The sequence below is a fragment of the Leisingera aquimarina DSM 24565 genome (assembly GCF_000473165.1).
GTDB classification, from domain to species: Bacteria; Pseudomonadota; Alphaproteobacteria; order Rhodobacterales; family Rhodobacteraceae; genus Leisingera; species Leisingera aquimarina.
The window spans coordinates 3,097,397-3,210,130 of record NZ_KI421504.1 but is presented as its reverse complement, the minus strand read 5'-3'; the positions used below and the strand labels follow the sequence as shown (position 1 = coordinate 3,210,130).

The 112,734-nt window shown below is 61.6% G+C and carries 106 protein-coding genes, 1 tRNA gene and 1 pseudogene (1 of these 108 running past the window's edge); 43 read left to right on the top strand and 65 right to left on the bottom strand.

Annotated elements, in window-relative coordinates; translation table 11 throughout:
* Positions 1–13: 13 nt before the first annotated feature.
* Complete coding sequence (cysK, locus tag AQUI_RS0119970; RefSeq protein ID WP_027259089.1) at positions 14–1,078, top strand: cysteine synthase A; 1,065 nt, start codon at positions 14–16, stop codon at positions 1,076–1,078.
* Between the two features lie 189 nt (positions 1,079–1,267).
* Here the strand turns inward: cysK and AQUI_RS0119965 are convergent, their stop codons facing one another.
* The 7 genes from AQUI_RS0119965 to AQUI_RS0119935 form a co-directional block, all read right to left on the bottom strand.
* Positions 1,268–2,584 (bottom strand): pyruvate dehydrogenase complex dihydrolipoamide acetyltransferase, encoded by a 1,317-nt coding sequence (locus AQUI_RS0119965; RefSeq protein WP_027259088.1) that lies wholly within the window; start codon positions 2,582–2,584, stop codon positions 1,268–1,270.
* An 11-nt stretch (positions 2,585–2,595) separates the two neighbouring features.
* The gene (locus AQUI_RS0119960; RefSeq protein WP_027259087.1) at positions 2,596–3,969 is read right to left on the bottom strand and encodes a pyruvate dehydrogenase complex E1 component subunit beta; all 1,374 of its coding nucleotides are present in this window, start codon (positions 3,967–3,969) and stop codon (positions 2,596–2,598) included.
* Position 3,970: 1 nt separating this feature from the next.
* Complete coding sequence (locus AQUI_RS0119955; protein WP_035920108.1) at positions 3,971–4,357, bottom strand: VOC family protein; 387 nt, start codon at positions 4,355–4,357, stop codon at positions 3,971–3,973.
* Positions 4,357–5,373: a pyruvate dehydrogenase (acetyl-transferring) E1 component subunit alpha gene (pdhA, locus tag AQUI_RS0119950; RefSeq protein ID WP_027259085.1), complete on the bottom strand. Its 1,017-nt coding sequence runs from the start codon at positions 5,371–5,373 to the stop codon at positions 4,357–4,359. The genes AQUI_RS0119955 and pdhA overlap by 1 nt, the downstream gene beginning before the upstream one ends.
* A gap of 339 nt (positions 5,374–5,712) precedes the next feature.
* Complete coding sequence (locus AQUI_RS0119945) at positions 5,713–6,012, bottom strand: FtsB family cell division protein (protein WP_027259084.1); 300 nt, start codon at positions 6,010–6,012, stop codon at positions 5,713–5,715.
* Between the two features lie 164 nt (positions 6,013–6,176).
* Positions 6,177–6,965: a hypothetical protein gene (locus AQUI_RS0119940; protein WP_156916881.1), complete on the bottom strand. Its 789-nt coding sequence runs from the start codon at positions 6,963–6,965 to the stop codon at positions 6,177–6,179.
* A gap of 19 nt (positions 6,966–6,984) precedes the next feature.
* On the bottom strand, positions 6,985–8,178 hold the full coding sequence (locus AQUI_RS0119935; RefSeq protein ID WP_027259082.1) for a phosphoglycerate kinase: 1,194 nt from the start codon (positions 8,176–8,178) through the stop codon (positions 6,985–6,987).
* Positions 8,179–8,317: 139 nt separating this feature from the next.
* Here AQUI_RS0119935 and AQUI_RS0119930 point away from each other — a divergent pair, with 139 nt between their 5' ends.
* The 3 genes from AQUI_RS0119930 (at position 8,318) to AQUI_RS0119920 (ending at position 10,500) form a co-directional block, all read left to right on the top strand.
* Positions 8,318–8,824, top strand: coding sequence for a peptidylprolyl isomerase (locus tag AQUI_RS0119930; protein ID WP_027259081.1), 507 nt, complete (start codon positions 8,318–8,320; stop codon positions 8,822–8,824).
* Positions 8,817–9,365 carry a peptidylprolyl isomerase gene (locus AQUI_RS0119925; RefSeq protein ID WP_027259080.1) on the top strand — a complete coding sequence of 183 codons (549 nt, stop codon included), beginning with the start codon at positions 8,817–8,819 and terminating at the stop codon, positions 9,363–9,365. Before AQUI_RS0119930 ends, AQUI_RS0119925 begins: the two co-directional genes overlap by 8 nt.
* A 172-nt stretch (positions 9,366–9,537) precedes the next feature.
* Positions 9,538–10,500, top strand: a complete 963-nt coding sequence (locus AQUI_RS0119920) for a DUF3179 domain-containing protein (protein WP_051371941.1) — start codon at positions 9,538–9,540, stop codon at positions 10,498–10,500.
* A 51-nt stretch (positions 10,501–10,551) separates the two neighbouring features.
* Here the strand turns inward: AQUI_RS0119920 and AQUI_RS0119915 are convergent, their stop codons facing one another.
* The 6 genes from AQUI_RS0119915 to AQUI_RS0119890 all read right to left on the bottom strand — a co-directional run bounded on the left by AQUI_RS0119915 (position 10,552) and on the right by AQUI_RS0119890 (position 16,237).
* Entirely contained in the window at positions 10,552–11,796 is a 1,245-nt protein-coding gene (locus tag AQUI_RS0119915) for a calcium-binding protein (RefSeq protein WP_027259078.1), read from the bottom strand.
* Between the two features lie 216 nt (positions 11,797–12,012).
* Positions 12,013–12,555 (bottom strand): bactofilin family protein, encoded by a 543-nt coding sequence (locus AQUI_RS0119910; RefSeq protein ID WP_027259077.1) that lies wholly within the window; start codon positions 12,553–12,555, stop codon positions 12,013–12,015.
* Complete coding sequence (locus AQUI_RS0119905) at positions 12,545–13,876, bottom strand: M23 family metallopeptidase (RefSeq protein WP_027259076.1); 1,332 nt, start codon at positions 13,874–13,876, stop codon at positions 12,545–12,547. Before AQUI_RS0119905 ends, AQUI_RS0119910 begins: the two co-directional genes overlap by 11 nt.
* Before the next feature lie 207 nt (positions 13,877–14,083).
* The gene (locus tag AQUI_RS0119900) at positions 14,084–14,593 is read right to left on the bottom strand and encodes a ribosome modulation factor (RefSeq protein WP_027259075.1); all 510 of its coding nucleotides are present in this window, start codon (positions 14,591–14,593) and stop codon (positions 14,084–14,086) included.
* Between the two features lie 96 nt (positions 14,594–14,689).
* A complete protein-coding gene (locus AQUI_RS0119895) occupies positions 14,690–15,532 on the bottom strand; it encodes a ferritin-like domain-containing protein (RefSeq protein ID WP_027259074.1) in 843 nt (280 codons plus the stop codon).
* Positions 15,533–15,775: 243 nt separating this feature from the next.
* Positions 15,776–16,237, bottom strand: a complete 462-nt coding sequence (locus AQUI_RS0119890) for a peroxiredoxin (RefSeq protein ID WP_027259073.1) — start codon at positions 16,235–16,237, stop codon at positions 15,776–15,778.
* Between the two features lie 50 nt (positions 16,238–16,287).
* Between AQUI_RS0119890 and AQUI_RS0119885 the strand changes: the two genes are divergently transcribed.
* From AQUI_RS0119885 to uvrA, 7 genes are all read left to right on the top strand, one after another.
* Positions 16,288–19,797: a YhdP family protein gene (locus AQUI_RS0119885; protein ID WP_027259072.1), complete on the top strand. Its 3,510-nt coding sequence runs from the start codon at positions 16,288–16,290 to the stop codon at positions 19,795–19,797.
* A 61-nt stretch (positions 19,798–19,858) separates the two neighbouring features.
* Positions 19,859–20,944 carry a tRNA preQ1(34) S-adenosylmethionine ribosyltransferase-isomerase QueA gene (gene queA / locus AQUI_RS0119880; RefSeq protein WP_027259071.1) on the top strand — a complete coding sequence of 362 codons (1,086 nt, stop codon included), beginning with the start codon at positions 19,859–19,861 and terminating at the stop codon, positions 20,942–20,944.
* Between the two features lie 166 nt (positions 20,945–21,110).
* Positions 21,111–22,385: an MFS transporter gene (locus tag AQUI_RS0119875; RefSeq protein ID WP_027259070.1), complete on the top strand. Its 1,275-nt coding sequence runs from the start codon at positions 21,111–21,113 to the stop codon at positions 22,383–22,385.
* A 138-nt stretch (positions 22,386–22,523) separates the two neighbouring features.
* Positions 22,524–23,102 carry a DUF924 family protein gene (locus tag AQUI_RS0119870; protein ID WP_027259069.1) on the top strand — a complete coding sequence of 193 codons (579 nt, stop codon included), beginning with the start codon at positions 22,524–22,526 and terminating at the stop codon, positions 23,100–23,102.
* A 265-nt stretch (positions 23,103–23,367) separates the two neighbouring features.
* A complete protein-coding gene (gene lpdA / locus AQUI_RS0119860; protein WP_027259068.1) occupies positions 23,368–24,762 on the top strand; it encodes a dihydrolipoyl dehydrogenase in 1,395 nt (464 codons plus the stop codon).
* Positions 24,763–24,895: 133 nt separating this feature from the next.
* Positions 24,896–26,065 carry an MFS transporter gene (locus AQUI_RS0119855; protein WP_035920104.1) on the top strand — a complete coding sequence of 390 codons (1,170 nt, stop codon included), beginning with the start codon at positions 24,896–24,898 and terminating at the stop codon, positions 26,063–26,065.
* A 237-nt stretch (positions 26,066–26,302) separates the two neighbouring features.
* Positions 26,303–29,161: an excinuclease ABC subunit UvrA gene (uvrA, locus tag AQUI_RS0119850; RefSeq protein ID WP_027259066.1), complete on the top strand. Its 2,859-nt coding sequence runs from the start codon at positions 26,303–26,305 to the stop codon at positions 29,159–29,161.
* 118 nt (positions 29,162–29,279) lie between these two features.
* Here the strand turns inward: uvrA and AQUI_RS0119845 are convergent, their stop codons facing one another.
* Positions 29,280–29,714 carry a hypothetical protein gene (locus tag AQUI_RS0119845; protein WP_027259065.1) on the bottom strand — a complete coding sequence of 145 codons (435 nt, stop codon included), beginning with the start codon at positions 29,712–29,714 and terminating at the stop codon, positions 29,280–29,282.
* Positions 29,715–29,835: 121 nt separating this feature from the next.
* On the opposite strand from AQUI_RS0119845, the gene AQUI_RS0119840 reads away from it, so the two are divergent.
* On the top strand, positions 29,836–30,606 hold the full coding sequence (locus AQUI_RS0119840) for a helix-turn-helix domain-containing protein (RefSeq protein WP_027259064.1): 771 nt from the start codon (positions 29,836–29,838) through the stop codon (positions 30,604–30,606).
* Between the two features lie 16 nt (positions 30,607–30,622).
* Here the strand turns inward: AQUI_RS0119840 and AQUI_RS0119835 are convergent, their stop codons facing one another.
* The 9 genes from AQUI_RS0119835 to AQUI_RS0119800 all read right to left on the bottom strand — a co-directional run bounded on the left by AQUI_RS0119835 (position 30,623) and on the right by AQUI_RS0119800 (position 38,219).
* Positions 30,623–30,976 carry a hypothetical protein gene (locus AQUI_RS0119835; RefSeq protein ID WP_027259063.1) on the bottom strand — a complete coding sequence of 118 codons (354 nt, stop codon included), beginning with the start codon at positions 30,974–30,976 and terminating at the stop codon, positions 30,623–30,625.
* A 98-nt stretch (positions 30,977–31,074) separates the two neighbouring features.
* A complete protein-coding gene (locus tag AQUI_RS0119830) occupies positions 31,075–32,646 on the bottom strand; it encodes a Hint domain-containing protein (protein WP_027259062.1) in 1,572 nt (523 codons plus the stop codon).
* 212 nt (positions 32,647–32,858) lie between these two features.
* Positions 32,859–33,734, bottom strand: coding sequence for a 3-hydroxyisobutyrate dehydrogenase (gene mmsB, locus AQUI_RS0119825; protein WP_027259061.1), 876 nt, complete (start codon positions 33,732–33,734; stop codon positions 32,859–32,861).
* Complete coding sequence (locus AQUI_RS0119820) at positions 33,731–34,777, bottom strand: enoyl-CoA hydratase/isomerase family protein (RefSeq protein ID WP_027259060.1); 1,047 nt, start codon at positions 34,775–34,777, stop codon at positions 33,731–33,733. Before AQUI_RS0119820 ends, mmsB begins: the two co-directional genes overlap by 4 nt.
* Positions 34,778–34,828: 51 nt before the next feature.
* Complete coding sequence (locus tag AQUI_RS0119815; RefSeq protein ID WP_027259059.1) at positions 34,829–35,968, bottom strand: acyl-CoA dehydrogenase family protein; 1,140 nt, start codon at positions 35,966–35,968, stop codon at positions 34,829–34,831.
* A gap of 272 nt (positions 35,969–36,240) precedes the next feature.
* The gene (locus tag AQUI_RS0119810; RefSeq protein ID WP_156916880.1) at positions 36,241–36,585 is read right to left on the bottom strand and encodes a hypothetical protein; all 345 of its coding nucleotides are present in this window, start codon (positions 36,583–36,585) and stop codon (positions 36,241–36,243) included.
* Entirely contained in the window at positions 36,530–36,745 is a 216-nt protein-coding gene (locus AQUI_RS32555) for a Com family DNA-binding transcriptional regulator (RefSeq protein ID WP_084294465.1), read from the bottom strand. The genes AQUI_RS0119810 and AQUI_RS32555 overlap by 56 nt, the downstream gene beginning before the upstream one ends.
* A gap of 146 nt (positions 36,746–36,891) precedes the next feature.
* Positions 36,892–37,098: a hypothetical protein gene (locus tag AQUI_RS0119805; protein ID WP_027259057.1), complete on the bottom strand. Its 207-nt coding sequence runs from the start codon at positions 37,096–37,098 to the stop codon at positions 36,892–36,894.
* Between the two features lie 188 nt (positions 37,099–37,286).
* On the bottom strand, positions 37,287–38,219 hold the full coding sequence (locus AQUI_RS0119800) for an IS5 family transposase (protein WP_027259056.1): 933 nt from the start codon (positions 38,217–38,219) through the stop codon (positions 37,287–37,289).
* A 17-nt stretch (positions 38,220–38,236) separates the two neighbouring features.
* Here AQUI_RS0119800 and AQUI_RS28465 point away from each other — a divergent pair, with 17 nt between their 5' ends.
* The gene (locus AQUI_RS28465) at positions 38,237–38,629 is read left to right on the top strand and encodes an O-linked N-acetylglucosamine transferase family protein (protein ID WP_084294545.1); all 393 of its coding nucleotides are present in this window, start codon (positions 38,237–38,239) and stop codon (positions 38,627–38,629) included.
* A 78-nt stretch (positions 38,630–38,707) separates the two neighbouring features.
* Here the strand turns inward: AQUI_RS28465 and AQUI_RS0119790 are convergent, their stop codons facing one another.
* The 3 genes from AQUI_RS0119790 to AQUI_RS0119780 form a co-directional block, all read right to left on the bottom strand.
* Positions 38,708–39,310 (bottom strand): L,D-transpeptidase, encoded by a 603-nt coding sequence (locus tag AQUI_RS0119790; RefSeq protein ID WP_027259055.1) that lies wholly within the window; start codon positions 39,308–39,310, stop codon positions 38,708–38,710.
* Between the two features lie 152 nt (positions 39,311–39,462).
* Entirely contained in the window at positions 39,463–40,497 is a 1,035-nt protein-coding gene (locus tag AQUI_RS0119785; protein WP_027259054.1) for a fatty acid desaturase, read from the bottom strand.
* A 209-nt stretch (positions 40,498–40,706) separates the two neighbouring features.
* Positions 40,707–42,206 (bottom strand): CoA-acylating methylmalonate-semialdehyde dehydrogenase, encoded by a 1,500-nt coding sequence (locus tag AQUI_RS0119780; RefSeq protein ID WP_027259053.1) that lies wholly within the window; start codon positions 42,204–42,206, stop codon positions 40,707–40,709.
* Positions 42,207–42,342: 136 nt separating this feature from the next.
* On the opposite strand from AQUI_RS0119780, the gene AQUI_RS0119775 reads away from it, so the two are divergent.
* The 3 genes from AQUI_RS0119775 (at position 42,343) to coaD (ending at position 44,325) form a co-directional block, all read left to right on the top strand.
* The gene (locus tag AQUI_RS0119775; RefSeq protein WP_027259052.1) at positions 42,343–43,239 is read left to right on the top strand and encodes a LysR family transcriptional regulator; all 897 of its coding nucleotides are present in this window, start codon (positions 42,343–42,345) and stop codon (positions 43,237–43,239) included.
* Between the two features lie 55 nt (positions 43,240–43,294).
* Positions 43,295–43,729: a CBS domain-containing protein gene (locus AQUI_RS0119770; protein WP_027259051.1), complete on the top strand. Its 435-nt coding sequence runs from the start codon at positions 43,295–43,297 to the stop codon at positions 43,727–43,729.
* Between the two features lie 95 nt (positions 43,730–43,824).
* Positions 43,825–44,325: a pantetheine-phosphate adenylyltransferase gene (gene coaD, locus AQUI_RS0119765; RefSeq protein ID WP_027259050.1), complete on the top strand. Its 501-nt coding sequence runs from the start codon at positions 43,825–43,827 to the stop codon at positions 44,323–44,325.
* A gap of 149 nt (positions 44,326–44,474) precedes the next feature.
* On the opposite strand, the gene AQUI_RS31310 is transcribed toward coaD, so the two are convergent.
* Both AQUI_RS31310 and gap read right to left on the bottom strand, forming a co-directional pair.
* Complete coding sequence (locus tag AQUI_RS31310; protein ID WP_027259049.1) at positions 44,475–44,618, bottom strand: hypothetical protein; 144 nt, start codon at positions 44,616–44,618, stop codon at positions 44,475–44,477.
* 76 nt (positions 44,619–44,694) lie between these two features.
* Positions 44,695–45,696, bottom strand: coding sequence for a type I glyceraldehyde-3-phosphate dehydrogenase (gene gap / locus AQUI_RS0119755; protein WP_027259048.1), 1,002 nt, complete (start codon positions 45,694–45,696; stop codon positions 44,695–44,697).
* 246 nt (positions 45,697–45,942) lie between these two features.
* On the opposite strand from gap, the gene AQUI_RS0119750 reads away from it, so the two are divergent.
* The gene (locus tag AQUI_RS0119750) at positions 45,943–46,914 is read left to right on the top strand and encodes a DUF808 domain-containing protein (protein ID WP_027259047.1); all 972 of its coding nucleotides are present in this window, start codon (positions 45,943–45,945) and stop codon (positions 46,912–46,914) included.
* Positions 46,915–46,955: 41 nt separating this feature from the next.
* Positions 46,956–47,369: a hypothetical protein gene (locus tag AQUI_RS0119745; protein ID WP_156916879.1), complete on the top strand. Its 414-nt coding sequence runs from the start codon at positions 46,956–46,958 to the stop codon at positions 47,367–47,369.
* Positions 47,370–47,435: 66 nt separating this feature from the next.
* Here the strand turns inward: AQUI_RS0119745 and AQUI_RS0119740 are convergent, their stop codons facing one another.
* The gene (locus tag AQUI_RS0119740) at positions 47,436–47,660 is read right to left on the bottom strand and encodes a hypothetical protein (RefSeq protein WP_027259045.1); all 225 of its coding nucleotides are present in this window, start codon (positions 47,658–47,660) and stop codon (positions 47,436–47,438) included.
* Between the two features lie 239 nt (positions 47,661–47,899).
* Here AQUI_RS0119740 and AQUI_RS28460 point away from each other — a divergent pair, with 239 nt between their 5' ends.
* Positions 47,900–48,454, top strand: coding sequence for an ankyrin repeat domain-containing protein (locus tag AQUI_RS28460; RefSeq protein ID WP_156916878.1), 555 nt, complete (start codon positions 47,900–47,902; stop codon positions 48,452–48,454).
* Positions 48,455–48,556: 102 nt separating this feature from the next.
* On the opposite strand, the gene tkt is transcribed toward AQUI_RS28460, so the two are convergent.
* Complete coding sequence (gene tkt / locus AQUI_RS0119730; protein ID WP_027259044.1) at positions 48,557–50,578, bottom strand: transketolase; 2,022 nt, start codon at positions 50,576–50,578, stop codon at positions 48,557–48,559.
* Positions 50,579–50,821: 243 nt separating this feature from the next.
* On the opposite strand from tkt, the gene AQUI_RS0119725 reads away from it, so the two are divergent.
* The 4 genes from AQUI_RS0119725 (at position 50,822) to AQUI_RS28450 (ending at position 54,480) form a co-directional block, all read left to right on the top strand.
* Entirely contained in the window at positions 50,822–51,655 is an 834-nt protein-coding gene (locus AQUI_RS0119725) for a coiled-coil domain-containing protein (RefSeq protein ID WP_027259043.1), read from the top strand.
* The gene (locus AQUI_RS0119720; RefSeq protein ID WP_027259042.1) at positions 51,655–52,056 is read left to right on the top strand and encodes a cell division protein ZapA; all 402 of its coding nucleotides are present in this window, start codon (positions 51,655–51,657) and stop codon (positions 52,054–52,056) included. Before AQUI_RS0119725 ends, AQUI_RS0119720 begins: the two co-directional genes overlap by 1 nt.
* 184 nt (positions 52,057–52,240) lie before the next feature.
* Positions 52,241–53,143: a calcium-binding protein gene (locus AQUI_RS29410; protein ID WP_051371938.1), complete on the top strand. Its 903-nt coding sequence runs from the start codon at positions 52,241–52,243 to the stop codon at positions 53,141–53,143.
* 167 nt (positions 53,144–53,310) lie between these two features.
* Complete coding sequence (locus AQUI_RS28450) at positions 53,311–54,480, top strand: calcium-binding protein (protein ID WP_084294463.1); 1,170 nt, start codon at positions 53,311–53,313, stop codon at positions 54,478–54,480.
* Between the two features lie 95 nt (positions 54,481–54,575).
* On the opposite strand, the gene grxD is transcribed toward AQUI_RS28450, so the two are convergent.
* From grxD to AQUI_RS0119680, 6 genes are all read right to left on the bottom strand, one after another.
* On the bottom strand, positions 54,576–54,938 hold the full coding sequence (gene grxD / locus AQUI_RS0119705; RefSeq protein ID WP_027259041.1) for a Grx4 family monothiol glutaredoxin: 363 nt from the start codon (positions 54,936–54,938) through the stop codon (positions 54,576–54,578).
* 144 nt (positions 54,939–55,082) lie between these two features.
* On the bottom strand, positions 55,083–55,319 hold the full coding sequence (locus AQUI_RS0119695) for a BolA/IbaG family iron-sulfur metabolism protein (protein WP_019297755.1): 237 nt from the start codon (positions 55,317–55,319) through the stop codon (positions 55,083–55,085).
* A 65-nt stretch (positions 55,320–55,384) separates the two neighbouring features.
* Positions 55,385–55,903, bottom strand: a complete 519-nt coding sequence (locus AQUI_RS0119690; protein WP_027259040.1) for a hypothetical protein — start codon at positions 55,901–55,903, stop codon at positions 55,385–55,387.
* Positions 55,904–56,004: 101 nt separating this feature from the next.
* Positions 56,005–58,170, bottom strand: coding sequence for a phosphoribosylformylglycinamidine synthase subunit PurL (gene purL, locus AQUI_RS0119685; protein ID WP_027259039.1), 2,166 nt, complete (start codon positions 58,168–58,170; stop codon positions 56,005–56,007).
* A complete protein-coding gene (locus AQUI_RS30915) occupies positions 58,145–58,450 on the bottom strand; it encodes a hypothetical protein (protein ID WP_156916877.1) in 306 nt (101 codons plus the stop codon). Before AQUI_RS30915 ends, purL begins: the two co-directional genes overlap by 26 nt.
* A 353-nt stretch (positions 58,451–58,803) precedes the next feature.
* On the bottom strand, positions 58,804–59,709 hold the full coding sequence (locus AQUI_RS0119680) for a LysR family transcriptional regulator (RefSeq protein WP_027259038.1): 906 nt from the start codon (positions 59,707–59,709) through the stop codon (positions 58,804–58,806).
* 169 nt (positions 59,710–59,878) lie between these two features.
* On the opposite strand from AQUI_RS0119680, the gene AQUI_RS0119675 reads away from it, so the two are divergent.
* The 10 genes from AQUI_RS0119675 (at position 59,879) to AQUI_RS0119630 (ending at position 71,668) form a co-directional block, all read left to right on the top strand.
* Positions 59,879–63,298 (top strand): indolepyruvate ferredoxin oxidoreductase family protein, encoded by a 3,420-nt coding sequence (locus tag AQUI_RS0119675; RefSeq protein ID WP_027259037.1) that lies wholly within the window; start codon positions 59,879–59,881, stop codon positions 63,296–63,298.
* 252 nt (positions 63,299–63,550) lie between these two features.
* Positions 63,551–64,429 carry a lysophospholipid acyltransferase family protein gene (locus AQUI_RS0119670; RefSeq protein WP_027259036.1) on the top strand — a complete coding sequence of 293 codons (879 nt, stop codon included), beginning with the start codon at positions 63,551–63,553 and terminating at the stop codon, positions 64,427–64,429.
* Positions 64,430–64,438: 9 nt separating this feature from the next.
* Positions 64,439–65,248 (top strand): glutamate racemase, encoded by an 810-nt coding sequence (locus AQUI_RS0119665; RefSeq protein ID WP_027259035.1) that lies wholly within the window; start codon positions 64,439–64,441, stop codon positions 65,246–65,248.
* A gap of 114 nt (positions 65,249–65,362) precedes the next feature.
* Positions 65,363–66,391: an N-acetyl-gamma-glutamyl-phosphate reductase gene (gene argC / locus AQUI_RS0119660; RefSeq protein ID WP_027259034.1), complete on the top strand. Its 1,029-nt coding sequence runs from the start codon at positions 65,363–65,365 to the stop codon at positions 66,389–66,391.
* Positions 66,392–66,432: 41 nt separating this feature from the next.
* On the top strand, positions 66,433–66,876 hold the full coding sequence (gene ccmE / locus AQUI_RS0119655) for a cytochrome c maturation protein CcmE (protein WP_027259033.1): 444 nt from the start codon (positions 66,433–66,435) through the stop codon (positions 66,874–66,876).
* Between the two features lie 178 nt (positions 66,877–67,054).
* Positions 67,055–67,666 carry a holin-associated N-acetylmuramidase gene (locus AQUI_RS0119650; RefSeq protein ID WP_027259032.1) on the top strand — a complete coding sequence of 204 codons (612 nt, stop codon included), beginning with the start codon at positions 67,055–67,057 and terminating at the stop codon, positions 67,664–67,666.
* Positions 67,657–68,232, top strand: coding sequence for a holin family protein (locus tag AQUI_RS0119645; protein WP_027259031.1), 576 nt, complete (start codon positions 67,657–67,659; stop codon positions 68,230–68,232). The genes AQUI_RS0119650 and AQUI_RS0119645 overlap by 10 nt, the downstream gene beginning before the upstream one ends.
* A gap of 110 nt (positions 68,233–68,342) precedes the next feature.
* On the top strand, positions 68,343–70,307 hold the full coding sequence (locus tag AQUI_RS0119640) for a heme lyase CcmF/NrfE family subunit (protein WP_027259030.1): 1,965 nt from the start codon (positions 68,343–68,345) through the stop codon (positions 70,305–70,307).
* Entirely contained in the window at positions 70,304–70,783 is a 480-nt protein-coding gene (locus tag AQUI_RS0119635; RefSeq protein WP_245596950.1) for a cytochrome c-type biogenesis protein, read from the top strand. The genes AQUI_RS0119640 and AQUI_RS0119635 overlap by 4 nt, the downstream gene beginning before the upstream one ends.
* 105 nt (positions 70,784–70,888) lie before the next feature.
* Positions 70,889–71,668 carry an enoyl-CoA hydratase-related protein gene (locus tag AQUI_RS0119630; RefSeq protein WP_027259028.1) on the top strand — a complete coding sequence of 260 codons (780 nt, stop codon included), beginning with the start codon at positions 70,889–70,891 and terminating at the stop codon, positions 71,666–71,668.
* Positions 71,669–71,729: 61 nt separating this feature from the next.
* Here AQUI_RS0119630 and AQUI_RS0119625 read toward each other — a convergent pair whose 3' ends face one another.
* From AQUI_RS0119625 to gltX, 3 genes are all read right to left on the bottom strand, one after another.
* Positions 71,730–72,539 (bottom strand): calcium-binding protein, encoded by an 810-nt coding sequence (locus AQUI_RS0119625; protein WP_027259027.1) that lies wholly within the window; start codon positions 72,537–72,539, stop codon positions 71,730–71,732.
* A gap of 301 nt (positions 72,540–72,840) precedes the next feature.
* The gene (locus tag AQUI_RS0119620; protein ID WP_027259026.1) at positions 72,841–74,136 is read right to left on the bottom strand and encodes a citrate synthase; all 1,296 of its coding nucleotides are present in this window, start codon (positions 74,134–74,136) and stop codon (positions 72,841–72,843) included.
* Positions 74,137–74,263: 127 nt separating this feature from the next.
* On the bottom strand, positions 74,264–75,664 hold the full coding sequence (gene gltX, locus AQUI_RS0119615; RefSeq protein ID WP_027259025.1) for a glutamate--tRNA ligase: 1,401 nt from the start codon (positions 75,662–75,664) through the stop codon (positions 74,264–74,266).
* A gap of 79 nt (positions 75,665–75,743) precedes the next feature.
* Between gltX and AQUI_RS0119610 the strand changes: the two genes are divergently transcribed.
* On the top strand, positions 75,744–77,813 hold the full coding sequence (locus tag AQUI_RS0119610; protein ID WP_027259024.1) for a ComEC/Rec2 family competence protein: 2,070 nt from the start codon (positions 75,744–75,746) through the stop codon (positions 77,811–77,813).
* On the opposite strand, the gene lexA is transcribed toward AQUI_RS0119610, so the two are convergent.
* From lexA to AQUI_RS0119575, 7 genes are all read right to left on the bottom strand, one after another.
* The gene (gene lexA, locus AQUI_RS0119605; RefSeq protein WP_027259023.1) at positions 77,807–78,514 is read right to left on the bottom strand and encodes a transcriptional repressor LexA; all 708 of its coding nucleotides are present in this window, start codon (positions 78,512–78,514) and stop codon (positions 77,807–77,809) included. The two genes, AQUI_RS0119610 and lexA, sit on opposite strands and share 7 nt — an antisense overlap.
* Positions 78,515–78,661: 147 nt before the next feature.
* Entirely contained in the window at positions 78,662–79,837 is a 1,176-nt protein-coding gene (locus AQUI_RS0119600; protein ID WP_027259022.1) for a molybdopterin molybdotransferase MoeA, read from the bottom strand.
* Positions 79,838–80,308 carry a cyclic pyranopterin monophosphate synthase MoaC gene (moaC, locus tag AQUI_RS0119595; RefSeq protein WP_027259021.1) on the bottom strand — a complete coding sequence of 157 codons (471 nt, stop codon included), beginning with the start codon at positions 80,306–80,308 and terminating at the stop codon, positions 79,838–79,840.
* Positions 80,309–80,320: 12 nt separating this feature from the next.
* A complete protein-coding gene (gene trpC / locus AQUI_RS0119590; protein WP_027259020.1) occupies positions 80,321–81,133 on the bottom strand; it encodes an indole-3-glycerol phosphate synthase TrpC in 813 nt (270 codons plus the stop codon).
* Between the two features lie 11 nt (positions 81,134–81,144).
* On the bottom strand, positions 81,145–81,816 hold the full coding sequence (locus AQUI_RS0119585) for a uracil-DNA glycosylase (RefSeq protein ID WP_027259019.1): 672 nt from the start codon (positions 81,814–81,816) through the stop codon (positions 81,145–81,147).
* Positions 81,813–82,832, bottom strand: a complete 1,020-nt coding sequence (gene trpD / locus AQUI_RS0119580) for an anthranilate phosphoribosyltransferase (RefSeq protein ID WP_027259018.1) — start codon at positions 82,830–82,832, stop codon at positions 81,813–81,815. The genes AQUI_RS0119585 and trpD overlap by 4 nt, the downstream gene beginning before the upstream one ends.
* Complete coding sequence (locus AQUI_RS0119575; protein WP_027259017.1) at positions 82,829–83,410, bottom strand: anthranilate synthase component II; 582 nt, start codon at positions 83,408–83,410, stop codon at positions 82,829–82,831. The genes trpD and AQUI_RS0119575 overlap by 4 nt, the downstream gene beginning before the upstream one ends.
* Before the next feature lie 190 nt (positions 83,411–83,600).
* On the opposite strand from AQUI_RS0119575, the gene AQUI_RS0119570 reads away from it, so the two are divergent.
* On the top strand, positions 83,601–85,112 hold the full coding sequence (locus tag AQUI_RS0119570) for a divergent polysaccharide deacteylase family protein (RefSeq protein ID WP_027259016.1): 1,512 nt from the start codon (positions 83,601–83,603) through the stop codon (positions 85,110–85,112).
* An 85-nt stretch (positions 85,113–85,197) separates the two neighbouring features.
* Here the strand turns inward: AQUI_RS0119570 and trpE are convergent, their stop codons facing one another.
* From trpE to fabI, 5 genes are all read right to left on the bottom strand, one after another.
* Entirely contained in the window at positions 85,198–86,709 is a 1,512-nt protein-coding gene (gene trpE, locus AQUI_RS0119565) for an anthranilate synthase component I (RefSeq protein ID WP_027259015.1), read from the bottom strand.
* Between the two features lie 15 nt (positions 86,710–86,724).
* Positions 86,725–88,563 carry a SurA N-terminal domain-containing protein gene (locus tag AQUI_RS0119560; RefSeq protein ID WP_027259014.1) on the bottom strand — a complete coding sequence of 613 codons (1,839 nt, stop codon included), beginning with the start codon at positions 88,561–88,563 and terminating at the stop codon, positions 86,725–86,727.
* Positions 88,564–88,681: 118 nt separating this feature from the next.
* Complete coding sequence (locus tag AQUI_RS0119555) at positions 88,682–89,857, bottom strand: aminotransferase (RefSeq protein ID WP_027259013.1); 1,176 nt, start codon at positions 89,855–89,857, stop codon at positions 88,682–88,684.
* A gap of 196 nt (positions 89,858–90,053) precedes the next feature.
* Complete coding sequence (gene gpt, locus AQUI_RS0119550; RefSeq protein ID WP_027259012.1) at positions 90,054–90,557, bottom strand: xanthine phosphoribosyltransferase; 504 nt, start codon at positions 90,555–90,557, stop codon at positions 90,054–90,056.
* A 73-nt stretch (positions 90,558–90,630) separates the two neighbouring features.
* Positions 90,631–91,434, bottom strand: coding sequence for an enoyl-ACP reductase FabI (gene fabI, locus AQUI_RS0119545; protein WP_024090031.1), 804 nt, complete (start codon positions 91,432–91,434; stop codon positions 90,631–90,633).
* A 132-nt stretch (positions 91,435–91,566) separates the two neighbouring features.
* On the opposite strand from fabI, the gene pdxH reads away from it, so the two are divergent.
* From pdxH to AQUI_RS0119515, 5 genes are all read left to right on the top strand, one after another.
* Positions 91,567–92,172: a pyridoxamine 5'-phosphate oxidase gene (gene pdxH / locus AQUI_RS0119540; RefSeq protein ID WP_027259011.1), complete on the top strand. Its 606-nt coding sequence runs from the start codon at positions 91,567–91,569 to the stop codon at positions 92,170–92,172.
* 135 nt (positions 92,173–92,307) lie between these two features.
* Entirely contained in the window at positions 92,308–92,847 is a 540-nt protein-coding gene (locus AQUI_RS0119535) for a cold-shock protein (protein ID WP_027259010.1), read from the top strand.
* A 7-nt stretch (positions 92,848–92,854) separates the two neighbouring features.
* Positions 92,855–93,328 (top strand): DUF192 domain-containing protein, encoded by a 474-nt coding sequence (locus AQUI_RS0119530; RefSeq protein WP_027259009.1) that lies wholly within the window; start codon positions 92,855–92,857, stop codon positions 93,326–93,328.
* Positions 93,329–93,371: 43 nt separating this feature from the next.
* Positions 93,372–93,448 (top strand) — tRNA-Pro (locus tag AQUI_RS0119525).
* A 726-nt stretch (positions 93,449–94,174) separates the two neighbouring features.
* The gene (locus tag AQUI_RS0119515; RefSeq protein ID WP_027259008.1) at positions 94,175–97,819 is read left to right on the top strand and encodes a vitamin B12-dependent ribonucleotide reductase; all 3,645 of its coding nucleotides are present in this window, start codon (positions 94,175–94,177) and stop codon (positions 97,817–97,819) included.
* A gap of 256 nt (positions 97,820–98,075) precedes the next feature.
* Here AQUI_RS0119515 and AQUI_RS28445 read toward each other — a convergent pair.
* The 3 genes and pseudogenes from AQUI_RS28445 to AQUI_RS0119500 form a co-directional block, all read right to left on the bottom strand.
* Positions 98,076–99,052 (bottom strand): annotated as a pseudogene (locus AQUI_RS28445) (IS30 family transposase).
* Between the two features lie 153 nt (positions 99,053–99,205).
* Positions 99,206–100,069 carry an acyl-CoA thioesterase gene (locus AQUI_RS0119505; RefSeq protein ID WP_027259007.1) on the bottom strand — a complete coding sequence of 288 codons (864 nt, stop codon included), beginning with the start codon at positions 100,067–100,069 and terminating at the stop codon, positions 99,206–99,208.
* Positions 100,070–100,138: 69 nt separating this feature from the next.
* A complete protein-coding gene (locus AQUI_RS0119500) occupies positions 100,139–101,350 on the bottom strand; it encodes a serine hydrolase domain-containing protein (RefSeq protein WP_027259006.1) in 1,212 nt (403 codons plus the stop codon).
* 348 nt (positions 101,351–101,698) lie between these two features.
* Here AQUI_RS0119500 and aroQ point away from each other — a divergent pair, with 348 nt between their 5' ends.
* Both aroQ and AQUI_RS0119490 read left to right on the top strand, forming a co-directional pair.
* A complete protein-coding gene (aroQ, locus tag AQUI_RS0119495; protein WP_027259005.1) occupies positions 101,699–102,148 on the top strand; it encodes a type II 3-dehydroquinate dehydratase in 450 nt (149 codons plus the stop codon).
* A complete protein-coding gene (locus AQUI_RS0119490) occupies positions 102,145–102,900 on the top strand; it encodes a LuxR family transcriptional regulator (protein ID WP_027259004.1) in 756 nt (251 codons plus the stop codon). The genes aroQ and AQUI_RS0119490 overlap by 4 nt, the downstream gene beginning before the upstream one ends.
* Positions 102,901–103,374: 474 nt before the next feature.
* On the opposite strand, the gene tsf is transcribed toward AQUI_RS0119490, so the two are convergent.
* From tsf to AQUI_RS0119460, 5 genes are all read right to left on the bottom strand, one after another.
* Entirely contained in the window at positions 103,375–104,250 is an 876-nt protein-coding gene (tsf, locus tag AQUI_RS0119480; protein WP_027259003.1) for a translation elongation factor Ts, read from the bottom strand.
* A gap of 79 nt (positions 104,251–104,329) precedes the next feature.
* On the bottom strand, positions 104,330–105,106 hold the full coding sequence (rpsB, locus tag AQUI_RS0119475; RefSeq protein WP_027259002.1) for a 30S ribosomal protein S2: 777 nt from the start codon (positions 105,104–105,106) through the stop codon (positions 104,330–104,332).
* A 191-nt stretch (positions 105,107–105,297) separates the two neighbouring features.
* Positions 105,298–106,128: a lyso-ornithine lipid O-acyltransferase gene (gene olsA / locus AQUI_RS0119470; RefSeq protein WP_027259001.1), complete on the bottom strand. Its 831-nt coding sequence runs from the start codon at positions 106,126–106,128 to the stop codon at positions 105,298–105,300.
* A complete protein-coding gene (olsB, locus tag AQUI_RS0119465; protein WP_027259000.1) occupies positions 106,125–106,886 on the bottom strand; it encodes an L-ornithine N(alpha)-acyltransferase in 762 nt (253 codons plus the stop codon). Before olsB ends, olsA begins: the two co-directional genes overlap by 4 nt.
* Positions 106,887–106,993: 107 nt before the next feature.
* Entirely contained in the window at positions 106,994–107,176 is a 183-nt protein-coding gene (locus AQUI_RS0119460) for a DUF3553 domain-containing protein (protein ID WP_027258999.1), read from the bottom strand.
* 34 nt (positions 107,177–107,210) lie between these two features.
* Between AQUI_RS0119460 and AQUI_RS0119455 the strand changes: the two genes are divergently transcribed.
* Entirely contained in the window at positions 107,211–107,807 is a 597-nt protein-coding gene (locus AQUI_RS0119455; RefSeq protein ID WP_027258998.1) for a histidine phosphotransferase family protein, read from the top strand.
* Positions 107,808–107,870: 63 nt separating this feature from the next.
* Here the strand turns inward: AQUI_RS0119455 and AQUI_RS0119450 are convergent, their stop codons facing one another.
* The 6 genes from AQUI_RS0119450 to rplU all read right to left on the bottom strand — a co-directional run.
* Entirely contained in the window at positions 107,871–109,136 is a 1,266-nt protein-coding gene (locus AQUI_RS0119450; RefSeq protein ID WP_027258997.1) for a glutamate-5-semialdehyde dehydrogenase, read from the bottom strand.
* Between the two features lie 76 nt (positions 109,137–109,212).
* Positions 109,213–110,319: a glutamate 5-kinase gene (gene proB, locus AQUI_RS0119445; RefSeq protein WP_027258996.1), complete on the bottom strand. Its 1,107-nt coding sequence runs from the start codon at positions 110,317–110,319 to the stop codon at positions 109,213–109,215.
* Positions 110,307–111,341 carry a GTPase ObgE gene (gene obgE / locus AQUI_RS0119440; protein ID WP_027258995.1) on the bottom strand — a complete coding sequence of 345 codons (1,035 nt, stop codon included), beginning with the start codon at positions 111,339–111,341 and terminating at the stop codon, positions 110,307–110,309. The genes proB and obgE overlap by 13 nt, the downstream gene beginning before the upstream one ends.
* Before the next feature lie 121 nt (positions 111,342–111,462).
* Positions 111,463–111,999 carry a GNAT family N-acetyltransferase gene (locus AQUI_RS0119435; RefSeq protein ID WP_027258994.1) on the bottom strand — a complete coding sequence of 179 codons (537 nt, stop codon included), beginning with the start codon at positions 111,997–111,999 and terminating at the stop codon, positions 111,463–111,465.
* Between the two features lie 282 nt (positions 112,000–112,281).
* Entirely contained in the window at positions 112,282–112,551 is a 270-nt protein-coding gene (rpmA, locus tag AQUI_RS0119430; protein WP_027258993.1) for a 50S ribosomal protein L27, read from the bottom strand.
* Between the two features lie 11 nt (positions 112,552–112,562).
* Positions 112,563–112,734 carry the 3' portion of a 50S ribosomal protein L21 gene (gene rplU, locus AQUI_RS0119425; protein ID WP_027258992.1) on the bottom strand. The gene runs 383 nt beyond the window's last position, so only the last 172 of its 555 coding nucleotides appear in the window; the start codon falls outside the window, past its right edge — the gene reads right to left on this strand; it ends in the stop codon at positions 112,563–112,565.

Sequence of the window (112,734 nt, the reverse complement as noted above, 5' to 3'; positions counted from 1 at the left end):
CGGGGGAACGACGATGATTTACACAACTGAAGGCCGCGGGCGGCTGTATGGCTCGATCCTGGAAACCGTGGGCAACACGCCCGCGATCCGGCTGAACCGGATTGCGCCGGATCATGTGACCATCTACGTGAAGTTCGAAGCGTTCAATCCAGCGGGATCGGTGAAAGACAGGCTGGCGCTGAACATCATCGAGGCCGCCGAACGCGAGGGGCGGTTGAAGCCGGGTCAGACCGTGGTGGAGGCGACCAGCGGCAACACCGGCATTGGCCTTGCCATGGTTTGCGCCGCCAAGGGTTATCCTTTGGTGATCACCATGCACGACGGGTTCTCGGTCGAGCGGCGGCGGCTGATGCGGATGCTGGGCGCCAAGGTGGTGCTGACCCGCAAGGAAGACAAGGCAGTTGGCATGGTAGTGAAGGCCAAGGAACTGGCCGAAGCAAACGGCTGGTTCCTGGCGCATCAATTCGAGACCAAGGACAACGCCGACATTCATGAGAGCACAACTGCGCGGGAGATCCTGGGGGATTTCGAGGGGCAGCGGCTGGATCATATGGTGCTGGGCTATGGCACCGGCGGCACGGTGAGCGGCCTGGGGCGGGTGCTGAAGGGCGCGCGCCCGGAGCTGAAGATCACCCTCAGCGAGCCGTCCAATGCCGCACTGGTGCAGTCGGGTGAGGCGCAGGCGCGCAACGGTGAAGGCGAGCCTGCGGCGACGCATCCGGCCTTTAACCCGCATCCGATCCAGGGCTGGACCCCGGATTTCATCCCGCTGGTGCTGCAGGAGGCTCTGGACAGGGGCTATTTCGATGCGCTGGAGCCGGTGAACGGCGAGGAGAGCATTGCCTGGACCAAGCGGCTGGCGGCTGAGGAAGGCATCCTGACCGGGATTTCCGGCGGTGCAAGCCTGGCAGCGGCGATCAAAGTGGCTGAGACCGCGCCGGAGGGGGCCGTTCTGCTGGCAATGCTGCCGGATACTGGGGAGCGCTACCTGTCGACGCCGCTGTTCGACGGCATCGCGGCGGAGATGGATGAGGAGGAGGCGGCGCTGTCGGCCTCGACGCCCGGCTATCAGTACTGAGAGATTAGCGCGCCGCCTCTGATGGAGCGGGCGCGGCGGTCGTTGCGCAGGTGAGTATCTTTGAAAAGATGAAAGGAAGCGGGGCCGTTTCTTTTTTCCGTTTGTGTTCAGCCGTGTGGCCGCGCGCCGGCAGGCAGAGAAAAAGCCCCGGTTTGGCCAGGGCTTTTTACATTTCGCGTTGGATGCGGGTCAGGCCAGCATCACCATCGGGTTTTCCAGGTTGTCCTTGATCGCGTTCAAAAGTTCCGCGCCAAGGGCGCCGTCGATCACCCGGTGGTCCACGGACAGCGTGACGGACATCACGGTGGCCACTGCCAGTTCGCCATCTTTGCCGACAATCGGTTTTTTGACGCCTGCGCCGACCGCCAGGATGCCGGCATGCGGCGGGTTCACGATGGCGTCGAAGTTGTCGATGCCGAACATGCCGAGGTTGGAGATCGCAAAGGAGCCGCCCTGGTATTCATGCGGCGCAAGCTTGCGGTCGCGGGCGCGTTTGGCGAGGTCTTTCATCTCGGTCGACAAGGCCGAGAGCGATTTCATGTCGCTGTCCTGGAGAACCGGAGTGAACAGACCGCCTTCGATGGCGACCGCAACGGCCACATCCGATGCTTTCATCTTGAGCACCCGGTCGCCGGCCCAGACGGCATTGGCATCCGGCACCGATTGCAGCGCCAGGGCGCAGGCCTTGATGATGAAGTCGTTGACCGACAGCTTCACAGCGCGGCCCTCGAGCTGCTTGTTCAGCTCGCCGCGGAATTTCAGCAGTGCATCGAGCTGGATGTCGCGGCGCAGGTAGAAATGCGGCACCGTCTGCTTGGCCTCGGTGAGGCGGGCGGCGATGGTTTTGCGCATGCCGTCCAGTTTGACCTCTTCATATTCGCGGCCTTCATATATGCGCGCGACCATGTCTGCCGAGGGGCCGGCCGCGGGGGCTGCGGCAGCCGGGGCGCTCGCGGCGGGAGCGGCTTCTGCTTTCGGGGCAGCAGCTGCAGCCTGCGGCTGGGCGTTTTCCACGTCGGCTTTGACGATGCGGCCCTTGGGGCCGGAGCCGGTGATCTGGCTCAGGTCCAGGCCCTTGTCCGCTGCAATGCGGCGGGCCAGCGGCGAGGCGAAGATCCGGGTGCCATCAGACGCGGCGGGTGCTGCCGGGGCTGGTGCTGCAGCGGCAGGAGAGGGTGCGGCTGCGGGCCCCGGCTCTGCTGCTGCAGGTGCTGCGGCGGGTTCAGACGCTGCCGGTGCGGAACCGATATCATCTGCGCTTTCGCCGTCTTCCAGCAACACTGCGATCGGCGTGTTGACCTTTACGCCTTCGGAGCCTTCGGCCACCAGGATCTTGCCGACAACGCCTTCGTCCACGGCTTCGAACTCCATGGTGGCCTTGTCGGTTTCGATCTCGGCCAGCAGATCGCCCGAGGAGACAGTGTCGCCTTCCTTGACCAGCCATTTGGCAAGGGTGCCTTCCTCCATGGTGGGAGACAGCGCGGGCATCAGGATTTCAGTGGGCATCTTGAGGCTCCTTACCGGTAGGTCACTTGCTTCACGGCTGCGACCACCTCATCCGTGGTGATCAGCGCGTGGCGTTCAAGGTTTGCTGCATAGGGCATGGGCACGTCCTTGCCGGTGCAGGTGATGACCGGCGCATCGAGGTAATCGAAGGCCTGCTGCATCACTTCCGAGGCGATATAGCTGCCGACCGAACCCTGCGGCCAGCCTTCCTCAACCGTGACCAGGCGGTTTGTCTTCTGTACCGAAGCGATCACTGTGGGCAGGTCCATCGGGCGGATGGTGCGCAGGTCGATGACCTCGGCTGAAATACCATCTCCCGCAAGCTTATCAGCAGCTTCCAGCGCATAGGTCATGCCGATGCCAAAGGAAACGATGGTGGCATCGGTGCCTTCCCGCCAAATGCGGGCCTTGCCGAAGGGCACGGTGTAATCGTCCAGCTTGGGCACGTCGAAAGCGCGGCCATAGAGGATCTCGTTCTCGAGGAAGATCACCGGGTTGTTGTCGCGGATTGCGGTTTTCATCAGACCCTTGGCGTCGGATGCGGAATAGGGCATCACCACTTTCAGGCCGGGGATCTGCATGTACCAGGCGGCGTAGTCCTGGCTGTGCTGGGCGCCGACGCGGGCGGCGGCGCCATTGGGGCCGCGGAACACCATCGGGGCACCCATCTGGCCGCCGGACATATAGAGCGTCTTGGCCGCCGAGTTGATGATGTGGTCAATCGCCTGCATGGCGAAGTTGAAGGTCATAAACTCGACAATCGGGCGCAAGCCCCCGAAGGCCGCGCCGGTGGCGATGCCGGCAAAGCCGTGTTCGGTGATCGGGGTGTCGATCACCCGCTTGGCGCCGAATTCGTCCAGCAGGCCTTGGCTGATCTTGTAGGCGCCCTGGTATTCGGCGACTTCCTCGCCCATCAGGAACACATCTTCGTCGCGGCGCATTTCCTCGGCCATGGCGTCGCGCAGGGCTTCGCGGACCGTGGTCTGCACCATTTCGGTGCCTTCCGGGTAGTCCGGTTCCAGGGTCACGGATGCGACCGGCGCAGGCGCGGCAGCAGCGGCGGGGGCTGCGGGCGCCGAAGGTGCCTCGGCCGCCGGCGCTTCGCTGGCTGCGGCAGGTGCTGCGGAGGCGTTATAGGTTTCGCCGTCTTCGACCAGCACGGCGATGGGTGTGTTCACCTTCACGCCTTCGGTGCCTTCACCGATCAGGATCTTGCCGACGATGCCTTCGTCGACGGCTTCGAACTCCATCGTCGCCTTATCGGTTTCGATCTCGGCCATAATGTCGCCGGAGTTCACGGTATCGCCTTCCTTGACCAGCCATTTGGCCAGGGTGCCTTCTTCCATGGTCGGCGACAGGGCGGGCATAAGAATTTCGGTTGCCATATCAGTTGCTCTCCGCAGGAGTGATCATTCCGACGATGTTGCCTTGACCGTCCTCGACATAGGCGCAGCGCCCAATGCCGGGGTAATCCTGAGGCGGCAGGGCCTCGGCGCCGCCGTTGCCGAGCGCCCAGTTGTAGCGTTCGTCACAGTCTTGGACGTCAAAGGTCATGGTGCCGCCGCGGACCGGGCCACCGGCGGCAGGGGCATCGCCCATACGTTTCATCAGGCCGCCGGTCACGCCGTGGGCCATGCCGATATCCCGGCCTTCGATCAGGTGGTAAGCCGCATCTTCGGCCCCCGGCATAGGCTCGAACTGCCAGCCGAACAGGCCGCTGTAAAAGGCCTTTGCGGCCTCAACATCCGTTGCGTGGATTTCGAAATGAGGCATCAGGCGCTGGCCTCCTGCGGGACGTCGTCGGCGTAAATGTCGGTCCACAGCTCTTCCAGGGCGGGCTCGGGGCTTTCCTTGGCGAATTCTGCGGATTTGCTGACGATCTCTTTGATCTCCTTGTCGATCGCCTTGAGGTCGTCTTCGGTCGCGTGCTTGCCGGTCAGCAGCATCTCGCGGACCTGCTCGATCGGGTCGCGCTCCTCGCGCATTTTCTGGACTTCCTCGCGGGTGCGGTACTTGGCCGGGTCCGACATCGAGTGGCCGCGGTAGCGGTAAGTTTTGACTTCCAGGATATAGGGGCCGTCGCCGTTGCGGCAGTGGGAGACCGCGCGTTCGCCGGCTTCCTTGACCGACAGCACGTTCATGCCGTCGACCGCCTCACCCGGAATGCCGAAGGCCTTGCCGCGTTCCCAGATTTCGGCGCTGGAGGTGGAGCGCTGCTGCGAGGTGCCCATGGCATACTGGTTGTTTTCGATCACGAAAACCACCGGCAGTTTCCACAGGGCGGCCATATTAAAGGTCTCGTAGACCTGGCCCTGGTTGGCAGCGCCGTCGCCGAAATAGGTGAAGGTGACGCGGCCGTTGCCTTTGTATTTGTCTGCAAAGGCCAGGCCGGCGCCGAGCGGCACTTGGGCGCCGACGATGCCGTGGCCGCCATAGAAATGCTTCTCTTTCGAGAACATATGCATGGAGCCGCCTTTGCCCTTGGAGTAGCCGCCCTCGCGGCCCGTCAGCTCGGCCATGACGCCGTCCGGATCCATGCCGCAGGCCAGCATGTGGCCGTGGTCGCGGTAGGAGGTGACGCGTTTGTCGCCTTCCTCGGCGGCGGCCTCAAGCCCGACAACAACCGCTTCCTGGCCGATGTAGAGGTGGCAGAAGCCGCCGATCAGACCCATGCCGTAGAGCTGGCCCGACTTTTCCTCGAATCGGCGGATCAGCAGCATTTCGCGGTAGTGTTTTGTCAGCTCTTCGGCAGAAACGTTTGGTTTCTTTGCGCTTTTCCTAGCGGCCATGGTGGTCGGCTCCCCCTGCAGGCTAGATAGTTTAGTGTTAAACCAATTGATACCCGGTTTTGACCCGGCTGAATAGTGTTATTCTGCCGCGGGGTTTCCGCCGCGTAAAAATCCGCCCATGGACCGCAAAAATGCCGCGCTGGCCTTTGGTGCGGGAGGGGCCGGGCGAAACGCAGCAGCAGAAAGGCCGTATACCTTTGCTGGCAGGGCGGGGCGGAATTTTGCGAAAATTCCGTCTAGGAAAATTGGCAATTTCCCTGGCCGTTTTCTTGCAAGAAAACGGGCGAGCGGTGAAGCAAGGCTTGGTTTACCGGCAGCGGCGGGAAAAGCCGCGGGCCTTTAGCGGATGACAATCTCGTCCGCACGGACAAGGCCAAGCACGGAGCGGGCCTGCTCATCCAGGAGATCAAGGTCAAGGTAGTCGTCGGACAGGCGGCTAGTCAGGTTTTCCATGCCGCCGATCCGGGACTGGAGACGGTCGAGATCCAGCCGCAGTTCTTCTGCTTCGGCCTGGATCTCGACCCTCCGGAACAGACCGAAGTCGCCCTGCACCGCCGCAAAGGTGAAATACGCGCTGAGCGCGAATGCAATTGCAAAGAAAGCAATGGCGCCAAAAGAGGGCCGGGGGCTTCGGGTCACTTTGGAGGTGCCTGTATGTTACTGCTCAAGTTTTTGTTTTTGCGCCGTTTCCCGGCGTCTGCGTTCACTATGCCACATGCGATTCGGCTTGTGAATCCCTTTTCCGTCTGTGGATAAGGTTTTTTGCAGAGATACCGGACCGCGCTTGGCGGAGACAGTCATGCCTAGCAAAACCTCAGATGTTCATGCATGATTTCCAGAAAGTTATTTGAAAATCTCTCGTCCAACGGATCGAGACGGAAGACCGCTTCTCTGATGCGTTCGAGGCCCATGCAATGGTACTGACTTTCGAGTTGAAAAATGTCCGAAGTATCAAGTGTCTTGCCGATAGATTGGAACTCGGCTTCCAGCACCTCGCGCTCAGCACCCTTGAGGCTCAGGCATGACCAGAGTTCATATTTGGCCCGATAGGATGCCACGGCATTTGCAAGTTGTTCTTCTTTGCCGCCGTCTTGTTTGGAAGACGCCTGGTACAGGGTCTGAAAGGAGCTGATATAGTCCTCCAGCGCCAGGGTGGAAACGATATGCTTGTTCCAGGCATCATAGCTTTCGGAGTTTGCCGCATCAGCTGGCGCCGCGACCAAAGACTCTGCGTAAACCAGCACTCTTTCAGGGGCTGTGTCCAGCCAGGTGTCTGGTCTGATTGCCGTCAGAGCGGCCCATTGCGGGGCGCAATAGTGTTCTGTGATCCCGGCAAGCTGGGCGTTTGCTTGTGACGCTTTGGAATTGGAAGGCTGGGTGGCAAATAGTATTGCGGCTGCGCACAGAGTAAAAAATACAGCCAATAGTAATCTAAACGTTTTCATGAAAATTCCTCTGCTGTCGCGTCCTCCTAGCTGCGGAATGTGGAGAAATGTTGATCTAAGATATTGGAAAAATTTGAAATTCAACCCAAAGGGTAATTCAAAAGAAAACCGCCGCAGGAACTTTGCGGCGGTTCGTTGGCGGATCATCTGATGCGCCTAGGCCGGTTCAGGCGCTTTCAAGAGCTGCGACGCCGGGCAGTTCCTTGCCTTCCATCCATTCCAGGAAGGCGCCGCCGGCGGTGGAGATATAGGTGAAATCGCCCGCAGCACCTGAGGCGTTGAGGGCGGCCACGGTATCGCCGCCGCCAGCAACCGAGATCAGCTGGCCTGCACGGGTCAGCGCGGCAGCCTTGAGGGCAGCAGCGTTGGTGGCGGCGTCAAACGGCTCCAGTTCAAACGCGCCAAGGGGGCCGTTCCAGATCAGCGTTTTGCTGGCCTCGAATACCTCGTTGATGCGGGCCAGGCTGTCGGGGCCTGCGTCCAGGATCATGCCATCCTCGGGGCACTGGTCCGCGGGCAGGATTTCATGCTCGGCGTGGGCTTCGAATTTCTTGGCGACCGCGATATCGGAAGGCAGGATGATTTCGCAGCCTGCGGCTTTGGCCTTGGCCAGGATCTCGGCGGCTGTGTCCTTCATGATGCGCTCGGCCAGCGAGATGCCGACCGGCAGGCCCTTGGCCACCAGGAAGGTGTTGGCCATGCCGCCGCCGATCACCAGGTGGTCGACTTTCTCGATGAGGTTGCCCAGCAGCTCCAGCTTGGTAGAGACCTTGGCGCCGCCGACAACCGCTGTGACCGGGCGCTGCGGCTGGCTCAGGGCGCTTTCCAGTGCTTGCAGCTCCGCCTGCATCAGGCGGCCGGCGCAGGCGGGCAGGAGCCGGGCGATGGCCTCAGTCGAGGAATGCGCGCGGTGGGCAGCCGAGAAGGCGTCGTTGCAGTAAATTTCGCCCAGACGGGCCATGCCGGCGGCCAGCTCGGGGTCATTCTTGGTCTCGGTGGCGTGGAAACGGGTGTTTTCCAGCAGCAGCACTTCACCCGGCTGCAGCGCGTCTGCGGCGGCCTCGGCGCCCGCACCGATGCAGTCGGCGGCAAACAACACGCGGGTCTCAAAGGCGCGCTCCAGCGTCGGCACCAGTTGATTGAGCGACAGGTTTTCGCGGCGCTCGCCGCCGGGGCGGCCGAAGTGGGCCAAAAGGATCGGCTTGCCGCCCGCGGCCAGGATGTCACGCACGGTGGGGGCAATGCGGCGGATGCGGGTGGAGTCGGTCACCACGCCGTCAACGATCGGCACGTTGATGTCCACGCGCACCAGCACGCGCTTGCCGTTCAGATCCATGTCGTCGAGTGTTTTCCAGCCCATCAGCGAGACCCCTTATGGTGAAAATGCAGGTAAATCCGCGGGCTGTTTCGGGGGTTTTTGCGCATCAGTCAATGCTCCCTTGGCATTTGCCGGCGCTGCCCTTAACTATCGTTGCAAATTTCGACGACAGGAGGGCCAGATGGCCGAGATTAAAGATCCCGAAAACACCGTCATCATTGAACTGAAAGACGGTAATGTTGTTATTGAGCTGCTGCCCGACGTGGCGCCGAAGCACGCCGAGCGGATGAAGGAACTCGCCCGCGGCGGCGAATATGACAACGTCTGCTTTCACCGTGTGATTGATGGCTTCATGGCGCAGACCGGCGACGTGGCCAACGGCGACATGGAAGACGGCTTCAACATCCGCATGGCGGGCACTGGCGGTTCTGACCTGCCGAACCTGCCGGCCGAGTTCTCCAAACTGCCGCATGACCGCGGCACCCTGGGCGCGGCCCGTTCGGCCAACCCGGATTCGGCAAACTCGCAGTTCTTCATCAACTTCAAGGACAACCACTTCCTGAACGGCCAGTACACCGTTTACGGCCGTGTCATTGAGGGCATGGAGCATGTGGACGCGATCACCAAAGGCGAGCCGCCGGCAAACCCGGACCGGATGATCTCGGTCAAGGTTGCTGCGGATGCTTAAAAGCCTGTCCCTGGTGGCCTTGCTTGCGGCAGGGCCTGCCTTTGCCACTGGCCTGGAGGTTCAGGTCGCGGGCGAGGCCAACGGCACCATCAAGATCGACCTGTTCGAGGATGTGGCGCCCGCGCATGTGGAGCAGATCACCGCACTGGCCGCCGAAGGCCAGTATGACGGCGTTGTGTTCCACCGGGTGATCGAGGGCTTCATGGCGCAGACCGGCGATGTTGAGTTCGGCAAGGCCGGCGGCGACATGAGCGCGGCCGGGCGCGGCGGTTCCAGCCGTCCCGATTTGCCGGCCGAGTTTTCGGATCTGCCGTTTGACCGCGGCGTGGTCGGCATGGCCCGTTCGCAAAACCCGAACAGCGCCAATTCGCAGTTCTTCATCATGTTCGATGCGGGCCACTTCCTGAACGGGCAGTATACTGTTGTCGGCAAGGTGACCGAAGGCATGGATGTGGTTGACGCGATCAAGCTGGGTACAGGCGGAAATGGCGCGGTGATTGGCCAGCCCGACGCCATGACCAAAGTAACCGTCACCGAATAAGGACGTCCGGTTTTCCGGAAGATCCAAGGCCCGTTCCCGGTATCCGGGGGCGGGCCTTTGCCGTTGCAGCCCTGCGCTGTGCAAGGCCTCTGACATGATGTCACAAGCCTGTGTTTCCCTCTGTTCAGTCCTGGCCTGCCCTGAATACTGGGGAGACAGCAGGGAGCGTTGTATGCTGGGACGTTTGTTAATGAGTGCGGCTGTGTTTTTGCCCTGGATGGCGCAGGCCAGTCCCGCAGAGTGGAAACGGGAATGGCCGAAAACCGATTTCAGCCGGACGAGTGTCGGGGATTGGGGCCAGATCCGGTCCGGCGGAGTGCCCAAGGACGGTATCCCGGCGCTGGATGCGCCGCAGTTTGTGGCGGCGGCCAAGGACCGGCGGCTGATGCCGCGGGAGCCGGTGATCGCGCTGGAGATCGAGGGCGCGCGGGCGCGTGCCTATCCGCTGCGCTATCTCACATGGCATGAGATTGTGAATGACGAGGTGGCAGGGGTGCCGGTGGCGGTGACCTATTGCCCCTTGTGCAATTCCGCGATGACATTCGACCGGCGCACCCAGGCGGGGGTGCTGAGTTTCGGGGTCACCGGCAAGCTGCGCTATTCCGACATGGTGATGTATGACCGCGAAACCCAAAGCTGGTGGCAGCAGGCGATCGGCACCGGCATTGCCGGCGAGATGAGCGGCCAGCGGCTGGCCAGCCTGCCCAGTTGGGTTGAAAGCTGGCAAGAATTCAAATCGCGCAACCCGGATGGGCTGGTGATGGCGCAGCCTGGCTATAACCGGCGCTACGGGCAAAACCCTTACCAGGGGTATGACACGTCGGACTGGCCGTTTCTGTATGATGGCACCCCGCCGCCGCATGGGCTGGCACCGCTGGACCGGGTGGTGCGGGTTGGCAGCCGGGCCTGGCCGCTGGCGCGGCTGGCAAAGGCAGGCGAGATCCGTGAAGCAGGCGTGGTGCTCAGCTGGCGGGCCGGGCAGGCCTCGGCGCTGGATGCGGGCGCGCTGGCCAAGGGGAGGGATATCGGATCCGTCCGGGTGCGCGACGCAAGCGGATTTGACGTAGCGCATGATGTGATGTTCGCCTTTGCCTTTCACGCCTTCTGGCCGGACGGGCAGTGGATGCTGAAATGACAAAAGGCGCGCCGCCGGGGCGCGCCTGGAGCAAGTCAATGATCAGGGCGGTCAGAACAGGAAGTTGTCTGCGTCCTGCAGCTGTGCCACGGTGATGTCTTCCACCAGAATGGTAACATTGGCGAAGGACACCAGGACATCGTCGCCTTGGCTTTCAAAATCCAGCTGGCTTAGGCGGTTGGCGCCGCGGCCGATCGCGATGTGGTCCTCACCGGCGGCGAAATCGGTGATGGTGTCGTTGCCATGGCCCTTGTGGAACAAGAAGGTATCCGCCTGGTTGCCGCCGGTCAGCACGTCGTTGCCCTTGTGGCCCAGCAGCATGTCGCGCCCAGACTCGCCCTTAAGGGTGTCGCTGCCGCCGCCGCCGACCAGCAGGTCGCTGCCCGAATTGCCGATGAGAAAGTCCTTGCCGCCGCCGCCAAGCAGCTCGTCGTGGCCACCGCCGCCCAGCAGCCTGTCGCCGTGTTTGCCGCCAATCAGCAGATCATCGCCCATGCCGCCAATCAGCAGGTCGCGTCCGCTGCCGCCCAAAAGGTCGTCATCGCCATCGCCGCCGTTGAGAGTATCGCGGCCGGCGCCGCCAATCAGGCTGTCATTTCCATCTTCACCCAGCAAAAGGTCGTTGCCGGACAGTCCGGACAAAGTGTCGTTGCCGGCACCGCCCAAAATCAGGTTGCTGGAAAGCCCGGCTGATTTGTCTCCAGTCAGGGAATTGGCGCTGTAGCTGCCGGTTGTCAGGGCAAAGGTCCGGTTGGAAAACTCCAGCTGCTCGATTGAGGAAATCAGGTCGCGGCCGTCGGCCGAGTCGATTGTTACTGTGCTGAAGCTGGAGGACAGCGAGGCATTGCCGTAGGTGTCGGCAATAATCAGGCGGTCGGTGCCGCTGCCGCCATAGAGCGTGTCATCGCCCGATCCAAGCTGGACCGTGTCGTTGCCGCCATGCGTAAGCCAGCGCTGGCCCTCAGCCATGTTGGAGGTGATCGTGTCGCTGCCAGACAGAAGCGAGGCTTCCAAGCTCGCGCCGCTTGAGGACGCGAAGGTGTAGAAATTCATCGAGAATCCAGAAAACGAAAGAACTGGAGTTCCGTAGGATGTGATGGTGAGAGACTTTAACGTCCAGGAATAAGGGGACGCGGAGGAAAAATCTCCGGTCAGGCTGAAGCCAGCCCCGTTGGTGCCGGTAAAGACAATCAGGCTTGAGGTTTGTGTGGTGATGCTTGCATTGGCAAAATCCGGGGAGTTCAGGTCATTCAGAGACCATGTTCCACTTGGATCATTCAAGGTAACTGTAGCCATTTTCGAAGGGTGTCCTAATTTTTACGCCGCAGGCCGGGCTGGCAACCGGTGTTTCCAGCGTTAACTATCGGCCTCAACTAATGGCTGCAAGGTAAGGGATACAGGATACCGGTGCGGGTTGGACAGATTTGCAGCATCTGCCCCGGAGAAAAAAAGCCGCAGGCGTGGGCCTGCGGCTTTTGAGATGGTCGTGCTGGTTCCGGTCTGAAAGCAGGATCAGCCTTCCGTTTTGCGGGAGGCCGTTGCGGCCTGCACGGCGGCAGACGGGGCCGGCGCGGCGGCGGGGGCTGGAGCCGCCGGGGCTGCCTTGCGGCCGCCCGGGTTCAGCGGGTCGTCCTGGCGTTGCACGGAGCCTTCGAAATGGGCGCCGGACTCAATGGCGATGGTCTTGTGGATGATGTCGCCTTCGACGCGGGCGGTGGCGGTCAGGCGCACCTTGAGGCCGCGCACGCGGCCAACGATGCGGCCGTTGATGACCACGTCATCGGCGGTCACTTCGCCCTTGATAGTGGCGGTTTCGCCAACGGTCAGCAGATGCGCGCGGATGTCGCCCTCCACCGTGCCTTCGACCTGGATGTCGCCGGTGGTTTTCACGTTGCCGGTGATGTGCAGGTCCGAGCTCAGCAGCGATGCGGCGGGCTTGGCCTTGGGCGCGCTGGCCTTGTAGTCGCTGACCGGAGCCGCCGGCGCAGCAGTGGGTGCCGGGGTTGCTTCGGCCTGCTTCGGCCCGGGCTCGTTGATTTTGCTCTTAGAAAACATTTCTCGCAGCCTTGATGTAGATCATGGGGTTTACTGGTTGCCCGTTGACCCTGACCTCGTAATGGAGGTGGGTCCCGGTGGACCGTCCGGTGTTACCCATATCAGCAATATGATCCCCGCGCGAGACCCTTTGGCCCTTTGTCACACGGAGTTTCGAGTTATGGGCGTATCTTGTTTCGATGCCGAACGCATGGCGGATGGTGACCATCCGGCCGTAGCCCGACTGCCAGCCGGCATGGGTGACGACGCCGTCGGCGGTGGCAAAGATATCGGTGCCGGTGCTGCCGGCAAAATCCGACCCTTTATGCAGGCGGCGGCCGCCGGTTTTCGGGTCGCGCCGGTAGCCGTAGCCCGAGGTCTGGCGCACCTGGCCCAGGTTCACGGGCGTGGCAAAGGGCGCCTGCTGGGCGGCCAGGCGGTAGAGGTTCAGCTGATCCAGCTTGGCCAGGATGCTGTTGGCCCGCAACGCTTCGGCTGTGGGTTCTTCACCGCGGGTCGACATTGCCAAAGGGCTGAGCGGCCCGCCCTGGCCGTTGTAGCCGCGGCGCACCTGTTCGAGGATGCGCTCAGGCGGCATGCCTGCGTTGCGGAACATCTTGTCGAGCGGGGTGACGGAGACCGCAACCGCTTCCTCCAGCTGGCGGAAGATCTGGCTGTTGCGCTCGTCCATCAGCTGCAGTTCCAGTTCCAGCTCATCGCGCTGGCCGATGGCGTCGCGGGCATCGGCCATGATCCGGTCGCGTTCTGCTGCGGTGTCCGACAGCACCCCCGCCAGCAGGCCCATCTGCGCCGAGGCGCTGGCCATCGCAGCGTTGGCGGTATTTTCGTCCTGGGTGTCTTCTTTGAGCTGCGCCAGGGACTTCCGGGCGGTATCGCGCTGGCGCATGGTGTCGCGCAAAGTGGACTGGATCACTTCGATACCGGTTTCCAGTTCGCGGCGGCGGGTCTCCGAGGCCAGCAGCTCGGACTGCATCATCGAAATCTGTGTCAGCGCAGCATTAAAGCGCTCCTGTGCCGCCAGGGCCTCTTCCGCGCGGTTGTCGCGTTCATCGGAGATGGCGTTGAGCCGCTCGCGGTAGGTTTGCTGATCGCGCTTGGCCAGCTCGCGGAAATTGCCGGCGCCGATGCTGTCCATCAGCACGATGGCAGTGGCGACGATGGCCCAGGCCACAAACAGTGTGATGCCCGCAACCGCCATCAGCTGGGTTTCAGAGCGCAGCCGGATGAAGCGCGTATCGCTGTCGGACTTCAGGAACACCCGCCGCTCCGGGAAGCGGCGTTCAAGGAAGCTGTGGATTCTGATCGCGAGCCGTGTGCGCAAAGTCTGGTCCCTGTCCCGGTTTGCACAGGCCCCTCAAGGCGGAGCCGGTGCCTTGGGCGAAGTGAATAGACAGGGCGGGGCGATTGGGCAAGCCTGTTGACCCATCAGGCGCCGAACGCGCCGGTCCGGGGGGGAGATGGGCGGAAATTTGCCGAAGGGGTGCAGGGCCGCAACAGGCCGGGGCCGTGGCCCGGCCGCGCCCGGCGGTCAGCCCTGGCGTTCCTCCTGCGCTTCGGTCCAGCCGCTTTCCCAGGCCTGATGATCGGCGTTATCAAAGGCATAAGGGTTGGCGGTAAAGGGCTGGCCGTTCATGCTGGCCTGAAAGCCCTCGTCAAAACGGTCCTGCCGCGGGTCCATGCCGCAGGCGTGGTGGGCGGTGTCGCGCAGGTGGGCGGCAAATTCCGGATATTTGGCAAGGTCGGTCTGATCGAGGCCTTCCGGGTGCTGTTGCAGCGCTTGTCTGCCTCGGCGGGTCAGCTGCCAGCTGCCGTTCCGCGCCGGTTCAAGTATGCGGGCGGTCTCCAGATCCGACAGATGGCCTGCCAACCGTTCGCGCAGCTCTCCCGGCGGCAGTGCCGGCCGCTCATTGGCTTGTTGAAACAGGGCGGCGAGGGCGGCATCGCAACTGTCCAAAGAGACCGGTCCGGCGGCGGCCTTGTGCAGGATCAGCGCAACCAGGCTGGCGGTGCTCAGCAGTGGAAAGTCGTTCTCGAACATGGATCCATCCGGGTTTCCGGGACTTTCCAGTCTAGGCCTCGGCGGCGCTCAGGTAAAGACTGCCCTCCGCTTCGGCCAGCAAAGGCGGACGGGGACTTACCAACCCGGCAACGGTTTCACCTGATCTGCGAGCGGCCAGTAGAAATCCGGCGGCAGGCCGGCATCGGCGCGTTTTTCCTCGTTGAACGGCGGCTTGAGAGGCCCGTGGAAATACTTGCGCACCAGCGTGTGGAACACTTCTTTCGGGTCCAGATTGTCCCTCCCGCAGAGGAAATTGAACCATTTGGAGCCATAGGCGACATGGCTGACTTCCTCGGCATAGATCACTTCCAGAGCGTCCACGGCCTGGGTGATGCCGGCCTTGCGGAAGACCCCGATCATGCCGGGGGTGACGTCCAGCCCGCGCGCCTCCAGCACCATGGGCACCACGGCGAGGCGGCCCATCAGGTCATCCGCGGTGTCCTCGGCGGCGCGCCACATGCCGGCATGGGCGGGCAGGGCGCCATAATGACTGCCTAGCGCTTCAAGACAGTCGCACATCAAGTTGAAATGTTTGGATTCTTCATCTGCGGCCTGGACCCAGTCGTCAAAGAAACCCATCGGCATCGGCACATGGGAAAACCGCGCGATGATGTCCCAGTGCAGGTCCACGGCATTGAGCTCGATATGGGCCACTGCGTGCAACAAGGCGATGCGGCCGGCTTCGGACCCCGGTTTGCGCTTGGGCACATCGCGCGGGTGCAGCAGCTCCGGCTGGGCGGGGCGGGCCGGGTGCATCGGCGGCGCGGCGGTGCCGATAGCGATCTCCGGTGCTTCGCCTTTGCGGCAGGCGAACCACTCGGCAGCATGGCGGCGGGACAGCGCGGTCTTGGCGCGCCCGTCTGCGGTGGTCAGCACCTCGGTGGCGCGTTCGGCAAGCGAAAGGGGCTGGGTGTCCATGCGGGTCTCCTCAATCGGCGGGGTGCGCCGGGTTCACCTGATTTGGCCGCCGGAGTCCAGAGCGGAAAACGGTGGTGCTCCCGCGCCTGCGGGTGATCAGTAGGCAGATCCCCCTGGCAGCCTTGGGCATGGCAGCGCGCCTTGGCGCGCTGTGCGCCGCCCCGCGGGCGGCGCCGGGCCCAACGGTGAGGGCTGCTCTTGCAAAGAGCAGCCAGAGCGGGCGGGAGAGCCCCGGCTGGCGGATCAGAGCGCCTGGACGGCGGCCAGCACCTCGTTCACGTGGCCATCGACCTTGACCTTGCGCCAGACGCGGGCGATGCGGCCATCGGCACCGATCAGGAAGGTGGAGCGTTCAATGCCCCAGTGTTTTTTGCCGTACATGTTCTTTTCTTTCCAGACGCCGTAATCCTCGCAGACGGTGCCGTCGGCATCGGACAGAAGCGGCGTGGTCAGCCCGTGTTTGGCGGAGAAATTCTCATGCTTCTTCAGGCTGTCCTTGGAAATCCCGAAAACGTGAGCGCCGGCATCGGCGAATGCCTGCAAAGCCTCTGAAAAGCCGATGGATTCTTTGGTGCAGCCGGGAGTATTATCGCGGGGATAGAAAAACAGCACCACGGGCGCGCCCTGCAGGCTGGACAAAGTGACCTCTCCGCCGCCGCCGCGGGGCAGGGTAAAGGAAGGGGCGGGATCTGAAACGTCGAGCATTGGCCTGTCTCCGGTCATTAGCGCAAATCATTGCGCGGCAAACATAACCCATGAGCAGCAAAGGGAAAGCTGAGATCAAACCTGCCGGCGAGAATAACGGCGCCGCCGCCGAGGCGGTGCCCTTGCCCGGCCCCGCGGCGGGCACGGAAGCCGTTCCCGCGGGCCGTCAGGAGGCGGGCGCAGATGCGGATCAGAGCGCGGTGCAAACTCCTGTGCGGCGCCGCTGGCGCTGGCGGCTGCTGCGCGGTTGCATCTGGATGCTGACGTTGCTGAGCTTCCTTGGGGCGGGGGCCATCTATTTCGGGATCGGCACCCGGTTGGATGCGCCGGACTGGGTGCGGAGCCGGGTGGAGGCCCGGATCGAGCGGCATCTGAACGGGCTTCAGATCGAATTCGGCGCCATCCATGTGGTCGTCAACGAGGGGCTGCGGCCGCGGGTCAGCCTGAAGGATGTGGTGCTGCGGCATCCGGATGGCACGCTGTTTGCGCAGCTGGCCGATGCCCAGGCCAGCCTGGCGATGCGGCCGCTGCTGCGCGGCAAGCTGCAGCCCAAGCGGATTTCGCTGAGCGGTTTGTTTGCAGCCCTGCGGCGCAACAAGGACGGCTCTTTTGCGATCAGCTTTGCCAATGGAGGTCTGCCGTCGCGGCAGGCGGGCAATCTGGCTGAGCTGATCGAACAATGGGACAGCCAGCTGCAAAAGCCGGTGCTGGCCGCCCTTGCCGGCATGGAGACCAGCGCGCTGACGCTGTCCTATACGGACGACCGGCTGGGCCGCGCCTGGACCTTGGACGGCGGCCGGATCGGTCTGAAGCGTGACGGCAGCACAGTGTCCCTGTCCGCCGTGTTTTCGGTCCTGAGCGGGCGCGGCGATGTGGGCGCGGTCGAGGCCAGCTATACCTCTGAGATCGGCAGCCCCGGCGCGGAATTCGGGGTTCTGGTGTCGGACATCTCCAGCGAGGATATCGCCCTGCAAAGCCCGGCGCTTGGCTGGCTGGGGGTGCTGCGGGCGCCGATTTCCGGTTCCTTGCGCGGCGAGGTGTTCAACGACGGCGGGATTGCTCCGGTGCAGGCCAGCCTGCGCATCGGCGAAGGTGTGATCCAGCCGGCCGCCCAGACCCGGCCGGTGCCGATAACCGGCGCACGCAGCTATTTCACCTATTACCCGGCGCAACAGGTGCTGAAGTTTTCCGAACTCAGCGTGCAAAGCGGCTGGGGATCCGGGGTGATGCAGGGGCAGGCGAGCCTGGCCGGCGTGCAAAACGGACAGCTGACCGGGCTGGTCGGCCAGCTGCGGTTTTCCGATCTGGAGTTGAACCCGCGCCGTCTGTTCGAAACGCCCGTCAAATTTCCCGGCGTTGATGCGGATTTTGATCTGAGCCTTGCGCCGTTCCGGCTGCGCCTGGGCGAGATGCTGGTGCGCGATGGGGACAGCCGTATTCATTTCGACGGTGACATCGGCGCCGGACCTGAGGGCTGGGATTACGATCTGAACGGCAGCGTCGATCAGGTTTCTGTCCAGCGGGTCAAGGAACTGTGGCCGGAGCCACTGGCGCCGAATCCGCGTCTTTGGGTTCGGGAAAACCTGATGGACGGGCAGGTGCGCAAGGTCGGTTTCCACATGCGCGGGCGTGGCAGCGGCAAACCTTTTGTCAGCCTGGATCTGGCGTTTGACGGCGCTGAGGTGGTGTTTCAGAAATTCATGCCGCCGGTGCAAGACGCCTCCGGGCAGCTCAGCCTGTACGGCCAGCGCTTTGTCGTGACGGCCTCTGGCGGCGCGGTGACGGCTGAGCAGGGCGGTGAAGTGGAGGTTGCAGGCACGTCTTTCATCATTCCGGATGTGTCGGCCAAGGACGGCACCCCCGGCATTGCGCGGATCATGGCGCGGGGATCCGCCACGGCGGCGCTGTCGCTGCTGAACCGGGAGCCGTTGCAGGTGATGGACAAGGCCGGCCTGCCGGTGGATCTTGCCGAGGGGCTGGTGGAGGCGGAGGGCACGCTGGCGCTGCCGCTGCAAAAACAGGTGCCGGTTGAGGAAATCCTCTATCACTACCAGGGCAGGATCCGTGCAGTGGAGAGTGGCAAGCTTGTTCCCGGCCATGTGGCGGCTGCACCGGTGCTGGAGGTGACCGGCGATCAGAGCCAGGTCCGGATCAGTGGCAAAGGCAGCCTGTCGGGGGTGCCGGTGACGGCCTCCTGGCAGCAGCGGATCGGCAAGGGGGCGCCGCCGGACAGCCGGGTGGAAGGGACCATCGAACTGTCGGCGCAGGCGGTGGAGGCCTTTAACCTTGGCCTGCCGCGCGGGACCGTCTTTGGCAAGGGCCAGGGGCAGTATTCAGTGGATCTGGCGCCGGACGCGCCGCCGCGTCTTGAGTTGCAATCGGATTTGGCGGGGCTAGGCCTGCGAATCCCGGAAATCAGCTGGCGCAAAGGCGAGGCGGCAAAGGGGGAGCTGTCGGTCTCGGCGCTGCTGGGTAAGACCGCCACGGTAGAACAGTTGCAGTTGCAGGCGCCGGGACTGGCCGCCACCGGCCAGGTGACAACGCGCAAGGGCGGCGGGCTGGATCAGGCGGTGTTTTCATCCGCGCGGGCGGGGGACTGGTTCCGCGGCTCTGTGACGTTCCGGGGACGCGGTGCAGCGCCGCCTGCCATCGAGGTGACCGGCGGCCGGCTGGATCTGAACCGCTCGCCGTTTTCGGCGACCTCAGCCAGCGGCAGCAGCAGCGGCGGCAGCGGGTCGAGCCCGATAACCCTGCGGCTGCAAAACCTGCAGGTGACCGACAGTATCGGGCTGCAGAACTTCCAGGGCCGGTTTTCCAACCAAGGCGGCATGAATGGCGAGTTTACCGCCCGTCTGAACGGCCAAACCCCGGTGGCGGGCACCGTGGTGCCGCAGAACGGCGGCACGGCGGCGCGGATCCGGGCCAATGACGCGGGCGGGGTGTTCCGCTCGGCAGGCATCTTCGAACACGGCCGCGGCGGCCGTTTTGACATGACGCTGATCCCGGCGGACAAGCCGGGCGAATATGACGGCAAGGTCAATGTGCGTAATATCCGGGTGCAGAATGCGCCGTCGATGGCAGCGATCCTGAATGCGATCAGCCTGATCGGGCTGCTGGATGAGATGACCGGCCAGGGCATCCTGTTCACCAGTATGGAGGGGCGGTTCCGGCTGGGCGCCTCGCATCTGATCCTGCATCAAAGCAGCGCGGTCGGCCCGTCGATGGGGCTGTCGCTGGACGGCAATTATGATCTGAACAACAGCCGCCTGAACATGCGCGGAGTGATTTCACCGATATACCTGGTCAACGCCATAGGCAGGATTCTGGCACCGCGCGACGGCGAGGGGCTGATTGGTTTTACCTTCACCTTGCGCGGCACGGCGGATGATCCTGCGGTCTCGGTCAACCCGCTGGCAGGGCTGGCGCCGGGCTTCTTGCGGGAAATTTTCCGCGGGCCGGCGCCAAAGGTGCCAGGCCAGCAGCGCGCCTTCACGGCGGAAGAAGAAGCCGCGCAAGAAGAGCGCAGACAGTACCGGACACCGCGGGGCGCCGACAAGTGACCCTGACAAACGGCGAAAAACACCGTAGATTTCCCCTGCAGCACAGCCTATAGCGCGCGACATGAAACTGAGTGATTTCGACTTCGACCTGCCCGACGATCTGATTGCCACCCGGCCTGCCAATCCGCGCAGTGCGGCGCGGCTGCTGGTGGCTGCGGAGGGCGGTCTGCATGACGGCCGGGTGACGGATCTGGTCAACTGGCTGCAGCCCGGCGACCTCCTGGTGCTGAACGATACCAAGGTGATCCCGGCACGTCTGAGCGGGCTGCGCCACCGCAACAGCGCGCAAGGGGCCGTGGCCGCCAAGATTGAGGCGACCCTGCTGGAGCCGCGCGCCGATGGCACCTGGGCCGCACTGCTGAAACCGCTGAAGAAGATCAAGCCGGGTGAGGCGATTGTTTTCTCCGACGATCTGAGCGCAACGCTGGAAGGTATTTACGAAGGTCAGGGGCATCTTCGTTTCAATCTGAGCGGCACGGATTTCGACGCAGCGCTGGCCGAGGCCGGCGCGATGCCGCTGCCGCCCTATATTGCCGCCAAACGCGCCGCGGATGAGCAGGACAAAACCGATTACCAGACCGTCTGGGCCCGCAATACCGGCGCGGTCGCCGCACCGACCGCTTCCTTGCATTTCGATGCACCGCTGCTGGCAGCGCTTAAGGCGCGCGGGGTGGAGATTTCCTATGTCACGCTGCATGTGGGCGCGGGCACCTTCCTGCCGGTCAAGGTCGAGGATGTGACCACCCACCGGATGCATGCGGAATGGGGCAGGGTCAGTGAACAGGCAGCGGCAGAGATCGCCGCCGCCAAGGCCGCAGGAAAGCGGGTGATCCCGGTTGGCACCACCGCGCTGCGGCTGATCGAAAGCGCCGCGAGGGACGGGCAGATCCACGCTTGGGAAGGCGATACGGATATCTTTATTTATCCGGGCTTTGCCTTTCAGGTGGCGGATGCGCTGATGACCAATTTCCACCTGCCGAAATCCACCCTGCTGATGCTGGTGTCAGCGCTGATGGGGCAGGAAGAGATCCGCCGGATCTATGAACATGCTGTGGGGAAGCGCTACCGGTTCTTTTCATATGGCGACGCGTCGCTTTTGATCCCGGCGAAGGCGGATATACCTCAGAATAGCGGCGCAGTTTCATAGACAAGCTCCGCAACCATGGCCAACGAGCGTGCAAGCGGGGTCATGAAATTGAAATCTGAATCAGCGATACCGGCCAAGCGGGCCTTGATCGCCCGGACATAACATTCAAATGTGATGGCAGCCCGTCCCTTGTGGAGGGCTGCTTTGCTTTCAAAGGAGGCAAGAAATGCTGCAGGTGCTGTCGAGCGCATGGGCGCTGCTCTTGGGTATGATGCTGCTGATGGTCGGTAACGGCCTGCAGGGCACCATGCTGGGCGTGCGCGGCGAGCTGGAAGGGTTTTCCACCTTTGAAATGTCGATCGTGATGGCGGCCTATTTTGTCGGCTTCCTGGGCGGCTCGCGGCTGGCGCCGGAGATGATCCGCCGGGTCGGCCATGTGCGGGTGTTTGCGGCGCTGGCCTCGTTCATCTCGGCGGTGATGATCCTTTACCCGATCCTGCCCAGCACGGTTGCCTGGGGCCTGGGCCGGGTGATCATCGGATTCTGCTTTTCCGGCGTGTACGTGACTGCTGAAAGCTGGTTGAACAACTCTGCCGACAACTCCAACCGGGGCAAGGCGCTGTCGCTGTACATGATCGTGCAGATGGTCGGTATCATCGCTGCGCAGGGGCTGATTCAGGTCGGCGATCCAGCCGGTTACGAGGCGTTCATCATCGCCTCGATCCTGGTTTCGATCTCCTTTGCGCCCATTCTGCTGTCGATCTCTCCGACCCCGGCGTTTGATACCACCAAACCCATGACCCTGCGCGAGATCATGCGGATATCGCCGCTGGGCTGTGTCGGCATGTTCATTCTGGGCGGCGTGTTTTCCGCGCAGTTCGGGATGAGCGCGGTCTACGGCGCCGCTGCGGGGCTGAGCCTGGGCAACCTGTCGCTGTTTATCGCAACCTTCTATATCGGCGCCACCATCCTGCAGTATCCTCTGGGCTGGGTCTCGGACCGGATGGACCGGCGGTTGCTGATCATGATCGTTGCCGCAGTGGGCGGTTGCGGGGCGGTGATCGGCTTTATCTACGGCACCGACTTCAAGATGCTGCTGGGGGCGGCCTTTATCATCGGCGGTCTGTCGAACCCGCTGTATTCGCTGCTGATCGCCTATACCAATGATTATCTGGAGCATGAGGACATGGCGGCGGCATCGGGCGGGCTGGTGTTCATCAACGGGCTGGGTGCGATTGCCGGCCCGATGATCACCGGCTGGCTGATGAGCGACGCTGTGTTCGGCCCTGCAGGCTTCTTTGCCCTGATTGCGGCGCTGATGTTTGTCATGGCTGCCTATGCGGCGTACCGCATGACGCAGCGTGCCGCGACGCCGGTTGATGAGACCGGGAGCTTTGCACCGATGTATCCGAGTTCTACACCTGTAGCGGTCGAGTTCGCCCAGGAATACGCCATCGAAACCGAGCTGGAAGAGCAGGAAACCGCCGCCGAGGAAAATTGATTGCGCTAACCAGCCGGAATTGTGAGGATTATTTCACACAGAGGGCTTGCCTGTCGCAATTTGTGACCCAAGGTTACTTGTAAAGGTAATGTAAAATGGCCTGAAGTTAGGGTCAGGAAAAACTTGGAGTTACGACCGATGACTGGTCCCGAAGAGATACTAGCATTCTGGCTCGATAAGGTTGGAGAAAAGGGATGGTATCTGCAGGATGACGCGCTGGATCAGGAGATCCGAACGAAGTTTCAAAAGACCTGGGAGGAGGCCTGCGAGGGCAGGTTTTCTTTCTGGCTGACCTACCCCAGCGGCACGCTGGCCTACATCCTCCTGATGGACCAGTTCCCCCGCAACATGTTCCGCGGTGAAGGCAAAGCGTTCGCCTCTGACCGGGCGGCGCTGTCGGCGGCCAAGGTGGCGATCAACAAGAAATGGGACAAGAAGATTGACGAACCAGCGCGCCAGTTCTTCTACTTGCCGCTGATGCATTCCGAGAACCTGTGCGACCAGGAACGCTGCATCCGGCTGATGCTGGAGCGGATGCCGAAGACGGGCACCAGCAACCTGCTGCATGCCCGGGCCCACCGTGAGGTGATCCGCCAGTTCGGCCGCTTCCCCTACCGCAACGAGGCGCTGCACCGCGCCAGCACCGCGCCGGAGCTGGATTACGTGATGGCGGGCGGCTACGGCGAGACCGTGCGGCAGGTGCAAGCTGCCGGCTGACCCTGCCCCCTGGATCTGAACCAATAGAAAACGCCGCGCCCTGAAAGGGGCGCGGCGTTTTCTATTGGCGGGGACGGCCGCTGTCTTTTGCCGGTGAATGCAAGAATGTGCTGGCAGGATGATTACCTGCGGCATAGCCTGTTCAGGCGGCAGTGCGCTGTTTCTTGCATGGCCGCTATGACGCAGCAGAGGATGATTGCAGCGCAGAAAAAAATAGTTTAACGGTAAACTAGTTTTGGAACCTGTTCGAGGGCGAGGGAGCACCATGGCCGCACAATCTTATGACGTGATCGTAATCGGCGCCGGGCCGGGGGGCTATGTCGCGGCCATCCGTGCCGCACAGCTGGGTCTGAAAACCTGCATTGTCGAGCGCGAGCACATGGGCGGTATCTGCCTCAATTGGGGCTGTATCCCGACCAAGGCTCTGCTGCGCTCCTCCGAGGTGTTCCACCTGATGGAGCGGGCCAAGGATTTCGGCCTGAAGGCAGAGAACATCAGCTATGATCTGGACGCGGTGGTGAAACGTTCGCGCGGGGTGGCGAAACAGCTGTCCTCCGGCATTGGCCATCTGATGAAGAAGAACAAGATTGCCGTTGTCATGGGCGAGGCGTCCATACCGGCCAAGGGCAAGGTGTCGGTCAAGACCGATAAGGGCACCGAGGAGCTGGCGGCGAAGAACATCGTGCTGGCCACCGGCGCGCGGGCGCGTGAGCTGCCGGGGCTGGAGGCCGACGGCGATCTGGTCTGGACCTATAAGCACGCGCTGGACCCGGTGCGGATGCCGAAGAAGCTGCTGGTCATCGGATCGGGCGCGATCGGCATCGAATTTGCCAGCTTCTACAACACCCTGGGCGCCGATACGACCGTGGTTGAGGTGATGGACCGGGTGCTGCCGGTGGAAGACGCGGAGATTTCCGCCTTTGCCAAGAAAGCCTTTGTCAAACAGGGAATGAAAATCATGGAGAAAGCCATGGTCAAGCAGCTGGACCGCGGTAAAGGGAAAGTGACGGCCCATATCGAGGTTGGCGGCAAGGTTGAGAAACAGGACTTCGATACTGTGATTTCCGCCGTGGGCATCGTTGGCAACGTCGAAGGCTTGGGGCTGGAAGAGCTGGGCGTCAAGGTCGACCGCACCCATGTGGTAACGGACGAGTTCTGCCGCACCGGCGTTGACGGGCTCTATGCCATTGGCGACATCGCCGGCGCGCCTTGGCTGGCGCATAAGGCGTCGCACGAGGGCGTGATGGTGGCAGAGCTGATTGCTGGCAAGCATGCGCACGCCGTGAAGCCCGAGAGCATTGCCGGCTGCACCTATTGCCAGCCGCAGGTTGCCTCTGTCGGCTATACCGAAGCGAAGGCCAAGGAACTGGGCTATGACATCAAGGTCGGCCGCTTCCCCTTCATCGGCAATGGCAAGGCGATTGCACTGGGAGAGGCCGAGGGCATGGTGAAAACCGTCTTTGACGCCAAGACCGGCGAGCTGCTGGGCGCCCATATGGTCGGCGCGGAAGTGACCGAGCTGATCCAGGGTTATGTGGTGGGCCGTCAGCTGGAAACCACCGAAGAAGACCTGATGAACACCGTCTTCCCGCATCCGACGCTGTCAGAGATGATGCATGAGAGCGTTCTGGATGCCTATGACCGGGTGATCCACATGTAAGCTTCGCATGCAGCGGAGTTTGAAAGGGCGGCCTGTGACGGGCCGCCTTTTTCTTTGGCGGCTGGGCTCTGGTCTATGGGTATTGTCCGGGGTAACCAGATGCGGAATAAGAGAAACAACAGGGGCAGCGGCCATGTCGGCATCCGGAAGCTCCCGCTGGGGGTTGATCCTGGCGGTCTGGGCGGCTGGCCTGGGGGCGGCGGCGCAATACGGTAAGATTTCGGTGATCTTCGGCCGGATGGGCGAACTGTACCCGCAGGCAGGCAATGCGCTCAGCTTTTCCGTCTCGCTGGTTGGCACACTGGGTATACTGCTGGGCGCGGTGGCGGGGCTGTATGTGGCCGCCTTTGGCTACCGGCGGACACTGGTCTGGGCGCTGTGGGCCGGGGCGGCGATGTCGGCCCTGCAGGCGCTGCATCTGCCGTTCGGGGTGTTTCTGGCGTCCCGTGTTGTTGAAGGGTTGTCGCACTTAGGTGTCGTGGTGGCCGGGCCGGTGCTGATTGCACAGTTAAGCTCCGACCGGGGGCGGGGGCTGGCCATGACCCTGTGGAGCACGTTTTTTGCCGTCGCCTTTACCCTGCTGGCCTGGTTCGGCCTGCCGCTGGCGGATGCCTGGGGGCTGCTGGCGCTGTTCGGCGCCCATGCAGCGGTGATGGCGGTGCTGGCGCTGCTGCTGGGCTTTGCCTTGCGCGAAGTGCCGGTGCCAAAGCGGATGCTGCTGCCGCGGCTGGCGGAATTGCCGGGGTTGCATCTGCCCGTCTACCGCTCCCCCTGGATATCGGCGCCGGCTGCGGGCTGGCTGTTTTACACCTGCTGCTTTGTGGCGGTGCTGACGGTGATACCGCCCTATATCGCCGCGGACACGCGGGCCTTCGTGCTGGGGGCAATGCCGCTGGCCAGTATTGCTGTGTCGATGACGTTAGGGGTGTATTTGCTGCGGTTCCTGCCGGGGGTGCGGCTGGCGCAGCTGGGGTTCCTGGCCTGTGCCGCCGCTGCGCTATGGCTGTGGATGATGCCTGGTGCGCCGGCCGCGTGTATCGCCATGGCGGGGGCTATGGGGCTGGTGCAGGGCGGCTCATTCGCTGCGGTGCCGCAGTTGAACGGCAGTGCGGCAGACCGGTCGCAGGCCAGCGGTGCGATGGCGCAGATGGGCAATCTGGGCAACACCGTTGGCACGCCGCTGATGGTGCTTTCCCTGTCGCTGGGCGGGTTTGGCGGCATGATGGCCGTGCTGTTGGCGCTGTTTCTGTGCGGTGCGGCGGTGCACAAGCTGCTGGCCGCACGGCGGCGCGGGCCAGGCTGAGGGAGGCTCCCGCCCGTCACTGGCCCTGGAAAAGGGCCGTTCCCGTTGGGCCAAGCGCCGCGCAAGGCGCGCGGCGCGCCAGAAAACGTGTGTTTTCCGGCTGCTGCCAGCGGCTGTCAGCAAGTTTCAACCTGTTCGTGCAATGTTCTCTTTTTGGGCTTGGCGTTTCCCAGTGCATTCCCTATCTGTATGGCGGGCGTTTGCCGCTGGTTTGGCAGGCGCGGGCACGGGGGCATTATGGCTGAGCTGAAATCCATCGAAGTGCGCGGCGCGCGCGAACATAATCTGAAGAGCATCGACGTGGATATTCCGCGTGATGAGCTGGTGGTGATCACCGGCCTTTCAGGGTCGGGCAAGTCCAGCCTCGCGTTCGACACCATCTATGCCGAGGGCCAGCGCCGCTATGTGGAAAGCTTGAGCGCCTATGCGCGGCAGTTCCTCGACATGATGGAAAAGCCGGATGTGGATCACATAAGCGGTCTGTCCCCGGCAATCTCGATTGAGCAGAAGACGACATCGAAGAACCCGCGCTCCACTGTTGGCACGGTGACCGAGATCTATGACTATATGCGGCTTCTGTTTGCACGTGCCGGCACGCCCTATTCCCCCGCGACCGGCAAGCCGATTGAAGCGCAGCAAGTTCAGGACATGGTCGACCGGATCATGGAGATGGAGGAGGGCACCCGAGGCTATCTGCTGGCGCCGATCGTCCGCGACCGCAAGGGCGAGTACAAAAAGGAATTCCTGGAACTGCGCAAGCAGGGCTTCCAGCGGGTGAAGGTGGACGGAGAGTTCTATGAACTGGACGAGCCGCCGGCGCTGGACAAGAAGTTCCGCCATGACATCGACGTGGTGGTGGACCGTCTGGTGGTCCGCGAAGGCATGGAAACCCGGCTGGCAGACAGTTTGCGTACCGCGCTGGATCTGGCCGATGGCATTGCCATTCTGGAAACCGCGCCGCGGGAGGGCGATCCGGAACGGATTACCTTTTCCGAGAATTTCGCCTGTCCGGTCAGCGGTTTCACCATTCCGGAGATTGAGCCGCGGCTGTTTTCCTTCAACGCGCCGTTCGGGGCCTGCCCGGAATGCGATGGGCTGGGGGTGGAGCTGTTCTTTGACGAGCGGCTGGTAGTGCCGGACCAGTCCCTGAAGGTCTATGACGGGGCGCTCGCGCCCTGGCGCAAGGGCAAGTCGCCCTATTTCCTGCAGACCATCGAGGCCATCGCCAAGCATTACGAGTTCAACAAGAACACTGTCTGGAAGGACTTGCCTGCCCATGTGCAGCAGGTGTTCCTGTACGGCTCCGGTGAAGAAGAGATCATGTTCCGCTATGACGAGGGCGGGCGCGTTTATCAGGTGGAGCGCACTTTTGAGGGGGTGATCCCCAACATGGAGCGGCGTTACCGCGAGACCGATTCCAATTGGATCCGCGAGGAGTTCGAACGCTACCAGAACAACCGCCACTGCCACCACTGCCAGGGCTACCGGCTGCGGGACGAGGCGCTGGCCGTGAAGATTGCCGGTGTTCATGCGGGCCAGGTGGTGCAGCTGTCGATCCGCGAGGCGCTGGCCTGGATCGAGGACGTGCCGAACCATCTGACCCAGCAGAAGCAGGAGATCGCCCGCGCCATCGTCAAAGAGATCCGCGAGCGGCTGGGATTCCTGAACAACGTGGGGCTGGAATATCTGTCGCTGAGCCGCAATTCCGGCACGCTGTCTGGTGGCGAAAGCCAGCGGATCCGGCTGGCCTCGCAGATCGGCTCTGGCCTGACCGGGGTTCTGTATGTGCTGGACGAGCCGTCGATTGGTTTGCACCAGCGCGACAATGACCGGCTGATCGGCACCCTGAAGAACCTGCGCGACCAGGGCAACACGGTGATTGTGGTGGAGCATGACGAGGACATGATCCGGCAGGCGGACTACGTCTTTGACATCGGCCCCGGCGCCGGGGTGCATGGCGGTGAAGTTGTAAGCCACGGCACCCCCGGGGCGGTTGCGTCGGACGTGAATTCGATCACCGGCCAGTATTTGTCGGGCACACGCGAAATCGCGGTGCCAGCCAAACGGCGCAAGGGCAACAAGAAGAAGATCAAGGTGGTGAAGGCCACCGGCAACAACCTGAAAGAGGTCACGGCAGAGTTTCCGCTGGGCAAGTTTGTCTGCGTGACCGGCGTGTCCGGCGGCGGCAAGTCGACGCTGACGATTGAGACGCTGTTCAAGACCGCCTCGATGCGCCTGAACGGCGCGCGCCAGACCCCGGCGCCCTGCGAGAGCATCAAGGGGCTGGAGCATCTGGACAAGGTGATCGACATCGACCAGCGCCCGATCGGGCGCACGCCGCGCTCGAACCCGGCGACCTATACCGGGGCCTTCACTCCGATCCGCGACTGGTTTGCCGGTCTGCCGGAGGCCAAGACGCGGGGGTATAAGCCGGGGCGGTTTTCCTTCAACGTCAAGGGCGGCCGCTGCGAAGCGTGCCAGGGCGATGGCGTCATCAAGATCGAGATGCACTTTTTGCCTGACGTCTATGTGACCTGCGAGACCTGCAAGGGCGCGCGCTATAACCGCGAGACGCTGGAGATCAAATTCAAGGGCAAGAGCATCGCCGATGTGCTGGACATGACGGTGGAGGACGCGCAGGAGTTTTTCCAGGCGGTGCCTGCGATCCGCGACAAGATGGATGCGCTGATGCGGGTGGGTCTTGGCTATATCAAGGTAGGCCAGCAGGCGACCACGCTGTCGGGCGGCGAGGCACAGCGGGTGAAACTGTCCAAGGAACTGTCGAAACGCTCCACCGGACGGACGCTTTATATTCTGGACGAGCCGACCACGGGGCTGCATTTCGAGGATGTGAAAAAGCTGCTGGAAGTGCTGCACGAGCTGGTGGAGCAAGGCAATTCTGTGGTGGTGATTGAGCATAATCTGGATGTGATCAAAACCGCCGACTGGATCATCGACATTGGGCCGGAAGGCGGTGATGGCGGTGGCGAGATTGTTGCAGCGGGCACGCCCGAGGCCGTGGCCGATGAGCCGCGCAGCCACACCGGGCGGTATCTGAAGGACATTCTGGCGGCCCGGAAGGTGGCCGCGGAATAAGTGAGAGGGGCGCTGCCCCGCCGGGGAAGGATGAGGGGCGCTGCCCCTCTTGGCCTTCGGCCAATTCACCCCGGAGTATTTCTGGAAAGATGAAAGGGGGCGGTTTCGCCCTTTTTTTTCATGCAGTCTGCGCGGCGGCGGGGCGGGCCAGCATCAGCGGCACAAGGAACAGCAGCAGGAAGGGCGTGTTCATCACCACGTTGAACCAGGCGCCGGCGGCGAGGGAGCCGAGGCTGTCGGGGATGTACCAGGCCAGCAGGGGCGGGATCAGCAGACGGCGGCCCAGGGCGGGGTTGCTGCTGTAGATATGCTCTGTGACCAGATAGATCAGCACGCAGAAGCCGCACATCAGCCCGCCGCTGATTGCAGTCATCAGGGCGGCCGAGCCGGGAGTAAGCGCTTGGGCGCCGTCCACCGGCAGGAAGGCGAGATCGATGAACAGGCCGAGTGCCGTGCCCAGCGGGGTAGCCAGCGCCAGCACCATGGCAAGGCCGAAGGCGGCGGCTAGGATTGAGACAGTCTTGAGCATGCGGAGTGCTGCGGCGTGGGTCATTGGCGGCTCCTGTAATGTATCAGCCTCAGGATGCGGCGGGACGCTGAAGCAAAACAATTACCTTAGAGGTAAGTGGAATCCGGTGCGGGTCCGTCTATGCTGCGGAAAACGGAGGCGGCGGATGGCGGAAGGTTTTGGCACGGTTCTGAAAAAATGGCGCGGTCTGCGGCGGATGAGCCAGATGGAACTGGCGCTGGAGGCCGGGGTGTCGGCGCGGCATCTGTCCTTTCTGGAGAGCGGAAGGTCGCGGCCCAGCCGCGGCATGGTGCTGCGCTTAAGCGATGAGCTGCAGGTGCCTGGCGGTGCGCGCAATCAGCTGCTGGCGGCTGCTGGTCTGGCGCCTGCCTTTGCCCGGCGGCATCTGAACGATGCGGAACTGGCGCCGCTGAAGCAGGCCGCTGAACAGATGATGGCAGCGCATGAGCCTTATCCGGCACTGATGATCGATCGGCATTGGCGGCTTTTGCGCCTGAACCGGCCCGCGGGTTTGATGCTTGAAGGGGTTGGGATCAGCCCGGGCTGCAGCCTGATTGAGGCTCTGCTGGAGAACAACAGCCTGCGGGCGGTGCTGGAGAACCTGCAGGATGTCGAACGGCTGAGCCTGGCCCGGCTTAGAACCGAGCTGGCCCATTTTGGCGAAGATCCGGTGCTGGAACAAGCGGTGGAGCGGCTGCAGCGGTCGGTGGCGGCCTCGGGCAGCGCACCGGAGGGGGAACTGCCCGCTGTGATCCCGGCCCGCTACCGGATGGGCGGGCAGGTGCTGTCGTTCTTTTCCACCATTACCCAGTTCGGCGGCACTGGGGATCTGGCGATGGCGGAGCTGCGGATCGAAATGCTGTTTCCGGCCGATGAGGCCACGCGGGAGGCGATGGCCCCGATGGGCGGTCACTAGCAGGCAGCGCGACCGGTTAGTTCGCCAGGTTGGCCTCCGCGCCGATCAAGCGCAGCACTTTCTGGGTCTCGCGGTTCACTTGGTAGACATAGCCGCCGGCCTGAACATAGCTGCCAAAAGGGTCCGGTGCCCATTGGCCGGGATTTCCGATCCAGATGTACTCATCCAGAATATGGTCGCCGCGGCGGTAGAACTTCTTGGCATGGCCTGGCGGCACGCAATGCGAGGAGGTCTTGGCCAGGCCCGCCGGGCAGTGCAAGCCTGCCTCGTTTGACTTGCCATGCCCCATGCCATTGCCTGCAGCAAGCGGAATAGCCACTGCAAAAGTGGCGGCGAGAACAATGATGGAAACAAAATAACGGCGTACCATTTACGGCGGGTCCTTTCTTGGTCGCCTTTGACATACCGGGCCAGTCGCAAAATCCAAGAGGGCTGTAAAGCCGGCGGCGGCGGCCCGCCTGCAGCCGGTTACGCGGCGGCAAGAACCCGCGCTTCATGGCTGCGCAGGGCCAGCCGCGCCGCATTTCCGTATCCGCGGCCGGATTCAGCGCAGAGTTCCGGGAACAATTCGCGGATTTCCGCCAGGGTGCCGGCGTCAAATCCTGCTGCTGTTTGAGGGCCGGGCTGGTAGCTTTCGCTGAGGGCGCCGTCGGCCCAGAGAATCTGGTGGCGGCCGAACAGCAAGTGAAAATACTGCGCTTCTTGCATCTCCAGCGCCGGGCGGATGGTGCTGTCGTTCACCAGGTCCTTGGCCTTGACCAGAACCTCATCCTCACCGAACAGCAGCTCGGCGCGGCTTCCGGAAACCAGCATCCGGTGCTGCGGTGACACATAGAGATCGCGGGTGTTGCCGCAGCTGCCCCTGGCAAACCGGATCGGAGCGGTCCCGGGCGCGCAGGCAATGCGGCGGCTGCCCGCCCATTGCAGTACCTGCGGGCCGTTGTCGTAGGTCAGAACCTCCATGCCGGGGCGCAGATCCTCAACCGGGATTTCGCCGCCGGGCACCCGGATCAGAGTGCCGCGCAGGAAGCAAGGAACCGTCTGGTTGATCTCAACCAGGCCCGTGTCCGAGTTGCCGAGGCCGTTGTCGGCGGTGTAGTTGAAATAGACGGTTTCCAGGTCGCCGTCGGTGACCACGGTCAGGGTGCCATCGGCATTCAGTGTGATTTCCTGCCCGGTGGTCAGGATGACGGTGTCGCCGGCGGACACCGCCTGATCGTTGATATGGGTGATGGTCAGCGTGCCGCCGGTGGTGCTGTCATTATCCAGAACATCAATCACCCGGGTTTTATTGATGGCGATGTCTTCCTGGTCGTCCTGCGCAACCACGGCGGTTTGCACCGAGCCGCCGGCAATCAGCAGGTTGGTGTCATAGCTGCTGTCCACTGTATCTGCGACGCCGATTTTAAGGGTGTTGACCACGCCAGGGTTCACCGGGGCGACAAAGGTCAGGGTGATGGTGAACCCGTCCATTTCGGTGTTGAACTGGTCGCCGGTGTTGTCGATATAGACGTTTTCGGTGCCATCGTTGATATTGCCGATCGAGGCCGTGCCGTCGCCGATGGAGACCTGAGCCTCGACCCCGTTAACCCAGACACCGACCACGTCATTATATTGCGAGTTGGCGAACTCGGGGTATTCCTCGGAGGACAGCACGAAGTCGATGGTCAGCAGGTCGCCATCCGGAGTGAAGTCGATTTCCAAGAAGGAGGCATCGCGGGTGGCGGCACCGGCCAGGGCGTTGAAATCCGCATCATTGTTGGCGCCGGTGGTATTGGTGCTGGTGTTGCCGCGGACGTTTGTGTTGGTGGTGCCGCTGCTATTGGTGAAGTCGCGGGCATAGCCGGTCGACAGGATTACACCGGAGTCCGCAGGCGCTACCCCCGGAGAGGTGGTATCGGCGCCGGTGTAAATGCCTGACGACAGGTTGTCGCCGCTGTAGCTGGCGCTGTTGACGGTAACGCCGTCGCCAAAGATTTCCTCCGCCATCTGGGTGGCGGTCGCGGAAGAATTGATGTTCAGTTCCGTTGCCGTGGCCATATCGGGCAGCAAGCCTCCGGGTGCGCGAGGGTTAACGATCGCTTACCGGAATGCTGCTCAACTTGGACGGAACTGTGGCAGACCAGTGCCGGAATTCGGGAGTTTATTCGAATTTCACGGGTATTCTCGGAGAAAGCAGATGAAAAAGGCGGCCTGTGACGGGCCGCCTGAAACAAGTGTTTTCGATGAACCGGGCTTGAGGCCGCGCGCTGTCAGCCGTCGCGGCTGCGTTTCTCAAACCGCGGCAGCATGGCAGAGAAGTCCATGCCCTTGCCGCCCTCGTCCTCGACGAACTTCTTGTAAAGCGCCATTGCCAGTTCGCCCATTGGCGTGTCGGCATCGGCGCTGGCCGCGGCCTGCTGGCTGAGGCCAAGGTCCTTGAGCATCAGTTCAGCCGCAAAACCGGGCTGGTAGCTGTTGTCGGCAGGCGACTGCGGGCCGACGCCGGGCGCCGGGCAATAGGCGTTCATGGTCCAGCTGTAGCCGGAGGAGGTGGAGACCACGTCGAACATCTTTTGCCGGTCGAGGCCCAGCTTGTCGGCCAGCGCAAAGGCTTCGCAGGTGGCGATCATGGTGACGCCGAGGATCATGTTGTTGCAGATCTTGGCGGCCTGGCCGGCACCGGCCTCGCCGCAATGCACGGCCTTCTGGCCCATGATGCCGAACAGCGGCTCTGCGGCGGCAAAGGCGTCTGCCGAACCGCCGGCCATAAAGGTGAGCGTGCCGCCCGCGGCGCCGCCGATGCCGCCGGAGACCGGGGCGTCAACGGAGAGCAGACCCGCGGCTTGGGCCTGTTCGGCCACCGCGCGGGCCGAGTCCACGTCGACGGTGGAACAGTCGATAAAGGCCGCGCCCTTGGCCATGGCCGGGATGATTTCAGCGGCGACAAGGCGCAGGATGGCGCCGTTGGGCAGCATGGTGATGACCGCATCGGCGCCTGCCGCGGCCTCGGGGCCGGTGGCGGCCATGGTCACGCCTTCGATACTGACATCGGCCATATCAAAACCGGTGACCTCGTGGCCTGCCTTGGCCAGGTTGGCGGCCATCGGCCCGCCCATGTTGCCAAGTCCGATAAATCCGATCTTCATGAGTTTTCCTCCTCAAATGTCAGCGCATCGGCGCCCAGCGGCGCCAGCATGTCCTCAACCGCCTGTGCCGGCACCGGCTGGCCCGCATATTGCCATTGCGGATTGCGGTCCTTGTCAATGATTTGGGCCCGGATGCCTTCCAGAAAGTCGCTCTTGTCCATGGCGCGGAAGGTATAACGGTATTCCAGATCCAGGGCCCGGCGGATAGCGGGGCCATCAGCGCGCAGGCGGTGCAGCATTTCCAGCGTGCAAGCCATCGACAGTGGAGAATTGCGGTTTAAGGATTTCAGCGCGGCGGCGGTAAAATCGCTGTCTTCCGCCTGGAGGCTGGTCAAGATGTCTTCCAGCGTGTCCTTGGCGAAGTGTTTGGCCGTGTGTTCGCGGAGCGCGCGCAGCTTGCCTTCCGGGGCGGGTTCAGCGGCGTCCTCCACCAGCTTGGCACTGCCGCTTTCCTCCAGCGCTGCAATCAGGGCGGGCCAACCATCCTGCGGGATGAAATAGTCGGCAAAACCTGCGAGGATCGCATCATCCGCGCCCATCCGCGCAGCGGTCATGCCAAGGTATTCGCCCAGGTGGTCCGGCGCCAGTGCCAGCATCAGGGAACCGCCAACATCCGGTACCAGGCCGATGCTGACCTCCGGCATGGCGATTTGGCTGGTCTCGCCGACCACCCGGTGGGTGCCGTGGCAGCCGATACCGACACCGCCGCCCATGGTGAAACCCTGCATGAAGCTGATCACCGGCTTCTTGTATTCAAAGATCAGCGCGTTCAGCCGGTATTCATCGCGCCAGAAGGTGCGGCCATAGCTGTAATCGCCCTTGGTGCCGGTGTCATACAGCTCGGCAATGTCGCCGCCGGCGCAAAACGCCTTGTCGCCCTCGGCGTCGATCACCACCAGCTTAACGCTGGCATCCGTGGCCCAGTCGCGCATGGCGGCGTCGATCGCCATGCACATCTCGTAGCTCATCGCGTTCAGCGCCTTGGGGCGGGTGAAGGTGATGCGGCCGGCCTGGCCGGTCTTGCGGATATGAATGTCGCTCATTCCGGTTGCTCCGTCATAGGTGTACGCCAAGGCCATTGTGCTGATCGCAGATTACTCTGCAATCAGCTGGCGCGCGACGATCAGGCGCATGATTTCGTTGGTGCCTTCCAGGATCTGGTGGACGCGCAGGTCGCGGACGATCTTCTCAACACCGTAATCGGCCAGGTAACCGTAACCGCCGTGCAGTTGCAAACACCCGTTGGCAACGTCAAAGGCCGTGTCGGTGACCATCAGCTTGGCCATGGCGCAGAACTTGCTGGCGTCATGGGCGCCGGTGTCCAGCTTCCATGCCGCCTGGCGCAGGAAGGTGCGGGCGGCCTGCAGGCGGGTTTCATACTCCGCCAGCCGGAATTGCAGCGCCTGGAACTGGTTGATCGGTTTGCCGAACGCCTTGCGCTCCGACATGTATTGCACGGTCTGGTCCAGCGCCGTCTGGGCGCCGCCCAGGGCACCCGCCGAGATGTTCAGGCGGCCGCCGTCAAGACCTGCCATAGCATAGGAGAAGCCTTTGCCTTCCACGCCGATCAGATTGTCCGCGGGGATCGCGCAATCGTCGAACTGCACCTGCGATGTGGGCTGCGCTTTCCAGCCCATCTTATCCTCCGGCGCGCCGAACGACAGACCTGAATTGCCGTCCTCGACCACCATGGTGGAGATCCCCTTGGGGCCGTCTTCGCCGGTGCGGCACATCACAACATAGGCGTCGGAGTAGGAGCCGCCGGAGATGAACGCCTTGGTGCCGTTCAGCACATAGCCTTCATTGCTGCGCTCAGCGCGGGTTTTGAGGGCCGCAGCGTCGGAACCGGAACCGGGTTCGGTCAGGCAGTAGGAGAAGATCTTCTCCATCGTGCAAAGCGCGGGCAGCCATTTCTGCTTAGTCTCTTCTGACCCGAACTTATCGATCATGCCGCCGCACATGTTGTGGATCGACAGGAACGAACCAATGGCGGGGTCGGCCATCGCCAGTGCTTCGAACACCAGGGTTGCATCCAGGCGGGAAAGACCGGAGCCGCCGTATTCCTCGGACACGTAAAGCCCGCCGAACCCCAGTTCTGCCAGCCGCGGCCACAGAGATTTGGGGATGGTGCCGTCTTTTTCCCACTGGCGGGAATGCGGCGCGATGTTTTCCTGGCCGAATGCTTGGGCCATGTCGAAAATGGCCTGCTGTTCCTCAGTCAGCGCGAAATCCATAAGCAGCTCCTCCCGTCGCTCAGATGAATTGAACAGTTGTTTATTTAATAACGAGCGGGCGGGGCTGAGGCAAGCTGCGCAAATGCAAAGCCGCCGTGCAGGATTGCTGTAGCGGTGTAGCGGGACACTTCGCGTTGCAGTGCGGGACACTTCCCGTTGCAATATCCGGAAATCTGCCGCCCAAACCGTAAAAAAACGCAGGGCGGCAGAGAGTTTTTAATACCCCTTAAAGAGGGTGTGCAGGGTTTTTGAAGGTTTCGGAGCGCGGGAACCTAAGCACAGTCCAGCACCCGCCGCGCCGCGCTCGTCCAGGTGAGGGTAAAGCGCAGGTTAGAGCGCTGGTCCATGGTTTCCCCGGCAAAGTCTGGCAGTGCGCGTGCAGCTTCGCTCTTGCCGGTGTATTTCTTCCAGGTCGGTTGAAGGATCAAGCGATTTGACCCGCCGGATGAATAGGGCGGATCGGTAAACAGCCCTCCGACACTGGCCGTGCTGAGATTGTCTTGGAAGGTCAGGGCGTCGGTCAGGGCGATGGTCTGGGCGATGGTGAGGCCGGGGGCGGCCTCAGATTTGATCTTGAAAGCGGAGGCCATGGTTTGGAGCCTTTCCATCGCGCTCATTGGAAGTATCCTGGCGCTTTGGTGAAGGGCTCAGCGGCCTCTGGGAATTGTGTGCCTTGCATCTTGGGCACTTGATGGCGAGCGTGCCACTGAGGGCGCCCGGCTCAATTTTGAATAACAATCTGCGGCATTCCCCGCAACGCTGGTCTTGCAGCTTCAAGTGGAATCACTCCAAAGAGACCGGGTCATTGAGGACATGGACCGGCCAAGAGTGTTGTGTGGTCGGCGGGGTCCGGTGTGAGAGCTTTGGCCCCGAGTTTTGGGGCTGATGGTAGATCCCCCGGCCTCCCGTTTCCGGGAAGTATTCTAGGTTTGACCGGGGGCAGCCACGCTTCCAGCCTCCAGCCTCCAGCCTCCAGCCTCCAGCCTCCAGCCTTCTGCCAGATCCACCGCCGCCAGATCCTCAAGCGTGGCGGCTGCGGCGATCAGCGCATCCAGCCTGCGGCGGTTAGCGGTCATGGCGCTGTAGAACACCTGATACTCCGCCCGCTTCAGGATGATGGTCTGCGCCATTGCTGCGGCAGTCTCACCGGTCCCGGCCCGCAGGGCGTCGAGCAGGGGGCTGTCACCCCCGGCGGCGACGGCACGGGCGGCTTCAATCTGTTCCTGCCAGCTCTCGCGTTCCTCCGGCGGGTAGGCATCGGATAGGCGTTGTTGCGGAACTCAGGCTTGAGGGGGGACTTCCCCTTTCCCTAACGTGGTTAGGCCACGCGAACGATCTCGGCGGTGCCGAGGGCTGAGAAACGGTTCATGAGGGCGATGCGGATGTGAATTTCGGCGGTTTGTCGATCCGGGTCTCTCGCGCTGACGCGTTCTCCGAAGGCCTTGAGGCACCGCATCTTGGCCTCGACCCGACTTCGAGCATGGTATCCTGTCCAGCGTTTCCAGAACGCCCGGCCATAACGGCGTGTGGCACGCAGGGTTTCATTTCGGGCCTGTGCCGCCGGGCCGTCATCCTTCCAAAGTCGCCCGTTTTTCCGGATCGGGATGATCGCGGTGGCCTGGCGTTCGATGATGGCGGTGTGGCAGCGGCGGGTGTCGTAGGCCCCGTCGGCGGTCACGGTGCCGATCTGTTCATCCTCAGGGATCTGGCCGAGCAGCTCTGGCAGGACCGGGCTGTCGCCGTCACGGCTGGGGGTGAATTCCACGGCGCGGATATCCGACGTGGCCGTATCCATGGCCAAGTGCACCTTGCGCCATTGGCGGCGCCCCTGAACGCCATGCTTGCGCGCCTGCCATTCCCCATCGCCAAGGAACTTGAACCCGGTGCTGTCCACCAGCAGATTGAGCGGGCCATCCGAACGGCGATATGGGATCTGGATGGCCAGGGTCTTCTGTCGGCGGCAGAGGGTGGAGTGGTCCGGCACAGGCCAGTCCAGCCCAGCCAGCCGCAACAGGCTCGCCACCATGCCGACCGTCTGCCTCAAGGGTAATTTGAACAGAACCTTGATTGACAGGCAGAACTGGATCGCCGCATCGGAAAAGACTGGCGGACGGCCCGGACGACCCTCAGGCGACGCAAGCCAATTCATCTCGCGATCTAGCCAAACCAGTAGAGAGCCGCGCTTTCGAAGCGCGGCGTTGTAGTCGGACCAATTCGTGGTGCGGTAGCGGGCGGGCGAGGGCATCGGCATGCAGCCCTCTTAACCTCCTGGATCCACAATGTGAATCGTTCGCGGAGAGGGTTCTGCAACAATGCCATTACAATGCACACACAACGGCGAGCGAAGCGCTGTGGAGCGGAGTCCCGGTGATTGCCATGCCGGGGAAGCAGTTTTCGGCCCGTGTAGCGGCCAGTTTGCTGACCTGTATTGGACTAGACGATTTGATCGCTGAAACACCGGAGCAATACCAGGCCCTCGCTCTCAGGATTGCCCGCAAGCCAGAATACTTGGCCGAGATAAAGACGCGTTTGAGGGATGGCATTACAAATGGGCCGCTCTACAATACTGAGCTGTTCACCCGGAATTTTGAAGCACTGATGGAAAAAGCACTGGCCAGGTTTGATGCCGGACTCAAACCAGATCACATCAGCCTGGACTGACCGCAGCCGAAAAAAAGACTAGAGCGCAGTCTGGCGAGACTGCGCTCCGTTAATTGTCGGTTTGTTTCGCGGCGGCGGTCACAGAAGCCGCACCTGGGTGCCGATCTGCACCATTTCAAACAGCTCCTCGGCGTGCTGATTGTACAGGCCGATACAGCCGGAGGAGCTTTGCCGTCCGATCTTGCGGGTGTCGTGGGTTCCGTGCACCAGATAGGCCGGCCAGTCCAGATACATCGCCCGGGTGCCCAGCGGGTTGCCGGGAACGCCGCCTTCGATCCGGACGGGCAGGGATGGGTCGCGTTCGCGCATGGAGGCGGTTGGGGTCCAGCTGGGGTTTTCCCGCTTGCGCACCACTTTGGTGTAGCCGCGTTTGGTCAGATCCTCGGTCATCGGCACAGAGGAGGGGAACAGCCGGTAGGTTTCTCCGTCCGGTCCCCAGTAATGCAGCGCGCGGGAGCTGATATCAGCCAGCAGGCAGCCGGCGCCGAGCGTGTCGAAATGATCCTGCCAGTCCTGCTGGGTGAAGGCGGACACATTGCGCTGCACCGCAACCTCTTCGCGAATGGGGGTCTCGTCTTGCGGAAAGGCATCCGTCGATTGCGCCCGCAGGACGGCCGGAGCGGCCAAAGAGGCGCCAAGGCCCATCAGGGTGGCGCGGCGGGTGATTTTGAGATTGGTCATTTTTCCTCAACCGTGCTGCTCGAAAACTCTGCAGCAACATAAGCAGGCAGACGGATTTTCATAGAGGCGGCATAGCGGAATTGCTGCGCCTCACAAACTTGTGTTGAACGAGCGGCGGAAGACCGCCGCCCGGAACACGGCGCCAGGAGGCATCAGGAATACAGCGGCCGGGCCTGGGCAAAGGACAGCAGGCGCTTGCTGTCTTCGTCCCACAGGTGCAGACGCGCATTGGCCAGGCTTTCGCGGATGGTCATCCGGTTGCCTTCGGCCAGTTCCGCATGGTCGCGCAGAACCTCGGTCAGGCGGTAAAACGGGATGCGGCTATAGAGGTGATGCACATGGTGGATGCCGATATTGGCGCTGATCCACTGCAGAACCGGCGGCAGAACATAGTGCGAGCTGCCATGCAGGGCGGCGTCATGCAGCTGCCAGTCTTCTTCCTGTTCCCACTGCGTGGTCTCAAATTGATGCTGCACATAGAACAGCCACATACCTGCTGTTGCGGCGATCAGCGTTGCCGGCACAAAGATCAGCAGAAGCGGCATCAGCCCGCCAAAGTACCAGATAACGCCGATTGCTGCGAGGATCACGGCATTGGTGCCCATCGCGCTGATCCAGTAGCGGGCCTGGTTCATCAGACCGTAGGGAATGCGGTTTTGCAGGAAGAACAGATAGCCGGGTCCAAAGCCGAACAGGGTCACAGGATGGCGGTAGATCCGGTACATCAGCCGGTCCCAGCGTCCCAGCGCCCGGTATTCGGACACGGTCATTGTGTGGATGTCGCCCATGCCGCGCTTGCCCAGGTTGCCGTGGGTGCTGTGATGGATCGAATGAGTGCGGCGCCAAACGTCATACGGGGTGAGGGTCAGAACGCCGATGATGCGGCCGACCCAATCACTGACATGGCGGTTGCGGAAGAAGGAACCGTGCCCGCAATCATGCTGTATGGTGAACAGGCGCAACAGGAAAGCTGCGATCAGAATGGAGATTGCCAGCGTCAGCCAGTAACTGACCGACAACGACCACCAGGCCAGAGCCCAGAGCAGGAGAAAGGGGACAACCGTGACCGCAAGCTCAAACGCGCTGCGCCTGTGATCGGGTTCCCGGTACTGCGCGAGGACCTTCACCCAGTCGCGCGCCGTTTTCTCGGCCGCCTGCGGCCTGGTGGGGTCTGGGGAGTTGCTCATACGCCTGCCGTTTTATTTGTCTGATGCAGACCGGATAGACTACCAGCCGCGTGGGGCAAGTGAAATTCTGCCGCAGGCCTGCCAAAACAGGGTCAATTCTGCCTAAACCGCAAAATAGTGATCGATTGGTCCCGGATTTTCGAAGTCTGATCAAAAAAGGAGGCCCCGGAATTCCGGAGCCTCTGATTGTTTCAGGCCTGGCCGAAAGGTCAGTCCATCGCTTTGAAGTTGAACTCGCCGCCTTCCTTGATGCCCGAGGGCCAGCGCGAGGTCACGGTCTTGGTGCGGGAGTAGAACTTGAAGCTGTCGGGGCCGTGCTGGTTCAGGTCGCCGAACATGGATTTTTTCCAGCCGCCGAAGGTGTGATAGGCCAGCGGCACCGGGATCGGCACGTTGATGCCGACCATGCCGATGTTGACGCGGCTTGCGAAATCACGGGCCGTGTCGCCGTCGCGGGTAAAGATCGCGGTGCCGTTGCCGTACTCGTGATCCATCGCCAGCTTCAGCGCGTCCTCGTAGCTGTCTGCACGCACGGTGGACAGCACCGGGCCAAAGATCTCCTGCTTGTAGATATCCATGTCTGGGGTCACCCGGTCAAACAGATGGGCGCCGACAAAGAAGCCGTCCTCGTAGCCCTGCAGTTTGAAGTCGCGGTTGTCGACCACCAGTTCCGCGCCCTGATCGACGCCGGACTGGATCAGGCCCAGGATGCGTTCCTTGGAGGCCGCGGTCACAACCGGGCCCAGATCCACATCGTCGCCGGCGGTGTAGGGGCCGACTTTCAGTTTCTCGATGCGCGGGATCAGCTTTTCGATCAGCTTGTCGGCGGTTTCCTCACCGACGGGAACCGCAACCGAGATCGCCATGCAGCGTTCGCCAGCCGCGCCGAAGCCTGCACCGACCAGCGCGTCAGCGGCCTGGTCGAGATCCGCGTCGGGCATCACGATCATGTGGTTCTTGGCGCCGCCGAAGCACTGCGCACGCTTGCCGTTGGCAGTGGCACGAGAGTAAATATACTGCGCAATCGGGGTGGAGCCGACGAAGGACACGCCCTGGATGATCTCGCTGTCGAGCAGGGTATCAACCGCTTCGCGGTCGCCGTTCACCACCTGGAACACACCTGCAGGCAGGCCGGCTTCGACAAACAGCTCAGCCAGCATCAGCGGCACCGAGGGGTCGCGCTCGGACGGTTTCAGCACCACGGCATTGCCGCAGGCCAGGGCCGGGCCGACGTGCCACAGCGGCATCATGGCGGGGAAGTTGAACGGCATGATCGAGGCAACGACGCCCAGCGGCTGGCGCATGGAGTACATGTCGATGCCCGGGCCGGCGCTGTCGGTAAACTCACCCTTCAGCATCTGCGGTGCGCCGATGCAATATTCGATCACTTCCAGGCCGCGCTGCAGGTCGCCCTTGGCGTCCGGAATGGTTTTGCCGTGCTCACGGCTCAGCGCCTCGGCCAGCTTGTCCATGTCGCGGTTCATCAGGCCAACCATCGCCATCATCACGCGGGCGCGTTTCTGCGGGTTGGTGGCGCCCCAGGCGGGCTGTGCCGCCGCTGCCTTTTCAATGGCGTCGGTGGTTTCTGCAACACTGGCCATCGGGCACAGATACTGCACTTCGCCGGTTGCAGGGTTGAAGATATCGTCAAAACGGCCCGAGGTGCCGGAGACCAGTGCGCCGTTGATAAAGTGGCCGAGTTCTTTCATCGGATCCTCCTCTGTTCATCTTGCCACAATCATAGGCTTGCAAAAAACACTGGAAAAGAGGAAAGATTTCAAAGAGGCTTTGCAGTAACGCAAAAGGTTAACGGAACGTTAGCAGCAAGACGGAGGACCCGGGCCGATGGAACCGCAGTGGGATGATATGAAAGTGTTTTTGGCGGTGGCACGGGAGGCGAGCCTGTCGGGCGCCGGCCGCATCCTCAAAATGGATCCCGCAACGGTGGGGCGGCGGGTCGCACGGTTTGAGGCCGCACTGGAAACGCCGCTGTTTGTGAAGTCGCCGCAGGGCTATGCGCTGAGTGCTGCGGGGGACCGTCTGCTGGTCCATGCCGAAGCGGCCGAACAGGCCATGCGGGCCGGGACCGAGGCGCTGAGCGGACCCAGCGATACCATGTCCGGCCAGATCCGCATCGGGGCGCCGGACGGCAGCGCCAACTACCTATTGCCGCAGGTTTGTGCCCAGATCGCCGAGGAAAACCCGGATCTGGATATCCAGATCGTGGCCTTGCCGCGGGTGATCAACCTCAGCCGCCGCGAAGCCGACATGGCGGTGACCGTCAGCGCGCCGACGGCGGGCAAGCTGCTGGTGCAGAAGATCTGCGACTACCGGCTGCATCTGGTCGCCTCGCGCCATTACCTGAAGAGCCATCCGCCGATCACCGGGTTGGCGGATCTGAAGGGCCACAAGATGATCGGCTACATCCCCGACATGATTTTCGACAAGGAGCTGGATTACCTGAACGATATCGGTGTCGAACGGGTCGCGCTGGCGTCGAACTCCGTATCGGTGCAGATCAAAATGGCAGCGCAGGGCACGGCGATCTGCATCGCCCATGATTTCAGCCTGCCGGCCCATCGGATGCTGCGCAAGATCCTGACAGACAAAGTCAGCCTCAGCCGCAGTTTCCATCTGGTGCGGCACCAGGGCGACCAGCGCAGCGAGCGGTTGAACCGGTTTGCCCAGGCGTTGTCGAAAGGCATCCGCGACGAGGTGGCCCGGCTGGAAGCCTTGACTTAAAGCTGCGTTGCGGCACACTTAATAATTACGCAAGAAAATTACGGAGGTGTGCAGCATGCTTGTTCAAGAGATTTTGAAGTCCAAGGCCGGTTCCGGTGTGGTTACCGTTGCGCTGCATGCTAGCGTTGCCGAGGCTGCGAAAGTCATGTCTGAGAATCGTTTCGGCACCGTAGTGGTTTCAGCTGACGGCGAATACCCGGACGGTATCCTCTCCGAACGCGATATTGTGCGGGAATTGGCCAAAGCAGGGTCCGGTTGCCTGGATCAGCCGGTCAGCGGCTATATGACGCGCGAGCTGGTTACCTGCACAAGCCAATCCAACGTCGGGGATATCCTGCAGCAGATGACGGATGGCCGGTTCCGTCACATGCCGGTGGTTGAGGATGGAAAACTCATTGGAATCATCACCCTCGGAGATGCAGTGAAGGCGCAGCTTGCCCAGGTCGCGATGGAAAAAGACGCCCTGCAAGACATGATCATGGGTCACTGAGCCGCAGGGGCGGGGTCCGTATTTCTGCCCTCTTGCAATGATGGCCGCAAATGTGTTTGCGTGTGCAGAAATTCTGACAAGGCAGGAGGCCGCCCATGCGTGTGGGTCTGTATCCCGGCACCTTTGACCCGATCACCATCGGGCATATCGACATTATCCGCCGCGCCAGCGCGATGGTGGACAAGCTGGTCATAGGCGTGGCGATCAACCGCGACAAGGGGCCATTGTTCAACCTGGAAGAGCGGGTCGGAATGATCGAGGCGGAATGTGCCAAGCTCAGCACCGAGACCGGGACCGAAATTGTTGCGCACCCCTTCGAAAACCTGCTGATCGACTGTGCCCGCGACGTCGGCGCCCAGATCATCGTGCGCGGCCTGCGGGCCGTTGCCGATTTCGAATATGAGTTTCAAATGGTCGGCATGAACCGGGCGCTGGACAGTTCGATCGAAACCGTGTTCCTGATGGCAGAGGCGCGGCATCAGGCGATTGCCTCGAAACTGGTCAAGGAAATCGCCCGGCTGGACGGCGACGTGTCGAAATTCGTGACCCCGCTGGTCAACGACAAGCTGATGGAGCGTCTGGGCAAAACCGCCTGAGATCCGATGCAGAATTGAACGTCAGCAAAGCCGGGCCATGCGCCCGGCTTTGTGCTTTCGGCGGCGCGCCGCGCGCGCGGGCTGGCGCCCCCGCTGTTTTTTAGAAAGAGGTTTGGAACGCGCAGGTGCAGCGGTTGCGGTGACGGGTGTCAGCGCCAGAAGGCAACCCAGTCGATCAGAGCAAACAGTTTCTTGCCCAGGAAGATCATGTGCTGATCGCCGAACATGGCGATGTCGATCACGGCGGCGGCAATCAGGAACACGCCGAGGGAAATGGCAATCCGGTTGGTCATCGGGGCTCCGCCGCAAAAGAAAACGCCCGCCCAGATAACCTGAGCGGGCGTGAAGTCTCAAGAGGTTAGGCCGGGATCAGCCCAGTTTGCCCATGGCGACGGCAACATCGGCCATACGCACCGAGAAACCCCATTCATTGTCGTACCAGGCCAGCACGCGCACCATGCGGCCGTCCAGCACCCGGGTCTGATCCGGTGCAAAGATCGAGCTTTCCGGGGAGTGGTTGAAATCGACGGAGACCAGCGGCGCGGGTTCATAACCCAGCACGCCCCTCATCGGGCCTTCGGCGGCTTCTTTGACAGCGGCGTTGACCTGCTCGGCGGTCACGTCGCGGGCAGCGCGGAACGTCAGGTCCACTGCGGACACATTCGGGGTCGGCACGCGGATGGCGGAGCCGTCCAGGCGGCCTTTCAGGTTCGGCAGAACTTCACCCAGGGCTTTGGCGGCGCCGGTCGAGGTCGGGATCATCGACATGGCGGCGGCGCGGGCGCGGTACAGATCGCTGTGGCGGCGGTCCAGGGTCGGCTGGTCGCCGGTATAGGCGTGGATGGTGGTCATGATGCCGTGCTCAATGCCGAACGCCTCGTCCAGCACCTTGGCCAGCGGCGCCAGGCAGTTGGTAGTGCAGGAGCCGTTGGAGATCATGGTATCCGCAGCGGTCAGCTGGTCGTCGTTGACGCCGAACACGATGGTCTTGTCGACGTTTTTGCCGGGGGCGGACAGCAGCACTTTCTTGGCGCCGCGCTCCAGGTGGGCCTTGGCTTTCTCACCATCGTTGAACTTGCCAGTGCATTCCAGAACCACGTCGCAGCCTGACCAGTCCAGCTCAGCCAGGTCGTAGGTCGAGAACATCTGCATGTCGCCGCGGCCCAGGTTCATGGTACCGTCGCCGATGGTGACCTCGCCCGGGAAACGGCCATGCACGGAGTCGTATTTGATCAGGTGTGCCGCAGTGTCCAGCGGGCCGGTGGCGTTCACCTTGATCACTTCGATGTCGTCGCGGCCCGAGGCTGCGATGTGCGACAGGGTGCAGCGGCCGATGCGGCCAAAACCGTTGATCCCGACTTTGATGGTCATGAGTTACGTCTCCAAGCGAGCAAAAACCTTTGACCGCCATATAGACCGGGGCTGATGTGGTCTAAAGAGGTAAAAGCGGCATTAAATGAAACTGTTAGCGCAAAATCCGAACGGTGGCGCTAACGGTTTGCGGCGGTGGCGTTAACGGAAATCTGCCGGGCGCGGGCGGTGGCGCTAACGCTTGTGCTGCGGCGCGGAAGCGGGCAGATTGCGCATCAAACGCGGACAGGATTTGAGGGATTTGGCATGAGCGGATTGCTGGCGCTTCTGGATGACGTGGCGGGGATTGCCAAAGTGGCGGCGGCCTCGGTCGATGACGTGGCAGCCGCGGCGGGCAAGGCCGGGGCCAAGACCGCAGGCGTGATCATCGACGACGCGGCGGTGACACCAAAATACCTGCAGGGGTTTGCGCCGGCGCGGGAGCTGCCGATCATCTGGCGCATCACCCGCGGGTCGCTGTTCAACAAGCTGATCCTGCTGATGCCGGTGGCGATGCTGCTGGCCAATTTTGCGCCTTGGCTGATCACGCCGCTATTGATGCTGGGCGGCAGCTATCTGTGTTTTGAAGGGGCGGAAAAAATTTTCCATGTCCTGTTCCCGCATGCCAGCCACGCGATTGATGAGGATATGAGCATCAAGGATCCCGGCCATCTGGAAGAGCAGAAGATCAAGGGCGCGATCAAGACCGATTTCATCCTGTCCGCCGAGATCATGACCATCGCGCTGGCCGCGATCGAAGCGCCCAATGTCTGGATGCAGGCGGCGACGCTGGCAGTAGTGGCTGTTGGGGTGACGCTGGCAGTTTACGGCTCCGTCGCGCTGATCGTGAAGATGGATGATGTGGGGCTGTATCTGACCAAGAACGCGCCGACGCCCGTTGGCCGCGGGCTGGGGCGCGGGCTGGTCAAGTTCATGCCGGTGCTGATGTGGATCCTGTCGGTGGTCGGCACTGCGGCGATGCTGTGGGTTGGCGGCTCCATCATCATCCACGGGCTGGAGGTGCTGGGCTTTGGCTGGCTCGGCCATCACATCCACGACTGGGCCTATGCCGTCGGCCGCGCGGTGCCTGAGGGCTGGACCGGATTTGCCGAATGGAGCGCCAAGGCGGCGATGGACGGGGTTTTTGGTGTTGCTTGGGGGCTGGTTCTAATCCCGTTGGCGACCAAGGTGATCGGGCCGGTGATTGCAGCTGTGTCAGGGAAACCTGCGGGTCACTGAAAGAGACTAGTCACGATTAACAAAAGATTCAGGATGCGCTTTTGAAGAAACCAATTATCAAAATTCTTTCCGGTCCAACTCCAAACCAGGTTGCAGCAGGTGAAATAGCGACAGGCGGAACGGCGTCTTTGCTCTCGGCACTAAGCAAGGCTGCGGACCTCGCACCTATGGATGTGAAACAGTTGTACGGTTTTCTTCACTTCCGCTTGCATTCTGCCAAACAGGCGCAAGACCGCAGCGGCTGGTTCGGAGGCCGGTTGTTCAACAAATTCAGCGGCGAGTCTTCAGACTACATCCCGCTTTCCGGCACTCAAATGACGCAAGCTTTTCTTGCTGCAGAGATACAACCTCCAGAATTCATCGTCGCCAATGGTAGCTATGAACTGCGTCTGGACTACGCACAGAAAGCCTATGATGCGTTGAAGAAAACCTTGGAACCTGACAACGCCCAATAGGAGGTTCAAATCGAAAAAAAAGGGCTCCGAGAGGAGCCCTTTTCTGTTTCTGGTATTTGAAGGGCCTCAGCCCAGCAGTTCTTTCACCTTGGCGACCGTGCCCTCGGCAGTGATGCCGAAGCGCTGGAACAGTTCGCCTGCGGGGGCGGAGGCGCCGAAGCGGTCCATGCCGACGAAACCAGCTTTCTTCTCCTGGCCGCGCTCACCCGGCAGCCAGCGGTCCCGGGCGCCGTTGTGCACAAACCGCCTGGGTGCCTTGGGCTTCCGGCTTTGCCCCGGCTTCCATTGCACCGGGCGTATCCTTGGCAGTTTCCTAAGTGCCCGCTGGGTGGAACATACCAGTGTCCGGCACCGCGTGGCGGATCGTCCAGATCAATCCGGCAGGGAATTTACCGGCAGATAATCTCTGCCGGCTCTAATGCGCGGCGGGTTCCAGCCTGGCTGCAGCAGCCAGCGCCTGGCGGTGCACGCCGGGTTGTGTCCGCAGCTTCCGGCTGGCTTGTTCTTGTTTCTTTTTAGAGGGATCCACTGTGAAAAAATCAATCCTTGGCACCGTAGCTTTACTCGTATCCGCCCCTTATGCCGTTGCAGAGGAAACCTGCGGCATGCTGTGCAAGCCGGAGTTCTATCAAAGCGCGACACCGGCCGACATCCAGCAGCTGATTGCAGGGGGCGAAGATGTAAATGCACAGGGATCGATGGGACGGTCTCCGCTGCATTTTGCAGCTTCCGCCAGCCCGGAAGCCATTCAGGCATTGCTTGCAGCCGGCGCGGTTGTAGGAGCGCCTGATTCTCTCGACCGAAAACCGATCCATTTTGTCTCGGCCGTCGCGGGGCCCGAGAATGTGCTGGTTCTGCTCAAGGCCGGAGCCGATCCCAATGCACGCACAGCCAACAACTGGACGCCGCTGCACGGGGTGGCGAAATGGGGGCGGCCGGAGACCATCCGGGTGCTGCTGGATTCCGGTGCGGATCCTGCAGCCGTAAACGACATGGGAGAAACCCCCTTTGACCTGGTGGGCAACAATACCCGGGTGCTTGAATCAGGAGAGTTTCAAGTACTGAAAGAGGCCAAGATGCAGTAGCCGCCCGGCACCGGCAGCTGCCATTGCTGCATAGCCCCCCAAAAAAGAAAGGACGCCAGCAGCTGACGTCCTTTCCCTGGTCAATTTGCAGTTGGGGCCTGATCAGCCCAGCAGCTCTTTCACCTTGGCAACGGTGCCCTCGGCAGTAATACCGAAGCGCTCGAACAGCTCGCCTGCGGGGGCAGAGGCGCCGAAGCGGTCCATGCCGACAAATGCGGCTTTCTTCTCCTGACCGCGCTCGCCCAGCAGCCAGCGGTCCCAGCCGCCGTCGCGGACAGCGGCCTCGATGCCGACGCGGACCGGGCCTGCGGGCAGGACCTTGCGGCGGTAGGCTTCGTCCTGCGCGGCAAACAGTTCCATGCAGGGCATGGAGACGACGCGGGTGCCGATGCCTTCGGCTTCCAGCTTGGCCTTGGCTTCCATCGCGACGGAGACCTCGGAGCCGGTGGCGATCAGGATAACCTGTCGCTTACCCTCAGCTTCGGCCAGCACATAGGCGCCTTTTTCGACCATGTTGGTCAGCTTGTGCTCGGTCCGGACGGTGGGCAGGTTCTGACGGGTCAGGGTCATCACCGAGGGGGTGTCCTTGGAGGTGAGGGCGATTTCCCAGGCCTCTGCGGTCTCAACCGTGTCTGCGGGGCGGAACACATAGGTGTTCGGGGTCGCGCGGCAGATCGCCAGATGCTCCACCGGCTGGTGGGTCGGGCCGTCTTCGCCGACGCCGATCGAGTCGTGGGTCATCACAAACACGGTCGGGATCTTCGACAGGGCCGCCAGGCGCATGGCCGGGCGTGCATAGTCGGTGAAGCAGAAGAAGGTGCCGCCATAAGCACGCACACCGCCGTGCAGCACCATGCCGTTCATCGCGGCAGCCATGCCGTGCTCGCGGATGCCCCAATAGACATAGCGGCCCTTGCGGTTGTCGGTGTCGAAGGTGCCCAGGTCGCCGGTCTTGGTGTTGTTGGAGCCGGTAAGGTCAGCCGAGCCGCCCACGGTTTCCGGCATCAAGGGGTTGATAACGGCCAACGCCATTTCCGAGGATTTGCGGGTGGCAACTTTGGGCTGCTCCTCGCTCACCTGCTTTTTCAGCGCCTTGATAGCGGCCGACAGTTTTTTCGGCGCGTCCAGGGCATAGGCGCGGTTGAAACGGTCCTGCTTTTGCGACGACAGCTCGGCAAAGCGGGTTTCCCAGGCTTCGCGCTCGGACTTGCCGCGCGCACCGATCTCTTCCCACTGGGATTTGATATCAGCGGGCACCTCAAACGCGCCGCCGGTCCAGCCATAGGCGTCTTTGGCGGCCTTCAACTGATCTGCATCGGTCAGGGCGCCGTGGCCCTTGGAGGTGTCCTGTGCGGCGTGGCCCAGGGCGATGTGGGTTTTGCAGGCAATCATCGACGGCTTCTTGGACTTCTTGGCGGCCTCGATGGCCTCGTCGATGGCCTTGGGGTCGTGGCCATCGATTTCCAGCACCTGCCAGCCCGACGCCTTGAAACGCTGCACCTGGTTGGTGCGGTCTGAAAGCTCAACTGTGCCGTCGATGGTGATGTTGTTGTTGTCCCAGAAGACAATCAGCTTGCCCAGCTGGTGGCGGCCGGCGAGGCCGATGGCCTCCTGGCTGATGCCCTCCATCAGGCAGCCGTCGCCGGCGATCACATAGGTGTGGTGATCCACGACCTTACGCCCGTAGTGGGCGCGCTGCATTTCCTCGGCCATGGCAAAGCCGACAGCGTTGGAGATGCCCTGACCCAGCGGGCCGGTGGTGGTTTCAACCGCATCCAGCAGGAAGTTTTCCGGATGGCCCGCAGTCAGCGCGCCTGTCTGGCGGAAGTTCTTGATCTGATCCAGGGTGACCTGGCGGTCGCCGACAAGGTACAGCAGCGAATAGATCAACATCGAGCCGTGGCCCGCCGACAGGATGAACCGGTCGCGGTCCGGCCACTGCGGGTTGGATGCATCGAATTTGAGGTGCTTTTCGAACAGCACGGTCGCCACGTCGGCCATGCCGATCGGCATGCCGGTGTGGCCGGAATTGGCGGCGGCGACGGCGTCCAGTGCCAGCGCGCGAATGGCGGCGGCCTTGTTCCAATGGTCGGGATTGGCGGTGCGCAGGGCTGTCAGGTCCACTTGGATCGTCCTTTGGCGTTAACAGGCAATTGCTGCGCTCAATAACAGCGATGCCGCAAAGATCAAGCATGGTTGCGCCTATGTCTGCTATGTTGCGCGAAGTTGGCGCGGCAAGTGGTTGAAAGACAAGGGGGGGTGTTTTATCCCTGAAAGGGAAGAACTGGCCCATGTCGGCGGCAGATGCGCGATTCGCGCGGGCGCCGGAACGAATATGGCACTGATGTGGACGGGTGAGGGACAGGCATGAACCAGATTGAAGAATTGCAAGGCCGCATTCAGGCCGCGCTTGAGCGCATCGGCGCGGGCTCGGCAGCACTGCAGGACGCGCGCGAAGCGGATAATGCCAAGGCCGCGGAAGCTGCTGCCGAGGCTGCCAAAGCGGCGGAGGCGGCGGCGGCTGGTGCGGCAACGGCAGAGATTGAGCAGGCGCTGGAAGAAGAAAAGCTCGCCAATGCCCAGCTTGAAGAGCGGGTGAAGGTGTTGCGCGCGCGTCTGCAGGAGGCTGAAAACCAGGCTCCCGCCGCAAATGAAGATGTGGCAGCTATGGAAGCCGAGTTGCAGCTGTTGCGCAACGAAGCCGGGGATCCGGCGGAAAAAGAAGCCCTGCGCGGCGAAGTTGCGCGTCTCAAAGGCGAGCTGGAGGCCGCGGCAAATACCGCCGCCAGCGACAAGGAAGCGCTGGAAGACCAGCTGTCTGAAGCCCAAGCTTCCAATGACAGCCTGAAGGCCCAGCTGGAGGACGCGTTGGCTTCTGCGGCAGCGCCGGCGGAAGCGGCACCTGCCCAGGACATAAGCGCAGGGATTGAACACCAGAATGAAACCCTGCTGCGGCTTGATACCGAACTGCAGCAATTGCGCCAGGCCAATGAGGAGCTGCGTGCTTCCAATTCCGCGCTGCGCGACGCAAATGCCCAAGGCCTGGGCGATGCCGGGCTGATCAACACGGCCATGGAAGCCGAGATCGAGGGCCTGCGCGCGGCGCAAGCCAGTGACCAGGCCCAGGTCAATGCGGTGCTGGCCAAACTTGAACCGCTCCTGGCCAATGCCCGCAACCTGCCGGAAGGGGAGGAAGTCTGATGCCCGAAGTGACCATAATGATCGGCGGCCGCGGCTTTGAGGTGTCCTGCCAGGAGGGTGAGGAAAGCTATCTGCATTCTGCTGCCAAGATGCTGGATGACGAGGCGCAGGTTCTGTCGGACCAGATCGGCCGGATGCCCGAGGCGCGGATGCTGCTGATGGCCGGGCTGATGCTGGCCGACAAAACCGCGGCGGTCGAGGACCGGATCAAGGAAGTCGAGGCCGTTCTGGCTGAGCGTGATCAGGAGCTGGCGGATCTGCGGGCCATGCCCGCGCCGGAACCTGAGCGGATCGAAGTCCCGATCGTGCCGCCGCAAGTCACTGAGAGCCTGGCCGAACTGGCCGCCCGGACCGAAGCGCTGGCGCAGGAAATCGAAGAAAAGGCCCAGCCGGCCGGTTGAGATCGGCCTGCGCCTGCGCAGAGCGGAAGAAAGCGGCAAAATCTTGTTCGCTTTCCGGTCTTTGCCGGCCTCGCCGGAAACACTGTTTTTCATGCAATCATGCTGCCCGGCGCTCGTCCGCGGCGGCCCTCTGCGATAGTTTCACCGCCAGGGAAGAAGTCCTGAAGCAGTGGAGCAGCACAGAATGTACGAAGCATTGATCCTGGGAGTCTTGTTGCTGGCCGGCGCCTCGGCAAGTGCTTATGACTTCGACTTGCCGCTGCCGGAAGAGGAACTGCCAGACACCGAGCCGACGGAACATTCAGACCGCCTGCAGCTTGGCGAGGAGGCCGACAGCATTGATGCCGGCAGCGGCAATGATCAGGTGCGCGCCGGCGGCGGCGATGATACGGTTTCCGGTGGCCTGGGGCTGGACATCCTGCAAGGCGAGGGCGGCGCGGACCAGCTGTCAGGCGGTGAATTCCACGACATTCTGCTGGGCGGTGCGGGCGCGGATGTGCTGGACGGCGAAGGCGGCAAGGATATCCTGTTTGGCGGTACCGGCGACGACACGCTGATGGGCGGCGACTGGGACGATGTATTGGCTGGCGGGGAAGGTTCGGACGACTTGTCTGGCGGCCGCGGCAACGACAATCTCTTTGGGGCCAGCGTGGACCCGGAACCGGATGCCGGGACACTGAAATCCTTGCGCGACGGCACGGAGCTGGCGGAGAATATTTTTGCCCTGTCGGCAGATGACGAAGCAGACACTCTGGACGGCGGCGAGGGCAATGATTTCCTAGCCTTGGGGGCAGGGGACTCCGCCCATGGGGGCAGCGGCAAGGACGTGTTCGAACTGCACCTCGACCAGGGCACAACCGGCGTAGCCACGATCGAGGATTTTGAGGCCGGAGCCGATACTGTTCGGGTAGCTGGCGGGAATTCCGGTGACTTCAGCGTCCAGCATGAGGAAGACAGCGGCGATGCGCTTGTCCTGGCGGATGGGAAACTGGTTGCAAGGCTGAAGGGGGCCGGAGACGGTTTTGTCTTGGAAGACCTGGGCTTTTCGGGCAATGCATCCGCAAATGCGGGCCAACCAGGCCTGTAATACCATCGGATTGTGCATGCAACTGCAGCCCTGACTATTGTTTCATATTTGGGGACATACCGTTTACGGCAATTTTTAGGCAAATTCACAACAAAATCTGGACCAATTTGAGGAATTTCCGTAGCTGAGTTGTAGCGAATTTCAGCTTTCTACTTTTGGGGGACTAAATGATTGGCGCACTTGTTTTAAGCACATTGGCAGTTGCCGGCCTGGCGATCAGCTTTGACGACGGCGATGATAACGCGCCCGAGCCTGATCCCATTGACGAAAACCCTGAACCAGTACTGCCGGATAACGTTGGCACGGACGGCCCGGATGATCTTATCCTGGGCGACGAAGACGATGTTTTGGACGCAGGAACCGGGGCCGACCGGGTGCAATCCGGCGGCGGCAATGATCAAATCTCTGGCAGCGAGGGCAAAGACACCGTCCTGGCAGGCGACGGCAGCGACACCGTGTCCGGCGGTGCGTTTCATGATCTGATTTACGGCGGCAACGGCAATGACGTTCTGTCCGGCGACGGCGGCCTCGACACGATTTTCGGCGAAGGCGGCAACGATACGCTGGACGGCGGCGACTGGAACGACTCGCTGGTTGGCGGCTTGGGCTATGACAGCCTGACAGGCGGTATCGGAAACGACGTGCTGATTGCCGGTGCAGGAAAAGATGTGGCCTATGGCGGCGAAGGCAATGACACTGTCTCCGGCGGCGAATTTCACGACATAGCCTATGGCGGTGCCGGAAACGACTCGCTGGCAGGCGATGGCGGCATTGACGTTCTGTTCGGGGACGACGGCAACGATACGCTGGACGGCGGCGCCTGGGATGACGACCTGATCGGCGGCGACGGCGCGGATATTTTGAACGGCGGCGCCGGCAATGATGCCCTGAGCGGAGTAAACCTGACACGGGACCTGACGCCGGAAGAGATTGCCAGCCTGCGCGACCAGGAGGAGGGATCAACGCTTGAGGGCGTCGGCTTCTCCAAGGCGGATGACGGCGCCGATACGCTGGATGGCGGCGCGGGCAATGATTTCCTGCTGATGGGGGCCGACGATACCGGAACCGGCGGCGAGGGTCAGGATGACTTCAGCCTGTACATGTCGCAGGACGCAACCGGTGTCATCACCATCACCGACTACACAGCCGGCGAAGACGTGGTTCAGCTGGTCTTTGACAATGGCAGCGAAACCGTGAATGCTGACGACTACAGCGTTGAAAATGATACGGAAACCGGCGATGCGCTGATCCTGCAGCAGGGCGAGGTTGTGGCCCGGCTGCTGGGGGCGGGCGAAACCTTTACCGCCGACGATCTGGTGCTGATCGACGCGGCCTAACCGCCGCAGCAACAAACCGAAAAAGGGCCTGCCGCAAGAAATTGCGGCAGGCCCTTTTTTATCAAATCAGGCTTGGCTATTACGCCTGTGCCGGCTTATCCGTTTGCTTCGCGGATCTTGTCGGCAGCGTCTTTGTCGAAGGTGATGCTGTTCTGTTCGAACATGCCGTCCAGTTCGCCTGACAGGGTCATCTCGGTGATGATGTCGCAGCCGCCGACAAACTCGCCCTTGATGTAGAGCTGCGGGATCGTCGGCCAGTCGGAATATTCCTTGATGCCGGAGCGGATGTCTTCATCCGCCAGAACGTTCACATCGGTGTAGTCCACGCCGATGTAGTTCAGCACTGCCGCCACGCGCGAGGAGAAGCCGCACTGGGGCATTTCCTTGGTGCCTTTCATAAAGAGCACCACGTCGCTGGCTTTGACGGTTTCGTCGATGCGGGATTTTACGTCGGTCATTGGTTTATGTCCTTTTCGTCGTGCCGCCGCGGGTGGACTGGCATAAAGTCGTTGAGCGCGAGATATGCCACAATGGGCAGCAATAAAAGGGCCGCAGCCGGAGAAACTTGATTTCCCGCAAATTCAAGCAGCCAATCCATTCCGTTACTCAGGCGCCTTGGTGGTCAGTGCCAGGGCGTGCAGCTCGCCGTCGGGGCCGTCCATCTTGCCTTTCAGCGCGGCATAGACGGCGCGCTGCTGCTGGACGCGGTTCTTGCCGCGGAAGCTTTCGTCGACAACCATTGCCGACATATGCACGCCGTCGGTGCCGGCCACCTGGATTTCAGCGTCGGGGAAGCTCTCGCGCAGCAGTTCTTCGATTTCGTGGGCTTGCATGGGCATCCGGGGAAGTCCTTTGTCTTGTTTGGTAAAAATGTAGGTTGGCACCGGGGGCTGTGCAAGCGGGATTAACCGCCGTCCTGTGCAAAAGGGGCAAGGGTTTCGACAAATTCCGGCACTGCCGCCAAGGCGTCTTGCACGGCTTCCTCCTCAAAGTCCCAGACTGAGGAGGGGGATTGCGGACAAAGTGCTGCAGTCAGGTCTGCGCAGCGGGTTTGCAGGTCCCGCGGCAAGGGCAGAGCGGTGGCTTCCTGCAGTACCAGAAGCGCTTCGTGAATGGGCCGCAGCACCCGCAGCGCATAGGTCATATGAGGCAGCAGGTCGGGATCGTCGCGCCAGGTTTCGCCGTCAAACAGCACTTGCGTCACACGCTGGCCGGCGCCGGCGCAGGAATAGGCCACACACCCGCCAAAGCCGCAAGTCGCCAGATCACCGTGGATGGTGCAGCGGAAATCCGGGCCAAGGTTGGGGCAGGGCGTGTCTGCGTCTTTGAGCAGATCAAAGTCCTCATGCGCCTCAAACGGATAGGCAAGGCAGCACAGGGCGGCGCAGCGGCTGCAATCCTCTGTCAGCTCAGGAAGGGTCATGGGCCGGTCCCCGTGTCAAAAGAAAGGGCGGGACAGCTGCGCCACCCCACCCTAAGCATCAGTCTGCTGCGGCGCCGGGTAAAAGGCGCCGCGTGTTTTTATCAGGCGACAGCAGCAGCAAAGCTGGAACGGAAAACGTCCTTCAGCTCGGCGAGCGGCGCCTCGGAACCACCGATTTTCACCGTGTCGCCACCGAATTTACCGACAGAGGTAATGGTCACACCTGCCTGGCCGGCGGCCAGCATCAGCCCTTCGGCCTGATCGAAATTGCAGGCAATCAGGTAGCGCGCCTGATCCTCGCCGAACACGGTCTGGGTGTCGCCCGCATCGATCTGCACGCCGACGCCGGCCTCTTCGGCCATCTCAAACGCTGCCAGTGCCAGGCCGCCGTCGCCAAGGTCGGTGCAGGCTTTGATCAGCTCGCGGTTGGCGCGGATGAACTCGCCATTGCGCTTTTCGGCCTCCAGATCAACCGCCGGCGCGTCGCCGTCCTCGCGGTTGAACACCTCTGCCAGCAGCGCCGACTGGCCCAGATGGCCCACGGTTTCGCCCACCAGCAGCGCCACATGGCCGTCGCGGGCCTCGCCAATGATCGGCTCTTCGCCGGCAGCGATCAGGCCCACGGCGCCGATGGTCGGGGTCGGCAGGATGCCCTTGCCGTCGGTTTCATTGTACAGCGATACGTTGCCGGAGACGATCGGCATGTCGAGTGCGGCAACTGCCTCGCCGATGCCTTTGATGGCGCCGACGAACTGGCCCATGATCTCGGGCTTTTCGGGGTTGCCAAAGTTTAGGTTATCTGTTGTTGCCAAGGGCTTGGCGCCTACAGCTGTCAGGTTTCGGTACGCCTCGGCCACGGCCTGTTTACCGCCCTCGAACGGGTTTGCCTTGACGTAGCGCGGGGTCACGTCGGAGGTGAAGGCCAGCTTCTTATCCGTGCCATGCACCCGGACAATGCCCGAACCCGCACCGGGCCGGCGGGCGGTGTCGCCCATCACGGTGGTGTCGTATTGTTCATAGACCCACTGCTTGCCCGCGTAGTTCGGCGAGGTCAGCAGCGCCTTAAGGCCGTCAATCGGGTCGATGGTGGGCACGTCGGCATCGGTCAACGGCTCGGCTGCCGGGGTCGGAACCCAGGGGCGGTCGTATTCCGGCGCGGTAGAGGCCAGTTTCGACAGCACCAGATCCGCTTTCACTTCACCGTTGTGCAGGATCAGGAAGCGGTCCTCGGCAATGGTTTCACCGACGATGGCAAAATCCAGGTCCCATTTTTCGAACACGGCGCGGGCGTCGGCTTCCAGCTCGGGCTTCAGCACCATCAGCATGCGTTCCTGAGATTCCGACAGCATCATCTCGTAGGCTGTCATGTTCTCTTCGCGCTGCGGCACGTCTTCGAGGTTCAGCTTGACGCCCAGCTTGCCCTTGTCGCCCATTTCCACGGCAGAACAGGTGAGGCCGGCAGCGCCCATGTCCTGGATCGAGATCACCGCGCCGGTCTGCATCAGCTCCAGCGTGGCTTCCATCAGGCGCTTTTCGGTGAAGGGGTCGCCAACCTGAACGGTGGGGCGCTTTTCTTCGATGGTGTCATCAAATTCGGCGGACGCCATGGTGGCACCGCCAACGCCGTCACGGCCGGTTTTGGCGCCAAGGTACACAACCGGCATGCCAACGCCGGATGCGGCGGAGTAGAAAATGCTGTCGGTCTTGGCCAGGCCAGCGGCAAAGGCGTTCACCAGGCAGTTGCCGTTATAGGCGGGGTGGAAACGGACTTCACCGCCCGCGCAAGGAACACCAAAGCAGTTGCCGTAACCGCCGATGCCCTCAACCACGCCGTTGACCAGCTGACGGGTCTTGTGGTGGGACGGCTCGCCGAAGGACAGCGAGTTCATCGAGGCGATGGGCCGCGCGCCCATGGTGAAGACATCGCGCAAGATGCCGCCAACCCCGGTTGCCGCGCCCTGATAGGGTTCGATGTAGGAGGGGTGATTGTGGCTTTCCATCTTGAACACCACGGCGTCGCCATCGCCGATATCCACGATGCCAGCGTTTTCGCCGGGGCCACAGATCACTTGCGGACCGTCGGTCGGCAGGGTGCGCAGCCATTTCTTGGAGGACTTGTAAGAGCAGTGCTCGTTCCACATTGCCGAGAAGATGCCCAGCTCGGTGAACGTCGGCTCGCGCCCGATGATTTCCAGGATCAGATCGTATTCGTCGGGCTTCAGCCCGTGATTGGCAATCAGTTCAGGCGTGATGGCGGGTTCCTGCATCCGTAAACGTCCCCAATGGCTGCGATTGCGCGCCTTTTAGGGCAAGGAGGGGCGCGGGGGAAGCGGAATCAGCCGGCTCCCGGGCAGATGCCGGCAGAGGCGTCTTTGCGCCGCAGCGGCTGATCCGCTGCACAGGGTTAAGCTTTAGTCTTTTCAAAGCGGTAGATTTGCGGGCGCGCAGCCGGCAAGGTGCTGAAATTACAAGCATGGCGAAAGTCGGCTGCGGTTTGAAAAAGAAAATAAAAGACTTTGTTTTTTCCGCTTTGCTATCCAAGGGCATGTCCGGCCCCGCCGGAAGGCCGCCGGAAGCTGTAAGGATCAGGAGGCGCGGATCCAGATTGCCCGACGATCAATACCCCTTTAGGGTCAATGTGTTACGGCCAAAAAAAAGGCCGAGCACTAAGCTCGGCCGAAGTCCAACAGGGAGGTATGAAGGGGGGCGAAGCCGCCGCCTCCATGAGCTTCATTTAGGGCGCCGGGCCTGCCCCTTCAAGGGGATTAATGTCAAAGAAGGGTCAATGCTGGTATGCGGAAATTGCATGGCTTGGGGCGCTGCACCGGTTCGAACAATTCAAAACCGGTCCAATCGCTGCCATGCAGCGCGAATTCGGGCAGCTGAGGCGCCGGCGGGGTTCAGAGTTTCCCCAGCTCTTTCATATGCTTCCGATGTGCCATGATTTCGGATTGCACAAAGTCGCGGAACGCACCGACCCGCTGCGAATGGCGCAGTTCTTCGGGATAGGCGAGGTAGACCGGAACGCTGTGCTGATCCTCTTCCGGCAGCACCTCGACCAGTTGCGGGAATTCCTCGGTCACGTAATCCGGCAGAATGCCGACCCCCAGATTGTGCAGCACGCCCTGCAGCACGCCGAAATAGTTGTTGACGGTCAGCAGCGATCCCGGGTTGTGAGCCATCAGCATTTTGCCAAGAACCGCGGCTGAGCCCACTTGGGCGGAGCGCTGGTTCTGACAGATCAGCCGGTGCTGGGAAATGTCTTCAACGGTTTCCAAGGTGCCGCGCTGTTCCAGGTAGGTTGGAGAGGCATAAAGACCCATCCGCACCGTCATCAGCCGTTTGCGCACCAGATCGGCCTGGCTGGGCTCCTTCATGCGGATGGCCACATCAGCCTCGCGCATCGGCAAGTCCAGAACACGTTCCTCCAGCATCAGGTCGATTTTCAGATTGGGGTATTGTTCATACAGTTTAGTCAGACGCGGGGCGAGCCAAAGGGTGCCGAACCCCACAGTGGTTGTGACACGCAATTCACCGAACACTTCCTCTTCGCTGTCGCGGATGCGGGCAGAGGCCGCTTCAAGCCGGGTGGACATGGATTGGGTGGCATCAAACAGCAGTTCACCCTGTTCGGTGAGAATCAGTCCCCGCGCATGACGGTGGAAAAGCGTCGCATTCAGGCTTTCCTCCAGCGCCCGAATCTGGCGGCTGACCGCCGATTGCGACAGATTCAGCCTGTCCCCGGCATGGGTCAGGCTGCCCGCATCGGCTACCGCGTGAAATATTCTGAGCTTATCCCAATCCATATGCGTTACTTTCTGTGCGTTTGGGGCCGACTGTATGAAATCTTAGTTATGTATCAGTTTCCGTGACGCAAGCGAGCAAAAACGAAAAAAAAGCGGCTATTCAGGTCAGTAATTATGACCTATTCTTGGAGGCAGAAAGTGCAAGCTAATCCCGGTTGAGGAGGCCACGATGAGCACGCCGAAAATATCACTCAACGACAAGTATGACCTGACGAAATCGCCGGTGCTGTTGAATGGCACCCAGGCCTTGGTGCGGCTGATGCTGATGCAGAAACACCGCGACATGGCTGCAGGTCTCAATACCGCCGGGCTTGTCACCGGCTACCGCGGCTCGCCCCTTGGGGCCGTCGATCTGCAGATGAGCAAGGCCGAGAAACAGCTGAAGGCGGCAGACGTTACCTTTCAATACGGGTTGAATGAAGATCTGGCCGTGACCGCCCTGTGGGGTGCGCAGCAGGCCGAAGTCCGCGGCGAAGGCAAATACGACGGCGTCTTTGGCCTGTGGTACGGCAAAGGGCCGGGCGTCGACCGCTCGGGTGATGCGATCCGCCATGCCAATATGGCCGGCTCGTCGAAACACGGCGGCGTGCTGCTGGCAATGGGTGATGACCACACCGGCGAAAGCTCCACCGTGCTGCACCAGTCGGAATGGTCGCTGTTGGATTGCTACCTGCCGATCGTCAGCCCGGCGGGTGTTCAGGAGATCCTGGATTACGGCATCTACGGCTATGCGCTCAGCCGCTTCTCGGGTTTGTGGACCGGCCTCAAGACCATGAAAGATACGATTGAGGTCACTTCGGTTGTGGACGCCAGCCCGGACCGGATGCAGCTGGTCACACCGGAATTTGACATGCCGGCCGACGGGTTGAACATCCGCCTGGACGACGACCGCTTCCGCCAAGAAGACCGGATCATCGACTACAAGCGCTTTGCGGCAGAGGCGTTCAGCCACGCCAACAAGATGGACAAGCGCATGTGGGGCAAGCCCGGCGCCAAGATCGGGTTTGTTGCTGCGGGCAAGAACTGGCTTGATCTAGTGCATGCGCTGAAGCTGTTGAACATCGACGAAAACATGGCCGAACGGCTGGGACTGACCACCTATAAGGTGGGCCAGACGTTCCCTATGGACATGAAAGGCTTCCACGACTGGGCCGAAGGGCTGGACCTGATCGTTGTGGTTGAGGAAAAGCGCAAGCTGATCGAGATCCAAATCAAGGAAGCGATCTTTGATGACCGCCAGGGCCGCCGGGTTTACGGCTGGTACAAGGGCGGCGCCGGCAGCATGCACCGCGAGGAGCTGTTCCCGACCCGTTATGCGCTGGATCCGATCATGATCGCCGAGAAACTGGGCGGTATCCTGATCGAAGAAGGCCGCGAAACCGAGGCCATCCGCGCCGGCCTGGAAGGCCTGGCAGAGGCGCGCCGCGCCGACAACGCCGAGGAAATCGCCACCCGGCTGCCCTACTTCTGTTCCGGCTGCCCGCACAACTCCTCAACCCGCCTGCCGGAAGGGTCCCGCGCCTATGCCGGCATCGGCTGCCACTTCATGGTGCAGTGGATGGACCGCGAAACCACCGGTTTCACCCACATGGGCGGCGAAGGCGTAAACTGGGTGGGCGAGGCGCCGTTCTCCAACCGTAAGCATGTGTTCCAGAACCTTGGCGACGGCACTTATAACCACTCCGGCGTGCAGGCGATCCGTGCCGCGCTCGCCGAAGGCACCAACATTACCTACAAGATCCTCTATAATGACGCGGTGGCCATGACCGGCGGCCAGCAGGCCGAGGGCGGCCTTACCGCACAGCAGATCGCACATGAGCTGACCGCGATGGGGGTCAAGACCATGGCCGTGGTCTATGACGAGAAAGAGGACGTGGATGCCGCCCTGTTCCCGGCGGGCATGCGGATGCATGAACGCGCCGAGATGATGAAAATCCAGCGTGAGTTTGAAGAGGTGGAGGGCGTCTCAGCCATTATCTACATCCAGACTTGTGCGGCCGAGAAACGCCGCCGGCGCAAGAAGGGCCAGTTCCCGGATCCGGACCAGCGGGTGTTCATCAACACCGACGTCTGCGAGGGCTGCGGCGATTGCGGGGTGCAGTCCAACTGCGTCTCCATTGTGCCCAAGGACACCGAACTGGGCCGCAAACGCGCGATTGACCAGTCGTCGTGCAACAAGGATTTCTCCTGTGTAAACGGTTTCTGCCCGTCCTTTGTGACAGTGGAAGGCGCCAAGATCCGCAAGGAGGCGACAGCCGACATCGACCTGCCGCATCTGCCGATGCCGCAGCTGCCGGAGATTGACGGCACCCACAACGTGGTGATCACCGGCGTCGGCGGCACTGGCGTTGTGACCATCGGCGCAGTGCTGGCGCAAGCCGCGCAGATCGACGGCAAAGGCGCCGGGCTGATGGAAATGGCCGGCCTCGCCCAGAAGGGCGGCGCGGTGCATATCCACTGCCGGATCGCCAACACCCCCGAAGACATCTCGGCGATCCGCGTCGCCACCGGCGAAGCACATGCGCTGATCGGCGGCGACCTGGTGGTCAGCGCCGGCGCCAAGACCCTGGGCCTCACCACCACCGGCCAGACCGGTGCGGTTGTGAACAGCCACGAGATCATCACCGGCGAGTTCACCAAGAACACCGAGTTCAAAGTGCCGTCGGACCGGCTGGAACTGGCCCTGCAGGCCCGCCTGCGCGACCGGCTGGACCTGTTCGATGCCTCTGACCTGGCCCGGGCTGCGATGGGCGATTCGATCTTCTCGAATATGATGGTGTTCGGCGGTGCCTGGCAAAAGGGCCTGGTGCCTGTCAGCCACGAGGCGATCGAACAGGCGATTGAGATGAATGGCGCTGCTGTGGAGCGCAACAAGCGTGCCTTCGACATCGGCCGCTGGGCGGTGCTGCACCCGGAAGAGGCCGCCAAGCTGATCCAGCCGCAGGCCGTGGACAAGCCGAAAACGCTTGAAGAAAAAATCGCCTTCCGCGCTGATCATCTGGTGGCCTACCAGGGCAAGGGCCTGGCCAAGCGCTATGCCAAGTTTCTGGACGGCATCAGCGATTCCGCGCTGAAAGAAGCGGTGGCAAAAGGCTATCACAAGCTGTTGTCCTACAAGGACGAATATGAAGTCGCCCGCCTGCTGCTGGACAGCCGCGCCAAGGCGGAAGCGGAGTTCGAGGGCGACCTCAAGCTGTCCTACCACCTGGCCCCGCCGATGCTGGGCGGTTCTGACCCGGACGGCCGCCCGAAAAAACGCAAGTTCAGCGCCGGCATGGAACGCGGTTTCCGCCTGCTGGCCAAGCTTAAGTCCCTGCGCGGCACCCCTCTCGACATCTTTGGTTACACCGCAGAGCGCAAGATGGAGCGCGCATTGATCAAGCAGTACGAGGGTGACATGAAAGAATGGCTGCCGAAAGCCAGCCCGGAGATCACGGAGCCTCTGCTGGCGCTGGCCGAACTGCCGCTGCAGATCCGAGGCTTCGGCCCGGTGAAGATGGCGAACGAGCAAAAGGCCGCCAAGCGCCGCGAGGAGCTTCTGGCCGCCCTGCGCCAGGGCGGCGTGCCGCTGAAACAGGCGGCTGAGTAATCAGGGCCGGGCGGGGTACTCCCGCCCGCTTAGCCCCTTTCAAAGAAAGGTTCAAAACCGTTGGGACCAGCGCGGCGCTGACGCGCGGCGTTTGCCGTTCCGTTGCTTCTTTCTGGTCATAAACACCCCGGGGTCCGGGGCAGCGCCCCGGTCCTCCGCTGCCGCAATCCGTCACACCTCTGTTACGCATCTGTTGCAGACTGCACTCCCGGCCTAATGTGGCCGCTGACACCAGACGGAGACTTCTCGCAGATGCAGGCGCAGCGTCACATTGCCCGCGATATTTCCTATGCCCATTCTGCCTCTACCCGCGCAGGGCGTGCGGTGATCCGGCTGATGGAGAATTCCACCGGACGCCTGAACCTGATCCGCCGCGCCGCAGGCTATGAGCAGGAGGTGGCCACGGGCCGCAGCTTCTGGTCGGTAATGACGGAACGCTACGGGCTGACACTGGACATCGCGGGCGGGTCGCTCAGCAATATCCCGGAGGACCGGCCGGTGATCCTGATCGCCAATCACCCTTACGGCATCCTCGACGGGTTGATGATGGGCCATATCCTGGCGGAAACCCGCAGCGATTTCCGCATCCTGGCACATCAGGTGTTCCGCCGCGCCGAGGACTTGGACAAGGTGATCCTGCCGGTCGACTTCGCCGCAACCAAAGCGGCGATGCGGACCAACTTGGAAACCCGCAAGAAGGCGCTCAGCTACTTGGGGCAGGGCGGCGCCATCGGCATCTTCCCGGGCGGCACGGTGTCCACAGCCGCGCATCCCTTGGGCCACCCGATGGACCCGGGCTGGCGCGGCTTTACGGCGCGGATGATTGCCAAATCGGACGCCGTGGTAGTGCCGATGTACTTTGACGGCCACACCTCGCGCCTGTTCCAGATCGCCAGCCACCTGCATGCCACCTTGCGCATGGGGCTGCTGATCAAGGAATTCCGCAAGCGCGTTGATACCCCGGTCCGGGTGGTTCTCGGCGAGCCCATCGGCCGTGACGTTCTGGACCCGCTGGCCAAAGATACAAAAGCGCTTATGGATTTTCTGCGCAAAGCCACGTATGAGCTGTCTCCAGTACCGCTCAAATCCTTCGGTTACGGGTTTGAGTTCGAAGAGAAACACCGCGCGTGAGAGAGCTTTATGGCTGTTGGCATCTTTGATTCAGGCCTGGGCGGGCTGACCGTCCTGGACGCGGCGCAAAAGCGCCTGCCGGATGTGGATTTCCTCTACTACGGCGATAACGACCGCGCGCCTTATGGTGTGCGCGATGCAGAGGACGTCTATCAGCTGACAAAATCCGCAGTGGAGGATATGTGGGACAAAGGCTGCGATCTGGTGATCCTGGCCTGCAATACCGCCTCTGCCGCCGCCCTGCGCCGGATGCAGGAGGGCGGGCTGCCTCAGGGTAAGCGGGTGCTGGGCGTCTTTGTGCCGCTGATCGAAGCGCTGACCGAACGCCAATGGGGCGATAACTCGCCACCGCGTGAAGTCGCCACCAAGCATGTGGCGCTGTTTGCCACCCCGGCCACCGTCGCCAGCCGCGCCTTTCAGCGGGAACTGGCCTTCCGCGCTATCGGTGTGGACGTCGAAGCGCAGGCCTGCGGCGGCGTCGTGGACGCGATTGAGGACGGCGATCTGATTCTGGCAGAAGCGCTGGTGCGCAGCCATGTAGACGCCTTGAAGCGCAAGATGCCGCATCCGCAGGCGGCGATCCTCGGCTGCACCCATTACCCGCTGATGGAACAGACGTTCCAGGCGGCACTGGGACCGGAGGTCAAAGTGTTCAGCCAGGGCAACCTGGTGGCAGACAGCCTGGCCGACTACTTGACACGGCATCCCGGCATGCAGGGCAATGGTGCTGACGGCTATTTTACCACCGGCGACCCGGGCCGCGTCAGCGACCGCGCGACCCAGTTTCTCCGACGGGAAATCACCTTTCAGGCCGCCTGAGCACAGACCGCGCGGGACCTTGTTCCAGGTCAATGTGCACGGGCGCATTTTCTCCTAATTCTCTCCGCAGATGGCTGCGGAACCGGCATATCATATCGAAAGACGAGGTCTGACATGACCCATAAAGTGGCTATTCTTGGCGCGTCCGGCTACACTGGCGCCGAACTGGTGCGGCTGATCGCCCAGCATCCGAACATCGAAATCGCGGCGCTCTCGGCCGATCGCAAGGCTGGCATGACCATGGCCCAGGTCTTTCCGCACCTGCGCCATATGGAATTGCCGGTGCTGTGCAAAATCGATGGGATTGATTTCTCCGGCATTGACCTGTGCTTCTGCGCGCTGCCGCACAAGACCAGCCAGGAAGTGATCGCAGCGCTGCCCGCGAACCTGAAGATCGTGGATCTGTCGGCTGACTTCCGGCTGCGCGATCCGGCGGAATACGAAAAATGGTACGGCAACCCGCACGCCGCGTTGGAGCAGCAGGAAGAGGCGGTCTATGGCTTGACCGAGTTCTACCGGGAAGACATCAAATCCGCGCGGCTGGTGGCCGGCACCGGCTGCAACGCGGCCACCGGCCAGCTCGCGCTGCGCCCGCTGATCGAGTGCAGCGTCATTGATCTGGACGACATTATTCTGGACCTGAAATGCGCGGTCTCCGGCGCCGGCCGGTCGCTCAAGGAAAACCTGCTGCACGCCGAGCTGAGCGAGGGCTGCAACGCCTATGCCATTGGCGGCACCCACCGGCATCTGGGTGAATTCGATCAGGAATTCAGCAAGATTGCAGGCCGCCCGGTCAAGGTCCAGTTCACCCCGCATCTGCTCCCCGCCAACCGCGGCATTCTGGCCACCGTCTATGTGAAGGGCGACGCGCGGACGATCCATGAGACCTTCGCCAAGGCTTACGCAGATGAGCCCTTTATCGAACTGCTGCCCTTTGGCGAGGCGCCCAGCACGCACCATGTGCGCGGCTCCAACTTCTGCCATATCGGCGTGGCGCAGGACCGGATCGAAGGCCGGGCCATTGTGATTGCAGCACTTGATAACCTGACAAAAGGTAGCAGCGGCCAGGCCTTGCAGAACGCAAACCTGATGTTAGGTGAGACTGAGACCGAAGGGCTGATGATGGCGCCGCTGTTCCCCTGATCCGGGGGCGGCGCAGGCACGGGCCTTGAAATGAGGAAACCATGAAGAACCTGAAGAAACAGCGCCGGATCCAAGTCATTGCCGTTGCCGCGGTGGCTTTGGTCGTTGCAACCGCCCTGATCGGTTATGCCATGCGCGACGGGATCAACTACTTCCGCTCGCCCAGCCAGGTGGCCGAGGCGCCGCCGAAACCGTCCGAAGTGTTCCGCATCGGCGGGCTGGTTGAGGAAGGAAGCCTGCTGCGCGGTCAGGGTGAAACCGTGCGCTTTGCCGTCACCGATGGCGGCGCCACGGTGCAGGTCGCATATACCGGTGTGCTGCCGGACCTGTTTGAGGAAAACCAGGGTATGGTCGGTACTGGCCGTTATGTGAATGGTGTCTTTGAAGCCTCTGAAATCCTGGCGAAACATGACGAGACCTATATGCCCAAGGAAGTCATGGACGCGTTGAAGGAGCAGGGGGTCTATCAGGAACCTGAAACCTGATCTTGCCCAGCTTGATTAAGTATAGATGGCCCCGCAGGACTGGCGTCCTGCGGGGCCTTTTTCGCTTCAGCGCTCACCAGTAAACAGAATCTGGGCGTTGCGCGGGCAGCGTACGGTGGTCTCAGCAGATCTTAGCGCCTTCGGGGCAGTATACCTGCGTTGGAAGTGGTGAGGTGCTATGCAGGATGTAAAAGAAATCGCCGCAGAGATTGTGGCGCGTGAAGGCGGCTTTGTGAATGATCCGGATGATCCCGGCGGCGCCACCAAATACGGTGTGACTATCGGAACATTGCGGCGGCTGGGGTTGGATGTAACCGGTGACGGGGGCGTGGACACCTGGGATGTGAAGGCGCTGAGCCGCGCACAGGCCGTGGACATCTTCATCCGTCACTATTTCGAGGCGCCCCATATCGCCAGCCTGCCGGTCTGCCTCGAGGCCACGGTGTTCGATATGTATGTGAACGCAGGCATCAACGCGGTGCGCATTCTTCAGCGCCTTCTGCGGGAGATGGGGTATACCGTAACCGTGGACGGCGTTATCGGCCCGCAAACCGCATCGGCGGCAGAGCAGGCAGCCTTGGTTGACCCGGACGCCTTGCGCGACGCCTATGGCATCGCGAGGCGCAATTATTACTTTCGTCTCGCGGATCAGCGCCCCGCCAGCCGCAAATTCGCCCGCACCCGCGACGGCACAAAAGGCGGCTGGATCCGGCGGGCCGAGGAATTCATCTCTGCCCAATACCATCTGAGCCGCCAGGCGTTTCAGCAAAGGACCGCGGCATGGGGCTGATCGCAGATCTATTTGGCTTGATTTTCGGGAACCGCCGCAATGCTTTACGGGAAACCGTTGAAGTTTTTCGCGAAAACGCCGAGGCCGGTGCAGCCCGGTCGCATGAAATGCAGACCGCCGCGCTGAGCCAGCTGGCCGCGGAATTCCAATACGGCGGCAATAGCCGATTTGACCGTTTTATGGACGCGGTGAACCGGCTGCCGCGGCCGATGCTGGCGCTGGGAACTCTGGCGCTGCTGGTTTCGGCGCTGTCTGATCCCGTCTGGTTCGCCGCCCGGATGCAGGGGCTCGCGCTGGTGCCGGAGCCATTGTGGTGGCTTCTGGGCGTCATCGTTTCCTTCTATTTCGGCGCCCGCCATCAGGTGAAATCCCAGGAGTTCCAGAAGGGGCTGGCCGCCAGCCTTGCGCAAGTCCCGCAAGTGGCCGGTAACATTGCCGCGCTGGAGCGGTTGCGGGCAGACTCACCTGCCGCCGCAGTCGCCGGTACCAGCGCGGCCACCCGGACAGAACCCGCAGCGAAAGAGGATAATCCGGCTCTAAATGCCTGGAAATCCCGCAGAGGCTGATCACAATCTGCACACTGCGGCGGCGTGGCACGGCGAATGCCATTGGCGCCTCCGCCGGACAGGCGTATAGAAAAGCCAGCCTAACAGAGCATGCATGGACACATCGGCACATGATCACAGAACTCGGACATTTCGCCCTAATTCTCGCCTTCATGATCGCGATCGTGCAGGCCGTTATTCCCTTGATCGGCGCGCATAAACGCTGGCCCGGCTGGATGGCCGTGGCAGAACCCGCAGCACAGGCGCAGTTCCTGTTCACCGCCTTTGCCTTCGGGGCGCTGACCTGGGCGTTCATCACCTCTGATTTCTCGCTCAAGCTGGTCACTCTGAACAGCCATTCGGCCAAGCCGATGCTGTACAAGATTTCGGGAACCTGGGGGAACCATGAGGGTTCGATGCTGCTGTGGGTGCTGATCGTCGCTCTGTTCGGAGCCCTGGCCTCGGTCTTTGGCGGCGGGCTGCCGCCCACCTTGAAAGCGCGCGTGCTGGCGGTGCAAGCAGCGATTGGCGTGGCGTTTTATGCCTTTATCCTGTTCACGTCGAACCCGTTCCTGCGCCTGACGGTGCCCCCGTTTGACGGTCAGGATTTGAATCCACTGCTGCAGGATCCGGGCCTCGCCTTCCATCCGCCGTTTCTCTACCTCGGCTATGTCGGGCTGAGCATGGCATTTTCTTTTGCCGTCGCTGCCCTGATCGAAGGCCGCATTGATGCCGCCTGGGGCCGCTGGGTGCGGCCTTGGACGCTGGCGGCCTGGATTTTCCTGACCATCGGCATCGGGCTGGGCTCCTGGTGGGCCTATTACGAGCTTGGCTGGGGCGGTTTCTGGTTCTGGGACCCGGTTGAAAATGCTTCCTTCATGCCTTGGCTGCTGGCGGCGGCGCTGCTGCATTCCGCCATCGTGGTGGAAAAACGCGAGGCATTGAAGAGCTGGACCATCCTGCTGGCGATCCTGGCATTTGGCTTTTCGCTGATTGGCACCTTCATCGTGCGCTCCGGCATCATTACCAGCGTGCATGCCTTTGCCAACGACCCGGAACGCGGGGTGTTTATCCTGTTCATTCTGGCCTTCTTCACCGGCGGCGCGCTGACGCTGTTTGCCGCGCGTGCGCAGGTGATGGAGGCCAAGGGCGTCTTTGGCATGGTCAGCCGCGAAAGCGCACTGGTGGCCAATAACATCCTGCTGGCGGTCAGCTGCTTTGTGGTCTTCTTCGGCACCGTCTGGCCGATCCTCGCGGAGATGCTGCTGGACCGCAAGCTGAGCGTCGGCCCGCCGTTTTTCAATTCGGCTTTCACCCCCTTTATGGTGGCGTTGGGTCTGATCATGCCGGTTGGTGCCATGCTGCCGTGGAAACGCGGCCGGATCGGGCGCACCGCTTGGCAGCTGCGCTATGTTTTTGTTCTGGCGGTGTCACTGGGCGTGCTGGCCTGGGCGATGCAGACAGGAAAGTCCGCGCTGGGGCCGGTTGGGCTTTTCCTCGGCTCCTGGATGGTGTTCGGCGCGCTGGCCGACCTGTGGCTGCGCAGTGGAAAGTCCGGGCGTTTGCAACGGATGCTACGGCTGCCGCGTGCTGATTGGGGCAAGGCTGTGGCCCATGGCGGGCTCGGCATTACAATCTTTGCCATTGCAGGCCTGACCGCCTGGGAGCAGGAGGATATCCGCGTGGCACGCATCGGTGAACCCTTTGACGTCGGCGCCTTTACGTTGGTGCTGACGGATGTCAGCCGCGAACAGGGACCCAACTATTTTACCACCAAAGGGCGGGTCGAGGTGACGCGCAACGGGCAGTCCGAAGCGGTGATGTTCCCGGAGAAGCGGGACTACCCGGTCAGCCGGATGCCAACCACCGAAGCGGCAATCGACTACCGTGTCACCCGCGATGTTTATGTGGTTCTGGGTGATCAACAGGCCGATGGCAGCTGGACCATGCGCACGTACATCAAGCCGCTTGCCAATTGGATCTGGGGCGGCTCGATCCTGATGGCCCTTGGCGGGCTGCTGAGCCTCAGCGACCGGCGCTTCCGCGTCGCTGCAGGCGCGCGCAAATCACCTGAAGCAGGAGTGCCGGCAGAATGATGTTGCGACTTTTGATCCTGGCGGTTGCAGCGCTGTTGACGGTCTCTGTGCTTGCACCGGCGCCGGCCTTGGCGGTGGAGCCGGATGAGGTGCTGGCCGATCCCGCACTTGAAAGCCGTGCGCGGGAGCTGTCCAAGGACCTGCGCTGCCTGGTTTGCCGCAATGAGAGCATTGATGAGTCCAATGCCGAACTGGCCCGAGATCTGCGCGTCCTGGTGCGCGAGCGGCTGGTGGCGGGCGACAGCGACCGCGAGGCGATGGATTTTATCGTCGACCGTTATGGTGAGTATGTGCTGCTGCGCCCGACGACCGGCGGCGCCAACTGGCTGTTGTGGGCTGCTGGTCCGCTGATGCTGCTGGCCGCGCTTGTGATCGCCGTCTTCTATGTGCGGGGACGCGCCCGCGCGCCCAAGGCCGCCGAGCAGGGGCTGAGCGCTGACGAGCGGGAGCGGCTACGGAAAATCCTGAAGGATTGACGCTGGGTCCGGCTTTCCGGCAGGCGGGCTTTCCGTCACCATACCGGCAAACGGCCAGACGGATACGCTCTTGGCCCCTGAATGCAAGCATTGTGAGGCACTCCGATGGACTATAAGGAAATCCTGTTTTCTCTGCAGGACGGGCTGGCGGTTGTCACCCTGAACCGTGAAGCGCGCAAGAACGCACTGAACAGCCGGATGCGGTCCGAGATCACTCATGCGATGCGCATGGCTTCTTCCGAGGCCCGCGCTGTGGTGCTGACCGGCGCCGGCGACGCGTTCTGCTCGGGCCAGGATCTGAGCGACGCTGGCAGCAACGGCGGCCAGCTGGATCTGGAACGCACGCTGCGCGACGAATACCTGCCGATGCTGCAGGCGATCTATGATTGCCCGGTGCCGGTTGTGGCGGCCGTCAACGGCGCCGCTGCCGGGGCGGGCGCCAATCTGGCGCTGGCCGCCGATGTGGTGATCGCCACGGAAAGCGCCTTTTTCATGCAGGCCTTCAGCAAGATCGGCCTGATCCCGGACGCAGGCGGGACCTGGTTCCTGCCGCGCCAGATCGGCCTGGCGAAATCAATGGGGGCAGCCCTGTTTGCCGACCGCGTCAGCGCCCGGCAGGCCTGCGACTGGGGCATGATCTGGGAAGCGGTGCCGGATGCGGAATTCGATGCCCATTGGCGGGAACGCGCAAGCTATCTGGCCAGCGGCCCCAGCAAGGCCTTTGCCGCCACCAAATCCGCCCTGCGCGAAAGTTTCGGCCGCACTTTAGCCGAGCAGCTGTCGGAAGAGGCTCATCTGCAGGGCCAATGCGGCAAGACCCGGGATTTTCTGGAAGGTGTCACAGCCTTCATGGAAAAGCGCCCCGCGAAGTTCGAAGGGCGCTGAGTAGCTTCAGGCCAGCTGAAAACTGAAAGAAGGTGCCGGAGAGATTCTCCGGCATTTCATTTTAGGCGCGAGTCAGCACCATGATGTTGTCTGCTGTAATCAGGCCCCCGGCACCTTGGATACGAGCAAAAACCTCGCCATCTGCCAGCAGCAGGGCGTCATCCTCATCACCGAATTGGTCAAGCGTGTTCTCAACGGTGATTTCAGGTGGCGTGCCTTCGCCATCATGGGAATAGACGATTACATCCTCAAGGCGGCTGTAGTCTGTCAGAACAACCGGTTCATCGCCGGCCTCGATCCAGTCGCCGAGGATCAGTTCATCTCGGCCTTCTCCTAGGCTCACTGTGTCGCCGTTGCCTGCAACAACATCGTCATTTCCGCGGCCCGCCTGGATCACATCCGCATCTTCGTCAGTATCCTGGCTCAGCTCAGGTTCCAGCTGAACGTCAACATCCGGGTCTTCATCGGCAATCCAATCTCTGAGCGCTTGAAACGCAGTATCCGCGTCAACTGCACTGGTTGCGACAATAAAGTCGTCACCCAGATCGCCGACGAGCGTATCGCTGCCCTGCCCATCTATGATGACATCGTTGCCGTCACCACCGCGCAGGAAGTCATTGCCTTCACCGCCGGCCAGCGCATCTGTGCCGTCCTGTCCAAACAGCCGGTCATTTCCGGCATTGCCGTCTACCATGTCGTCGCCGTCCTTGGCGAATATCGTGTCCTCGCCTGATCCGCCGGCCAGGTCGTCGTTACCTTCTGTGGCGTCGGCGGTGGTGTCGCCTTTGGTAATGTCATCGCCGTCATCATCCAGAGCAATAGCGACGCCGCCGATGGTCATACCGATACCGAGCAAGATCAAAAGTTCCATGTCACCAATCCCGTAGTCACCTGGCAGACGGCGCTTGCAAAATGCGCGCGGGGCCGCTCTGCCAGAAATAAGTAAAGCAGGCGGTTTGGTATTGAGTTGAATCGTTTTAGTCAAACACTGCTAAATATTGAACTTCCCATAGAAACAGTCTGAGCCAAGATCCGGAATTGTCGCCATTTTACGGCTATTGCGGTGGCATGGGCTTTGGGGCCTCGCCCAGAAAATCGCAGGCTCCCCGGAGTCGGCAAAAGAAAACGCCCCGCGAATTGCGGGGCGTTTGGACCTTCATTGCAGCTGGCGGTCAGCGCTTTTCGATGTCGATGTAGTCGCGCATGGTCTCGCCCAGGTACAGCTGGCGCGGGCGGCCGATCTTGTTCTGCGGATCGGCGATCATCTCTTTCCACTGCGAGATCCAGCCGACGGTGCGCGACAGCGCGAAGATCGGGGTGAACATCGACGTCGGGAAGCCCATCGCCTCAAGAATGATCCCCGAGTAGAAATCGACATTCGGGAACAGCTTCTTCTCGATGAAGTAGGGATCGTTCAGCGCGGTCTGCTCCAGTTCCTTGGCAACTTGCAGCAGCGGATTGTCCTCGACACCCAGCAGATCCAGAACTTCGTCCGCGGATTGCTTCAGCACGGTCGCGCGCGGGTCGGTGTTCTTGTAGACGCGGTGGCCGAACCCCATCAGGCGGAACGGATCGTTCTTGTCCTTGGCGCGTGCGATATATTCGGGAATACGGTCGACCGAGCCGATTTCCTTGAGCATTTCCAGGCAGGCCTGGTTGGCGCCGCCGTGGGCCGGTCCCCAGAGGCAGGCAATACCGGCTGCGATACAGGCAAACGGATTTGCGCCCGAGGAGGATGCCAGACGCACGGTGGAGGTCGAAGCGTTCTGTTCGTGATCCGCGTGCAGAGTGAGGATGCGGTCCATCGCCCGGCTCAGGATCGGATTCACGTGGTATTCCTCAGCCGGAACCGAGAAGCACATGTGCAGGAAGTTGGCTGCGTAATCCAGATCGTTCTTGGGATACACAAACGGCTGGCCGATCGAGTATTTATAGGCCATCGCAGCGATGGTCGGCAGCTTGGCGATCAGGCGGACTGCCGCAACTTCGCGCTGCCACGGATCGGTGACGTCCAGCGAGTCGTGGTAGAAGGCCGACATCGCCCCGACCACGCCAACCAGGGTTGCCATCGGGTGTGCATCACGGCGGAAGCCGCGGAAGAAGTTGTGCATCTGCTCATGCACCATGGTGTGACGGGTCACACGGGTCTCGAAATCCTCCAGCTGGGTGACGGTCGGCAATTCGCCGTAAAGCAGCAGATAGCAAACCTCGAGGTAGTGCGATTTCGATGCCAGCTGGTCGATCGGGTAGCCGCGGTGCAGCAGTTCACCCTTGTCGCCGTCAATATAGGTAATGGTGCTGTCGCAGCTGGCGGTCGAGGTGAAGCCCGGGTCATAGGTGAACACACCTGCCTTCGCGTAGAGCTTGCGGATGTCGAGAACATCGGGCCCGGCCGTTGGCGAGAAAATGGGCAGCTCGTAGGTTTCGCCATTCAGGCTGAGCGTGGCAGATTTCTGTGTCTCGGTCATGGATGTCCCTTCCTGTTACAGGCACGAGAGCGGCCGTGCAGGCGTCTTCATGCGGGGCAGCGCCTGCGCGGATTCGCGCAGGGGTTGTCGTATCAAAACAGGCTTACCCGGGAGTTAAGGACCGGACTCAGCCTGTTGCGTCTTTGAGCCGGGCAAGGGTTTCCTCGCGGCCCAGAATCAGCATCATGTCGAACACCGAAGGCGTTACCGCCCGGCCCGCCAGTGCCGCCCGCAAAGGGCCTGCCAGCTTGCCGAACTTGGTATCATGGGCTTCTGCAAATGCGTTCAGAAGCGCCTCCAGATCGTCACGGACCCAGCTAGCATTTTGCAGCTGCGGCGTCAATTCTTCCAGTATACCATCGGATACAGAAGATAGCGCCTTTTCAGCCTTCGCATCCCGGTCAATTGGCCGTGATGCAAGGATAAAATGCGCTTTTTCAAGCAGTTCAGGGAAGGTGCGTGCCCGGTCCTTGAGGCAATACATCGCAGCTTCCAGACCCTGTGACTGCGCGTCAGTCAGGGCGGTTTCTCCGGCCGCGCCCAGATAGGCGCTGATTTCTTGCCGCAGTGCGGCGTCGTCGCTAACGGCGATATGCTGACCGCTGAGATTCTCCAGCTTCTTGGTGTCGAACCGGGCCGGGCTTTTGCCGATACCGTCAAAGTTAAACCACGCCTTGGCCTGATCGTCCGTAAAAAATTCGTCATCGCCGTGCGACCAGCCCAAACGGGCCAGGTAGTTGCGCATGCCTGCCGCCGGATAGCCCATCGCCTGGTATTCCTGCGCCCCCAAGGCCCCATGGCGTTTGCTGAGCTTTTTACCGTCCGGCCCATGGATAAGCGGGATATGCGCCCAGACCGGCACGTCCCAGCCCATCGCCTCATAGATCATCATCTGGCGGGCGGCGTTGTTCAGGTGGTCATCGCCGCGGATCACATGGGTGACGCCCATATCGTGATCGTCGACCACAACCGCCAGCATGTAAACCGGCGTGCCGTCCGAGCGCAGCAGGATCATGTCATCAAGCTGTTCATTCTTGATGGTGACGTCGCCCTGAACCTCATCTTTGATAACGGTAACGCCGCTTTGCGGCGCCTTAATGCGGATCACATAGGGTGCATCCGGGTGGCTGGACGCATCGGTGTCGCGCCAGGGCGAGCGGTAGAGGGTGGACTTGCCTTCGGCCTTGGCCTGTTCACGGAAGGCGGCGATTTCGTCCTGGGTGGCAAAGCATTTATAGGCCTTGTCTTCCGACAGGAGCTGCCTGGCCACCTCAGCGTGGCGTCCGGCACCCTCGAACTGGCTGATCACCTCGCCGTCATGATCCAGGCCCAGCCACGCCATGCCTTGCAGGATGGCGGCGGTCGCCTCAGGCGTGGAACGCTCGCGATCGGTATCCTCGATCCGCAGCAGGAACTTACCGCCGCGGCCACGGGCATAGAGCCAGTTGAACAGCGCGGTACGGGCGCCGCCAATATGCAGAAAGCCGGTGGGAGAAGGCGCGAAACGGGTGACAACCGGTTGGGTCATGAGCAGGATTTACCTTTTGGAAACCATGTGAGGTTTAGAGTTTCAGCCTGTCTACCGGGCCAGAAGGCGGGGGGCAAGCATGCGGCTGAGCGCAACCATCGCAGACCTGCTGCAGGCGCAGCGGGGGAATCTGTTCCCCTGGACCCCAGTTTTTCTCGGGGCCGGGATCGGAGCCTATTTTTCTATGAAGTCGGAGCCTGGCGCCGCCGTGTTTGCCGGGCTGGCGATGTGTGCGCTGCTGATGGCAGCCGGCGCTATGTCCCGGCGGTCGCTGGCATTTTTGCTGTGGGCGCCTGCACTTGCAGCAGCGGGGCTTTGCCTGGCCGGAGCACGCGCGCACCGGGTGTCGGCTCCGGTTTTGGATTTCCGCTATTACGGGGCCGTGGAGGGACGTGTCGTGGCTGTCGACCGTTCGCCGACCGACGTCCTGCGGCTGACCCTGGATCTGCTGCGGCTGGACCGGGTGGCCGCGGAAAACACGCCGGCCCGTGTCCGCATTTCGTTGAAAGCGCTGGAACAGGTGCCGCCGCCGGGCGCCAGGGTCATGACCACCGCACATTTGCTGCCGCCGCAGGGGCCTGCCGAACCAGGCGGGTTCGATTTCCGCCGCCACGCTTGGTTCAAGCAGTTGGGCGGGCTGGGATACACAAGCGTTCCGGTGCTGCTGGCAGAGGCACCTAGCCAAAGCCTGCCAGTCGAACGCCTGCGCCGGAACGTGGCGCATGGCTTGCAAGACCGTATAGCAGGAGAGACCGGCGGGTTTGCAGCCGCAATCACCACCGGCGACCGCAGCGGCGTGGGGCAGCAAACGCTGACTGCCCTGCGGCAAAGCAACCTGGCGCATCTGCTGGCGATCTCCGGATTGCATATGGGTCTGCTGACCGGATTTGTCTTTGCGGCGCTGAGAGTTGTGCTCAATCTGATACCTGTCCTAGCCCTGCGCTGGCCGGTCAAGAAGCTGGCAGCGCTTGCGGCGCTGACTGCCGGCGCGGGGTATCTTGCCTTGTCAGGCGGTAATGTGGCGACAGAACGGGCCTTTGTCATGGTGGCGGTGATGTTTGGCGCTGTGCTGCTGAACCGGCGTGCGATTACCCTGCGCGCGGTGGCAGTTGCTGCGTGGATTGTGCTGCTGCGGCGGCCGGAAAGCCTGCTGAGCCCTGGTTTCCAGATGAGTTTTGCCGCGACAGCCGCGCTGGTTGCGGTATTTGCTGCGCTCAGAAACAAAGAGGTGCCGATGGGGCCGCGCTGGTTGCAGCCGGTTGTGGCGCTGGTGATTTCATCTGCGGTGGCCGGGGCGGCAACCGCACCCATTGCAGCGGCGCATTTTAACACGGTGCCGCACTACGGGCTGCTGGCGAACCTGCTTTCGGTGCCAGTCATGGGCTCGGTCGTTATTCCGGCTGCAGTTCTAGCACTGTGCCTGGTGCCGTTGGGCCTGGAAATGATCGGGTTGACAATTATGCGATGGGGGCTGGACTGGATCCTTGCAGTTGCGCAGGCCGTCTCAGAATTTGAGGGGGCTTTGTCTCATGTGCCGGCACCGGGCGCCTGGGTTCTGCCACTGTTTGCTGCGGGCATGCTGTTTGCAGTGATCTGGCAAGGCCGGCTGCGGCTGGCAGGGCTGCTGCCGGCGGCCAGTGCCCTGTTGATGTGGGGCGCGGCAGAGCGTCCTGTTGTCCTGATTGCTGATTCCGGCGGGCTGGTTGGCGTGATGGCACCGGAAGGCCGGGCCTTGTCCCGGGCCAAAGGGCAGGGGTTTATTGCGAAAATCTGGCTGGAGAATGATGGCGACCCGGCTGGACAGATCGCCGCCGCGGCGCGGTGGAGGGAGGAAACAGACGCTTTGCCGGTTTGGCAGGGACCTGGATTCCGCCTGGTTCATGCGCCTGGAAAACGTAAACTCGCGCAGGCAAGCACTTGTAAAAAAGGAGATATCGTCGTTTCCACGGTCACGGCGCAAACACCGGAAAACTGTCTGCTTCTGACGCCGGCAGTGATGCGCCAAACGGGCAGCATCGCCGTGACCACGACAGGCGGCTTACAGACATCCCGCAGTGTGTCGGGACAGCGGTTGTGGACGGGATGGCAGCCGGAGGGGGCAGAAATCAGCCGCCTCCGGAGGATTATTGGCCAGGAAAGCCCTCAATAAGTGCGGATCAACCCAACCAGCTGGCCTTGGATCTGCACCTGATCTTCCGGGTAGCGCCGGGTTTCATAGGCCGGGTTCGCGGCTTCCAGCGCGATCATGCTGCCCTGGCGCTGGTAGCGTTTCAGCGTGGCCTCGTGCCCCTCGACCAGTGCAACAACGATATCGCCGTTCTCTGCAGCACCGGTTTCACGGATCACTACGATGTCGCCGTCATTGATGCCGGCTTCGATCATCGAGTCGCCCTTTACCTCCAGCGCGAAATGCTGGCCGTTCGGCGCGATCATGCCGCCCGGAACCGCCACCTGATGTGACACCTGGCTGATCGCTTCAATCGGCACACCGGCGGCGATGCGGCCCATCACCGGCAGTTCCACGGCAGCCTGGCGCATTGGGTCTGCTGCGGCAGGTACAGGCGGTGCGGGCTGCGTTTGACCGCCGTCAATCACCTGTGGCGCAAAGCCTTGCGCGTCCGGCGCACCGCCCAGGCTGTCCGGCAGGCGGATAATCTCAATCGCACGGGCGCGGTGCGGCAGGCGGCGGATGAAGCCGCGTTCTTCCAATGCAGTGATCAGCCGGTGAATGCCTGATTTCGATCGTAGGTCCAGTTCGACCTTCATTTCATCGAAACTGGGAGGCACGCCGTCACGCTGCAGACGTTTGTGTATGAATTCCAGCAGTTGCAGTTGTTTTTTTGTGAGCATCGCCGCTCCCTCCGCGCCTCATGTTTTCTTTTGTTCTACGCATGTTCCCGTTTTGTGTCAATATCGCAGTCCCTGGCGTGGTGCAAAAGAGAACGCGCCTGGGGCGCGTGCCTCCGGCGGGAGTATTTTTGCAAAGGTGAAGGGGAGTTAGATAGGCAAGTATTGCACGGTATCGCCTGCGCTGCGCGTGCCGTCCTTGGGCGGGCGGACCAGCAGGGCGTTTGCATCAGCCAAAATGGTGAGCAGTGAGCTGTCCTGATTGTCAAAGGCAGTCAGCATGCCGTTTTGCACATTTGCGCGCATGTAGTGCTCGCGCGGGCCATTGGCCGTCAGAGGGGCGGCAAGGGCGGCCATCAGCAGCTGCTCCTGCGCCGGTGCAGGCAGCCCCAGCATGGATCGCACCATCGGGGCCAGAAACACGTGGCCGCAGACCATGGCCGATACTGGGTTGCCGGGCAGGCCAACCATGGCAGCGCCATTCATCCGGCCGGCCATCAGCGGTTTGCCGGGGCGCATCGCTACCTTGTAGAAACTGCGCTCCATCCCAAGGTCCTGCGCCACCTGGCCGACCAGATCGTGATCGCCGACGGAGGCGCCGCCGATGGTGACAACCAGATCAGCGCCCTCGGCCAGTTCAAAGGCTGTGCGCAGGGAGCTTTCGGTGTCACGGGCGATGGGCAGGATGCGGGCCCGTGCGCCAAGGTCTTCGAGCATCGCTTTGAGGCCAAAGGTGTTGGAGGCGATGATCTGGTCCGGTCCGGGCGTGTCGCCGGGCATCACCAGCTCATCGCCGGTGGAGATCAGGGCGACCTGCGGGCGGCGGGTGACCGGTATCGCGGGGATGTTCATTGCCGCCAGCAAGGCGATGTCTGCCGGTGTCAGGCATTTGGGGGCCGTGACGGTCTGGCCATCGGTGAAATCGCCGCCGCGGGGGCGGATGTTGTGGTTGCTGCCGGGGGCATCGGTGATTGTGATAAGGTCTCCGTTGCGGGATATATCCTCTTGGATAACAACGAAATTAGCGCCTTCTGGCACTGGTGCGCCGGTAAAGATGCGCACGGCCTGTCCCGCGCCCACGCGGCCTTGAAACGCGTGGCCTGCGGCGGCTTCGCCGATCACTTTGAACATGGCGTGCAGCTCGACCTCAGCCGCGTTCACAGCGTAACCGTCCATTGCGGAGGCGGAGAACGGCGGCTGGTCGCGGCGTGCTTGCAGGTCAGCTGCCAGCACCCGGCCCGCAGCCTGTGCCAGCGGAACCTGTTCGGTTTCCAGCTGTTGAACAAGCGCCAGAAGATGCGCGCGGGCTTCGCTGACCGGGATCATTTACGCCTCGTACTTGCCTGACTTTCCGCCATCTTTCAGCGTCACGCGGATGCCGCCGATCTGCATCGCCTTGTCCACGGCCTTGGCCATGTCATAGACGGTGAGCGCGGCAGTGGAGACGGCGGTGAGCGCCTCCATTTCAACCCCGGTCTGGCCGGTAGTTTTGACGGTTGCCTCAACCCGCACGCCGGGCAGGTCCGGGTCCAGCGTCAGCTCCACCGCAACCTTGGTCACCGGCAGCGGATGGCAGAGCGGGATCAGGTCGGGCGTCTTCTTTGCGCCCATGATGCCGGCCAGGCGGGCCACGGACAGGACATCACCCTTTTTGGCGCGGCCTTCAGCAATGATATCAAAGGTTTCCTGCGCCATGATGATGTGGCCCTCGGCGGTGGCCACGCGCGAGGTCACTGCCTTGTCCGAGACGTCGACCATATGGGCGGCGCCCTTGGTATCGAAATGGGTGAGGCTCATTGCGGTCCTCCTTTACATCATGCCGGGCATCAAGGGATTGGCGAGCAGCGCACGGGTGGCACCGGCGACATCGTCCTGGCGCATCAGGCTTTCACCGATCAGGAAGGTGCGGGCGCCATAACGGGCCATGTCGCTCAGATCCTCAGGCGTAAACAACCCGCTTTCGCAGACGATGGTGCGGTCGGCTGGCACCATACGCGACAGTTCGCGGGTGGTGTCCAGTGTGGTCTCAAACGTCTTGAGGTTGCGGTTGTTGATGCCCATCAGCGGCGATTTCAGGTTGCAGGCGCGTTCAAGCTCCTCGGCATCATGCACCTCCAAAAGCACGTCCATGCCCCAGTCAAAGGCGCTTTCCTCCAGTTCCTGCGCCTGGGCGTCGGAGACCGAGGCGAGGATGATCAGGATGCAGTCGGCCCCAAGCGCGCGGGCCTCGGCCACCTGATAGGTGTCGTACATGAAATCCTTGCGCAGCGCGGGCAGCGAACAGGCCGCGCGGGCCTGGGTGAGGAAGTCCTTGGCGCCCTGGAAACTGGGGGTGTCGGTCAGAACCGACAGACAGGTGGCGCCGCCGTCTTCATACGCCTTGGCCAGCTCAGCCGGTTCGAAATCCGGGCGGATCAGACCTTTGGAGGGGCTGGCCTTCTTGATCTCGGCAATCAGGCCGTAACCGCTGCGGTTGGCCTGCATCAGGCTGTCTGCAAAGCCGCGCACCGGGGAAGCTTCGCGCGCTTCGGCCTCGACGGCCTCCAGCGGCTTGGCGTCCTTGTCGGCAGCCACTTCTTCCAGTTTGTAGGCCTTGATCTTGTCGAGCACGTTTTCGGTCATACCAGTTCCACTCATGCCTGGGCCTCCGTTCCTGCGTTCCAGTCTATGGCAGTTTCACCGCGGGCGGCGAGCCAATTGTTTACTTGCGAAAAGGGCCGGGACCCGAAAAAGCCGCGCCGCGCCGACAGGGGCGATGGATGGGCGGTCTTTAGGATCAGGTGATCGCCCGGTTTGATATGTTTTTCAAGCTTTTGCGCAGCATTTCCCCACAGAATGCAGGCGGTGGGGGTTTCCGAGGCCAGTTCCAGCACCTGATGCACCAGATGGTGCCAGCCGAGGTGTTTGTGGCCGTTTGCCTCGCCTGCGGGAACTGACAGTGCAGTGTTTAAAAGCAAAACGCCTTGGCGCGCCCAGCCGTGCAGATCCGCGTTTGGGCGGGTGACGCCAAGATCATCCTCCAGCTCCTTGTAAATATTGGATAAAGAGCGGGGCAGGGGGCGGACGTGCGGCTCTGCTGAAAAGGCAAGCCCGTGGGCATGGCCCGGGGTCGGATAGGGATCCTGGCCCAGGATCACAACGCGAGTGTTCTCTGGCTGGGTCAGCTCCAGCGCAGCGAACCGCTGGTGCGCAGGCGGCAGGATGTTCCTGGGATCCTCAGCAATTGCGGCTGAGATCCCGGGCCAGTAGTCAGTAAAAAAAGGCAGGTTGGACCAGGCGCCCAGCCCCGAGTGTAAATCGGTCATGCGGCTGAGGTAATCCGCGCCAGTGCCTCGACCTTGGACTTGGCCGCGCCGCTGTCGATGGACTCGGCAGCACGCGCGACGCCTTCCTTGAGGTCGGCAGCCTTGCCGGCAACCACCAGAGCCGCCGATGCGTTCAAAAGAACCGCGTCGCGGTATGCCGAAGGGGTGCCTTGCAGCAGCACCCGGAAGGCCATCGCGTTTTCCTCCGGCGTGCCGCCGACAATTTTGTCAAAGCCGTGCACCGGCAGGCCCGCGTCCTCAGGGTGGAGTTCGACATCGCGGATGCTGCCATCTTCCTCCAAAGCGGAGACCCAGCTGACACCGGTAATTGTCAGCTCGTCCGTGCCGTCAGAGCCATGCACCAACCATGCATGCTCGGACCCGAGCGCCTTGAGCGTTTCGGCCATCGGGCGGATCATCTCGCGGCTGAAGGCGCCGGTGAGCTGGCGTTTGACACCCGCCGGGTTGGTCAGCGGGCCGAGGATGTTGAAGATAGTGCGGGTGCCAAGTTCGGACCGGGTTGGCATCACGTGGGCCACGGCAGGGTGGTGCATCGGTGCCATCATGAAACCGATACCGGCTTCATTGATCGCCTTTTCAACCACTTGCGGGCCAACCATCACGTTGATGCCCATCTGGGACTGCATGTCCGCAGTACCGGATTTGGAGCTGAGGTTGCGGTTGCCGTGTTTGGCAACCACCACACCTGCGCCTGCCGCCACAAAGGCCGTGGCGGTGGAAATGTTGAGAGTGTTCTTGCCGTCACCGCCAGTGCCGACGATGTCCATGGCACCTGCGGGCGCTTTCACCGGGTTGCATTTGGCACGCATCACGGCGGCGGCTGCCGCGTATTCGTCGACGCTCTCGCCACGGGTGCGCATCGCCATCAGCAATCCGCCGATCTGGCTGGGCGTGGCCTCGCCCTCGAACAGCAGGGTAAAGGCGGTTTCAGCTTCTTCACGGGTCAGGGACCGTTCCGCCGCAGCGCCGATCAACGGTTTCAGGCGGTCGCTCATGCGGGCACCTGCATCACGTCGAGGAAGTTTTTCAGCAGCGCGTGACCATGTTCGGAGGAGATGGATTCCGGGTGGAACTGCACACCGTGGATCGGCAGCTCCTTGTGCTGCAGGCCCATGATGGTGCCGTCTTCCAGCTCAGCCGTGATCTCCAGGCTGTCAGGGAAGCTTTCGCGTTCCACCACCAAGGAGTGGTAGCGGGTTGCGTCAAATGGTGTCGGCAAGCCGTTGAAAACACCGATATCCTTGTGGTGCATTTTGCCCATCTTACCATGCACGATCTCGTGGCAGCGGATCACTTTGCCGCCAAAGGCCTGGCCGATGGTCTGATGGCCAAGGCAAACGCCCAGAAGCGGCGTCTTGGTTTCAGCCGCCGCTTCGGTCAGCGCCAGGCAGATGCCGGCCTGATCCGGGTCGCAGGGGCCGGGCGACAGCAGGATGCCAGAGGGCTTCATTGCCATGGCTTCCTGCACGTTAATGGCGTCGTTGCGGTGCACTTCCATTTCTGCGCCCAGCTCACCCAGATAATGGACGAGGTTGTAGGTAAAGGAATCGTAGTTGTCGATCAGCAGCAGCATCGTAGCGGGCTCTTTTAAGGGTGGCGGGCGAGGTGCGCGCCGCAGTATAGTGGTCGCAACATACATGTTCAGGGATACGGGGCAGCGTCAAGAGCAGGATAAGCGATTGCCGGAGTGAGCAGAAACAGGGTTCGCTCAGGCACGCTGGAACGGCGCGGTACTGAAAAACGGATTGAGAGGCAAAACAGGCATGCGTGGATTTCTGGGCGGCGTGAGTGTCGGGGCATTGCTGGCCGCGGGCGGGCTGGCGATGCTGTCTTTGTCGGTGCCCTTGCCGGATACAGGGGCCGATACGGCAGCGGTGCCTGCGCCTGCCGCGCATGACCCTGGCGATGCGCCGCAGATGCCAAATGGCAGCACTGACGCCGCCGAGGCGCCCGGCAACAGCCAGGGACGTGATGCAGATCTTGTTGAAGCACAGCCGGCCGCACCGGCCGAAACCGATGGAGGCGATGACCTGAACGCGCTTGCCGGGGCGGATACCGCGCCGGCCGGTAAGCCTGAGGTCGGGCAGGCAGCCGCGCTCCTGGCTTCCGGCGGCCCGGAAACACCGGCCGCGCCCGGTTTGACGAAGGGATCAGATACGCCTCTACCGCGGGCCGTTCAGCCGTCCGTGCCGCAGGCCCCGGGCGCTGAGGCCGCCGTTATAGCTGCCACTGAGCCTGCACCGGAACCCGCGCCCGAGGCGTCCGCAGAAGCGCAAGAGGATGCGGCAGCCGCTGTGCAGCCTGAGGTTGAGGAGGAGCCGGCGCCTGCGGAAACGCCTGAAACTTCCGCCGTTCTGGCCCCGGATATCGGCAGTGCGCCGCAGGCAACCACGCTGCCGGTTATCGGTGCGGCGCCGGTTCTTCCAGAGGCTGGCGGCGACAGTGATGAGAGTATCTCTGACAGCGAAACAGTTCAGGAATCTGCTGTTGCAGGGCAAGAGGCTCTGGCGCCAAGCATCGGCACGCCGGTTGTCCCGCTGACCGACCGGGAAAAGCCGCAGGACGCCGGGTTTGCCTCTGCGGGGCTAACGGACCAGCCGCCGTTTACGGCCTATGCGGAACCTTTTGACAATCCGGAAGACCGGCCGCTGATGTCGATTGTACTGATCGACGACGAAGGGGCTGTCGGGGCTGAAGCGCTGGCGGAATTCCCCTATCCGTTGAGTTTTGCCATTGATCCGGAAGACCCGCAGGCTGCGTCTAAGATGGCCGCGCGCAGGGCGGCGGGGTTCGAGGTTCTGATGCTGGCGGATCTGCCGCGATCTGCATCGCCGCAGGACGCGGAGACCGCGCTGGAGGTTTGGCGCAGCAAACTGCCGGAAGCCATGGCGATCCTTGAAGGCATAGAGACCGGGGTGCAAGGCAACCGGCCGCTGGCGGATCAGGTTGCAGCAGCCGCGGCCTCGGCCGGCTACGGGCTGGTGACCCAGAACAGCGGGCTGAACACGGTACAGAAGCTGGCGCTGCGCGATGGCGTGCCGGCAGGAATTGTGTTCCGCGACTTTGACGGCGCCGGGCAGAATCCCCGGGCGATCCGGCGGTTTCTGGATCAGGCAGCGTTCCGGGCCGGACAGGAAGGCGCGGTGATCATGCTGGGACGGTTGCGCCCCGACACGATTTCAGCACTGCTGATCTGGGGCCTGCAGGACCGGGCTGCCCGGATTGCACTGGCGCCGGTCTCGGCCAGTTTGGAAGCAAACCTGCCGGCAAAGTGAAGCGGCGCCCAAGGCGGGCGCCGCGCCTTCGGCGAGGGTATTTTGAACCAGAAAGAAGCCGCAGAGCAGCCCTGCGCTGCAAGTCCTAGCGGTTGCCGTTGCCGGTAAAACGGGCAGCGTCCGCTGCCGCGCGGCGGATGGCGTTGGATTTATGGACAGTCTCCATATATTCAGCTTCCGGATCGCTGTCATAGACCACGCCGCCGCCGGCCTGGATATAGAGGTTCTGATCCTTGACGATGGCAGTGCGCAGCGCGATGCACATATCCATGTCGCCGCCCGCCGAGAAGTAGCCGACACCACCGCCATATACGCCGCGCTTTTCCGGCTCCAGCTCGTCGATGATCTCCATCGCGCGCACCTTGGGAGCGCCCGAGACGGTGCCCGCGGGCATGCCGGCGAAGAAGGCGTCGAGCGCGTCCTTGTCCTCAGCCAATTCGCCGACGACGTTGGAGACGATGTGCATCACGTGGCTGTAGCGCTCGATGATGAATTTTTCAGTCGGGCGCACGGTGCCGATTTTGGCAACCCGGCCGGTGTCGTTGCGGCCCAGATCCAGCAGCATCAGATGCTCGGCCAGCTCTTTCTTGTCGGCCAGCAGATCGGCCTCCAGCGCCTTGTCTTCCTCGGGCGTGGCGCCGCGGGGGCGGGTTCCGGCGATGGGGCGGATAGTAACCTCTTGCCCGAAGACGCGAACCAGGATTTCGGGGGAGGCGCCGACCACCTGAAAGCCGCCGAAGTTGAAGTAGAACATGAAGGGCGACGGGTTGGTGCGGCGCAGGCTGCGGTACAGTGCGAAAGGCGGCTGGCGGAACGCTTGCGTCCAGCGCTGTGCCGGCACCACCTGGAAGATGTCGCCCGCGCGGATGTAGTCCTTGGCCTTCTCCACCGCGGCCATGTAGCCGTCCTTGGTGAAGTTCGACACGGGTGGCGCGACCTCGTCCGCGTCGCCCAGATCGCGGCTTTCGGCGGGCATGGCGCGCTCCAGATCGCGCACCGCGTCCATCACGCGTTCAGCGGCCTGGGCATAGGCGGCCTTGGCGGTCTGGCCGTCGCTGGACCAGACCGGCGACACCACGGTGACCTCGCCCTTGACGCCGTCCAGCACCGCAATCACCGAAGGGCGCAGCATCAGCGCATCGGGCAGGCCAAGCGGGTCCGGGTTCACGTCCGGCAGGTGTTCAACCAGCCGGATCATGTCATAGCCAAGGTATCCGAACAGGCCGGCTGCAGCCTGGGGCAGATCATCAGGCAGGTCGATTTTGCTCTCGGCAATCAGGGCCCGAAGGTTGTCCATCGGGTTGCCGTCCTGCGGAGTGAAATCATCCGCGTCAAACCGCGCCGAGCGGTTCAGGCTGGACTGTTCCCCGTGGCAGCGCCAGACCAGATCCGGTTTCATGCCGATGATCGAATAACGGCCGCGCACCTCGCCGCCGGTGACAGACTCCAGCATGAAGGCGTCCTTTTGGGCGCCGGTCAGCTTGAGCATCAGCGAAACAGGCGTGTCGAGGTCAGCGGCAAGGCGGGTATAGACGACCTGGTTCTCGCCGGCCTCGTAAGCCTTGGAGAACGTGTCGAAATCGGGGGTCAGAGCCATGAGTGCTTGCCTTGATTACTGGAAGTTTGCCTGCGCTGCATTCAGCGCCTGCTGGTCGACACGGGGTTCGGCCCGGGCCTGGACGTCCTGCACATAGGCCTGGAACATTTCCTGTGCCAGCGCCTGGTCCAGCTGCGCCTGCAGAGCCTGAGTGAGAAGGTTCATGTCATCGCTTGCTTCCGGCGGCAGGATGCCGTCGAGGCGGACAGCCACGGCTGACTCCGCGTCCTGCACCAGACGGAAGTTTCCGACTTCCATTTCGAACACCTGAGTGACCAGATCTGCGGGCACTGTGTCGATGTATGCGGTGCGGGTCAGACCGGTCTCGGTTTTGACCTCTGCGCCTTCAGAAAAGCCGGCGCTCTCTGCTTGGGTCAGAAGCGCCTCGCCCTGCTCACGCAGCGCTGTACTCAGGCGGTCGGCCTGCCAGGCGGCGAGGACCTTGTCGCGGGCATCGGCAAAGGGTTCCGGACGCTCGGGCAGAACCTCGTCCAGGCGCAGTGCAAACAGGCTGCCGTCGTCCAGGAAGTCCACAGCCGGGAAGTCCTCGGCGGTGACGGCGGCAGCGGCGGTGCGGAAACCCTCATAAGCCGCGATGCCGTCGCTGGCATTGTCTGTCCAATGGATTTGAACCAGCTCCAGCCCGCTTTCGGTTGCCAGTTCTTCGAGCGTGGCGCCGCCGGCCAGCAGATCGTCGATGTCTTCGGCCTGGGCCTCTACCAACCGGCGGGTGCGGGCGGACGCCAGCTCCTCACGCAGGTCCGGCATTGCCTGTTCAAAGGTCGTGATTTGCGCCTCCAGACGGCCGTTCACACGGTAGAGTGCCGGGCCGAGATCAGAGGGCAGGGGGCCTGCCACATCGCCGACCTGGGCGGCAAACACATCGGTGCCTGCGGCGCCGAGCGCGCCCATGGTCACGTCGCCCATGTCAATGTCCTGCAGGGTCAGGCCGCGGTCATCGACCAGGCTTTCGAAAGTCGCGCCGCCGGTTTCCAGCTGTGCCTTGGCGCTGGCAGCAGCAGCATCATCGGCAAACACCAGACGCTCCACCAGACGGCGCTCGGGTACTTGGTACTGGCTGGAGCGGTCATCGAACAGCTGGCGCAGGGCGGCCTCGTCGATCTCCACTTCATCCAACAGCATAGAGGGGCGCAGGGCGGCGTAGGTGATCACCTTGGTTTCCGGCAGCATGAACTGGTCCTGCGCTGTCTCATAAAAGGCTTGCAGCTCGGCATCCGCAGGAACTTGGGCGGTCAGCGCGATGTCAGCGGCGTTGATCTGCACATAAGAAAAGCTGCGGCGCGCGCCGATGAAACCGGTCAGGGTTTCAGTCAGGATCCCAGGCATTTTAGTGCCGGACAGAACTGCGTTCTGGACGATGGTGCGGGCGGCTTCGCGGCGCAGGTCCTCTTCGAATTCTTTTTCCGACAGGCCTGCGTTGCTGAGGGCAAAACTATAGGCCTCGCGGTCGAAAGCGCCGTTCACGCCTTGGAAGGCATCGATCGAGCCAAGCTCTTCGATCAGGTTTTCGTCACCGATCGACAGGCCCAGGTCCTTGGCTTCGTGATCAAGGGCTGCCAGCGAGATCAAACGGCCAAGGACCACCCGGTCAAGACCAAAGGCACTGAGCTGTGCCATCGAAACGGCCTGGCCGGTTTGCGCCTGCAGGGCACGCTGTTCCCGCTGCAATTCCCGCACATAGGTGCCGATGCTGACTTCTTCGTCACCGACACTGGCGACCGAGGAGGCGGAGCTGGTGAAATTCACCGCGCCAAATCCGGCGAGGCCGACGATCAGCATCCCCATCAGGATCCAGATGAAGGTTTTGGATAGCTGTTTCATGCCTGCGGCCATGATGCCCTCTTTATTGTTCTGCCGTGCAAGGGGTCGCCTTGCGGCGGGAAATGCCGCTGACTGAATACGCGGCTGCCCGCAGAGGGGCAAGATGGTTGCGGATCAAACTGCTGCGTGATCAGGGATTAAAGGCCGCCAGCCGGTCAAACAGCGTCCGGATGCCTGTCCGGTCCACATTGGCAAAGGCAATGCGGAACTGGCGTGCGCCGACGGGATCGTCTGCGGGCATGAACATGGAGCCCGGCAGCATCAGGACGGAAGCCTCCGCCACCAGCCGTTTGGCGATCTCCTCCGACGGCAGGCCGAACGGGTGTTCAACATAGGCAAAGTAGGCGCCGCATCCGAGCAGCTTCCAGCCTTTCTCCGCCAGCACCGGAAACCCGTCTTCAATTGCCGCGCGGCGGTCGAGAATTTCCTGACGTTCCCCCGCCAGCCAGCCCTGCAGGTTTTCAATTCCCCAAAGGGCGCCGGTCTGGCCCAGCTGCGAAGGGCAGATAGTCACTGTGTCCAGAAACTTCTCCATTTCGAACATCTTGTCCGGCGAAGCTGCAACAGCGCCGACCCGGTGGCCGGTCAGCCGGTAGGCCTTGGAGAAAGAATAGAGGTGGATCAGGGTGCTGTCCCAATCCGGTATCTGGAACAGCCCGTGCGGAGCACCTTCGCGGCTGTCGAAGTCGCGGTAGGTTTCGTCCACGATCAGCGCCAGGCCGCGGTTGCGGGCCAGATCAAAGAAGGCCTGCACCAGCCCGGAAGGGTACTCCACACCGCAGGGATTGTTCGGGGTGACCAGCACGATGGCGCGGGTGCGGGGCGTGATCAGCGCAGCAGCAGCGGCCAGGTCCGGCAGCATGCCGTCGCCAACCGGCAGCGGCGCGGCGGTGACGCCGGCCATGTCCAGCCACATCTTGTGATTGAAATACCACGGGACGGGTATGATCACCTCGTCGCCCTCGCCGCACAGCGCAGCAATGGCGGCGGCAAAGGCCTGGTTGCAGCCGGAGGTGATGCCAATCTGTTCCGCTTGCACATCACCCCGGTAATGACCGGAGATCTGAATGGCCAGCGCCTGCCGTAGCGGGTCACTGCCGAGGACGGGTCCGTAGAGATGCGCCTCGGCATCGTTCAGGGCAGCATCCGCAAGTGCCTGGCGCAGACCTTGGGGCGGTGCCTCTGCCGGCGCGGCCTGGCTGACGTTCAGCAGCGGGCGCTCTGGCGGAAATTCAACTCCGGCCACCCAGCGGCGCGATTCGACGATGGGCGAGACAAAGGTGGCTTGGGTGCGGGAAAGGGGCATGAAAGGCTCCGGGCGCCGGAAAAAGGAAGATGGTCAGGCGCAGCGGGTTGCGCTCCGGACTATGTCTGGCACGGCGTTTCCGGCTTCTCAAGCGATTATGCCTGACCGGAGCGGCGGGTGCTTCGGCCGGAGGTGCACAAACGGAAAAAGGCGCGCCTTGCAGCGCGCCCTTCAGGGGAATTCCATTCAAGGCGGATCAGTCCTTGCCGCGGTAAGGCTCCACATATTGCAGCGCCATATCCCAGGGGAAGAAGATCCAGGTATCCTGGCTGACTTCGGTGATGAAGGTGTCCACCATGGGCCGCCCTTTGGGCTTGGCATAGACGGTGGCAAAATGCGCCTTGGGGTACAGCTGGCGCACCAGATCCAGGGTTTTGCCGCTGTCGACCAGATCGTCGATGATCAGGATGCCTTCGCCATCCCCCATCAGATCGGCATCCGGTGCCTTCAGCACTTCGGCTTCGCCTTGGGATTGATGGTGGTAGGACCGCACCGAGATGGTGTCAACGGTGCGGATGTCCAGCTCGCGGCTGACAATCATCGCCGGCGCCATGCCGCCGCGGGTGATCGCCACCACGGCGCGCCAGGCGCCATTGTCAGGGCCTTGCCCGTCCAGCCGCCAGGCCAGGGCACGGCTGTCGCGGTGGATCTGGTCCCAGCTGATGTGAAAGCCTTTTTCGTGCGGCAGACGATCGGTCATGTTACTTGCTCCCCGCGAAGTCGCGTCAGCTTGCAGAAACCCAGGATGCCCCTGGGTTTCTCTCTGTATTCAGTTACTTGGAGATATCCGGCGCATCCACCGCCTTCATGCCCACCACGTGATAGCCGGCATCCACATGCAGGTTCTCTCCGGTCACACCCGAGCTGAGATCGGACAGCAGATAAAGCGCGGATTTGCCGACGTCATCAATGGTCACGTTGCGGCGCAGCGGCGAATTGTATTCGTTCCACTTCATAATGTAGCGGAAATCACCGATGCCGGAGGCGGCCAGGGTCTTGATCGGGCCGGCCGAGATCGCGTTGACGCGGATACCGTCTTTGCCCAGATCCTCGGCCAGGTATTTGACCGACGCTTCCAGCGCTGCCTTGGCCACACCCATCACATTGTAATGCGGCATCACCTGCTCGGCACCGTAATAGGTCAGGGTCAGCAGCGAGCCGCCGTCACTCATCATCTTCTCGGCGCGGTTTGCCACCGCGGTGAACGAGAAGACCGAGATGTCCATGGTCATTTGGAAATTGCTGCGGCTGGTGTCGACATAGCGGCCGCGCAATTCGTTCTTGTCGGAAAAGCCGATGGCGTGGACAACAAAGTCCAGCTTGCCCCATTTGGCTTCCAGCCCGGCAAACAGGGCATCAATCGACGCCTCGTCCGAGACGTCACACGGCAGCACGATATCGCTGCCCAGCTGCGCTGCCAGCGGGTCGACCCGCTTTTTCAGTGCGTCGCCCTGATAAGAAAAGGCAAGCTCGGCGCCGGCATCGGCGCAGGCCTTGGCAATCCCCCAAGCGATGGATTTATCATTGGCCAGGCCCATGATAAGGCCGCGCTTGCCGGCCATCAGGTGATTAGACATGCAGGTTCTCCGCCTGTGATCTGTGAATTACGCGGTGTTTAGTATGCCGCGCGGGCCGCTTCAAGGGTGCACGCCCTTGTCGCGGGGCAGGAAGCTGCATAGGTTGCATCGAAATCCGCAAAGAGGTGCCCGATGACCGACCGTACAGGTATATTTGCAGGTGACGATCCGTTTGCCATCGCCCGGTCCTGGCTGGGAGAGGCGGAACAGGCCGAACCCAACGATCCCAACGCCATTGCCCTGGCCACGGTGGATGAGACCGGATTGCCGAACAGCCGCATGGTTCTGCTCAAGGAAATCGAAGACGGCGCCTTTGTGTTCTATACCAATTACGAGAGCACCAAAGCACAAGAGCTGGATCAGGCCGGCAAGGCTGCCTTTGTGGTGCATTGGAAATCGCTGCGCCGCCAGATCCGGGTGCGCGGCACGATCACACGCGAAGACGGGCCGCAGGCGGATGAATACTACAAGTCCCGCTCGCTCAAGAGCCGGCTGGGGGCCTGGGCCTCGAAGCAATCACAGCCGCTGGACAGCCGCGGCACGCTGATGGCCGAGGTGGCAAAGGTAACAGCCATGAAGGGTCCGAACCCGGACCGCCCGCCGTTTTGGGGCGGCTTCCGCCTGGTGCCGGTTGAAATAGAATTTTGGGCAGATGGCGCATTCCGGCTGCATGACCGGTTTCGCTGGCGCCGCATGAATGCAGCTGCAGAATGGGAAATTCTGCGGCTCAATCCTTGAGTGGAAAAGATAATGGTTTACCTAGGGTCAATAGCAGTTTCGTGACAATTTCAAGTCTTTTTAGCTTGAAATCCAAGGTCAGAATCGCGCATCAGGGCACCATCAAAATAAAAAAAACGCGGTAGGGAAAAGTACGTGGCAGAAGATCTCAGCAGCTTGCAGCAAATTCAGGGGCTGGTGAAGTGGTTTGATCCAGCCAAAGGATACGGATTTGTCGTATCTGACGAGGGCGGCGCGGATATTCTGCTCCATGTGAATGTATTGCGTAATTTCGGCCAAAGCTCTGTCGCGGACGGCGCCCGGATCGAGATTGTCACCCATCAGACCGGCCGCGGTGTTCAAGCAGTTGAAGTGATCTCCATTCAGCCGCCCGAACGTGATGATACCCCGGTGCTGAGCGATTTTGCCGAATTGGATATGACCAGCCTGCAGAACGAACCGCTGGAGCCTGCCCGGGTCAAATGGTTCGACAAGGGCAAAGGGTTCGGCTTTGCCAATGTGTTTGGCCGCGGCGAGGATGTTTTCCTGCATGTCGAAGTGTTGCGGCAGTCCGGGCTGGCGGATCTGCAGCCGGGGGAAGCTTTGGCAATGCGGGTGATCGACGGCAAACGCGGCCGCATGGCGGTTGAAGTGCTGGCCTGGGAGGCTGCAATGCTCCCAGGCGACGAGGACTAAGGTCTTGATGCGGCGCCTGCTTCAGTGGAGTTTGGCCGCCTGCATGACATTTGCCGCCGGGACTGCACTGGCGTCTGAGTGCAAGCTTGCACAGGCCGATCTGCGCGGGAACTGGGGGCAGGCGGGTTTCGCAGTTGAAATTGCCGATACAGAGGCGGAACGCGCCCAAGGGCTGATGTTCCGCAAAGACCTGCCGCGCGGCGCAGGGATGCTGTTTGTCTATGACAGCCCGCAGCCCGTGGCGTTCTGGATGAAGAACACGCTGATCCCGCTTGATATCATTTTCCTGAATGAACACGGTCTGGTGACCTCGGTTCACGAGAACGCCGTGCCTGGCGATCTGACCCCGATTCCGGGCGGTGACGCTGTCTTTGCGGTGCTGGAAATCAACGGCGGGCTTGCCCGCAAGTACGGTATCGCGGCAGGCTCGCAGATGCGCCATGAAATTTTTTCCCGCAGCGGCGCAGTTTGGCCCTGTTAGGGGTTTCCAAATCAGTTCGGCAGAGATAGGAAGGCGCACGGTCCGGGGCGTGGCGCAGTCTGGTAGCGCACCTGTTTTGGGTACAGGGGGTCGTGAGTTCGAATCTCGCCGCCCCGACCACACTTCTTCAATAAGTTGCAGCGAATCTTTGCCGGTATCAACCGGAACAAAGATTCGTTTCCCGCATTTGATGAACTGAATCTGTTCCGTTCAATCGGCAGTGTTAATACTTCTTTAATACACTGTTAAGACACCCTTAACCAATTGCCGCCGAGCCGCATCAGAAGGTTAACCGGAGACTGACTACCAGAAGGTCTGTGGCACGGGACCTCAAGAATATCGCTTCTAAGATGTGCGCCCTGTTTTCAGCCAGTGCAACTGCATGGTTTTACACATCCATCACCTCTGGCCGGTACGGCCGCTTTCCTTCTGCAAGGCAGCAAGTCACTCAGCGGTCAAAGGAAATCCGAACAGGCGGCAGCGCAGCCAGAAGGCGTTGAACGGGGCAGGGCCTGTGGATGAATCAATGACCTGCCGCAGACCCTTCAATCCGCTGAAACCGTCAACAGCAAAGATAGTTGCCAAAGTGTAAATTTTGCGTTGACCCTTAGTGTCCGAATACGCCAAATTGTGGACACCGGTTGCGACGGCACTAGATCTGGTGGGTAACAGAGCCGAAGCAACAACGCTGAAAACAGCAGACAGTCCTGTGAGAATGGCCGGCGAGGGCCGCAAGCGCGCTATATGCGGTGTGCGCCGGGTGTTTGTGTGTTCCGTGACCGGATCTGACTGGCGCTTGGGGGCGCCGCGACAAATAGATGACGAATGCTTGAAAAGGGGCTGAGCATGAAGATCGAACGGAAGTTCACAAAACCCGGACAGGATGCCTATGCTGATCTGGCCTTTATCTCGGCCACATCGGAGATCCGCAATCCGGACGGGACCATTGTTTTCCGGCTCGACAACATCGAAATTCCTGCATCCTGGAGCCAGGTCGCCAGCGATGTCATTGCCCAAAAGTACTTCCGCAAGGCCGGCGTACCGTCGCGGCTGAAAAAAGTCCGCGAAAAAGGCGTTCCCGAGTTCCTGTGGCGTTCGGTCCCCGCCGACGGTGCGGTGCTGGGCGGCGAGGTCTCCTCCAAGCAGGTATTCGACCGGCTGGCCGGCGCTTGGGCCTATTGGGGCTGGAAGGGCGGCTATTTCTCTTCCGAAGACAACGCCCGCGCCTATTACGACGAGATGCGGTATATGCTGGCAACCCAGCGCTCGGCCCCCAATTCGCCCCAGTGGTTCAACACCGGTCTGCATTGGGCCTATGGCATCGACGGCCCGGCGCAGGGCCATCATTACGTCGATTACAAGACCGGCAAGCTGACCAAATCGGACAGCGCCTATGAACACCCGCAGCCGCATGCCTGTTTCATCCAGTCGGTGTCGGATGATCTGGTCAAGGACGGCGGCATCATGGATCTGTGGGTGCGCGAAGCACGCCTGTTCAAATACGGCTCCGGCACCGGCACCAACTTTTCCCATTTGCGCGCTGAAGGCGAGCCGCTGTCAGGCGGTGGAAAATCCTCTGGCCTGATGGGCTTCCTCAAAATCGGCGACCGTGCAGCGGGTGCCATCAAATCAGGCGGCACAACCCGTCGGGCAGCAAAAATGGTGATCGTCGACGCCGATCACCCGGATATTGAGCAATTCATCGAGTGGAAGGTTCTGGAGGAGCAGAAGGTTGCCTCCATCGTCGCAGGCTCAAAGATGCACGAGAAGATGCTGAACGGCATTTTCGAGGCGATCCGCGGCTGGGACGGCGGTGAAGCGGATGCCTATGACCCGGCGGTCAACACCGGGCTAAAGGGCGCGATCCGTGAAGCGAAAAAGGTGGCAATCCCGGAAACCTATGTCAAGCGGGTGCTGGATTACGCCAAGCAAGGCCATACCTCGATCGAGTTCCCGACCTATGACACAGATTGGGACTCCGAGGCCTACAGCTCCGTTTCCGGGCAGAACTCCAACAACTCGATCCGGGTCACCAACGCCTTTCTGCACGCGGTTGAAAAAGACGCCGACTGGCAGCTGATCAACCGTACCGACGGCAAGATTGCCAAGGTGGTCAAAGCCCGCGACCTATGGGAGAAGGTCGGCCATGCGGCCTGGGCCTGCGCCGATCCTGGCATCCAGTTCCACGACACCGTCAATGAGTGGCACACTTGCCCGGAAGACGGTGAAATTCGCGGCTCAAACCCCTGTTCAGAATACATGTTCTTGGACGACACCGCCTGCAATCTGGCGTCTCTGAACCTGCTCAGCTTCCTGAAGGGCGGGCTGTTCCAGGCGGATGACTATATGCATTCCTGCCGCCTGTGGACGCTGACGCTGGAAATCTCGGTGATGATGGCGCAGTTCCCGTCCAAGGAGATCGCACAGCGCTCCTATGATTTCCGCACCCTTGGTCTGGGCTATGCCAATATCGGCGGCCTCTTGATGAACATGGGCTACAGCTATGACTCGGATGAGGGCAGGGCGCTGTGCGGTGCGCTGACCGCGCTAATGACTGGCGTGTCCTACGCCACCTCGGCCGAAATCGCGGCAGAACTTGGGCCCTTCCCGGGTTATGCAAAAAACACGGATCACATGCTGCGTGTGATCCGCAATCACCGCAACGCTGCAAAGGGCATCGCGGATGGCTACGAGGCGCTGTCGGTCACACCGGTGCCGCTGGACATTTCCAATTGCCCGGATGCGCTGCTGGCCGATCTGGCCGCCAGCGCTTGGGATGAGGCGTTGGAGCTGGGCGAAAAGCACGGCTACCGCAACGCCCAGACTACAGTGATTGCACCTACCGGCACCATCGGCCTGGTGATGGATTGCGACACCACAGGCATCGAGCCGGACTTTGCCCTGGTGAAGTTCAAGAAGCTGGCCGGCGGCGGCTATTTCAAAATCATCAACCGCTCGGTTCCGTCGGCGCTGGAGGGGCTGGGTTACAGCTCTGCCCAGATCGAGGAGATCGCGTCCTATGCGGTGGGCCACGGCTCCATCGGCAACGCGCCGGGGATCAACCATACGTCGCTGGCCGGTCACGGATTTGGCCCCAATGAGCTGGCCAAGGTGGACGCTGCACTGGAAACGGCCTTTGATATCCGGTTTGTGTTCAACCAATGGACCCTGGGCGAGGATTTCTGCACCGGCGTACTGGGCATCCCGGCGCCCAAGCTGAACGATCCGACCTTCGACCTGCTGCGCCACCTCGGCTTTACCAAGGCGGACATTGACGCGGCCAACGACCATGTCTGCGGCACCATGACCCTTGAAGGCGCGCCGCATCTGCAGGAGGAACACTATGCGATCTTTGATTGCGCCAACCCCTGCGGCAAGAAAGGTAAGCGTTTCCTGAGTGTTGACAGCCATATCTACATGATGGCAGCCGCCCAAAGCTTCATCTCCGGTGCGATTTCCAAGACCATCAACATGCCCAATTCGGCCACCATCGAAGACTGCCAAAAGGCTTATGAGCTGAGCTGGAGCCTGGGGGTAAAGGCAAACGCGCTGTACCGTGACGGCTCCAAACTGAGCCAGCCGCTGGCGGCGGCACTGGTTGAGGATGACGACGAGGCTGCGGAGGTGCTTGAAAGCGGCTCAACCCAGGAAAAGGCCACGGTTCTGGCGGAAAAGATCATCGAAAAAGTGGTGGTAAAGGAGCTGGTCCGCAGCCACCGCGAGAAGATGCCGCAGCGCCGCAAGGGCTACACCCAAAAGGCGGTTGTCGGCGGTCACAAGGTCTATCTGCGCACCGGTGAATATTCTGACGGCACCTTGGGCGAAATCTTCATCGACATGCACAAGGAAGGTGCTGGCTTCCGGGCTATGATGAACAATTTTGCCATCGCAGTCTCGGTCGGCCTGCAATACGGCGTGCCGCTGGAGGAGTTTGTTGACGCCTTCACCTTCACCAAGTTTGAGCCTGCAGGCATGGTTCAGGGCAACGACTCGATCAAAAACGCAACCTCGATCCTCGATTACGTGTTCCGGGAACTTGCGGTTAGCTATCTGGACCGCACCGACCTGGCGCATGTGAAGCCTGAAGGTGCAAGTTTCGACGACCTTGGCCGCGGTGAGGAAGAAGGCGTGTCGAACTTGAGCGAGCTGAGTGAAAACGCCGCCTCGCGGTCGCTGGAAGTGCTGAAGCAAATCTCCTCGACTGGCTATCTGCGCAAACGGCTGCCGCAGGAACTGGTGGTGTTGCAAGGCGGCCAGACCGAAACAACTGCACTGGGCACCGGAACGGACCCCGTTGCCGCGCTGCAGTCGCTTGTGCCAGAGACCGGTGATGCAACCGTGCAGCCCGGTGGCGGCATGGACGCGCGCGCCAAGGCGAAAATGCAAGGCTATGAGGGCGAAGCCTGCGGCGAATGCGGCAATTACACATTGGTGCGCAACGGCACCTGTATGAAGTGCAACACCTGCGGCGGGACTTCCGGCTGCAGCTGAAGGACACCGTCTGCGCCTCTGATTTTCCCTCGGTGGCGCAGACGGAAACTGGGAGCAGAATAACTGCTTCTGACACTATCAGGAACGGGTGCGCCCGTTCTGAACACCGCGAAGGCCCAGGTAAGAAAACTTTCGGGCAGTCAATGAAGGAGCCTGACCGGTGATAACTGGCTTCCTCTGGTTTCAGAGGAAGCCATTTTCTTGACTGCAGGGGGGATTGCTTATGGAGGCTCAAGGGTCGTTGCGACGCTTCCTGCTATCCTAGCTTCATGAGTTCGTCCCGGAAGGCTTCAGCCGGTGTGCGCCATCCGAGGCATTTTCTGGGTGTGCCGTTCAAGCGGTCGCAAATCGCCTTCATTGAGCGATTTGAGAGCGCGGCCACAGGCGTATCCCGTGGCAGGTAGCGGCGCGCCCGCTTGTTGAGGTTCTCGACGGATCCTTTCTGCCAGGGCGCCTGGGGATCGCAGAACCACGCCTCCGTTCCGATCCCAGGCTTGAGCTTGCGCCAGTTCCGGAACTCGATCCCTCTGTCGAAGGTGATGGACCGCCGCGCCGGCTGGGGCAGGGGTTCCATGACGTCCATCAGCCGGTTCATCAGGTGTGTGGTGCTCCTGTCTTGGTTTCTGAACAAGACGGCAAACCGCGTCTTTCGCTCTACAAGCGTGGCCACGTTGGCATTGCCCTGGGCGCGTTCGAAGATCATCAGATCGCCTTCCCATTCACCGAATGTCTCGCGGGACTTCACGTGCTCCGGGCGCTGATGAATGGAGCGCTCCGGCGGGAAAACAAGGCCGCGCGGCTGCCGTTTCTTGCGCCGGCTCGGCAGGTGGCGCGCCAGTTCTTCGGATTGGCCATCGGGGCCATAGACGTAAGCGTAAATGGTCTCGTGGCTCACACGCACCGGTTGGCCTTCAAACCCAAGGCGGCCGGCAATCTGCTCTGGTGACCAGCCTTCCTTCAATTGGGTGATCACTGCTTTGCGCAGTTCTTTCAATCGCACGAGTTTGCGGCGGCGCATGCGTCTGGCGGCCGCGGTTCGCTGCGCGTTCACACCCTAGTAGCCGTTCAGATATCTGGCAGTTCACGGTCTTCAAAGCGGTTGCGCTTGATCTCGCGGTAGACAGTAGAGCGATGCCTGCCGAGCGCAGCCGCGATCTTGCTCACGGGCGTCTTTGCGTTCAGCATATCCTCAATTGCGCGCCGTTCACGCAAATCCAGCTCTATGTGGGCCATCTTCCATTCTCCTTGCTTGCCAGCAAGATAGGGGAACTGTCGCAACCCAATCTAGAATGTGCCCCGCGTACACATCAATGCCCCATAATGAGAATTATGTTAATTCTTCCTCTGTCAAAACACTGCGTCAGAGCGGTTAAAAAATATTAATTTTCAATCACTTGTCGGGCGCAGCAAGCCTTCCTGGGCAACGCTGGCGATCAGCTGGCCGTCCTCTGTGTAGATAGACCCGCGATTGAAACCACGGCCGTTGCCGGTAAACGGTGCATCCATTGTGTAAAGATGCCAGTTCTCAAAATGGACCGGTGCATGAAACCACATCGCATGATCCAGGCTTGCGGTCATAGCGCCGGGTTTGTGAAACGTCAGCCCATGCGGCCGCATCGACGATCCGAGCAAGCCAAAGTCCGACGCATAGGCCATCAAGATATGCTGCAGCTCAGGACCGGCTCCTTTAGCGGCTTCCATTCTGATCCACATATGATTGATATCAGAGGTTTCTTCCGGCTCCAAAGGATCCCGCGGCGCAATTTCGCGGATCTCGAATGGCCGCGGTCTTGTGAATTCATCTCGTTTGGCCGGGTCAACCCGGAACGCATTTCGCAGGAGAATTTTGTCACGCGGCTCCAGCATGGCCGGCGCTGGAACATCCGGCATTTTGTGTTGATGCTCCCATCCAGGCTCCGGTGCGTGGAAGGAAGATGCCAGGTTCAGGATTTGTTTGCCGTTCTGCATGGCCACCACCCGCCGGGTGGTAAAACTGCGGCCGTCCCGGGCCGGGTCAACCTCGTAAATGACCGGCCTTGACGGGTCGCCCGGACGAATGAAATAGGCATGAAGAGAATGGCATAACCGCCCGGAAACAGTTGCATATGCCGCCGTCAGCGCCTGTGCGATCACCTGGCCGCCATAGATGCGGGTCGGCGTTTCGCCACCGGAACCGGATCCGCGGTAGAGATTGGTATCAAGCGCTTCCAGATCCAGCAGATCAAGGAGAACTTTGGCGGTATCCGGCATTTGCAGCGCTTTCATTGGTCATTTTTTGTACAGAACGCTTATCTTACCTGGAACTGCGGCAGTTGGAAGTCACTCGGCAATGGCGCCATGAACCAGCGCCTTGAGTTCCGGCCGTGACGGGTACGAGCTGGAGGGCGCCAGCTGAGTCAGAAACACCACCGACATATCAAGCTGCCGGTCCAGCCAGAAGAACGTCGACGCAATGCCGCCCCAGCTGAAATCACCAACGGATCCGGGGCACCGCGCCCGTGCCGGATCCAGAACAACAGCGCCGCCAAGGCCAAAACCCATGCCTTCCATCGGCTGTTCAGCAAAGCTTTGCGGACCCATCGAAGCGATATCTCCGGAAAGGTGATTTTGCATCATAAAATCAGAAGTTTGCGGACTGATGATAAAGCCGTCTCCGCAGCGGCCGCGGCACCGGAGCATTTCGGTGAATTTCATATAGTCGTCGATCGTGCCGATCAATCCGCCTCCGCCAGAGTGCATTTCGGCCTGCCAGAAGGGAGAATGCGGGTAACTGTCGGTCGGGCGCAGGCTGTCGGTGCCGGTCTCTGCGGAATTCAGCGCCAGGGCATCACCCGCCAGCGGAGTATAGAGAGAGGCAAACCGGCTCCCTGCCCCGCTGGGCGGCTGGAACCCGGTCTCCGACATTCCCAGCGGCTCAAAGATCACCTCTTGCAGGAGCCGGCCCAAGGGCTTGCCCGAAACAACCTCGGCAACGCGGCCCAGCACATCAGTCGCAACGGAATACTCCCAACGGGTTCCTGGCTGAAAAGCCAACGGCAGGCGCGCAAGCCGCGTCACCATTGGGGCCAGTGATCCGTGGTCCGGCTTAAACAGCAAATCTTCCTTGGCCATGACTTCCGGCAGGAGGCCGGGATTGAACGGGTAACTCAGCCCGCTGGTGTGGGTCAGCAGCTGTTGCAGTGTCGGAACAGCGCAAGGCTCGGTCTGGCTGATATGCCCGGCTTCGGGTATCAGCGCCTGCATATCATTGAATTCCGGAAGAAAATCACTGACAGGGGCATCCAGGTGGAACAGCCCTTGCTCCAGAAGAGACATCACAGCCACTGATGTCACTGGTTTGGTCATCGAATAGAGGCGCACCAGCGTGTCACGGGTGAATGGCAGGCTCTCCTCGATGTTGCGCAGGCCTGCCGTGTGAAAATACTGTTCCTTACCGTGGCGGCGGATCAGAAGGGAGCTTCCGGGATATTTTCCTTCATCCACATAACGTTGCTGCCAGCGCCTGATGCGTTCCAGCCGGTCTGATCTCATCACTGCGCCCCCTTACTGCTCTGCCTCATCCATCCGGACTGTATACTGTGTTTCTAAAGGAGACGAGCCGGGAGACGTTGCGTTTCAGGCTTCGGAGCGCGGGTGCCGGAATACAGACAGAATGAAATTCCCAAAAACCCGATGACGGTTCCAACCGCAGTGACAGCGGTGAATTCGAAAATTGGCTGGAATAGAAGGCTTCTGAAAGTGCCGGGCAAACGCTTGCAGCAGCGGGTTCAGTAAATTCCAAAATTTGAATTTTTTCAATTCATGCGCGTTTGCGTGTTCGCATTTGCAATAAATTTGTCTTAGAAGTTCAAAGGGAAGGACGAAAAGGAAATAGATCCGATGACGAGCATTCTGGTATTGAACGGCCCCAACCTCAACCTGCTTGGTACCCGGCAGCCGGACGTCTATGGCTCGGTCACTCTGGCGATGGTGGAGCAGGCCTGCGCCGATCATGCTCAGACACTCGGGGTCTCGGTCAGCTGCTTCCAGTCGAACCATGAAGGGGCGTTGATTGATGCTATTCATGCGGCCAAGGGTCAGCATCATGGGATCATCCTGAACGCCGGCGCCTACACGCACACGTCAATTGCCCTGATGGATGCCTTGATTTCCGTAGAGCTTCCGGCCGTTGAAGTGCATCTCTCCAATATTCATGCACGCGAGCCATTCCGGCACACCTCCTATATCGCCAAGGCGGCGCTGGGGCAGATTTGCGGTTTTGGCGCGCAGGGGTACCTGTTGGCGCTGGATGCTTTGAAAGCACATTTGAAAGTGGCCGCAACAGCATGAATGTAAAGGAATACCTGAACTCCATTTGCGGCGCTCAAAGTCTGGAAGAGCTGTGGCACGGGCATGTCCGGCAAATGTCCAGGTTCGGGTTCGACCGGCTGATCTACGGTTACACCCGTTACAAAACGGAAACGTCGCTGGGGGATCCGGATGATTTTGTCATCCTGTCCAATCATGACAGCGAGTATCTGCACGGATTCCTGCATAAGGGCCTGTATTTCCATGCGCCGATGCTTCGCTGGGCTTTGGAGAACGAAGGCGCCGGCAGCTGGCGTATTGTGCAGGACATGATTGCCGACGGGACACTTGGGCCCGAAGCCCAGCGGGTGCATGAGTTCAATCAGAAGCTCGACATGAATGCCGGTTATACCGTCAGTTTCTACTCTGCTTCTCCCCGCTACAAAGGCGCGATATCACTGGCCGCAAAACCGGGCATGTCTCAGGATGCGGTGGATGCGCTGTGGCAGAAGTCGGGCGATGACATCGTATTGATGAACAATGTCGCCCATCTGAAGATCCTCACCCTGCCCTATACTGCACCAAACCGCAGCCTTACCAAACGGCAGCGGGAGGTTCTACAATGGGTTGGAGATGGCAAAACCACGCAGGACATTGCACTCTTGATGGAACTTACACCCGCGACGATTGAAAAACACCTGCGTCTTGCCAGGGAATCGCTGTCGGTCGAGACAACCGCCCAGGCTGTTTTGAAGGCAGCGCTGCACAATCAGATGTATATCATGGATGCATAAACTGCTGCTTGGCTGTGGATGACCAGGCCGTGCCGCCGCTGCTGCCGCGGCAATTGCAGACGCCGCCGGACCTTCTCAGATCGCTTGCAAGCGACGGAAACTTAACCGGTTTTACTGACCATGCCGGTCTGAACTAAGCCGTAAGAAGTATGGAATTCTATACTACCGTTATAGGTTGATTTTCTGCATGTTGCCCCTGTTCCGTGAGTGGTGGCTTTAGCCAAGGAACTAATGGGTAACGACCCTTGTGATTTCAAGGCTCTCCTACCTGGTCAGGAGTAGACGCGTATTGTTCCGCGTCTATTCCGGATACAGAGGGGCCTCGCCCATCCCCATCAGTGGGGTCCCTCGCAATCCCTTCCTCCGATATCAGCCGCCGGGGCAGCGTCCGTATGCGGACGATGCGCACAAAAAAACCGGCAGGGATGTCCCTGCCGGTTCCTGAATTCAAGCGTGAGGGCTGATCAGCCCAAATCAGCCCTGTGCGGCCTTGGCCACTTCGGCTGCGAAGTCTTCTTTTTCGACTTCGATGCCTTCACCGACTTCGACGCGGGCAAAACCAGTGATGGTTGCGCCTGCTTCTTTGGCTGCGGCTTCAACGGTCAGGTCCGGGTTCACAACGAACTGCTGGTTCAGCAGGGTCGATTCTGCGACGAATTTCTTCATCCGGCCGACGATCATCTTTTCAATCACCTGCTCCGGCTTGCCGGATTCGCGGGCGATGTCCATCTGAACCTGCTTTTCCTTCTCAACCACAGAGGCGTCCATATCGGCTTCGGACAGCGCGGCGGGGTTGGCAGCTGCAATGTGCATTGCAATCTGTTTGCCGATCGCTGCGTCGCCGCCGTTCATGGCAACCAGAACACCGATTTTGCCCATGCCAGCAGTGGCGGCATTGTGCACGTAGGACACAACGGTTTCGCCTTCCAGCGCGGCCATACGGCGGACCGACATGTTTTCGCCAATGGTGGCGATCTTGTCGGTGATGGTCTCAGCAACAGTCTTGCCGCCCATGTCGGCAGCTTTCAGCGCTTCAACGTCCGAAACGTTCAGGGCAGCTTTGGCGATGCTGCCGACCATTTCCTGGAATTCAGCGTTCTTGCCGACAAAGTCGGTTTCCGAGTTCACTTCGACGGCAACGCCTTTGTTGCCTTCAACGATCACGGCAACCAGGCCTTCTGCGGCGGTACGGCCGGATTTCTTGGCAGCCTTGGCCAGGCCTTTGGTGCGCAGCCAGTCAACCGCGGCTTCCATGTCGCCGTTGTTTTCGACCAGGGCTTTCTTCGCGTCCATCATGCCTGCGCCGGTGGATTCGCGCAGTTCTTTCACCATAGCAGCAGTGATTGCCATCTTAGGCTCTCCTCAATTCAAAAACAGATTTGGGGCAGGTGATACCCTGCCCCGCATGTCAGTTCCGTGACGGGACGGATCAGGCGTCAGCAGCAGCGGCTTCTTCAGCCACGGCTTCTTCGGCCGGCGCTTCTTCGAGCGCGCCCAGGTCAACGCCTGCAGCACCCAGCTGAGCGGACATGCCGTCAAGTGCCGCGCGGGCAACCAGATCGCAGTACAGCGAGATGGCGCGCGATGCGTCGTCGTTGCCGGGGATGATGAAATCCACGCCATCGGGGGAGCAGTTGGTGTCGACAACAGCCACAACCGGAATACCCAGTTTCTTGGCTTCGGCGATGGCCAGCGCTTCTTTTTTGACGTCGATGACGAACAGCAGGTCCGGCACGCCGCCCATTTCACGGATGCCGCCCAGAGACGCTTCGAGCTTCTCCTGGTCGCGTTCCATGCCCAGACGCTCTTTCTTGGTCAGGCCTTCGGCGCCGCCCGCCATTTTCTCGTCGATTTCCTTCAGGCGGTTGATCGACTGGGAAACGGTTTTCCAGTTGGTCAGGGTGCCGCCGAGCCAGCGGTGGTTCATGAAGTACTGAGCCGACTTTTCAGCCGCTTCGGCGATCGGGCCGGCTGCCTGGCGCTTGGTGCCGACGAACAGGACGCGGCCGCCTTTGGCAACGGTGTCACGGACAACCTGCAGCGCCTGGTCCAGCATCGGAACAGTCTGGGTCAGGTCCATGATGTGGATGCCATTGCGCGAACCGTAAATGAACGGTGCCATACGCGGGTTCCAGCGCTGAGTCTGGTGGCCGAAGTGAACGCCAGCTTCAAGCAGCTGACGCATGGTGAACTCAGGAAGAGCCATGCTATTATATCCTTTCCGGTTTCTATCCTCGGCGGGGGTTATCTAGAGCGTATGCTCCAACCGGCGGTCCGTCAGGGATGTCTCCCCTGATCAGGCCAAACCCCGCCTGCGGGTTCGTAGGCGCGCTCATAGAGCAGAAATTGTCAGCTGACAATAGCGGATCAGGAGGAAACCGGTTTCCGCCTCATTTTTCAGCCATCCAAGGCGCGCCGGTGGCCGTCTTCTACCAGTTTTCCGGCTGTGGCGGCCAGGGCTTTGCGGTCCGGGAAGGCGGCAACCTTCAACGGCTGGTGGTAAATCAGCTCCACTTGGCCTTGCCGCTGGGCTGCCAGGATCTTGAGAAGATGCGGCCCGAAATCCATATTTCCCCACCAGGCATAAAACCGTGCCGGGGCGCCACTGGGTGCGCGATAGTGGACAGAGACTGGCTGGATATGCGCATCCTCACGCAAGTGATCCGAAAAGAACGCAGCGAAGAGCGTTGTTTTGAAGGGCAAGACCCGCAAACCATCGGTTGAGGTGCCTTCGGGAAAAAACAGCAGCTTGTGGCCGGCCTGCAGGCGCTGTTCAAACATGTCTGCCTGTTCCTTGGCCTTCTTAGGATTGCGCTCGATGAACACAGTGCCCGTGGCCCGCGCAAGCCAGCCGATCCCCGGCCATTTGGCGACTTCCGCCTTGGAGACAAAGTAGATCCGCTTGCGCGCATTCAGAGCAAAGATATCCAGCCAGGAGGCATGATTGGCCACCACGGCCCCCTTTTGACGCATCAGCGTTCCGCGGGTTTTGAAGCTGATCCCGAGAATGCGAAAGGCATTGCGGCAGACAAACTGTGTGATAAAGGGCGTGACCGGCCGCTGCAGGCCGAATACCGGCCGTTCGATCAGCCGCAGGGCCAGCAAAACCAGCAGCCCGCCAAACACCAGCACCGCCAGCGGCAGCCCGCGCACCAGCACGAGTGTCCAGCCCAAGGCTCCGATCCGGACCGGATCCGGCGCCTCTTCGCTTTGCCAGCTGACGCTCATTCCCGCCCCTTGCCTCCGGCATAAATCCTGCGCTGGCGGTCGTTCATTTGCGCGGTGTCCAGGATCAGGCACACGTCGGTGGTGTTGAAGGCCTGATCGACATAGGCGCCGTCGCCGACGTATCCGCCCAGCCGCAGATACGCTTTGATCAGCGCAGGGGTTTCCACCATCGCACGTTTGCGGTTGAGATCACCTGCGGCTACCAAGTTCATGGATTGAAACGTTTTTGACCGCACGCGAAGCTCGGGCGGCGCCAGGTGATTGTGGTGCAGCATCGCCAAAGGATTGGCCAGAGCAGCGGGATCAGTGCCGTGAAAACTTGCGACCCCGAAAAGAACCTCGATACTATGGGTCTCCACATAGTCTGCCAGCCCGGACCAGAGATGGAACATCGCCATGCCGCCGCGGTAATCCGCATGCAGACAAGAGCGTCCCAGCTCCAGCAGCCGGCGGCCGGAAGTCTTCAGGACGGTCAGATCATATTCGTCTTCGGAATAGAACTGACCGGCTTTTGCGGCCTGATCATCGCGCAACAGGCGGTAGACACCGGCCACCCTGCCTTTAGCGTCATCGATCACCAGCATGTGGTCAAAGAACGGATCGAACCCGTCCCGCTCCAGCCCCGCATCATGGTCCACCAGCGCGCCGCCGCCGCCAAGCTCCCGCACAAACACGTCATACCGCAGAGCTTGCGCGGCGCGCAGCTCTGCGTCTGTTTCCGCGATCTTGACGGAAAATTCCGGAGGGGAGTCTTGCATTCGATCACCTTTGCGTCGATCAGGCTTGAGCGCATCCCTCTATTGAGGCAAAGAACGCGCAGCTTTTAAGGCGAATTAGATTGAGTTCGTTAACTCTTCATAAACCGTTATGGATCAAAGACGGGAATAAGGGAGATGCGTGCTCCGTCAATCACAAGCTTGCCTTGGTCGGGGAAATTCACGGTGATCTTGCCGCCCGCGTTCGATTGCACCTGCCCTACACCCCATTCAGGGTGATCCGGGTGCCGGACGAACATGCCGGGGGCTAAAATTGCGTTGAGGTCATTCATTGGCGGGTGGCCCAGTTCGGAGGAAGTATAAGTTATGGGTGTAGATAACGCCAATCTGGCTGCATTGGTAGGGTCCCGGATCTGCCATGATTTGATCAGCCCTGTCGGTGCCATCAACAACGGCTTGGAATTGCTTGGAATGGCTGGCAGCATGTCCGGCCCCGAGCTGGAACTGATCTCTGACAGCGTGGCCAATGCCAACGCCCGCATCCGTTTTTTCCGTATTGCCTTTGGCGCAGCCGGCGACCAGCAGATGGGCCGGGCCGAAGTGGTTTCAGTGCTGGAAGACATCAGCAAGGGCGGACGCATCAAATACCAATGGTCGCCGCTGGAAGGCTGCACCCGCAGCGAGGCACGCCTGACCCTGCTGGCGGCGCTGTGCCTGGAATCCGCCCTGCCCTATGGCGGAATGGTCAAGATTTTCTGTGCCGACGGGAAATGGACAGTGATGGGCGAAGGCCGCAAACTGAACGTGGATGACGAGCTGTGGGCGCGGGTAAGCGGTGGCAATTCAAATGCTGAGATCACACCGGCGCTGGTGCAATTCGCTCTGCTCCCCGGGGCCGCCAGAGAAGCAGACCGCACCGTCCGGCTGGAGCAAAACCTGGAAAAGATCACGCTGCAGTTCTGATCATCAGCATTTTATGCAAAGAAACGCCGGGACATTTTCCCGGCGTTTTGCGTTTTTTATCGCTTAAGCCCGGGTGGCACCGTCGCCGCGGACCAGGTATTTGAAGCTGGTCAGCTGGGTGGCGCCGACGGGACCGCGCGCATGCATTTTACCGGTGGCAATGCCGATTTCCGCACCCATGCCAAATTCTCCGCCGTCGGCAAACTGGGTGGAGGCATTGTGCATCAGAATCGCGCTGTCGAGTTCAGTAAAGAATTTCTGAACCGCAGCTTCATTCTCGGTGATGATGCAATCGGTGTGCTGGGAATGATGGGTGCGGATGTGCTGGATTGCTTCGTCAATGCTGGCAACCTGTTTGGCTGCGATGATGGTATCCAGATACTCCTTGCCCCAGTCCTCAGCGGTGGCGGTTGCCATACCCTCAGGCCCCGGCAAGCCCGCTTCGGCGCGAATTTCCACGCCGGCAGCAGACAGGCTGTCCAGAACGGCCTTGCCCAGGGTTTGCGCAATATCTTGGTGGATCAATAGGCATTCCGCGGCGCCGCAGATCCCGGTGCGGCGGGTCTTGGCATTCAGCACCACATCCAAGGCTTTTTGCGGATCGGCGGCTTTGTCGAGGTAGATATGCACGATGCCCTCGAGATGGGCAAAGACCGGCACCCGCGCCTCGCGCTGGACCAGACCCACCAGGCCCTTGCCGCCGCGGGGCACGATGACGTCGACATAGTCCGTCATGGTCAGCAGCTGTTGCACCGCGGCCCGGTCGCGGGTCGGCACCAGCTGCACGGCGTCTTCGGGCAGGCCAGCGGATTTCAGGCCCTCAGCCAGGCAGGCGTGGATCGCCTGGCTGGAATGAAAGCTTTCCGAACCGCCGCGCAGGATAACGGCATTGCCCGATTTCAGGCAGAGCGCGCCGGCATCCGCGGTCACATTGGGGCGGCTTTCATAGATCACCCCGATCACCCCCAGCGGAGTGCGGACTCGCTGGATCTTGAGGCCTGTGGGCTGTTCCCACTGTTCCATGACCTCGCCCACCGGATCGGGCTGCGCTGCCACCGCCCGCAGACCGTCAACGATGCCCTGTATGCGGGGCTCGTCCAGCATCAAACGGTCCATCATCGCGCCGGACAGGCCCTTGCCGCGGCCGAACTCCAAGTCCTTGGCGTTTTCAGCGATGATTTCTGCCCGGCGGCTCCACACCGCCTCGGCTGCGCCGATCAGGGCCGCATGTTTGCGCTCAGCGCTGGCCGTGGCCAGGATTTGCGCCGCTTGCTTTGCACGTTTGCCAAGCTCTGCCATCACGGCGGGGATGTTTTCATTGTCTTTCATGTGTCTCGCGCCCTTGCCGGTCCTTGTTTGGCACATCGGGTGCCTGCCGGCTGGAATAAACTATCAGATGATCTGCTCAAAGCGCCATATCATCGCGGTGGATCAATGCGGCGCGGCCGGGATAGCCCAGCGTGGCCTCGATCTCCTGCGATTGACGCCCCTGGATGGCACGGGCCTCGTCCGCTGTATAGCGTGACAGCCCCTGCCCCAGTTTACGTCCGTCTGGGCCAAGGATGGCAAGCGGATCGCCGCGGCCAAAGTCACCCTCCACATGACGGACGCCTGCAGGCAGCAGGCTTTTCCCGGACATCAATGCGCGTGCAGCACCTTCGTCAATGGTCAGAACTCCGCGGGTCTTCATCGCGCTGATCCAGCGCTTGCGTGCGGCTTGCGGATCCCCCTGCCCGGTGAACCAAGTGCAAGGCGCACCATCTTCAAGTGTTTTCAATGGGTTCAAAGGCGAACCTTCAGTGATCGCCATGGCGCAGCCGGCGGCGGTGGCCATCTTGGCTGCCAGAAGTTTGGTGATCATCCCGCCTTTGGACAGGCCAGAGACACCGTCGCCCGCCATCGCCTCAATCTCCGGTGTGATCTCGTCAATCCGGTCATAGCGCTTGGCCACGGGATCCAGCGCAGGATTGGCGCTGTAGAAGCCATCAACATCGGACAGCAGGATCAGAGTGTCAGCCCCGACTGTCACCGCCACCTGCGCCGCCAGCCGGTCATTGTCACCGTAGCGGATTTCGTCCGTTGCGATAGTGTCATTCTCGTTGACGATCGGCACCGCGCCCATACCCAGCAGCGTTTCCAGTGTCGCGCGGGAATTCAGATAGCGGCGGCGGTTTTCACTGTCTTCCAGCGTCACCAGCACCTGCGCCGTGGTGATCCGGTGCGGCGCGAGGGCTTCTTCATAGGCGCGCGCCAGACGGATCTGGCCAACCGCCGCCGCGGCCTGCGATTGCTCCAGCGGCAGGTCAGCGCGCGCTAGGCCCAAAACGCCCCGGCCCAAGGCAATCGAGCCGGAAGAGACCAGCACCACGTCGGTGCCGCCGGCCTTCAGCCAGGCAACATCATTGGCCAAGGAATGCAGCCAGCCTGCGCGCAGCTCGCCGGTTTTCCGGTCGACCAGCAGCGCTGAGCCGATCTTGACGACGATCCGTTTCGCCGATTTCAGGGCCGCCAAGGCGCTTCCTCCTCGACGGGTTTCATGCGGATACGGTCGTCGTCGATTTCAGCACGCACCGCGCGCAGCACTTCGTTCAGCCCTTCGCGGCTGACGCCGGACATCATCATGACCGGACCGCCAACTGCGGCCTCCAATGCGGCGCGTTTTTCGTCGCGCTCCTCCGGGTCGATCGCATCCACCTTGTTCAGTGCGGTGATCCGGGTCTTGGTGGCAAGAACACCGCCATAGGCCTCAAGCTCACCGATGATGGTCTTGTAGTCTTCGACCACGGTGTCGGAGGTGCCGTCCACCAGATGCAGCAGCACCGCGCAACGCTCCACATGGCCCAGGAACCGGTCGCCAATCCCCTTGCCTTCGTGCGCGCCTTCGATCAGGCCGGGGATGTCGGCGACAACAAATTCGGTGTTGTCGATGCCGACCACGCCCAGGTTCGGGTGCAGTGTGGTAAAGGGATAGTCGGCAATCTTGGGGCGCGCGTTCGAGGTCGCCGACAGAAAGGTCGATTTACCCGCGTTGGGCAGGCCCAGCAGGCCTGCGTCGGCAATCAGCTTGAGGCGCAGCCAGATGGTGCGCTCCACGCCCTCCTGGCCGGGGTTGGCCCGGCGCGGCGCCTGGTTGGTGGCTGATTTGAAGTGCAGGTTGCCAAAGCCGCCGTTGCCGCCCTTGGCCAGCAGCACACGCTCGCCGACCACGGTCAGATCCGCCAGAACGGTTTCCTGATCCTCATCCATGATCTCGGTCCCCACGGGGACGCGCAGGATAATATCATCGCCATCCTTGCCGGTGCGCTGTCGGCCCATGCCGGACTGGCCGTTTTTAGCAAAGAAATGCTGCTGATAGCGGAAGTCGATCAGGGTGTTCAGCCCGTCGGTCACCTCGGCCCAGACCGAACCGCCCTTGCCGCCGTCGCCCCCGTCCGGCCCGCCGTATTCGATATACTTTTCGCGGCGGAAGCTGACACAGCCGTTCCCGCCGGCGCCCGAGCGGATATAGACCTTTGTCAGATCGAGGAATTTCATGACAGCTCCTTAATGCGGCGGAATCGCGTGCCCGCCCGCGCAGTACAAGTGTCCCGCCAAAGCCCCGGGGCCCTGGCGGGAATGTTTCGTTTGCCTTACCGCAAAGCGCGCGCCGCGCCAATCACAGTTTTCGGCTGTAGGTCCAGGTTGGGACAGAGGCATCGCGGGCCACTGAATAGCTTTCGGCGTCGCCGAGATAATCAAAGCCGCAATGGATCAGCACCCGGGCAGACGCCGGGTTGTCCTGAAACACCGAGGCAAACATCGCCGCGTTGCCCTGCGGGTTTGCGTCCACCAATGCCTTCACCGCGGCAGAGGCAAGCCCGGTATTCCAAAACGGCGGAGCCGTCCAATAGGACACTTCCGACTGGTTGCGGTCCATCCGCTTAAGGCCGATCACGCCTTTCAGCTCCGCGTCGCCTTCGGCAGTGCCATCGATCACCCAGACATCCTCGTCGCGTTCTTCGGCCATGGCTCGGGCCACAAAAGCCTCGGCGGCGCCGGGCGGCAGCGGATGGGGCACCGAGCGGGTCATGCGGGCAACGCGCGCATCGCTGACGTAGTGTTCAATCAGGCCGGCATCGGATTTTCGCAAGGGCCGCAGAATAAAGCGGTCCGTGTCGATTACCTGCTGGCACACAATCTGTTCCAAATTCATGGATGTGCTCCTCCTCTGCCAAAGTTTTTCTGGCTGTAACTGCCTTTGTTGTTGCGGCGGCCAACCTCAGATGTGCATGCCCTGCCCCGGTGGCAAGGCATAGGCTGTTCAATTTGTGCAAAACTTCCTGTTGGCCGGGCGTGAGCGCCACTGTGATTTTCAGCAGAAACCACGCCCTTGGTCATTCTTAGGAAAATCATTTTCACTCGCATCCGGAAAACAGAAAAGGGGACCGGCCTTATAGCCGGTCCCCCTAAAGATTTCTTTACCCTTCGGGTCGGCTTACTCAGCGGCCTCCGCCACTGGGAGAACCGATACAAAGGTGCGGTTTTTCAGGCCCTTGCGGAAGGTGACGGCACCTTCGGCGGTGGCAAACAGAGTGTGATCCTTGCCAATGCCTACGTTTTCGCCCGGCCAGAACTTGGTGCCGCGCTGACGCACGATGATGTTGCCTGCGATGGCCGCCTGGCCACCGAAGAGTTTCACGCCAAGACGGCGGCCCGCGGAGTCGCGGCCGTTACGTGAGGAACCGCCAGCTTTTTTATGTGCCATTCTCTCTCTCCTTAGCCTTTAGCCAGCTCTTTGGCCTGCTCAACCCACTCGGGCTTCACTTTGACCGCTTCGATAGCAGCAATACCGTCTTCGGACAAGGCTGCGATCTGGGCAAAGCTGGTCAGGCCGGCTTCGTTCAGCTTCTTGGCGGCGGCAGGGCCAACACCGGTCAGCTGGGTCAGG

Coding starts and splice junctions, on each gene's coding strand:
- AQUI_RS0119575 (WP_027259017.1), bottom strand. CDS start 83,410: ATGCTGCTGCTGATCGACAACTACGATTCCTTTACCTACAACCTCGTC.
- AQUI_RS0119635 (WP_245596950.1), top strand. CDS start 70,304: ATGATGTTGCGACTTTTGATCCTGGCGGTTGCAGCGCTGTTGACGGTC.
- AQUI_RS0119770 (WP_027259051.1), top strand. CDS start 43,295: ATGCTTGTTCAAGAGATTTTGAAGTCCAAGGCCGGTTCCGGTGTGGTT.
- AQUI_RS0119645 (WP_027259031.1), top strand. CDS start 67,657: ATGGGGCTGATCGCAGATCTATTTGGCTTGATTTTCGGGAACCGCCGC.
- lpdA (WP_027259068.1), top strand. CDS start 23,368: ATGGCCGCACAATCTTATGACGTGATCGTAATCGGCGCCGGGCCGGGG.
- olsA (WP_027259001.1), bottom strand. CDS start 106,128: ATGAGCGTCAGCTGGCAAAGCGAAGAGGCGCCGGATCCGGTCCGGATC.
- AQUI_RS0119935 (WP_027259082.1), bottom strand. CDS start 8,178: ATGGGCTGGAAAACACTCGACGACATGGATCTGAACGGCAAGCGCGTG.
- olsB (WP_027259000.1), bottom strand. CDS start 106,886: ATGCAAGACTCCCCTCCGGAATTTTCCGTCAAGATCGCGGAAACAGAC.
- AQUI_RS0119640 (WP_027259030.1), top strand. CDS start 68,343: ATGATCACAGAACTCGGACATTTCGCCCTAATTCTCGCCTTCATGATC.
- AQUI_RS0119650 (WP_027259032.1), top strand. CDS start 67,055: ATGCAGGATGTAAAAGAAATCGCCGCAGAGATTGTGGCGCGTGAAGGC.
- AQUI_RS0119915 (WP_027259078.1), bottom strand. CDS start 11,796: ATGGCTACAGTTACCTTGAATGATCCAAGTGGAACATGGTCTCTGAAT.
- AQUI_RS0119925 (WP_027259080.1), top strand. CDS start 8,817: ATGCTTAAAAGCCTGTCCCTGGTGGCCTTGCTTGCGGCAGGGCCTGCC.
- AQUI_RS0119505 (WP_027259007.1), bottom strand. CDS start 100,069: ATGCCGGATACCGCCAAAGTTCTCCTTGATCTGCTGGATCTGGAAGCG.
- trpC (WP_027259020.1), bottom strand. CDS start 81,133: ATGACCGAAAACGTGCTCGACAAGATCAAGGCCTACAAACTGGAAGAA.
- AQUI_RS31310 (WP_027259049.1), bottom strand. CDS start 44,618: ATGACCAACCGGATTGCCATTTCCCTCGGCGTGTTCCTGATTGCCGCC.
- AQUI_RS0119435 (WP_027258994.1), bottom strand. CDS start 111,999: ATGAATTTGGAACAGATTGTGTGCCAGCAGGTAATCGACACGGACCGC.
- pdhA (WP_027259085.1), bottom strand. CDS start 5,373: ATGGCCGCTAGGAAAAGCGCAAAGAAACCAAACGTTTCTGCCGAAGAG.
- AQUI_RS0119610 (WP_027259024.1), top strand. CDS start 75,744: ATGCGGCTGAGCGCAACCATCGCAGACCTGCTGCAGGCGCAGCGGGGG.
- AQUI_RS0119875 (WP_027259070.1), top strand. CDS start 21,111: ATGCTGCAGGTGCTGTCGAGCGCATGGGCGCTGCTCTTGGGTATGATG.
- AQUI_RS0119835 (WP_027259063.1), bottom strand. CDS start 30,976: ATGGTACGCCGTTATTTTGTTTCCATCATTGTTCTCGCCGCCACTTTT.
- AQUI_RS0119555 (WP_027259013.1), bottom strand. CDS start 89,857: ATGCCCCTTTCCCGCACCCAAGCCACCTTTGTCTCGCCCATCGTCGAA.
- AQUI_RS0119815 (WP_027259059.1), bottom strand. CDS start 35,968: ATGGATTTCGCGCTGACTGAGGAACAGCAGGCCATTTTCGACATGGCC.
- AQUI_RS0119665 (WP_027259035.1), top strand. CDS start 64,439: ATGGCTGTTGGCATCTTTGATTCAGGCCTGGGCGGGCTGACCGTCCTG.
- purL (WP_027259039.1), bottom strand. CDS start 58,170: ATGCAGGAACCCGCCATCACGCCTGAACTGATTGCCAATCACGGGCTG.
- AQUI_RS0119785 (WP_027259054.1), bottom strand. CDS start 40,497: ATGAGCAACTCCCCAGACCCCACCAGGCCGCAGGCGGCCGAGAAAACG.
- obgE (WP_027258995.1), bottom strand. CDS start 111,341: ATGAAATTCCTCGATCTGACAAAGGTCTATATCCGCTCGGGCGCCGGC.
- AQUI_RS0119630 (WP_027259028.1), top strand. CDS start 70,889: ATGGACTATAAGGAAATCCTGTTTTCTCTGCAGGACGGGCTGGCGGTT.
- AQUI_RS0119695 (WP_019297755.1), bottom strand. CDS start 55,319: ATGCCCATGCAAGCCCACGAAATCGAAGAACTGCTGCGCGAGAGCTTC.
- rpmA (WP_027258993.1), bottom strand. CDS start 112,551: ATGGCACATAAAAAAGCTGGCGGTTCCTCACGTAACGGCCGCGACTCC.
- AQUI_RS0119620 (WP_027259026.1), bottom strand. CDS start 74,136: ATGACCGAGACACAGAAATCTGCCACGCTCAGCCTGAATGGCGAAACC.
- AQUI_RS0119670 (WP_027259036.1), top strand. CDS start 63,551: ATGCAGGCGCAGCGTCACATTGCCCGCGATATTTCCTATGCCCATTCT.
- gltX (WP_027259025.1), bottom strand. CDS start 75,664: ATGACCCAACCGGTTGTCACCCGTTTCGCGCCTTCTCCCACCGGCTTT.
- pdxH (WP_027259011.1), top strand. CDS start 91,567: ATGACCGACCGTACAGGTATATTTGCAGGTGACGATCCGTTTGCCATC.
- queA (WP_027259071.1), top strand. CDS start 19,859: ATGAAACTGAGTGATTTCGACTTCGACCTGCCCGACGATCTGATTGCC.
- AQUI_RS30915 (WP_156916877.1), bottom strand. CDS start 58,450: ATGCCCTTGGATAGCAAAGCGGAAAAAACAAAGTCTTTTATTTTCTTT.
- AQUI_RS0119490 (WP_027259004.1), top strand. CDS start 102,145: ATGAATGTAAAGGAATACCTGAACTCCATTTGCGGCGCTCAAAGTCTG.
- AQUI_RS0119625 (WP_027259027.1), bottom strand. CDS start 72,539: ATGGAACTTTTGATCTTGCTCGGTATCGGTATGACCATCGGCGGCGTC.
- AQUI_RS0119845 (WP_027259065.1), bottom strand. CDS start 29,714: ATGACCCACGCCGCAGCACTCCGCATGCTCAAGACTGTCTCAATCCTA.
- moaC (WP_027259021.1), bottom strand. CDS start 80,308: ATGAGCCTCACCCATTTCGATACCAAGGGCGCCGCCCATATGGTCGAC.
- AQUI_RS0119725 (WP_027259043.1), top strand. CDS start 50,822: ATGAACCAGATTGAAGAATTGCAAGGCCGCATTCAGGCCGCGCTTGAG.
- AQUI_RS0119750 (WP_027259047.1), top strand. CDS start 45,943: ATGAGCGGATTGCTGGCGCTTCTGGATGACGTGGCGGGGATTGCCAAA.
- AQUI_RS0119675 (WP_027259037.1), top strand. CDS start 59,879: ATGAGCACGCCGAAAATATCACTCAACGACAAGTATGACCTGACGAAA.
- AQUI_RS0119500 (WP_027259006.1), bottom strand. CDS start 101,350: ATGAGATCAGACCGGCTGGAACGCATCAGGCGCTGGCAGCAACGTTAT.
- AQUI_RS0119830 (WP_027259062.1), bottom strand. CDS start 32,646: ATGGCCACGGCAACGGAACTGAACATCAATTCTTCCGCGACCGCCACC.
- AQUI_RS0119790 (WP_027259055.1), bottom strand. CDS start 39,310: ATGACCAATCTCAAAATCACCCGCCGCGCCACCCTGATGGGCCTTGGC.
- AQUI_RS0119890 (WP_027259073.1), bottom strand. CDS start 16,237: ATGCTCGACGTTTCAGATCCCGCCCCTTCCTTTACCCTGCCCCGCGGC.
- AQUI_RS0119895 (WP_027259074.1), bottom strand. CDS start 15,532: ATGGACACCCAGCCCCTTTCGCTTGCCGAACGCGCCACCGAGGTGCTG.
- mmsB (WP_027259061.1), bottom strand. CDS start 33,734: ATGAAGATCGGATTTATCGGACTTGGCAACATGGGCGGGCCGATGGCC.
- AQUI_RS0119775 (WP_027259052.1), top strand. CDS start 42,343: ATGGAACCGCAGTGGGATGATATGAAAGTGTTTTTGGCGGTGGCACGG.
- AQUI_RS0119455 (WP_027258998.1), top strand. CDS start 107,211: ATGGGTGTAGATAACGCCAATCTGGCTGCATTGGTAGGGTCCCGGATC.
- fabI (WP_024090031.1), bottom strand. CDS start 91,434: ATGTCTAATCACCTGATGGCCGGCAAGCGCGGCCTTATCATGGGCCTG.
- AQUI_RS0119955 (WP_035920108.1), bottom strand. CDS start 4,357: ATGCCTCATTTCGAAATCCACGCAACGGATGTTGAGGCCGCAAAGGCC.
- coaD (WP_027259050.1), top strand. CDS start 43,825: ATGCGTGTGGGTCTGTATCCCGGCACCTTTGACCCGATCACCATCGGG.
- trpD (WP_027259018.1), bottom strand. CDS start 82,832: ATGAGCGACCGCCTGAAACCGTTGATCGGCGCTGCGGCGGAACGGTCC.
- AQUI_RS0119800 (WP_027259056.1), bottom strand. CDS start 38,219: ATGCCGATGCCCTCGCCCGCCCGCTACCGCACCACGAATTGGTCCGAC.
- AQUI_RS28450 (WP_084294463.1), top strand. CDS start 53,311: ATGATTGGCGCACTTGTTTTAAGCACATTGGCAGTTGCCGGCCTGGCG.
- AQUI_RS0119460 (WP_027258999.1), bottom strand. CDS start 107,176: ATGAATGACCTCAACGCAATTTTAGCCCCCGGCATGTTCGTCCGGCAC.
- aroQ (WP_027259005.1), top strand. CDS start 101,699: ATGACGAGCATTCTGGTATTGAACGGCCCCAACCTCAACCTGCTTGGT.
- trpE (WP_027259015.1), bottom strand. CDS start 86,709: ATGGCTCTGACCCCCGATTTCGACACGTTCTCCAAGGCTTACGAGGCC.
- AQUI_RS0119900 (WP_027259075.1), bottom strand. CDS start 14,593: ATGTTCGAGAACGACTTTCCACTGCTGAGCACCGCCAGCCTGGTTGCG.
- AQUI_RS0119690 (WP_027259040.1), bottom strand. CDS start 55,903: ATGACCCTTCCTGAGCTGACAGAGGATTGCAGCCGCTGCGCCGCCCTG.
- rpsB (WP_027259002.1), bottom strand. CDS start 105,106: ATGGCTCTTCCTGAGTTCACCATGCGTCAGCTGCTTGAAGCTGGCGTT.
- AQUI_RS0119600 (WP_027259022.1), bottom strand. CDS start 79,837: ATGATCCCGGTCAGCGAAGCCCGCGCGCATCTTCTGGCGCTTGTTCAA.
- gpt (WP_027259012.1), bottom strand. CDS start 90,557: ATGACCGATCGTCTGCCGCACGAAAAAGGCTTTCACATCAGCTGGGAC.
- AQUI_RS0119585 (WP_027259019.1), bottom strand. CDS start 81,816: ATGACCGATTTACACTCGGGGCTGGGCGCCTGGTCCAACCTGCCTTTT.
- AQUI_RS0119530 (WP_027259009.1), top strand. CDS start 92,855: ATGCGGCGCCTGCTTCAGTGGAGTTTGGCCGCCTGCATGACATTTGCC.
- gap (WP_027259048.1), bottom strand. CDS start 45,696: ATGACCATCAAAGTCGGGATCAACGGTTTTGGCCGCATCGGCCGCTGC.
- AQUI_RS0119515 (WP_027259008.1), top strand. CDS start 94,175: ATGAAGATCGAACGGAAGTTCACAAAACCCGGACAGGATGCCTATGCT.
- lexA (WP_027259023.1), bottom strand. CDS start 78,514: ATGCTCACAAAAAAACAACTGCAACTGCTGGAATTCATACACAAACGT.
- AQUI_RS0119820 (WP_027259060.1), bottom strand. CDS start 34,777: ATGAGCGACATTCATATCCGCAAGACCGGCCAGGCCGGCCGCATCACC.
- AQUI_RS0119810 (WP_156916880.1), bottom strand. CDS start 36,585: ATGAGCGCGATGGAAAGGCTCCAAACCATGGCCTCCGCTTTCAAGATC.
- AQUI_RS0119930 (WP_027259081.1), top strand. CDS start 8,318: ATGGCCGAGATTAAAGATCCCGAAAACACCGTCATCATTGAACTGAAA.
- AQUI_RS0119920 (WP_051371941.1), top strand. CDS start 9,538: ATGCTGGGACGTTTGTTAATGAGTGCGGCTGTGTTTTTGCCCTGGATG.
- ccmE (WP_027259033.1), top strand. CDS start 66,433: ATGAAGAACCTGAAGAAACAGCGCCGGATCCAAGTCATTGCCGTTGCC.
- grxD (WP_027259041.1), bottom strand. CDS start 54,938: ATGACCGACGTAAAATCCCGCATCGACGAAACCGTCAAAGCCAGCGAC.
- argC (WP_027259034.1), top strand. CDS start 65,363: ATGACCCATAAAGTGGCTATTCTTGGCGCGTCCGGCTACACTGGCGCC.
- AQUI_RS0119560 (WP_027259014.1), bottom strand. CDS start 88,563: ATGGCCGCAGGCATGAAACAGCTATCCAAAACCTTCATCTGGATCCTG.
- AQUI_RS0119910 (WP_027259077.1), bottom strand. CDS start 12,555: ATGTTTTCTAAGAGCAAAATCAACGAGCCCGGGCCGAAGCAGGCCGAA.
- AQUI_RS29410 (WP_051371938.1), top strand. CDS start 52,241: ATGTACGAAGCATTGATCCTGGGAGTCTTGTTGCTGGCCGGCGCCTCG.
- cysK (WP_027259089.1), top strand. CDS start 14: ATGATTTACACAACTGAAGGCCGCGGGCGGCTGTATGGCTCGATCCTG.
- AQUI_RS0119840 (WP_027259064.1), top strand. CDS start 29,836: ATGGCGGAAGGTTTTGGCACGGTTCTGAAAAAATGGCGCGGTCTGCGG.
- AQUI_RS0119680 (WP_027259038.1), bottom strand. CDS start 59,709: ATGGATTGGGATAAGCTCAGAATATTTCACGCGGTAGCCGATGCGGGC.
- tsf (WP_027259003.1), bottom strand. CDS start 104,250: ATGGCAATCACTGCTGCTATGGTGAAAGAACTGCGCGAATCCACCGGC.
- uvrA (WP_027259066.1), top strand. CDS start 26,303: ATGGCTGAGCTGAAATCCATCGAAGTGCGCGGCGCGCGCGAACATAAT.
- AQUI_RS0119450 (WP_027258997.1), bottom strand. CDS start 109,136: ATGAAAGACAATGAAAACATCCCCGCCGTGATGGCAGAGCTTGGCAAA.
- AQUI_RS0119870 (WP_027259069.1), top strand. CDS start 22,524: ATGACTGGTCCCGAAGAGATACTAGCATTCTGGCTCGATAAGGTTGGA.
- AQUI_RS0119805 (WP_027259057.1), bottom strand. CDS start 37,098: ATGGCGCAGACCATCATCCTGAAGCGGGCGGAGTATCAGGTGTTCTAC.
- AQUI_RS0119780 (WP_027259053.1), bottom strand. CDS start 42,206: ATGAAAGAACTCGGCCACTTTATCAACGGCGCACTGGTCTCCGGCACC.
- AQUI_RS0119855 (WP_035920104.1), top strand. CDS start 24,896: ATGTCGGCATCCGGAAGCTCCCGCTGGGGGTTGATCCTGGCGGTCTGG.
- AQUI_RS0119885 (WP_027259072.1), top strand. CDS start 16,288: ATGAGCAGCAAAGGGAAAGCTGAGATCAAACCTGCCGGCGAGAATAAC.
- AQUI_RS0119570 (WP_027259016.1), top strand. CDS start 83,601: ATGCGTGGATTTCTGGGCGGCGTGAGTGTCGGGGCATTGCTGGCCGCG.
- AQUI_RS0119940 (WP_156916881.1), bottom strand. CDS start 6,965: ATGATCCGCCAACGAACCGCCGCAAAGTTCCTGCGGCGGTTTTCTTTT.
- AQUI_RS0119965 (WP_027259088.1), bottom strand. CDS start 2,584: ATGCCCACTGAAATCCTGATGCCCGCGCTGTCTCCCACCATGGAGGAA.
- AQUI_RS0119960 (WP_027259087.1), bottom strand. CDS start 3,969: ATGGCAACCGAAATTCTTATGCCCGCCCTGTCGCCGACCATGGAAGAA.
- AQUI_RS0119720 (WP_027259042.1), top strand. CDS start 51,655: ATGCCCGAAGTGACCATAATGATCGGCGGCCGCGGCTTTGAGGTGTCC.